The sequence below is a fragment of the Edaphosphingomonas haloaromaticamans genome, from assembly GCF_001853345.1.
GTDB lineage: Bacteria > Pseudomonadota > Alphaproteobacteria > Sphingomonadales > Sphingomonadaceae > Sphingomonas_E > Sphingomonas_E fennica.
In genome coordinates this window covers 4,296,683-4,409,326 of sequence record NZ_MIPT01000001.1, presented here as the reverse complement: position 1 = coordinate 4,409,326, position 112,644 = coordinate 4,296,683, and the positions used below count along the sequence as shown (strand labels likewise).

Below are 112,644 nucleotides of genomic sequence, written 5' to 3'. Positions count from 1 at the left end.
CCAGGTGGGATACCAGAAGGACCGGACCTCGCGCTTCATCTGGTAGCGCGCGCCGGCGCCGCCGTCATAACCGTCGAAGGAGGGGGCTTGCAGAAAAAGCGAGCGCATCACGTCAGATACTCCGTATCCGCCGACATCCGACCATCCTTCCCTAGCCGAAATCTTCCTCCCCGCCAATCGATTGAGCGGACGGCGAAGGCGCCGAGAAAGAGGATGAAGGAAAGGATGTCGCGCAGCGGCAACAGCGCGATCGGCGCGGTGCGGCGGCCGGCGAGGCGGTCGATGCGGAGCGCGAGGGCGAGGCGCGCGGCCAGCGCTGCGGCGACCAGCCACAAATTCAGGCCGAGAAGAGCGAGCGGCAGCGGATGGGTGACGATGCTGCCGGCATAGCCCCATGGGTCGAGCCCGCGGATGGTGGCGTTCCAGCGCAGCTCGTGGCGGGCGAGGGCGGCAAGGCTCGTCTCGGCGCAGCCATGGGTGACGATGAGGCGCGGTATCGCCACTTCGCAGCCCGCCGCGTGGGCGGCGGCACCGATGGCGTGGTCGTCCGCCAGCACGTCGGCGAAGGGGGCGAAGCCGCCGATGCGGTCCAGCGTTTCGCGGCGCATCGCGATGGTCGATCCCATGCACGGCCGGGCGCGCCCGGTGGCGAGGCCGACGATGACGGACGGCAGGAACTGCCAGCTGATGCCGGCGGCGGCGATGCGGGACCAGGCACCGGCATCACCCCGCCCGGCATAGAGGCAGGTGGCGATCGTGCCGGCAGGCGCGATCGTGGCGACGATGCGGGAGATATAATCGGGCGGCACCGCGATATCGCTGTCGCTCAGGATGATGATGTCGCCGCTGGCGTCGGACATCATGTTGATCAGATTGGATATCTTGCCGTTGCTGCCGTGGCGCGCGCGATCGGCGCGCACCCGCACCGGCCCGTCGATCGCGCGGGCCACGGCGGCCGCCGGATCGGCCGGGTCGTGCACGCCGCAGACGATCTCCACCGCGCCGCGATAATCCTGCTCCACGAAGCTGCGGAGATTTTCGGCCAGCAGCGGCTCGGCGCCGTGGAGCGGCTTCAGGATCGTGACGGGCGGGCCGTTTTCCGGCGGTATCGGCCCGGATTTCCAGCGTCCGGCAAGGATCGTCGCGGCCAATGTATAAAGGATGCCGGCGACGGCGAGGCATTGCGGCAGCAGGAGCGCGGTCATCGTCACGCGATCGACTGTAGACCGCGCCGCCATCTTTTCACATACTTCGTCGCAGGCCTGGGCCGGAACCGGGCGACCGAGGAGGCAATGCTGGCCGATCGCGGGAAGACCATTTTGGTGACGGGCGTTTCCGGCTTCGTGGGCGCGGCGGTGGCGCGGGCCTTCGCCGGCGCCGGCTATGCGGTGCGCGGCCTCGCGCGCGAAACGAGCGCGCCTGCGAATCTCAGGGACTTTCCGGGCGAGATCGTGCGCGGCGACATCCGCGACGCTGCCGCCATGCGCGCCGCGCTCCGGGGCGTGGACGGGCTGGCGCACGTCGCCGCCGACTATCGCCTGTGGGCGGCGAACCCGGAGGAGATCGTCCGCAACAATCGCGAAGGCACGCGCACCGTGATGGAGGCGGCGCTGGCCGCCGGCACGCCGCGCATCGTCTATACCAGCAGCGTCGCCACGCTGGCGCCCGACGCCGGCCGCCCGGCGGACGAGGACCGGCCGCTCGACGAGGAGGCGGCGATCGGCGCCTACAAGCGCAGCAAGGTCGCCGCCGAACGGCTGGTGGAGGCGATGGTGGCGGCGCGCGGTCTGCCTGCGGTGATCGTCAACCCCTCCACCCCGATCGGCCCGCGCGACGTGAAGCCCACGCCCACCGGCCGCATCCTGATCGAGGCCGCGCGGGGCCGGATGCCGGCCTTCGTCGACACGGGGCTGAACCTGGTCCATGTTGACGACGTGGCCGAAGGCCATGTCGCCGCATTCGAGCGGGGGCGGGCCGGGCGCCGTTACATATTGGGCGGCGAGGACGTGAGCTTGCGGACGATGCTGACGGACATTGCGGGCCTCACCGGCCGCCGGCCCCCGCGCCTCAACCTGCCGCGCGGGCCGCTCTATCCGCTGGCCTGGGGTGCGGAGCTGGTGTCGCGCCTGTCGGGCCGCGAGCCCTTCCTCACCCGCGATGCGCTGAAGATGTCGCGCCACGCCATGTTCTACAGCTCGGCCAGGGCGGCGGCGGAGCTGGGCTATCGCGCCCGGCCCTATCGTGACGCGATCGGCGATGCGATCGCCTGGTTCCGGCGCGAGGGCATGATCGCATGACGATATTGGCCGCCATCAGCCTGGGCCTGTGGATCTATCTGCTGGCGGGGCATGGCGGTTTCTGGCGCGCGGCCGAGACGGACGAGGCGGCCGCCCCCGATCCGGTGAACTGGCCGGCGGTGGCGGCGGTGGNGCCGGCGCGCGACGAGGCGGCGGTGATCGGCCGGACGATCGCCGGCCTGCTGGCGCAGGATTATCCCGGCGATTTCCGTATCCTGCTGGTGGACGACGGCAGCAGCGACGGCACCGCCCGGATCGCGCGGGAAGCGGCCGCCGCCACGGGCCGGGGGGACCGGCTGGAGATCGTGCCCGGCAGCCCGCCGCCCGCCGGCTGGACGGGCAAGCTCTGGGCGATGGAGCAGGGCATCGCCCGGGCCGGCGGCGCGCGCTGGCTGTGGCTGACCGACGCCGATATCGCCCATGCCCCGGACACGCTCCGGTCGCTGGTGGCGCGCGGCGAGACGGAAGGGCTGGCGCTCTGTTCGCTGATGGCGCGGCTCAGCACCGCCAATGCCGCCGAACGCGCGCTGATCCCGGCCTTCGTGCTGTTCTTCCAGATGCTCTATCCCTTCGCGCGGGTGAACCGGGCGGGATCGCCGGTTGCCGCCGCTGCCGGCGGCTGCATGCTGGCGCGCGCCGATGCGCTGGCGCGGGCGGGCGGCATCCCCGCCATCGCCGCCCATATCATCGACGATTGCGCGCTGGGCCGGGCGATGAAGCGGCAGGGGCCGATCCGCCTGATGCTGACGCGCCGATCGGTGAGCATCCGCCCCTATGGCGGCTGGCGGGAGATCGGCGCCATGATCGCGCGGTCGGCCTATGCCCAGCTCCGTTATTCGCCCTGGCTGCTGGCGGGCACGCTGCTGGGCCTGGCACTGGTCTTCCTGGTGCCGCCGCTGGCCGCAGCATTCGCCGCCGGGCCGGGCCGGGCGATGGGGATCGCCGCCTGGGCGCTGATGGCGATCGCCTTCCAGCCGATGTTGCGCTTTTATGGCCGGTCGCCCCTGTGGGGGCCGCTGCTGCCGGCGATCGCGGCTTTCTATGCCGGCGCCACCGTGCTGTCGGCCTTGGCGCATGCACGCGGGCGCGGCGGCATGTGGAAGGGGCGCGCGCAGGCGCGGCTGGGCGCATGACCGCGCTGGCGGAACAGGCGCCAAGGGCGGCGGGCGCGGCGGCGCTGGCATCGGGCAAGGGCCATAAGGACGAGAATTTCCCGGTCGCCTCGCTGCTGATCCGGCCGGAGCATCGCGCGCCGATCATGGCCTTCTACCGCTTCGCGCGGGCGGCGGACGACGTGGCCGATCACCCCACGGCGGCGCCTGTCGAAAAGCTCGCCCGGCTGGAGGCGATGCGCGCGGGCCTGACCGGCGAAAGCGATGCCGATCCCGCCGCCGCGGCGCTGCGCGCAGCGCTGGCCGGGCGCGGGCTGGATGCGGGCCACGCGCTCGATCTGCTGGAGGCGTTCCGCCGCGACGTGACGGTGAACCGCTATGCCGATTGGGACGCGCTGATCGATTATTGCCGCTATTCGGCGATGCCGGTCGGCCGCTTCGTGCTGGATGTGCATGGCGAGGATCGCGCGCTGTGGCCGGCGTCGGATGCGCTGTGCGCGGCGCTGCAGATCATCAACCACCTGCAGGATTGCGGGAAGGATTATCGCGCGATCGATCGGGTCTATCTGCCCGCCGACCGGCTGGCCGCGCATGGCGCCACCGTCGATATGCTCGCTGCCCCGCGCGCGGCCCCGGCGCTGAAGGCGGCGATCGGCGAGGCGGCGGGTGAGGCGGAGGCGCTGCTCGCCCGGTCGGCCGGTTTCGCCCACGCCATCGCCGATCGGCGGCTGGGCATGGAGGTGGCGGCGATCCAGCGGCTGGCGGAAAGCCTTGCGGCGCGGCTGCGCCGTCGCGATCCGCTGGCCGAAAAGGTCCACCATGGCAGGATGGAGGCGTTGATGATCGCTGGACGCGCGGCACTGGGCCGGATGATCGCGCGGGGCGGGCGGGCATGACCGCCACCAGCCTCGCCACGCAGGGCCGGGCGGCCGGCAGCTCCTTCTATGCCGGCATGCGCGTGCTGCCGCGCCCCGAACGCGAGGCGATGTATGCCATCTACGCCTTCTGCCGCGAGGTGGACGATATCGCCGACGACCAGCGCGGGGATCGCGCCGCCCGCGGCGCCGCGCTGGAGGCGTGGCGCGCCGATATCGCCCGGCTCTATGCCGGCGGCGATCCGGGGCAGGCGCATTATCTGGCGCCGGCCGTCCGCCGCTTCGATCTCGCGCGGGCGGATTTCGATGCGGTGATCGCCGGCATGGCGATGGACGTGGCGGGCGACATATGCTGCCCCGACGCGGCCGATCTCGATCTCTATTGCGATCGCGTGGCATCCGCCGTGGGGCGGCTTTCGGTGCGGGTGTTCGGCATGGAGGAAGCGCCGGGGCTGGCGCTGGCCCACCATCTCGGCCGCGCCCTGCAACTCACCAACATTCTGCGCGACGTGGATGAGGATGCGGCGATCGGCCGGGTCTATCTGCCGGCCGAGGCGCTGGCGGCGGCCGGGCTGCCATTGGGCGATATCGCCGCGATCACCGCCGATCCCCGGATCGATCGCGCCTGCCGGGCGGTGGCGGCGGAGGCGCGCCAGCATTTCGATGCCGCGCGGCGCATATTGGCGGCCCGGCCGCGCGGCCACCTGATCGCCCCCCGGCTGATGGCGGGCGCCTATGGCGTGCTGCTGGATCGGATGGAGGCGGCGGGCTGGGCGCCGCCGCGCCGCCGGGTGCGGCACAACCGGCTGGCGATCCTGGGGATGATGATCCGCCTCAGGCTGCTGCGGTAGGGCGGCGATGGCGCGGGCTCATGTGATCGGCGCGGGGCTGGCCGGATTGGCGGCGGCGATCGCGCTCACCAAGGCGGGCCACGCCGTCACCTTGTCCGAAGCGGGGCCGCGCGCCGGCGGGCGCTGCCGCTCCTATCACGATCCCCAGCTCGGCCTCACTATCGATAACGGCAACCATCTGGTGCTGTCGGGCAATGCCGCCGTGGCCGATCATCTCGCCACGATCGGCGCCGCCGATCGGCTGGCCGGGCCGGCGGAGGCGAGCTTCGCCTTTTTCGACCTGCGCGATGGCGAACGCTGGCGGGTGGCGCCCAATGGCGGGCCGCTGCCCTGGTGGCTGTTCGTCCCCGGCCGGCGGGTGCCGGGCACGAGTGTTGCCGATTATCTGCCGCTCGCTCGCCTGCTGGGCGCCGATGCGGACGCGCGGATCGGCGATGTGATCGCCACCGATACGCCCCTGTGGGAAAGGCTGATCGCGCCGCTGATGGTGGCGGTGATGAACACCCCGCCGGCGGAGGCATCGGCCGGGCTGGCGGCCGCCGTGATCCGCGAGACGCTGGCCAAGGGCGGCCGCGCCTGCCGCCCCCGCATCGCCCATCCCACCTTGGCGGCCGCCTTCGTCGATCCGGCGATCGCGTGGCTCCGGTCGCATGGCGCTGACATCCGCATGGGCCGGCGGCTGAAGGCGCTGGGCTTCGCGGGCGATCGGGTGGAGCGGCTGGGTTTCGCCGACGGGGCGGATGCCGTCGCCGCCGACGATCCGGTGGTCCTCGCGGTGCCGGCATGGATGGCGGCCGATCTCGTGCCGGGCCTCACCGTGCCCGATCGCCACCATGCCATCGTCAACGCCCATTTCGCCTTTCCGCCGCCGCCCGCCTTGCCGCCGATGCTGGGGGTGATCGGTGGCACCGCGGAATGGATCTTCGCCTTTCCCGACAGGATCTCGGTGACGATCAGCGCCGCCGACCGGTTGTGCGATGAGGATCGCGGCGCGCTCGCCGCCCGGCTGTGGGCGGAGGTGGCCCGCGCCGCCGGGATCGATGCGCCGTTGCCGCCTTGGCAGATCGTGCGCGAACGCCGCGCCACCTTCGCCGCCACGCCCGATCAGGATGCGCGGCGGCCGGGGGCGGCCACGGCCTGGGCCAATCTGATGCTGGCGGGCGACTGGACGCGGACCGGCCTGCCGGCGACGATCGAAGGGGCGATCCGATCCGGGCGGACGGCCGCCCATCTGGCAGGCGAGGTGGCACGCGCGCATGTATCAGTCTGAAGCCGGCAATCCTGTTCCCGTCGATCCGCTGGCCGCGGTGGAGAAGGCCGTCGATCGCGCGGCGGTGGCGCTGATCGCCGCCCAGCGCGACGACGGCCATTGGGTGTTCGAGCTGGAGGCCGATGCCACCATCCCGGCCGAATATCTGCTGCTGCGCCATTATCTGGGCGAGCCGGAGGATCTGGCGCTGGAGGCGAAGGTCGGCCGCTATCTCCGCCGCATCCAGAACGGGGACGGCGGCTGGCCGCTGTTCCACGGCGGCGCGATGGACCTGAGCACCACGGTGAAGGCCTATTTCGCGCTCAAGCTGATCGGCGATGACGGGGATGCGCCCCATATGGCGCGGGCGCGCGCGGCGGTGCTCGCGGCCGGCGGGGCGGAAGCCGCCAATGTCTTCACCCGCATCCAGCTTGCCCTCTATGGCGCGGGGCCGTGGGCGGCGGCGCCGGAAATGCCGGTGGAGATGATCCTGCTGCCGCGCTGGTTCCCGATCCACCTGTCGAAGATGTCCTATTGGGCGCGCACCGTGATCGTGCCGCTGCTGGTGCTGATGGCGCTCCGCCCGCGCGCGCGCAATCCGCGCGGCACCCATGTCGACGAACTGTATCGCAGCAAGGAACCGGCGCCGATCGCCAGCCGCGCGGCGGGCACCGGAAGACTGTGGACCGAAGGCTTCCTCGCGCTCGACAAGCTGCTGAAGGGCGTGCGCCCCTTCTGGCCCGCCGGCTTGCGCCGCCGCGCGATCGATCGCTGCGTCGCCTGGACGCGCGAACGGCTGAACGGGGAGGACGGGCTGGGCGCGATCTATCCCGCCATGGCCAATGCCGTGATGATGTATGATGCGCTCGGCTATCCGCCCGATCATCCCGATCGCGCCATCGCCCGCGCCTCGGTCGAAAAGCTGCTGGTGCTCGATCCCGAGGACGGAACGGACGAGATCTACTGCCAGCCCTGCGTCTCGCCCGTCTGGGATACCGCATTGGCGGCGCATGCCCTGATGGAGGCAGGCGGCGAGGCGGCGGAAGCGCGGGCGGCGAAGGGGCTCGCCTGGCTCAAGCCGCTGCAGGTGCTGGACGTGAAGGGCGACTGGGCGGAACAGCGGCCCGATGTGCGGCCGGGCGGCTGGGCCTTCCAGTATCGCAACGATCATTATCCCGATCTGGACGATACCGCCGTGGTGGCGATGGCGATGGACCGCGCGCGCGGCCGGATCGTGCCGGGCGACGGGCAGGATCAGCCGATCGCGCGCGGCCGCGAATGGGTGGAAGGCATGCAGAGCCGCAATGGCGGCTGGGGCGCCTTCGATGCCGATAATATGGCGGAATATCTCAACAACATCCCCTTCGCCGATCATGGCGCGCTGCTCGATCCGCCGACCGTGGATGTCACCGCGCGCTGCATATCGATGCTGGCGCAACTCGGCGAGCCGGCGGAAAGCCCCCGCATGCGGGCGGCGCTCGCCTATCTCGCGCGCGAGCAGGAGGCCGATGGCAGCTGGTTCGGCCGCTGGGGGGTGAACTATGTCTACGGCACATGGTCCGCCCTCTGCGCGCTCAACGCGGCGGGGGTCGATCCGCAGGAACCGATCGTGCGCAGGGCGGTCGCCTGGCTGGAGGCGATCCAGAATCCCGATGGCGGCTGGGGCGAGGATTGCGACAGCTATGCGCTGGATCGCACCGGCCACCGCCCCGCGCCCTCCACGGCCTCGCAGACGGCCTGGGCGCTGATCGGGCTGATGGCGGCGGGCGAGGTGGATGGCGCCGCCGTCCAGCGCGGCATCGGCTGGCTGATGCGCCATCAGGGCACGGATGGGCTGTGGCCGCAGGAACATTTCACCGGCGGCGGTTTCCCGCGCGTCTTCTACCTGCGCTACCACGGCTATCCGCGCTATTTCCCGCTCTGGGCGATGGCGCGATACCGCAACCTCAAGCGCGGCAACGCGCGTCGCGTGATGGTGGGCATGTGACGATCCTGGTGGCGACGGGGCTGAAGCGCGAGGCCCGGATCATCGCGCGCGACGGGCTGGCGCCGATCCCCGGCGGCGGCGACGCGGCGGCGCTGGAAGCCGCGCTGGAGGCGCATGCGCGTTCCGCGCGCGCGATCTGGAGCATGGGGATAGCCGGCGGCCTCGCTCCCGACCTCGCCGTCGGCGACTGGACGATCGGCGGCGATCCGGCGACGGTGGAGGCACTCGCCCGCCGCCTGCCCGAGGCGCGGATCGGCGAAGTCCATGCCGATGGCACGCTGGTCGCCGAAGCGGCCGCCAAGCATGCGCTCCATGCCGGAACGGGCGCGATCATCGTCGATATGGAATCGCACGTCGCCGCCCGCGTGGCGGCCCGGCACGGCCTGCCCTTCGCCTTCCTGCGGGTGATATCCGATACCGCCGACCATGATCTGCCGCACGCCGCCTGGGTGGGGATGCAGCCCGGCGGCGGCATGGCGATCGGCCCGGTGACGGCATCGCTGGCCCGCAACCCCGGCCAGCTGCCCGCCCTGATCCGCACCGCGCGCGATGTGGGCGCGGCCTTCCGGTCGCTCGAACGGCTGATGGCGCGCATGAATGAAGGCGAACGGTTCTGGGAGCAGAGGCAATGATGCACTGGAAGCATTGGCGGCCGGCGGCGGCGCTTTTCATGACGATGGCGACAGGCACGGCGGTCCACGCGCAGGATGCCCCGGAAACGCTGTTCCGCGATGTGCGGGTGTTCGACGGGCAGTCGGATCGCCTGTCCCCGCCCACCAATGTCGCGGTGAAGGGCAATGTCATCATGGCGATCGGGCCGGCGGCCAAGGCGGGCGCCGGGACGCGGGTGATCGAGGGGCGCGGCCGGACGCTGATGCCGGGGCTGATCGACGTCCATGTGCACCTGACCTTCGGCGCGCTCGACATGGCGAAGCTCATGTCGCCGGATCTGACCCCGCAGGCAGCCGAGGCCGCCGCCGCCGATCAGGCCAGGGCCATGCTGCTGCGCGGCTTTACCGCCGTGCGCGACATGGGCGGCCCGGTTTTCGGGCTGAAGGCCGGGATCGATAGTGGCAAATATCAGGGGCCGCGCATCTGGCCGTCGGGCGCGGTGATCAGCCAGACGTCCGGCCACGGCGATTTCCGCCTGCCCACGGAACGCTCGCGCCGCTTCTTCGGCAAGCCATCGCGCGCCGAGGAGTTCGGCGCCACCTTCATCGCCGACGGGCGGGACGAGGTGCTCGCCGCTACGCGCGAGAATCTCCGCTTCGGGGCGAGCCAGATCAAGCTGATGGCGGGCGGAGGTTCATCCTCCGATTACGATCCGATCGACGTGACCCAATATCTGCCCGAGGAGCTTTCGGCCGCCGTGGCCGCCGCCGAGGATTGGGGCACCTATGTCGCCGTGCACGCCTATACGTCGCGCGCGGTGCGCCGTGCGCTGGATGCGGGGGTGAAATCCATCGAGCATGGCCAGCTGCTCGACGAAGCGACGATCAAGCTGATCGCCGATCGCGGCGCATGGCTTTCCCTCCAGAACCTGCCGCCGCCCCTGCCGAACGATCCGCCCGATCGCGTCGCCAAGAAGATGGCGGTGCGCGAAGGTTCGGACCATGCTTGGAGTTGGGCGAAGAAATATCATGTGAAGCTCGCCTGGGGCACGGACTTCCTGTTCCGGCCCGAGGAGAATCGGGAACAGAACGCCTATATCCTCCGGCTGAAGCAATGGTTCACCCCGGCCGAGATCCTGCGGATGGTGACGCACGACAACGCCCAGCTCCTCGCCCTGTCGGGCGAACGCGCGCCCTATAAGGGCAAGCTGGGCGTGGTCGAGGCCGGCGCGCTGGCCGACCTCATCCTGGTGAACGGCGATCCGCTGGCGAATATCGACCTGATCGGCGACCCGGATCGCAACTTCGCGGTCGTGATGAAGGACGGGGTGATCTACCGGGCCGATGGCGTGAAATGAGTTGGGAGGCGGCGTAGCGGCCGTGCTGCAATTGAGGCGGGCGCAATTCGATATATCGATGGAAAGCCGACGTCGCACTCCGACCGGCAGATATGGGCTTTTAGTTGAATTGTAGGATTCATGCGCCTATCTAGGCCCTAATCGAACCCGCCAGGCCTCTGCCCGCAAGGGTATGCACACTTGGCGGGTCTTTTATTTTCAGGATCGTGCCGGCTATGTAACGGCATGTCGCGACCGTTTACCAAACCGGCAATGACTTTTGCGCAGCAGATCGCGCATCTGCGCATGCAGGGCATGATCGTGCCCGATGTCAACCGCGCTGAGCATTGGCTGCGCCATGTAAGCTATTATCGCCTGAGTGCTTATTGGCTGCCATTTGAAAATCCCAAGGGGCATGCCGGCCCAAGATTTGCTCCGGGCACAAATTTCGATACCATCACCGCGCTGTATGAATTCGATCGCCGATTGCGATTACTCGTTCTCGATGCAATCGAGAGGATCGAGGTCGCGATTCGAGGAAGCTGGGCTTATGCGCTTGCGCATAACGGTGGCCCACATAGCTATCTCGACGCATCACTCTATAGCGATCGCCGTATCTTTCATGAAAATCTGGCGCGGCTCGCCCGCGAAGTCGGAACCTCGCCGGAGACGTATATCGATCATTATCGGCAGAACTATGATGATCCAGCGATGCCGCCGGTCTGGATGGTCGCGGAGATGATGTCCTTTGGGCAATTATCGCGCTGGTTCTCTTCGCTCCACGATCGCGCTTTAAGGAACAGAATCGCCCAGCCGACGGGCCTGCCCGAAGTCGTGCTGGTGCCGTTGTTGAGACATCTTTCCACGGTCCGCAACAGTTGCGCCCATCATGCCCGCTTATGGAATCGCGGTTTCCTGATCCGTATGAAACTGCCCGTGAAACCAGCAATGTTGGTGGAAACCCTGGAAACGACGGCCAATCCCGGGCCGGCCCTGCTCTACAACAGCTTGGTGCTTATTCAGTATCTGCTGCATCAGGTAGATCCGACGTCAGGATGGCAATCAAAGCTGAAGAAGCTACTGAAAACCCATCCGACGGGCGGGCTGGCTGAAATGGGGTTTCCAGTCGGATGGGAAAGACGCCCGCTGTGGCTGTGGCTGTGACCGCCAACGCCCGGCCCCACATGACTTCTGGAGCGTAGCTTACCTCGCTTCGATGGTTTTCACCGCCACGCCGCCGTCACATGCTTGCCGGCTTCGGGCTGCGATTGCCGGATGAGGGCCAGTTCGCGCTCGACATGGCTGGAATAGACATTCTCGGCCGGGCGCTGGCGGCTGAGGTCGATATCCGGGGCCATCGGGCCTTCGGTCCGGATGTGGCGGGCGGCCTTCAGGAATTTGAACGGATGGCGGACGGCGTCGGTGGTCGCGGTGCCCTCGAACCCGCAATGGACCATGCAGTCGGCGCATTTTTCATATTTGCCGACGCCGTAATTCTCCCAGTCCGTGTCGTCGATCAGCTCGCGGAAGGTCTGCACATAGCCTTCGCCGAGCAGGTAGCAGGGCTTTTGCCAGCCGAAGACGGTGCGCAGCGGCATCGACCAGGGGGTGCATTCGTAGGTCTGGTTGCCGGCCAGGAAATCCAGGAACAGGGGCGAGTTGGTGAAGGCCCATTTCCGCTTGGGATCATGGCGGAACACGTCGCGGAAGAGCTGACGCGTCTTTTCGCGGTTGAGGAAATGCTGCTGGTCCGGCGCGCGTTCATAGGCATAGCCGGGCGAGACGGTGATGCCGTCGAGCCCGATCGCCATCATGTCGTCGAAGAAGGCCGCGAGCCGATCGGGATCGGCGCCGTCGAACACGGTGCAGTTGATCTGGGTGCGGAACCCCCTGGACTTGGCGAGCAGGATCGCATCGCGCGCGACCTCGTAGACGCCGTCCTGGCAGACCGAGCGATCGTGCATCACCTGATCGCCGTCGAGGTGGATCGACCAGGTGAAGAAGGGCGACGGGCGATACTGATCGATCTTCTTCTTCAGAAGCAGCGCGTTGGTGCAGAGGATGACGAACTTCTTGCGCGCGATATAGCCTTCGACGATGCGCGGCATCTCGCGATGGAGCAGCGGCTCCCCGCCGGCGATCGATACGGCGGGGGCGCCGCATTCATCGATCGCGGCCATGCACTGGTCGTAGGAAAGGCGCTGGTTCAGTATCTCGTCCGGATAGTCGATCTTGCCGCAGCCCTTGCAGGCGAGGTTGCAGCGCAACAGCGGCTCCAGCATCAGCACCAGCGGATAGCGTTCGACGCGCCGGAGCTTGCGGCCCAGCACATAGCCGCCGATCCGCGCCGCCTGGGAAAAGGGTATGGCCGCCATCTTGCTCAGGCCTCCTCTGCAACCACATCGCGCCGGGCCAGCCGATCGAGCGCCGGCGGCAGGCGGAAATGAAGATCCTCCTCGATCCCGTCGAGCGTTTCGACGGTGATGGGAACATGGCCGCGGATCGCGGCGATCACGCCCTGGACGAGATCCTCGGGCGCCGAGGCCCCGGCGGTGAGGCCGATCCGCTCTACCCCCTCGAGCCAGGCGGGGTCGATCGCGTCGCCATCCGCGACGAGGTGGCTGGGCAGGCCCAGCTCCACGCCGATTTCGCGCAGGCGGTTGGAATTGGAGCTGTTGGCTGATCCCACCACCAGCAGCATATCGACCACGCGGCAGAGATCGCGCACGGCGGTCTGCCGGTTCTGGGTGGCGTAGCAGATGTCGGCGGTGCCGGGGCCGGTGATGTCGGCGAAGCGCGCCTTCAGCGCATCGATCACCGATCGCGTGTCGTCCACCGACAGCGTCGTCTGGGTGACATAGGCGACGGGGCTGTCGTCGGCGATGTCGAGCGCGGCCACGTCCTCCGCCGATCCGACCAGATGGACGGTGCCGTCGATCTGGCCCAGCGTGCCCTCCACCTCCGGGTGGCCGGCATGACCGATCAGCACCAGCGTGCGGCCGGCGGCGACATAGCGGCGGCCCTGGATATGGACCTTGCTGACCAGCGGGCAGGTGGCATCCAGCACCGGCAGCCCGCGATCGCGCGCTTCCTTCTCCACCGCGCGGGCGACGCCATGGGCGCTGAACACGGTGACGGCGCCGTCGGGAACGTCGGACAATTCCTCCACGAACACAGCGCCCTTGGCGCGCAGCGTATCGACCACATGGCGATTATGGACGATCTCGTGCCGGACGTAGACGGGGGCGCCCACCCGATTGAGGGCGTTGTCCACGATCTCGATCGCGCGGATCACGCCGGCGCAGAAACCGCGGGGCTGGGCAAGGACGAGCTTAACCACCGAGTCCTCCTTTTACGAGGCTGCGCCAACAGATAGCGGAGCCGGCTCATTCCCAAAAGTTAAATCGCGGCAAGGCGTTCCGTGCCGTTCCTGCCATGATCGCGGCGGCAGGGGCTTGCCGCCGCCGCCGGGCCGGGCCACATCGTTGCGGCCTGCCCGTCGCGGATGGAGACGCCGATGTTCCGCCCCGCCTTTCTCCTGGCGCTTGCCGCCATGCCGCTGGTGCCCGTCGCGGCTCAGGCGCAGGCCGCCGATCCGGCCGCGCGCGTGGCGGCCTACAACGATCAGGTGGTCGCGATCATGAAGGCGCGGCTGCCGCTGGCCCAGCGCACCGACCGGTTCGAGGCGGCTGTGCGGGCTTATTACGACATGCCGGCGATCACGGCTTTGGTGATCGGCCCGAAATGGGCCGCCAGCCCGGCGGCGGACCGGCAGGCGGCGATCGCGGCGCTGACGCGGCATTCGGCCCTGTCGCTCGCGCGGAATTTCGCGAGCTATGGCGGGGAGCGCTTCATCGTCGATCCCGACGTTACCGTGCGGGACAGCAGCCGGATCGTGAAGGTGACGATCCGCACCGGCACCAGCGGCGGCGCTACATTGCTCTATCGGATGCGCCAGTCGGGCGGGGAATGGCGGATCATCGACGTGATCGCGCAAGGGGTGAGCCAGCTTGCCGTGCAGCGCGCGGACCTCGCCCGCACCGTCGCCACGGATGGCGTGGCCGGCGTCGCCCGGCGGCTGCGCGCGATCGACGGCGGCGCTCAACGCTGATCCTTTCGCGGCGGCCCGAGCAGGGCGGGCTCGAAGATCAGCGCGCACACCAGGGTCCAGGCGAGCGACAGCATCAGGATCTTGCCCATGCTGGCGGTGCCGGGATGGCTGGACAGCCAGAGGCTGCCGAAGGCGGTGCCGGTGGCGAGCGCCGAGAAGAAGATGGCGCGCGCGAGGCTGGATTGCAGGAGATCGGCGGCGCCGGCCCGCCAGGCCATCACGAAATAGATGTGGAAGGCCACGCCCACCCCGAACAGCAGCGGGAAGGCGATGATGTTGGCGAAGTTGATCGGCTGGCCGATCAGCACGCAGGTGCCGAGCGTGAGGAATCCCGAAAGGATGACGGGCGCGAGGGTGAAGGCCACCTCGCGCAGGTCGCGCAGCACGGCGAAGAGCAGCAGGCTGATCGCCGCCAGCGCCAGCAGGCCGGCATGGACGAAGGCATGGGCGACGGTGCGCGCGCCTTCCTGGGTGGATATGGCGACGCCGGTGGCATCGGGCGCGATCGCGCGCACCGCGCGGGTGAAGCGGGCGAGCGCTTCATTGTCGTTGCCGGCCGCGCGGGGCACCGCCTGCACGCGCACGCCGCTCTTCGGGGCCAGCCAGTCGCGCTTCAGATCGGCAGGGATATCGGTCAGCGTGACGGGTTCGGCGGACAGGGCGGCGCGCAGCTGGGCGAGCATCGCCTCCAGCGGCGGCACCAGCATCGCACGGGCCTTGTCGCGGGCCTCGGGCGGCGCGCCGGCCAGCGTGGAGAGGGCCTTGGCCAAGCGGCGGGCATTGGCGTTTTCGCCATGGGAGGCGAGCGCGGCGGCCGTGCGGCGGAGGGCGGCGACCGTATCGGCGTCGCTTGGCGGCGGCAGCGGCTCCAGCGGATCGAGCGTGAGATCGAGCAGTAGGCGCGCATCGGCGATCGTGGCGAGCTTTTCCGCCTGGCCTTCGGGCACGAAGCTTTCGATCGTCATCACCCGGCCGACCTCGGGCAAGGCTTCCAGCCGCGCGGCGAGCCGGCGGGCGGCGGGGAGATCGGGCGCGAGGATGTCGATCACATTGGGGTTGCGATCGGGATCGTGCATCAGATCGGTCAGCGTCGCCATCGCCTCGGCATCGGGGGCCTTGAGGTGGAGCGGGTTGAAATCGAACCGCACCGCCGGCAGCGCGATGATGCTCACCACCATTGACAGGCCGAACAGGCCCAGCACCAATTTGCGCCGCTGAATCAGGAAGGCGTCGGCCGGGGCCAGCGCGGGCGTCCCCACCTCGGCGCGGGGCCGGCCGGGGCGTAGCAGCAGGATCAGCGCCGGCAGCAAGGTGGCGCTGAAGGCGAGCGCCACGATCATGCCGATGCCGGAGATGATGCCCAGTTCGGCGATCCCCACATAATCGGTGGGCAGGAAGGCGAGGAAGCCGAGGCAGACGGCGCCGGCGGCGAGCAGCAGCGGCGCGCCGAGCGCGGTGGCCGCCGCCCGCAGCGCGTCGGCGGGGCTCGCGCCGCCATGGCGTTCGGCCTGGAAGCGCACGGCGATCTGGATGCCGAAATCGACGCCCAGCCCCACGAACAGCGGGATGAACGCGACCGAGATCAGGTTGAACCGGCCGACGGCGATCAGCCCGATCGCGGCGGTGACGACGAGGCCGGCGAGCGTGGTGAGCATGATCGCCGCGACCAGCCGGCCGGAGCGGGTGGCGAGCCATAATGTGCCGAGCATGGCGGCGATCATCACCATGGCCACCAGCCATGCCTTGTCGGCGAGCGAGGAGAATTCCTCGTCCGACAGCGGCACCGATCCGGTGAGGCGAACGGTGACGCCATGGGCGGGATCGAGGGCGAGCGCGCGGGCGGCGGCACGGATCGCGTCGCTCGCGGCGATGCCGGGCTGGAGCGCGCCATAATCGAGGATCGGGCGGACCAGGATCAGCCGGCGGCGCGGGGCCTCCAGTGCGCCCTCCTTGTCCCCGTCGCCGAGCAGCGCCTGCCAGGAGAAATAGGCCGGCCGGCCGGCCGCCTGCGCCTCCAGCGCATCGGCCAGCGCCGCCATCGGCCGGTCGATCCGGGCGATATCGGCCTCGCCCCGGTCGACGCCGGAGATCATCGTGCCGAGCGCATCGGCGATGCCGCGCAGGCTGGGATCGGCGGCGAGCGGGCCGAGGAAGGGCTGGGCCTCCACCATCCGGGCCGTTGCCGCGGCGACATCGGCCTGCGACCGGAAGAGCAGCCCCTCGCGCGCGAAGAATTGGCCGCCGTCGGGCCGGGTGACGCCCCGGAAATGGGCGCGATCGGCCGCCAGCCGATCGGCGAGCGCGGCGGTGGCGGTCTCCGCCAGCTCCGCCGTCGCGCCATCCACCACCACCAGTATCGCGTCGCCATTCTGCGGGAAGGCGGCGTCGAGCCGGCGCTCGTTCACCCGCCAGCCGACATCGGGCGAGATCAGCGCCGTGCTGTCCGTCGTCATCGCGAAATGGGTGGCGGCATAGGCGCCGGCGGCCAGCGCGAGGAGGAGGGCGGCGACCAGCACCGCCATCGGCCGGCGGCAGGCGGCGTCCACCGCGCGGGCGACCGGCCCGTTCGCCCGCGCCGGCATCGTTACTGGGGCCAGCCGCGCCACGCCCGGCTTCAGCCCGCCATATGGCGCAGGCGGAAGGCGATCCTCTGGTCGCCCGGCCCGTGATCGAAGGCGGCATCGGCGAATTTCGGCGGGCCGAGACGGATCTTCGCGTCGTTGGAAAAGCCGATGCCCTCGGTGGGAATGCCGATCAGGTTGCGATCGACCTTGCCGTTGCCGTTGCGGTCATGGAAGCCCTGCGCGGCATAGCGGCCCGGCGGCACGCCCCGCACCACGACGACGGTGGCGCCGATCCGCGCCGGCGCCTCGCCCGACCACGGGCAATCCTCTTTCAGGAAATGCGTCTCGGGGCAGATATCGACATGGACGCGCCCTTCGGCGGTGCGGACGCCGGTGACGGCGATCTCGATCGACCCGGACGGATCGGCGGCGGGCGCCGCCAGCAGCGCGGCCAGCAACAGCCGCGCGCCGATCAACCGGCATCCCCCGCGACGGCGAGGCTATTTTTTCTAAGGGCAGCGAGGATGGTGGCGGTGATGGCGTTGTGGTCGAGGCCGGCCTGTTCGTANTGGCGCTCGGGNTTGTCCTGGTCCTGGAAGATATCGGGCAGGCGCATGGTGCGCAGCTTCAGGCCGCCGTCGATCAGCCCGGCGTCGGAGGCCAGCGTCAGCACATGCGCGCCGAGGCCGCCGATCGCGCCTTCCTCGATGGTGACCGCCACCTCATGGGTGGACAGCAGCCGGCGGATCAGCGCCTCGTCCAGCGGCTTGGCGAAGCGCAGGTCGGCGACGCTGGTGGAAAGGCCCAGGGCCTCCAGCTGGTCGGCCGCGCGCTCGGCCTCCGCCAGCCGCGTGCCGAGCGAGAGGATCGCCACCGTCTTGCCCTCGCGCACCAGCCGGCCCTTGCCGATCTCCAGCCGCTCCGGCGTGGCGGGGATGGCGACGCCGGTGCCGTTGCCCCGGGGGTAGCGCACCGCGATCGGCCCCGTATCGTGCAGCGCCATGGTGTGGACCATGTGGGTCAGCTCCGCCTCGTCGGCGGCCGCCATCACCACGAAATTGGGCAGCGAGGCGAGATAGGTGACGTCGAAGCTGCCGGCATGGGTGGCGCCGTCCGCCCCCACCAGCCCCGCCCGGTCGATCGCGAAGCGCACCGGCAGGTTCTGGATCGCCACGTCGTGCACCACCTGGTCGTAGGCGCGCTGCAGGAAGGTGGAATAGATCGCGCAGAACGGCCGCATGCCGCGCGCGGCCAGGCCGGCGGCGAAGGTCACCGCATGCTGTTCGGCAATGCCGACGTCGAAGCAGCGATCGGGAAACGCCTTCTCGAACCGGTCGAGCCCGGTGCCCGACGGCATCGCCGCGGTGATCGCGCAGATCGTCTCGTCGCGCTTCGCCTCGGCCACCAGCGCATCGGCGAAGACGGCGGTATAGGCCGGCGGCCCCGGCGGCGCCTTGGCCTGCGCGCCCGTCACCACATCGAACTTCTGCACGCCATGATATTTGTCGGCCGCCGCCTCCGCCGGCGCATAGCCCTTGCCCTTCTGGGTCACGACATGAACCAGGATCGGCCCTTCGGAGGCGTCGCGCACATTCTCCAGGATCGGGATCAGGTGATCGAGATTATGGCCGTCGATCGGCCCGACATAATAAAAGCCCAGCTCCTCGAACAGCGTGCCGCCCATCGTCATGCCGCGGGCGAACTGGTCGGTCTTGCTGGCGACGTCGTGCAGCGGGCGCGGCAGCCGGCGCGCCACCTTCTTGGCGAGATCGCGCAGGGACAGGAANGGCCGCGACGAGACGATCCGGGCGAGATAGGCGGACAGCCCCCCCACCGGCGGCGCGATCGACATGTCATTGTCGTTCAGGATCACCACCAGCCGGTTGCCGGCCTGGGCGGCGTTGTTCATCGCCTCATAGGCCATGCCCGCCGACATCGCCCCGTCGCCGATCACCGCGATCGCCTTGCCCGGCGCGCCCGCCAGCTTGTTCGCCACCGCAAAGCCGAGCGCCGCCGAGATCGAGGTCGAGCTGTGCGCCGCCCCGAACGGATCATATTCGCTCTCGGACCGCCTGGTGAAACCCGAAAGCCCGCCGCCCTGCCGCAAGGTGCGGATGCGATCGCGCCTGCCGGTCAATATCTTGTGCGGATAGGCCTGGTGGCCCACGTCCCAGATCANCAACCGGCATCCCCCGCGACGGCGAGGCTATTTTTTCTAAGGGCAGCGAGGATGGTGGCGGTGATGGCGTTGTGGTCGAGGCCGGCCTGTTCGTANTGGCGCTCGGGNTTGTCCTGGTCCTGGAAGATATCGGGCAGGCGCATGGTGCGCAGCTTCAGGCCGCCGTCGATCAGCCCGGCGTCGGAGGCCAGCGTCAGCACATGCGCGCCGAGGCCGCCGATCGCGCCTTCCTCGATGGTGACCGCCACCTCATGGGTGGACAGCAGCCGGCGGATCAGCGCCTCGTCCAGCGGCTTGGCGAAGCGCAGGTCGGCGACGCTGGTGGAAAGGCCCAGGGCCTCCAGCTGGTCGGCCGCGCGCTCGGCCTCCGCCAGCCGCGTGCCGAGCGAGAGGATCGCCACCGTCTTGCCCTCGCGCACCAGCCGGCCCTTGCCGATCTCCAGCCGCTCCGGCGTGGCGGGGATGGCGNCGCCGGTGCCGTTGCCCCGGGGNTAGCGCACCGCGATCGGCCCCGTATCGTGCAGCGCCATGGTGTGGACCATGTGGGTCAGCTCCGCCTCGTCGGCGGCCGCCATCACCACGAAATTGGGCAGCGAGGCGAGATAGGTGACGTCGAAGCTGCCGGCATGGGTGGCGCCGTCCGCCCCCACCAGCCCCGCCCGGTCGATCGCGAAGCGCACCGGCAGGTTCTGGATCGCCACGTCGTGCACCACCTGGTCGTAGGCGCGCTGCAGGAAGGTGGAATAGATCGCGCAGAACGGCCGCATGCCGCGCGCGGCCAGGCCGGCGGCGAAGGTCACCGCATGCTGTTCGGCAATGCCGACGTCGAAGCAGCGATCGGGAAACGCCTTCTCGAACCGGTCGAGCCCGGTGCCCGACGGCATCGCCGCGGTGATCGCGCAGATCGTCTCGTCGCGCTTCGCCTCGGCCACCAGCGCATCGGCGAAGACGGCGGTATAGGCCGGCGGCCCCGGCGGCGCCTTGGCCTGCGCGCCCGTCACCACATCGAACTTCTGCACGCCATGATATTTGTCGGCCGCCGCCTCCGCCGGCGCATAGCCCTTGCCCTTCTGGGTCACGACATGAACCAGGATCGGCCCTTCGGAGGCGTCGCGCACATTCTCCAGGATCGGGATCAGGTGATCGAGATTATGGCCGTCGATCGGCCCGACATAATAAAAGCCCAGCTCCTCGAACAGCGTGCCGCCCATCGTCATGCCGCGGGCGAACTGGTCGGTCTTGCTGGCGACGTCGTGCAGCGGGCGCGGCAGCCGGCGCGCCACCTTCTTGGCGAGATCGCGCAGGGACAGGAACGGCCGCGACGAGACGATCCGGGCGAGATAGGCGGACAGCCCCCCCACCGGCGGCGCGATCGACATGTCATTGTCGTTCAGGATCACCACCAGCCGGTTGCCGGCCTGGGCGGCGTTGTTCATCGCCTCATAGGCCATGCCCGCCGACATCGCCCCGTCGCCGATCACCGCGATCGCCTTGCCCGGCGCGCCCGCCAGCTTGTTCGCCACCGCAAAGCCGAGCGCCGCCGAGATCGAGGTCGAGCTGTGCGCCGCCCCGAACGGATCATATTCGCTCTCGGACCGCCTGGTGAAACCCGAAAGCCCGCCGCCCTGCCGCAAGGTGCGGATGCGATCGCGCCTGCCGGTCAATATCTTGTGCGGATAGGCCTGGTGGCCCACGTCCCAGATCAGCACGTCCCTGGGTGTGTCGAACACATAATGGAGCGCCACCGTCAGCTCCACCACACCCAGGCCAGACCCCAGATGCCCCCCCGTCACACCCACCGCCGATATCATCTCCGCACGCAGCTCGGTCGCAAGGGTGGCAAGTTGATCGGGGCTCAATCGCCGCAGTTCATCCGGTGTGCGCACCAGATCGAGAAGCGGGGTCCGAGGGCGATCAGACATAGGCTGATGCCATCATATTAAATAGCGATTGTCGAGCCACTTTCCGGCCCGATCTCACTTCGGCTCGTCCGATTTTTCCATCATGATGCTTTGCCGCAACGATGCGAATCCATCGCAACAAGCCTGAAACATCTTTCGGATACGAAGGCGGCCGCTTTCCGGCACGTCTTCAGCGCAATTGCCGCTTCTCCAGCTTCCGCGCCAGCGTGCGGCGATGCATGCCGAGCCGGCGGGCGGCTTCCGATATGTTGAAGTCGGTATCCACCAGCGTCTGGTGGATATGTTCCCACTCCAGCGTCTTGATCGATGTCTGGCGGCCGTCGACAGGGGTTGCGGCGTCGCCGTCGGCACGATCGAAGGCGGCCTCGATATCGTCGGTGTTGGAAGGCTTGGCGAGATAGTGCGAGGCGCCGAGCTTGATCGCCTCCACCGCCGTCGCGATGCTGGCGAAGCCGGTGAGGACGACGATCCGCATATCCGGATCATGCGCGTGGAGCGCCTGCACGCAGGCCAGGCCGGAAGCGCCGCCAAGCTTGAGATCGACCACGGCATAGCCGGGATCGTGATCGGCGAGCAGGGCCACCAGCGCGTCATGGCTGGCGGCGGACAGCACGGCATAGCCGCGCCGTTCGAAGGAGCGGCGGAGCGTGCGGGCGAAGGCGGCATCGTCCTCCACGATCACCAGCAGTCTTTCCGGGCCGGTCATGGCGCGATCTCCCGAGAGGATTCCTTCGGCGCATAGGCGATCGCCGACAAGGGCAGCATGATGGTGACGGTGGCGCCGCCGCCGGGGCGGTTCTGCGCCTCCGCCCGCCCGCCGAGCTTGCGCAGCACGTTGACGAGCAGGAACAGGCCGAGCCCGCCGCCCGGCCGCCCCTTGCTGGACCGATAGGGCTGGCCGAAGCCGTTCAGCATGTCCGGGCTGAAGCCGGGGCCGCGATCGCTGACCGAAAGCACCAGCAGATCCTGCTCGCGCCGGGCGACGATGCCGATCCAGTGGGGCGAGACTTCGGCCGCATTGTCGATGACGTTGCCGATCACCTGCTTCAGCGCCGGATCGGAGACGATCGGCACGTCCGCGCCGAAGCGATCGTCATAGTCGACGGTGCCGGCCAGCCGGCTCGATCGCCAGTCCGCGACGATATCGTCGAGAAAGCGGCGCATGGTGGTGACGGCGGGCGCCACGCCGCGCGCCTCGCCCGCCGACATCAATATGCCGCTGACGATCGCCTTGCAGCGCTGCACCTCGGCCTGCATGTCGGCGATGTCCTGCGCGAGATCGGGATTGCCGGCGAGCTCCGGCATGCGCTGCCAGTCCCCCAGGATCACCGACAGGGAGGAGAGGGGCGTGCCGAGCTCGTGCGCGGCGCCGGAAGCGAGCAGGCCCATGCGGACGATGTGATTCTCCTCCGCCGCCTGCTGGCGGACATCGGCGAGCGAGGCATCGCGTTCGCGCAGGTTGCGGCTGATCTGGGTGACGAACACCACCAGCAGGATCGCGATCAGGCCGAAGCAGACCAGCCCGCCCTGCAGATAGAGGCCGAACAGGTCGTCCTGATGGCCGGGCGGCAGGGCCAGCGGGCGATAATGGCCCATCAGCCAGGCGAGGCAGAGCGTGGTCACGCCGACGATCGCCCAGCTCGACCAGGGCTTGAGCAGGATCGCGCCCAGCACGACCTGGAGCAGGAACAGCCAGGCGAAGGGATTGGTGAGGCCGCCCGTCTGGTGGAGCTGCCAGGTCAGCGCCGCGACATCGACGAGGAAGGCGCTGAACAGTTCGCCATTGGTGACGTGCTTGCGCTCGCGCAGGAAGGGGCGGCTCAGGAGGTTGATGGCGATCAGCAGCGCCGGCATCAGCAGCAACGGCCCCAGCGGCAGCGGAATGCCCATCACGCCATGGACGACGGCGATGGTGCCGAGCTGGCCGAGCACCGCGATCCAGCGGAGCTGGAGCAGCAGCAGCATGTTGTTGACGCCGATCGACGCCGGCCCTTCCACCGGGGCCATCGCCATGCGCGCCTTGTCCCAGACGGCGTTCATGCGGCCCGCCGCGCGCGCATCTCCTGCCGGGCGACGACCGCGCCGGCGCCCGCCAGCAGCAGCGCCATCACGAACCAGGTGATCGCATATTGGAGATGGTTGTTGGGGAAGCGGACGACGGTGAGCCCGCCCACGGGATAGCCGCCGGCATTGGGCGCGGCATCGATGAAATAGGGGGCGATCGGGCCTGGCCCCAGATGGCGGGCGGCGGCGATGGCGGCGACGTCGCGCGAATGCCAGCGATCGGCGGCGGGATCGTTGCCGCGCAGGAAGCCGCCCCTGGGCTCGGTGATGCGGAGGAGGCCGGTGACGCTGGCCGGCCCGGCCGGGTTGCCGGCGGCGCGGCTGGCGGGATCGCGCCGGTCGGGCGGCACGAAGCCGCGATTGACGAGGACGGTGAAGCCGCGGTCGTCGGCAAGCGGGGTGAGCACCCAATAGCCGCTGCCGAGATCGGTGACGGCCTGCACCAGCGTCTCGCGATCGTGGCGGAAGCGGCCGTGGAGGGCGACGCGGCGATATTCGTCGCCGGCGGCTGAAATGCCGGCCCAGGCGGCGGGGCCGGGGGCGGGCACCGGCGCGGCGTGGACGCGGGCATCGACCCGGGCGATCAGCGCTTCCTTCCAGGCGAGCCGCTGCACCTGCCAGAGGCCCAGCGCCGCAAGGCCCGCGACCCCCAGCAGGACGAGGAGGCCGATGAGCGCGAGCGACGCGGCGGACCGGCCCGATTTCCCGTTCTTGTGCTTTGCTATGTCCTCTCCCGCGCCGGCGGCGGTCAAGGCATCTGGCTCATGTCGTGCGGCGACATGGGCATCATGTTGGTGTTGAGGTGGTACATCACCCACAGCGATCCCGTCAGTGCGATGACGACGAGGACGATAGTAAAGATCAGCGCCATGATCGTCCATCCGCCTTCGGACCGCGCGTTCATGTGGAGGAAGTAGATCATGTGGACCACCACCTGCGCCACCGCGAAGCCCATGATGACGAGCGCGGTGAGCTGGTTGTCGCCCAGCGCGTCCGTCATCACCAGCCAGAAGGGAATGGCCGTCAGGATCGCGGCGAGGATGAAGCCGGTTACGTAATCGCGCAGCGTGCCGTGGCCGTGCGCGTCGCCATGGCCATGATCCTCGTGGTGGCCGGCATGATCGCCGTGGGCGTCCGTGCTCATCGCAGCATTCCCATCAGATAGACAAAGGTGAAGACGCCGATCCAGATGACGTCGAGGAAGTGCCAGAACAGGCTGAGGCACATCAGCCGCCGGCGGTTGGCCGGGACCAGCCCGCGCCGCGCCACCTGCACCATCAGCGTCACCAGCCAGACGATGCCGAAGGTGACGTGGAGGCCGTGGGTGCCGACCAGCGTGAAGAAGGAGGAGAGGAAGGCGCTGCGCTGGGGCGTGGCGCCCTCGTGGATCAGGTGCGCGAACTCGTAGAGCTCGATGCCGAGGAAGGCCGCGCCGAACAGGCCGGTGATGGCCAGCCAGCCCTGCGTCCGCCCGATCGCGCCCTTCTCCATCGCCAGCATGGCGAAGCCGTAGGTGATCGAGGAGAAGAGCAGCATCGTCGTGTTGAGCGCGACGAGGGGCAGATCGAACAGGTCGCGCGGCGAGGGGCCGGCGGCGTAATTGCCGCCGAGCACGCCGTAGCAGGCGAACAGGATCGCGAAGATGAGGCAGTCGCTCATCAGGTAGATCCAGAAGCCGAGCATCGTGCTGCCGCCTTCGGCGTGGTGATGCTCCTCCTCCAGGTGGAAGCGGGGGGCGCCCGACTGGGTCATGGTGAGGCTGGTGTCGGCCATTATCTTATGCTCCCGCCGCGAGCAGGCGCGTCCGCTCGTCTTCCGTCTTTTCCACGGTTTCCGCTGGAATGTAGAAATCGCGCTTGTAGTTGAAGCTGTGGCCGATCGCGACCGCGAGCACGCCCGCGAAGCTCAGCGCCGCCAGCCACCAGATATACCAGACCAGCCCGAAGCCGCAGGCGAGGCTGAGCGCGGCCAGGATCACGCCGGTGCCGGTGTTCTTCGGCATGTGGATCGGCCGGTAGCCGCCGGTGGGGCGCACATAGCCGCGGCTCTTCATGTCATACCAGGCATCGAGATCGTGGATCACCGGCGTGAAGGCGAAGTTGTAGTCCGGCGGCGGCGAGGAGGTGGACCATTCCAGCGTGCGGCCGTTCCACGGATCGCCCGTCGTGTCGCGAAGCTGGTCGCGCTTCAGGTAGCTGACGGCGAACTGCACCAGCATGGCGGCGATGCCGATCGCGATCAGGGCGGCGCCGAAGGCGGCGATCACGAACCAGATCTGGAGCGAGGGATCGTCGAACACGCGCATCCGCCGCGTCACCCCCATCAGGCCGAGCACGTAGAGCGGCATGAAGGCCAGCCAGAAGCCCACCACCCAGGCCCAGAAGGAGACCTTGCCCCAGAAGGGGTCGAGCCGGAAGCCGAAGGCCTTGGGGAACCAGTAGTTGATCGCCGCGAACAGGCCGAACAGCACGCCGCCGATGATCACGTTATGGAAGTGCGCGATCAGGAACAGCGAGTTGTGGAGCACGAAATCCGCGGGCGGCACGGCAAGGAGAACGCCGGTCATGCCGCCGACCACGAAGGTCAGCATGAACGCCACCGTCCACATCATCGGCAGTTCGAAGCGGATGCGGCCGCGATACATGGTGAACAGCCAGTTGAAGAGCTTGGCCCCCGTGGGGATCGAGATCACCATGGTGGTGATGCCGAAGAAGCTGTTGACGCTGGCGCCCGATCCCATCGTGAAGAAGTGGTGCAGCCACACGATGTAGGACAGGATGGTGATGACCACCGTGGCGTAGACCATCGACGTATAGCCGAACAGCCGCTTGCCGGTGAAGGTGGAGGTGACTTCGGAAAAGACGCCGAATAGCGGCAGGATCAGGATGTAGACCTCCGGGTGGCCCCAGATCCAGATCAGGTTCACGTACATCATCGGGCTGCCGCCGAAATCGTTCGTGAAGAAGTTGGTGCCTACATAGCGATCGAGCGAGAGCAGCGCCATCACCGCGGTCAGCACCGGGAAGGCCGCCACGATCAGCACGTTGGTGCACAGCGCCGTCCAGGTGAAGACCGGCATCTTCATCATCGACATGCCCGGCGCGCGCATCTTCACGATCGTCGCCACCAGGTTGACGCCGGACAGCAATGTGCCGACGCCCGCTATCTGCAGCGCCCAGATATAGTAATCGACCCCGACATCCGGGCTGTAGCCGATGTTGGACAGCGGCGGATAAGCCAGCCAGCCGGTGCGCGCGAATTCGCCGATGAACAGCGAGAACATCACCAGCACGGCGCCCGCCGTCGTCATCCAGAAGCTGAAATTGTTGAGATAGGGGAAGGAAACGTCGCGCGCGCCGATCTGCAGCGGCACCACATAGTTCATCAGGCCGGTGACGAAGGGCATCGCCACGAAGAAGATCATGATCACGCCATGGGCGGTGAACACCTGATCATAATGGTGCGCGGTCAGATAGCCTTCGGACCCGTTGAACGCCATCGCCTGCTGGAGGCGCATCATGACGGCATCGGCAAAGCCGCGCAGCAGCATCACCAGGCCCAGGATCATGTACATGATGCCGATCCGCTTGTGATCGACGGTGGTGAACCATTCCTTCCAGAGATAGCCCCAGAGCCGGAAATAGGTGAGCGCGCCGACCAGCGCTATGCCGCCCAGCGCCACGGCCGCGAAGGTCGCGACCAGGATCGGTTCGTGCAGCGGCAGCGATTCCAGCGACAGGCGACCGAAGATCGGGCTGAGCGCGGCATATTGGTTTTCCATGGTGGACTCGACCGTCATCAGGATTTCCGGGGCAATCAGCTATTGTTAGCGCGGGGGACGACCGCGTCGGCGGAGGCGCGCGGCGGCCCGCCGATCACGCCGGGGCGCAGCAGGCCGGCGCCGGTGAGCGGCGCGCCGGTGGGGGCCGGCCTTTCGGCCGCCGCCTGCTTCACCGGCTGCGGCGGGGCGCAGACCGCGCCCACCATCATCGGCTGGGGCGCCAGCACCGCGCCGCGGCGGGCATGCTTGTCGTAGGTGAGCTGGCGGACGTTGCGGATGCCTTCCTTGCCGAGGCCGCCCTTGGCGTCGATCGCCATCATCTCGCTCATGCACATCTTGCCGGGCTCGACGCACATGTTGACGACCGCGTCGTAGAGATCGGCGTCGACCGCGGCGAAGCGGCGGACGGGCACGTTCTCGCTCGGCCGCTCAAGCTCCAGATAGGCCTTGCGGTCGAGCCGGTCCTTCTCCGCGCGCGCCTTGGCGACCCAGGCGGCGAAGCCGGCATCGTCGAGGCCGTGGAAGCGGAAGCGCATGCCCGAGAAGCCCGCGCCGCTGTAATTGGCGGAGAAGCCTTCATAATTGCCGGCCTTGTTGAGCACGGCGTGCAGCTTCGTCTCCATCCCCGGCATCGCATAGATCTGGCCGGCCAGCGCGGGGATGTAGAAGGAGTTCATCACCGAGGAGGAGGTGATGCGGAAATTGATCGGGCGATCGACCGGCGCGGCGAGCTCGTTCACCGTGGCGATGCCATATTCGGGGTAGATGAACAGCCATTTCCAGTCGAGCGCCACCACCTCGACCTCCAGCGGCCGGGCGTCCGCGGGCACGGGCTGGTCCTTCGCCACGCGCGAGACCGGGCGATAGGGATCGAGCAGATGGGTGCTCGTCCAGGTGATCGCGCCCAGGCAGATGATGATCAGCAGCGGCGCCGCCCAGATCAGCAGCTCGAGCTGGGTGGAATGATCCCATTCCGGCTCGTAGCGCGCTTCCTTGTTGGACTGGCGGTAGCGCCAGGCGAACAGCACGGTGAGCGCCATCACCGGCACGATGATCAGCAGCATCAGCACCGTCGAGATGACGACCAGGTTGGCCTGCTGCTTCGCGACGTCGCCGGCGGGATCGAGCACCACGGCGTTGCAACCGCCGAGAAGGGCGCCAAGGGCGACGACGGCGCCGATCAGGGCGCCGGAACGCGCGGCGCGCATGGCCCGCGCCGGGAAAAGGGCTGGCTGGTTCATGGTCCGGGCGCCTAGTGCTGCGACGCGGCAAACGACATAGGACATTTTGTCCAATCCCCTTGTTCGCGAACGGAAGCAAAGAGGCGTAAAGTCTGCGGCGCTTCCGTCGCGGGCGATTCGTGCTTGGCCGAAACGCCAGCTTGGCAGAAACGCGGCGGCCGGTCCACGCGGACGGCCCAACGCCGATCAGGCGCGCGCTTGGTTTGGGAGTGTTTGATGAGTGCAGAGATGGTTGGCTCCAGAACCGCGGAGCGCGATCTCAGCGAAATCAACTCGCGGCACAGCCATGTCTCGCCGGGTGAGATCGCGATCGGCGTCATCATCGGGCGGACGTCGGAATTCTTCGATTTCTTCGTCTATGCCATCGCCTCGGTGCTGGTGTTCCCGAAGCTGGTCTTCCCCTATGTCGATCCGCTGACGGGGACCCTCTATTCCTTCGCGATCTTCGCGGTGGCCTTCATCGCCCGGCCGCTCGGATCGCTTTTGTTCATGACGATCGACCGCGCCTACGGCCGGGGCGTCAAGCTCACCATCGCCCTGTTCCTGCTCGGCGGGTCGACTGCGGCGGTCGCCTTCCTGCCCAGCTACCAGCAGATGGGCGCCACCGCCGCCCTGCTGCTCACCTTGTTCCGCTTCGGCCAGGGGCTGGCGCTGGGCGGCGCCTGGGATGGCCTGCCCTCGCTGCTCGCGCTCAACGCGCCGCAGAACCGGCGGGGCTGGTATGCGATGATCCCGCAGCTCGGCGCGCCGCTGGGCCTGATCGTCGCCAGCCTGCTGTTCGCCTTCTTCGTCTATGTGCTGCCGGCGGAGGATTTCCTCGCCTGGGGCTGGCGCTATCCCTTCTTCGTCGCCTTCGCGATCAACGTGGTGGCGCTGTTCGCCCGGCTGCGCATCGTGGTGACGCCGGAATATGCCCGCCTCTACGAGAATCGCGATCTGGAGCCCGCGCCGGTGATGCAGACGGTGCGCGAGGAAGGCCGCACGATCATCATCGGCGCCTTCGCCCCGCTGGCGAGCTTCGCCATGTTCCACATGGTCACGGTGTTCCCGCTCTCCTGGGTGTTCCTCTACACCCAGAACGCGCCCGATCGCTTCCTGGTGATCGAGGCGATCGCCGCGGGCTTCGGCGTGGTGGCGATCATCGCTTCGGGGCTGATCGCCGATCGCGTCGGCCGCCGCACGCTGCTGGCGCTCTCCGCCGCCGCCATCGCCGCCTATAGCGGCTTCGCCCCGCAGCTGCTGAACGGCGGCGAACTGGGCGAGCTGGCCTTCATGGTGCTGGGCTTCATCCTGCTGGGCCTCGCCTTCGGCCAGTCCTCCGGCGCGGTCTCCTCCAGCTTCTCGCCCGCCAACCGCTATACCGGATCGGCGCTGACGTCGGATCTCGCCTGGCTGGTGGGCGCGGGCTTCGCGCCGCTGGTGGCGCTGCTGCTCGCCAGCAATTTCGGCCTGCTGGCGGCCGGCGCCTATCTGCTGTCGGGCGCGGTGTGCACGCTGCTGGCGCTGTGGATCAACAAGGAACTGGCGCAGACGATGCGCTGATTCGGCTGGTTCCGGTTCTTCGGGAACAAGAAAGGGCGGCTCCGACGGGGCCGCCCTTCTCTTTTTCCGGGAATGCGCGCCCGGCCCGATCAGGCCAGGCTTTCCACCTTTTCCACCCATTCCGGGAAGAAGCAGGGTTCGCGGCTGGACCAGCCGGGCGCGGTGGCGGCGGCCTCGCTGATCGACTGGAGCAGCAGCCGGCGCTTTTCGGGGTGGAGATGGGGCAGGGCGGCGGCCGCGCAGAAGGCGCCCGGCAGCCAGGGGCGGACATGCGCCCCGATCAGCCGTTCGTAGAGGAAGCGGTAGGCGGAGAAGGCCGGCAGCCGATCCTGGCCGAGATCGAAGGCCGATACGATCACCAGCGGCGCGAAGAAGGGCTCGACCGCGTCGAGGCCGCTATCGTCAGGCACCAGCGCGCGGATCGTGTCGAGCCGCTCATAGATGCGTATCTGGGCGCGGATGCTGGCGGCTTCCACCATGTCGCGCGACCAGCGGACCATCGCATTCTCGCGATCGAGGCCGATATCGAGCGATCGGCGGATATAGCGCTGGGTGCCGGCGGGAAAGCCCGCAAACTCCTTCATCTCGGCCAGGGCCATCGCCCCGTCTGCCGGTCTCGCCTGGGTGCCCATATGCCAACCCCCTCGATCCACTACGCTACAGGCCCATGATCCTGCGCCCCGGTGATTGCCGGGAGCTTAACCGTGGACCCGCGAAGCGGATCGAAGGGGAACATTTTTTCTGTTGCGATGCAACATCGCAGGGCCTGCGATGCGCCGAAGCGATTCAAAGACGAGTCGATCAGTTGTCCGAAGGGCTTGCCTCGGCGGATTCGCCGCCTTCCGTCACGTCGCGGAAATAGGGTTCGACCGGGCCGCTGGCCTTGATCGTCATCGGGTTGCCGTGCCGGTCGCGCGAATTGCCGACGGCCATGCGCACCCAGCCTTCGGACACGCAATATTCCTCGACATTGGTCTTTTCCGCGCCCTTGAAGCGGATGCCCACGCCGCGCTGGAGCGCATCGGCATCGAAATAGGGGCTCTTCGGATTGGTCGACAGGCGATCGGGGGGCGTATCGGACATGGCAGGGGCTTTCGTTGAAGGGATCGGCGCGCGCCATAGCCGGGGGGCGGGGCGCTTTTCAATCCGCGCGTCGCCTTCCGCACGCCATGGCGTTGGGCGCGGAGAGGCGATAAGCAAGGCGATATAACCGAAAAGGGGGATGATTTCATGCGTTTGCTGTTGGCCGTTTCCACCGCGATGCTCGTGGCCGCGCCCGCCTTCGCCGATCCGCAGGCCGGCGATACCGTGATCCATGCCGGCACCCTGCTCGATCGTCCGGGCCAGGCGCCGCGTCGCAACGCCACCATCGTCGTGCGCGCCGGCAAGGTGGCCGAGGTGCGCGACGGCTTCGTCGCGGCACCCACCGGCGCCCGGCTGATCGACCTCAAGGATCGCTATGTCCTGCCTGGGCTGATCGACTCCCATGTCCACCTCGAATCCGACCGCGCGGGCAAGGACGGGCTTTTGGCGAGCTTCACCGAAGGCGTGCCGATGCATGCCTATGAAGCCGCCTGGAACGCCCGCAAAACGCTGAACGCCGGCTTCACCACCGTCCGCAACCTGGGCGACGGCTCGGGCGTGACGCTGGCGCTGCGCGATGCGATCCGGCAGGGCTGGGCGGTCGGCCCGCGCATCGTCGATGCCGGCATGTCGATCTCCACCACGTCCGGCCACATGGACGAGCGGCTGGGCCTGAACGACGACCTGCGCGAACATGCCGGATCGCCCGAGAATCTGTGCGATGGCGTCGAATCCTGCCGGCATGCGGTGCGCATCCAGATCGGCCGGGGGGCGGACGTTATCAAGATCGCCACCACCGGCGGCGTCAACAGCCGCATCGGCGCGGGGCTGGGCAAGCAGATGTTCGACGACGAGGCGAAGGCGATCGTCGAGACGGCGCACATGTATGGCAAGAAGGTCGCCGTGCATGCCCATGGCGCGGACGGGATCGCGCTGGCGCTCGCCGCCGGCGCCGATTCGATCGAGCACGGCACGCTGATGGACGATGCGGACATCGCCGCCTTCCGCAAGACAGGCGCTTATTACGTGCCGACGCTCTCCACTGTGAACGGCTATCTGGAACGGATCGCCGCCGATCCCAACGCCTATGAGCCCGCCGTCCGCGCCAAGATCGACTGGCGGATCTCGATCACCGGCAAGGCGCTGGAAAAAGCGGTGCCGGCCGGCGTGAAGATCGCCTTCGGCACCGATGCCGGCGTCTCCAAGCACGGCCGCAACGCCGACGAGTTCGAATGGCTGGTGAAGCACGGGCTGACCCCGATGGGCGCGATCCAGGCGGCGACGGTCAACGCGGCCGACCTGCTCGGCCTCAAGGACGAGGTGGGATCGATCGAGCCGGGCAAGGCGGCCGACCTGATCGCGGTGGCGGGCGATCCGCTGGCCGACGTGAAGGTGCTGAAGACGGTCGGCTTCGTGATGAAGGGCGGCGAGGTGTTCAAGCAGGAGGATTGATCGGCCGGGCCGTGCTCAACTCGTCGCCGGGTGAGCGCGGCCCGCCGCAGAAGGCCGGTTTTGTTAACTTTCTGGTCTTTCCGCGACGCACAAAGACCGCCTAGCAAGGCGACGGGACACGCGGGGACTTAAATGATGCGCACATCCTTCTGGGCCGGAATGGCCGCGATGCTGCTGGCGTCGATGACGCTGACCGCGACGCCGGCGGCCGCCCAGAGCCAATATTGGCAGTGTGCGCCCTTCGCGCGGATGATCTCCGGCATCCAGCTTTTCGGCCGCGCGGCCGACTGGTGGGCGCAGGCCGCCGGCAAATATCAGCGCGGCCAGACCCCCAAGGTGGGATCGGTGCTGTCCTTCCGCGCCTTCCGGGCGATGCCCGCCGGTCACGTCGCGACCGTGAGCGAGGTGGTCGATGCCCGCACCGTGAAGCTCACCCACGCCAACTGGTCGATCATCAACGGCCGCCGCGGCCAGGTGGAACGCGATGTCACCGCCGTCGACGTGTCCGAGGCCGGCGACTGGAGCAAGGTGCGCGTCTGGTGGGGGCCGAGCCGCGGCCTGGGCATGACCGCCTATCCCACCAACGGCTTCATCTACGCCGCCGCCGAAGCCGCCAAGGCGATGATGGCGACGGGCGCCGAGATGGTGAAGAGCGACGACTGAGCGCCTCGGGCCGCGGGCTTCGCGGCTATTTCCTGTCGTCGTCAGTCCTCAGCCCCCGACAGTATCGGGTTCCCTGCTTTCGCCCCACACCTCGTCATTCCCGCGCAGGCGGGAATCCATTGTGTCGGGAGCTATCGAACCAACCGCATCGCTGGCCTGCGCTCCCGCTTTCGCGGGAATGATGGTTGAGAGAATCTCGCCCGGATGACGGCCCTTGCTCGGGAGAAGGAGGGGAGCGTTTTGCCGCTACCGATCCGCCGCGATCAGGCCTTTTCCAGCGTGCATTGCAGCGGATGCTGGTTCTGCCGGGCGAAATCGATCACCTGGCTGACCTTGGTTTCCGCCACTTCATAGCTGAACACCCCGCACACGCCGACGCCCTTCTGGTGGACGTGGAGCATCACGCGGGTGGCGTCCTCCAGGCTCATGCGGAAGAAGCGCTGCAGGCAGAGGACGACGAATTCCATCGGCGTGTAATCGTCGTTCAGCATCAGCACCTTGTAGGGCTGGGGCTTCTTGGTGCGCGTGCGGGTGCGCGTGGCAACGCCGAGGCCGGTGCCGTTTTCCTCGTCCTTGCCCGCCATCGCACGAATATCGCTGCGCACGCCTGCGTTCATCATATCTTCCGTCATGTCGGTGAACACAGAATATGGCATCGCCGCCGCGAAGGGCAAGGGCGCGGCATGGTATCCGGCCGCATAACCCCCACGGCAAAACGGCCGCCCCGGAAGGTTCCGGGACGGCCGCTTGCTGGAATACTCCCCAGCTACGCCGGATCGGCACCGATCCCCGCTTCCATCCCATCTTCTCGGCGAGAGGGGTGGGAGGGAGGAGCGGTGCCGCAACCGTTCCGGCTCCACGGGCCGGCACGGATTTTCCGCGATCCGGGCGGGGCGCTCAGGCCTCGCCCGGATCGCCGGACATTAGAAAGCGGCGGTCTTCAGCTTCTCGGCCGCGACCGCATAGCGGTTCGACAGCGGCTGGAAGACATCGCCGGCCAGCTTCATCCATGCCTCGCTGAGCTTGGAGGCTTCCGCCACCGCGCTGTCGAACGAGGTGCGCGCATATTCGCTCTGGAGCTGGAACAGCTCGGTCGGGCTCTTGGCGGCCGCCAGGCTCTTGAAGGTGGTCGAGGCATGCTCGAACGCCTTCTTGCCATATTCGGCGGCTTCCTGGGTCAGCGTCTCGGCGCCCTTGGCGGCGAGCTTGCCCGATTCGACGAGCGCCTCGACATTGCCCTTGGCAAGCGCGGTGAACTCCTCACCGAACTTGCTGCTCTTCTCGAACGCGGCCTTCGCCTTCTCATTCGCTTCGGCAAAGAAGGCCTGCGCCTTTTCAGCGGCCTGCCGGGTCGTCTCGGTCGGGTTCAGCATATCGAAATATCCTTTCTGCGCCGCCGCGGTCCCGAGGGCCGGAGCGGAAATGGCCTTTATGGGCAGCGTCTTCGCGGCCGTCTTGGCCGGGGCGGCCCGCCTGGTGGAGGCGCGGGTGACCCGGCGGGGTTTGGCGACCGGAAGCGGGGTCGCGGGCTTCCCGGCGGCTTTCGCCTTCGGGCTACGCGCGACAGCCTTGGCCTTGCGCGTCGGAACGGCCACCGCGGTCGCGGGGGCCGGATCGGCCGCCGGGGCCGAAGCCTTGGCGGCGGTGACATCGATCACGGGATCGGCCGGCATTTCCGGCGGCGTGGCGACGGCGAGTTCGGCGACGGCGTCCGCCGCCTCGCTGACCGGTTTCGCCACGGCGCCGTCAACGCCCTCCTCGGCCGGCTTCGATTCCGGCGCCGCCGCCACTGCCTCGGCAGGTGGCACCGGAGCCTGGGTGGAATGCTTGCGCTTCCGTGTCGCCGGCGTATCGGACATTGGATGGACCTCGTTCGATGTTGCGATGCACAATACGCAATCGCAGCGATCAAATCAAGGCCATTGTGCAGTGCAGCATAATTTGGCCAAGTCGATGATTATAGGGAGTAATATGGCATAACCGGCCGAAATCGCGATTCCGGCCTGCCGCTACGGCAAGCCCGTCTAACGCATCCGCACATAACGGCCGGGGGCGTCCTCGATCGCCTTCAGCCGGCCCTTGCCGGGGATGCGCGCGCCTTTGGCCGGCACCTCGCCCGTGCCGAAGGCGCGAAGCCAGGCGATCCAGTCCGGCCACCAGCTGCCCTTAGTCTCGGTCGCGGCGGCGAGGAAATCGTCGAGCGAGGCGGCCTTGGCCGGGCCGGTCCAATATTGATATTTGCCCGAGGAGGGCGGGTTCACCACGCCGGCGATATGGCCGGAACCGGCGAGCACGAAGCGCAGCGGCCCGGCGAAATGCTCGGTGATCTTCCACACGCTGGCCGGCGGCGCGATATGGTCCTCCCGCCCCGCCTGCACATAGGCCGGCGTCGTGACCGTGGTGAGGTCGATCGGCACGCCGCCCACCGCGATCGCGCCGGGCCGCACCAGCTTGTTGTCGCGATAGAGATCCTCGAGATAGACACGGTGCCAGGCATAAGGCAGGTTGGTCGTGTCCCCGTTCCAGTAGAGCAGGTCGAACGGCGGATATTCCTGCCCCAGCAGGTAATTGTTGACGACATAGGACCAGATCAGGTCGCGCCCGCGCAGCAGGTTGAAGGTCAGCGCCATGAAGCGCCCGTCCAGATAGCCCTTGTCGCCGGCGAGCTGGCCGATCAGCTCGAGCTGGCCGTCATCGACGAACAGGTTGAGATCGCCCGCGCGGGAGAAATCGACCTGGGCGGTGAAGAAGGTGGCGCTGGCCACCTTGCCCGCGGCATCCGTGGCGGCGAGATAGGCGAGCAGGGCCGCGAGGTTGGTGCCGGCGACGCAATAGCCGATGGCGTGGACGCTTTCGACATCGAGGGCGGCGCGCACCGTGTCGATCGCGTCCAGCATCCCCTTCAGCACATAATCGTCCATCGTCGTGCCGGCGAGGCTTTCGTCCGCCGATTTCCACGAGACGACGAACACGCTGAGGCCCTGCTCCACCGCCCAGCGGACGAAGCTTTTCTCCGGGTTGAGATCGAGGATGTAGAAGCGGTTGATCCAGGGCGGGAAGATGATGAGCGGCGTTTCCAGCACTTTGCCCGTCGTCGGCATATATTGGATCAGCTGGTAGAGCGGCGTTTCGTGGACCACCTTGCCCGGCGTGGCGGCGATGTTGCGGCCCAGCTCGAAGGCGTTCGGATCGGTGTGGGTGAGCTGGCCCTTCTCCAGATCGGCCAGCATATGCTCGAGCCCCTTCATCAGGCTCGCGCCGTTCGTCTCGATCGCCTTCTCGATCACCTGCGGGTTGGTGAAGGCGAAGTTGGACGGGCTGACCGCATCGACGAAGGCCTGGGTGGCGAAGCGCAGCTGGTCGCGCTGCCTCGGCTCCAGCCCGTCGAGCGCGTCCACGCCTTTCAGCATGTGATCGGCGATCAGCAGATAGGATTGGCGAATCAGGTCGAACAACGGATTGTCCCGCCAGATCGCGGCGGCGAAGCGGCGGTCCTTGTCCGCCTGCGACGGTTCGGACGCCGCCCCGGCGGGCGCGAGGAAACGCTGCCACAGCCGGAGGCTGTCATTCCAGAAATCGGCCTGCGCGCCCCCGATTCGCGCGGGATCGGCCAGCAGCGCGGCCTGCGGCGGATGCGCCATCGCCTCGCCGGCCTGGGCGGCGGCATCCATCGCGCCGGCGGCATGTTCCAGCATCATCTGCTGCAGGCGGCCGATCACGCCCGTCCAATGCTGCATGTCGGCCAGATTCGCCGGCGCGAAGGGGAAGGCGTTGTCGCCGCCATTCGCGCTTTGCCCGGCCATCCGCACGCATCCTTTCTTTTGGTCCGCACCTATCCGGCCTATAGGCCGTAGCTGGCGATAGTGGGCGATCCCCGCCCGGCCGCCAATAGAGGAAGACATGTCCGAGGAATTTTACCGCATCAAGCGTCTGCCGCCATACGTTATCGCCGAAGTGAACGCGATGCGGGCAGCGGCGCGAGCGCGGGGCGAGGACATTATCGACCTCGGCATGGGCAACCCGGATCTGCCGCCGCCGCCGCACGTGATCGACAAATTGTGCGAGGTGGCCCGCAAGCCCGATGCCCATGGCTATTCGGCGTCGAAGGGCATTCCCGGCCTGCGCCGCGCCCAGGCGGGCTATTATGCCCGCCGCTTCGGCGTGGAGCTGGACCCCGATACCGAAGTGGTGGTGACGCTGGGATCGAAGGAGGGCCTCGCCAACCTCGCCCAGGCGATCACCGCGCCGGGCGACGTGGTGCTGGCGCCCAACCCGTCCTACCCGATCCACACCTTCGGCTTCATCATCGCGGGCGCGACCATCCGTTCCGTGCCGACCACGCCGGACGAACGCTATTGGGAGGCGCTGGATCGCGCGGTGAAGTTCACCGTGCCCCGGCCTTCGGTGCTGGTGGTGGGCTATCCCTCCAACCCCACGGCGGAGGTGGTGGACCTGGCTTTCTACGAACGGCTCGTCGCCTGGGCGAAGGAGAACAAGGTCTGGGTGCTTTCCGACCTTGCTTATTCCGAGCTTTATTATGACGGCTGCCCGACGCCCTCGATCCTGCAGGTGCCCGGCGCCAAGGATGTCGCGATCGAGTTCACCAGCATGTCGAAGACCTATTCGATGGCGGGCTGGCGGATGGGCTTCGCGGTCGGCAACAAGACGCTGATCGCGGCGCTGACGCGGGTGAAGTCCTATCTGGATTACGGCGCCTTCACGCCGATCCAGGCGGCGGCCGTCGCCGCGATCAACGGCCCGCAGGATATCGTCGAGAAGAATCGCGAGCTGTATCGCCGCCGCCGCGACGTGCTGGTCGAAAGCTTCGGCCGGGCGGGGTGGGAAATCCCCACGCCGCGCGCCTCGATGTTCGCCTGGGCGCCGCTGCCGCCGGCGCTGGCGCATCTCGGCAGCCTGGAATTCTCCAAGCAGCTTCTCACCCATGCCGGCGTCGCCGTGGCGGCGGGCGTCGGCTATGGCGAGGAAGGCGAGGGCCATGTCCGCATCGCCATGGTGGAGAATGAACAGCGCATCCGCCAGGCCGCGCGCAACGTGAAGCGCTATCTGCAGAGCATGGGCGTCAACGCCGGCGCCAAGGCGGGCTGATCGGCTGACGGATCGGGCGTCCGGCGGCGGCATCGCCCGCCGCCGGACGTTACATAGAATCCATATTGTCCCGAAATTGGATTACGCGCGCGTAAACCCCACATGACCCGAAACGTCGGTCGTGCTACGGCCGATTCCGGGTTCGGCCCCTGTTGGGCCATTTTCGTTGCGGGGTTAGGCACATGGCTATCACGATGATTCGGCGCGCGGCGCTGCTGGCTTGCGGCGCGCTCGCTCTGGCGGGCACGGGGAATGCGCAGGCGGCGACCGCCCTGGATTACGACGTGTTCGCGCTTGGCAATTTCACGTCCGCCTGGACCGAGGTGAACGGCTCCCTGGCCGCGGGCGGAAACGTCAATGTCCAGGGTTTCAGCGTCGGCAAGGATCTCGGCGCGGGCTATAGCGGCGCCTCGTTGGTGGCCGGCAGCAATATCGTCTATGCCAGCGGCACGGTCTTCCATGGCGATGCGGTGGCGGGCGGCACCATCACGGCCTCGGGGTTGACGGTGGCGAATGGCGTCGCGACCCAGAACGCGCCGGTGCCCGTGAATTTCGCCAGCGAGGCGACGCGCCTCCAGAATCTTTCCGCCTCGCTGTCGGGCCTTGCCGCCAACGGCGCGATCACTTCGAACGGCCACAGCCTCACCTTCACCGGAACCGACGCGGCGGTGAACGTCTTCAACCTGACGACCAGCCAGCTCAGCAGCTCCGGCGGCTTTTCGGTGTTCATTCCCGAAGGATCGGTCGCCGTGTTCAACGTCAGCGGCGCGGCGGCGGCGCTCAGCGGGAACGGCGCCTACACGATCAACGGCCAGACGATCGTGAACCAGTCGGCGGGGCTGGCCTCGTCGCTGCTGTTCAACTTCAGCGATGCGACGGCGCTCACCTTCAGCGGCAGCTGGGCGGGCAACGTGCTGGCCCCCGGCGCCGATGCGACGCTGGGTTGGGGAGGGTTCTTCGGATCGCTGGTCGCCAACAACATCACCGGCAATTCCGAATTCTATGTGGGCCGCTTCACCGGCTATGATCTGGTGACCAATCCGCCGGTATCCGCGCCGGTGCCCGAACCCGCCAGCTGGGCGATGATGATCGCCGGCTTCGGCCTGATCGGCGGCATGCTGCGCCGGGCGCGCTTCGGCAAGGCGGCCGGGGAAGGCGCGGCGCTGGCCTGAGGTCTGCCCCCGATCCGGAAACGAAACGGCTGAAACGAAAAGGGCGCCGGGGATCGATCCCCGGCGCCCTTTTTGCTGCGCGGCCGGTGCCGCCTCAGCGGGTCGGCGCGTCCAGGCTGAGGTCCAGATTCTTGGCGTTCTGCGGCACGTCCAGCACCGCGCCGTTGAAGTCCACCGACTGGCCGGGCTGGAGCCGGGCGATCGGCCGGGCGATCGTCCAGGCGAAGACCACGCGATCCTGCGCATCCAGCAGGTTGGCGCGTATATCGGGCACGGGCTGCACCTGATCGGTGGGATTGGTGATCCGGCCGGTGACGGAAAACAGCTCGTTGCCGCTCGCCATCGGCCGCCTTTCCGGCGTGCGGGTGGATTCGATGATCAGCGGCACGCCTTCGGAGGCGCGGGCCAGGCCGATGCGCTGGGCGATGTCCGGCGGGCCGAAGGCGACCAGCGCGCCGGTGGCGGCCAGCATCAGCACGGCGGCGATCACCGCCACCAGCGTCCACAGCTTGGCCGGATTGCGCCGGGGCGTGAAGGGCGGCTGATGGGCGAAGGGATCGAAGCCGTCGGGCGCCGCCGCCGCCTCGTCCTCGCCATAGACGGTGACCGGATCGGCGGCGGGCGCATCGGCCGGCTCGGCTTGCGGCGCGCGGGCGCCGGCCGCGAAGGACGGGGGCGCCGGCTCGCCGGGCGCGGCGGCTGCCGGAAAGGGGTGGGCGGTGGCGGCCGCGGGCTCATCCGCCCCCGCATCGCCGGCCGGCGCGGCTTCCGCCGCCTGGGCCAGCACGGGTTCGGGGGCCGCCTCTTCCCGGGCGGCGAGCGCGGGCGCTTCCTGGAACCAGCTATGCCGGCAGGACGCGCAGCGCACCTGGCGTCCTTCCGGGCCGATAGCCGTGTCCGGAACCAGATAGCGGGTGTTGCAGGCTGGGCAGATCAGGATCATCGGGCGCTTGGTCTATGGTTGATGCCGCGTCGACTAGACACGTGCGAAGGGGCGCTGGCAAGCGGTTACAGCCGATCCGGCCGTGGTTCGCCCGGCACATCATGGCGCGCATGCCGGCCCCGTGGCCGGCCCGGCATGCCCTTGCCCGCGATCAGCGCCCCTGGCTGCGCCAGCGGCGGATGACGCGGCCGAGTATCTGGTCCTCCCCCCCCACCTGGGTCCACAGTTCGGAGAAGACCGGATCGGTGGAGGCGGGCCGCTTTTCCGGCTCCAGATCGTCCAGCGAGACGCGGATCGGGATGGCGACGCCCTCGCCGCAGATGATCGCCTCGCGGTTGCGCAGCGCCGGGATGGAATCGAGGAAGCCGCGCGCGCCTTCGGGCATGGCCGATTTCACATAGGCCTGGTCGCGATCATTGTTCAGGCGCATGGCGATGATGGTGCCGCACTGGGAAAGCACGCCTTCGGCGAGGTCCGACGGCCGTTGGGTGATGAGGCCCAGCGACACGCCATATTTGCGCCCTTCCTTGGCGATCCGTTCCAGGATGGTGCGCACGGAGGCGCCGGTCGTCACCCGGTCCGACGGGATGTAGCGGTGCGCTTCCTCGCAGACGAGCAGGATCGGCCGCTGCGCCTCGCCGCGCGACCAGATGGCATAATCGAACACCATCCGCGCCAGCACCGCGACGACGGTGGAGGTGATCTCGTTGGGCACGCCTGACACGTCGATGATCGAGATCGGCTTGCCATAGCCCGGCAGGCGGAAGATGCGCGACAGGAACTGCGCCATCGTATCGGCCACCAGCATGCCCGAGAACATGAAGGCGTAGCGCGGATCGGCCTTGATCTCGTCGATCTTGGTCTTGAGACGGAGATAGGGGGCGGTGCCGCCGGCCTTGTCCATCCGGCCCATTTCCGTCTGGATGATGTTGGACAGGTCCGAAAGCAGATAGGGCACGGGGCTGTCGACGGTCAGCTTGGAAATGCCCTCGGCCGCGCGGTTCTTGGCGCGGGCGGCGAGCAGGCACTTGGCGAGGATGTCGCGGTCCATCTGGCGTTCGGCGCCGGTGGAGGTGACGAACACCTCGGCATGTTCCTCGAAGTTCATCAGCCAATAGGGCATGGCGAGGTTGTCGACGTCGAAGATCTCGCCCGTGCCCTTGAAGGCGGCGGAATATTCGCCATGCGGGTCGATCATCACGATATGGCCCTCGGGCGCGCTGCGGCAGATGCGGTGCAGGATCAGCGCCGCCGAGGTCGACTTGCCGGTGCCGGTGGAGCCCAGCAGCGCGAAATGCTTGCCCAGCAGCGCATCGACGTAAAGCGCGCCGCGAATATCCTCCGTCGGGTAGATCGTGCCGATCTCGATATGGGCGCGTTCGTCCGCCGCATACATCTGCTTCATGTCCGCGCTCGACACCGGATAGACGCGGCTGCCGGGCGTGGGATAGCGGGTGACGCCGCGCCGGAAGTTGAGCAGCCGGCCGGTGAAGCGATCCTCCTCGCCCTCGCCCAGGAAATCGACATGGCCCAGGATCAGGTCGCTGTCCGCGTCGGCCAGGCGCAGCGCGCGGACATTGGCGATCAGCCAGCGCTGGCCCACGCGGATCTTCACCTGGCTGCCGACCTGGCCGGCCATGGCGATGCTGGGATCGGGATCGCTCTGCAACGATGCCAGCATCTGCCCGTCGAGGCTGATCTGCGAGGAGGAACCGGCGATCTCCATCAGCCGGCCGATCTCCACCGCACCGTTGCCGGCCGCCCGCTCCACGGGGCGGAATCCCATCGCCATATCGTTCATGCAGCCCCTGCCTTCGCTAGCCAACGGCGCGGACGATAAGAGGCAAAGGATTAAGAAAGTCGGATATTACGGATCACTTCTTGCGGAAGGCCGCGGCGGCGGCCCAGCCCAGCGCCACCGATACCGCCACCGCGACGAGGCCGTAGGTGAAGGACCAGCGATCGGCGACGATGGCGACGAAGCGTTCGAAGCCGGACTTGTCGATCTCGATCTCGCGGGTGGCGGCGGCGACCACCCGGCCGTCCTGGATCAGGAAGGTCTCGGCGGTATAGCTGCCCACCGGCACGCGCGCCGGGATGGCGATGCGGGCGCGGTAGAGCACGCCCTCGCTCACCTCCACGCCGTCCGGGCTTTCGACATAGAGGCCGCCGCGCCGCTTGAGATCGACCAGCCCCGCCTCGAACCGGCGCTGCGCCTCGGGCGTCTCGCCGCTGGCCGGGGAAAGCTGAATGTTGCGGAGGCCGAGTTCGTAGATGGCGGCGGTGCGATCGTCCACCAGCCCCTTCAACGGCCGGGAGGATGCGACCGCGTAGAAGGCCGGCACCGATCGGAAACGCGCATTTTCGGCATTCATCCAGACGCCGGCGATCTTCTGCTTCTCGCGCAGCACGATCGGTTCGGCGGGGCCTTTTACCACCACCACCACATCGGCCGGCTTTTCGGGCGCGCGGCCGCCGGGATAGACGATCGCGCCGAACAGCAGCAGTTCCGCGCCGGTGAAGCTGTAGATGATGTCGATCCGCCGCCGCGACACGTCCGGCACCAGCGACGGCTTGGCGGCGGCGCCCAGCAGCAGCGCGATCAGGGGCAGGAGGATGAGGGCGGCGCGGCGCTTCATAGCGGCTGGATCGTGTAGATCTCGTCCGGCCGCCAGCCGAGGCCCAGCGCCATCCGCACCGCCACCGCCAGCACGATGCCGGCAAGTGCCAGGCGCAGCCATTCGGGCCGCACCTTCATGGCGAAGCGGGTGCCGAGCTGCGCGCCCACGACGCTGCCGATCAGCAGCAGCACCGCCAGCACGATATCCACCGCCTTGGTGGTGGTGGCATGCACCAGCGTGGTGGCGGCGGTGACGAACAGGATCTGGAAGGAGGATGTGCCGACGACCACGCGCGTCGACATGCCGAGCAGGTAGATCAGCGCCGGCACCAGCACGAAGCCGCCGCCGACGCCGAGCAGCACGGTGAGCAGGCCGGTGCCGAAGCCCAGCAGCAGCGGCGCGATCGGCGAGATGTAGAGCCCCGATCGATAGAAGCGCCAGCGCATCGGCAGGGCCGCGACCAGCGGATTGTGGCGGCGCTGGCGCGGCGGGGCGGCGGCCTTGCCCCACAGCACGGCGATGCTCTGCGCGGCCTCGCGCGCCATCAATATGCCGATGCTGCCCAGCAGCAGGACATAGAGGATGCCGACGACGGTATCGATCTGGCCGCTGTCCTGCAGCGCGCGGAAGGCATAGCCGCCGGTGATCGATCCCAGCGCGCCGCCTGCCACCAGCACCCAGCCCATCTGGAAATCCACGCCCTGCCGGCGGTGATGGGCGAGGACGGCGGATACGCTGGCGCCGGTGATCTGGGTGGCGGAGGAGGCGACCGCGACGGCGGGCGGAATGCCGTAGAAGATCAGCAACGGCGTGGTGAGGAAGCCGCCGCCCACCCCGAACATGCCCGAAAGGATGCCCACCAGCCCGCCCAGGNCGATGATGACGATGATGTTCACCGACAGGCCGGCAATGGGCAGGTAAAGGTCCATGCCCCCCGCTAGCCGATTTCGCCGTTCAGGTCATGTGCCAAGGCGGCGGAAGATCAGCCTAGCTTGCCGAACCTGGCCTCGAATCCGGGGATGTCGCCGATGGAGAGCAGCCGGGCCTGCTCGATCCACTGGTCGCGCCGCAGTCGGCCGGCGAAATTGCCCATGGCGGCATCGACCTTGTCGATCTGCGCCGGGGTGAGGGCGGCGAGCTGCGAATATTGGGTGATGCCGAGGCCGTTCAGCACGGACTGCGCCTTGGGGCCGAGGCCCTTCAGGCGGGTGAGGTCGTCCGGCGGATTGGGGGTGGTGTCGATGCCCAGGAACTGGCCGGCGATATCGGCGGTGGCGATGGCTGCCGCATCGGTCACGCGATCATGATGCGGCTCGGCCCTGGGCGCGGGGGCTGCCGGCGGCGGGGCGGCGGGGGCGATCTTGGACGGTTCGGACGTCGGCGGCTCGATCGTTCCCGTGGCCTGCCGGCGCCCGCGCAGGACGAAGAATATGGCAAGGGCGGCGAGGATGACCGCGCCGATCGCGACCAGGAAATAATTGTCCATATGCTTCTCCGTCCTTTCCGCCTTCCGCTGCCTACGCTACCGTAACGAACGCCGCGCGGCCATCGCCGTTCCGTGCGCGGCTATTGCCCCTGCCGTTCGCGCGCCACCTCGCGCCAGCCGATGTCGCGGCGGCAGAAGCCGGTGGGGAAGCGGATCGCATCCACCGCGCGATAGGCGGCGGCCTGCGCCTCCGCCACGGTCCTGCCCGTGGCGGTGACGTTCAGCACGCGCCCGCCATTGGCGACGATCCCGCCGTCGCGGATCGCGGTGCCGGCGTGGAACACCTTGGCGCCGCCGGCCTCGGCCGCGTCGATACCCTCGATCGCGCCGCCCTTCTCCGGCGTGCCGGGATAGCCGTTGGCCGCCATCACCACGGTCAGCGCCACCGCGTCGGAAAGCCTGGGCGGGGCGGTTTCGCCCAGCCGCCCCTCGGCCACGCGGAGCATCAGCTCCAGCAGGTCGCCTTCCAGCCGCATCATCAGCACCTGGCATTCGGGATCGCCGAAGCGGGCATTATATTCGATCAGCTTGGGGCCTTCGGCCGTCAGCATCAGGCCGGCATAGAGCACGCCCGAATACGGGGTGCCTGCGGCCGCCATCGCCCGCACGGTCGGCTCGACGATCTCGGCCATGGCGCGCGCCTCCAGCGCCGGGGTCAGCACCCGGGCCGGGCTGTAGGCGCCCATGCCGCCGGTGTTGGGGCCGGTATCGCCTTCGCCCACCCGCTTGTGATCCTGGGCGGAGCCGAAGGGCACCACCGCCTTGCCGTCGGTCAGCGCGAAGAAGCTCGCTTCCTCGCCGGTCAAAAATTCCTCCATCACCACCTCGGCCCCGGCCTCGCCGAAGCCGCCGTCGAACATGTCGGCGATCGCCGCCTCGGCGGCGGCGGCATCCTCGGCGATCACCACGCCCTTGCCGGCGGCCAGCCCGTCCGCCTTGATGACGACGGGCAGACCGAAGCGGGCGAGGCCCGCGCGCGCGGCATCGGCATCGGTGAAGCGCGCATAAGCGGCGGTGGGGATATTTTCCCTCGCGCAGAGATCCTTGGTGAAACCCTTGGACCCTTCAAGCTGCGCGGCGGCGGCATCGGGGCCGAACACCAGCACGCCGTTCTCGCGCAGCAGATCGCCCACGCCTGCCACCAGCGGCGCCTCCGGCCCGATCACGACCAGGCCGATATCCATGTCGCGGGCGAAGGCCAGCACCGCATGGGGGTGGGCCGGATCGATCGGCACCAGCTCGGCATGTTCGGCTATTCCCGGATTGCCCGGCGCGGCGTAAAGCTTGGTCAGCTTCGGCGATTGTGCGAGCGTCCATGCCAGCGCATGCTCGCGCCCGCCAGAACCCAGCAACAGGACTTTCATGAGCGATCTTCCCTTCGAACCTCAGCGGCTGTTAGCCGAGGAGGCGCCCGGCGACAATTCGCCGACGATGAGCGTGTCCGAGCTTTCGGGCGCGCTCAAGCGCAGCGTGGAGGAACGGTTCGGCCATGTCCGCGTGCGCGGCGAGATTTCCGGCTTCAAGCGGGTCGCCTCCGGCCATTGCTATCTGGCGCTGAAGGACGACAAGGCCGTGATCGACGGCGTGATCTGGAAGGGCACCGCCGGCGGCCTCGCCTTCCGGCCGGAGGACGGGATCGAGGTGGTGGCCACCGGCCGGCTCACCACCTATCCGGGCCGTTCCAAATATCAGATCGTCATCGAACGGATGGAGCTGGCCGGGCAGGGCGCGCTGATGCAGCTCCTTGACCAGCGCCGCCGGGCGCTCGCGGCCGAAGGGCTGTTCGATCGCGATCGCAAGCAGCCTTTGCCTTTCCTGCCGGGCGTGATCGGCGTCGTCACCTCGCCCACCGGCGCCGTGATCCGCGATATCCTCCACCGGCTGGAGGATCGCTGCCCCACCCGCGTCGTCGTCTGGCCGGTGCTGGTGCAGGGCGAGGGCGCGGCCGATCAGGTGGCCGCCGCCGTGCGCGGATTTGACGCCATGGCGCCGGATGGGCCGGTGCCGCGCCCCGATCTCGTCATCGTCGCGCGCGGCGGTGGATCGATCGAGGATCTCTGGGCCTTCAACGAGGAAGCGGTGGTGCGCGCGGTTGCCGGCTGCTCGATCCCGGTGATCTCGGCCGTGGGGCATGAAACGGATACCACGCTGTGCGATTTCGCCGCCGACGTCCGCGCGCCGACCCCCACCGCCGCCGCCGAGATGGCGGTGCCGGTGCGCGGCGACCTGCTATCCGGCCTGCGCGAGCTTGGCGTGCGCGCCGCGCGCTGCGCCAACCGCTATCGCGAGCGCGCGGGCGAGCGGCTGGAAGCGACGGCCAGGCGGCTGCCCGCGCCCGATCGGCTGCTCGGCCCCCAACAGCAGCGGATGGACGATCTCGGCGAACGCCTGCCGCGCGGGCTTTCGCGCCGGCTGGCGGTGGCGCGCGGCGATCTCGCCCATGCTGCGGGCGCGCTCCGCCCGCCGCTCCTGAAGGCGCGGCTGGCGCGGGCCGGCGAGCGGCTGGCGGCGGTGCGTTTCCGCCCGGCGCTGATCGAAGCGCGGCTGGCCGATGCCGAGGCGCAGGTCCAGCGGCTGTGGCGGCTGGCGGAAGGGCTCAACCCCGAACGGCCGCTCGCCAAGGGCTATGCCTGGGTCGGCCGGCGCGGCGGCGGGGTGGTGACGACGGCGGCGCAGGCCAAGGCGGCGGGCGCGCTGACGCTCCATTTCGCCGACGGCACCGTGGACGCACGGGTTGAGCGGGGCGGCCGGCCATCCTATTCTCCGGAAGAACCCGAACAGCCGAGCCTGCTCTGATGCGGGCCAGAGGAACCAAGATCCCATGTTGATGTCGCACGCCAACCGCCCCGCCCGGCTGCATTATATGGCCAATAATTTCCGCGTGCTCACGTCGGGCGATCATGTCGTCTGCGCGGTCTCGGGCGAGAAGATCCCGCTCGACAATCTGCGTTACTGGAGCGTGGCGCGGCAGGAAGCCTATGCCAGCGCGGAGATTTCGACCCAGGCGGCGCTTTCCGCGTGATCCCGGCCGGCGCCGCGCGACGGCTGCTTTCCCTCGCCGTGGCGCTGCCGCCCGCTTTCCTTCTCGCCGGTTGCGTGCCCTCCGCCCCGCCGCCCGCCCCGGCGGCGGCCGAACCGGCGCCGCCACCGCCCCCAGTCGCGCCGCTGTCCGGCCAGTTCCAGTTCCAGGGCGAGTTTCGCCAGGGCGGGCTCGTCACCGGCACCGCGCCCCAAGGCACGGCGGCGCTGCTGCTCGATGGCCGGCCGCTGGCGATGGCGCCGGACCGGCGCTTCATCATCGGCTTCGGCCGCGACCACGGCCCGGCCGCGACGCTGGAGGCGCGGGGCGCCGATGGATCGGTGCTGCGCCGCCCGCTTGCGATCGCGCCGCGCCGATGGGACGTGCAGTCGCTTCCCACCCTGCCGCGCGGCACCACGCCGACGCCGGAATTCCTGGCCCGGCGCAAGGGGGAACTGTCGCAGATCGACGCCGCCCGCGCCGTCCAGTCCGCCACCGACGGCTGGCGTCAGCATTTCCAATGGCCGGTGACGGGGCGGATCAGCGGCGTCTTCGGATCGCAGCGCATCTATGCGGGCGAGCCGGGGGCGTTCCATTCGGGCGTGGACGTGGCCCGGCCCACCGGCACGCCGGTGGTGGCGCCGGCCGATGGCGTGGTGATCCTGGCGGCGGCCGCGCCCTTCACGCTGGAGGGCAATCTGCTGATGATCGATCACGGCATGGGGCTGAACAGCGCCTTCCTCCACCTTTCCCGCATCGACGTGAAGGTCGGCCAGCGCGTGTCGCGCGGCCAGCTCGTCGGCGCGATCGGCGCGACCGGCCGCGCCACCGGCCCGCACCTCCACTGGAGCATGAAGTGGCAGGACGAACGGATCGATCCCGCCCCGCTCGCCGGGCCGATGCCGGTGGAGTGAAGGCGGGGCATCGCCCGTCTATCGACATGACGAAAGTTTAATCCCCGCCGGGATTGACCCGGCGGGATCATGTCGCGCCCACGGCCCCGCATGGGGCGGAGCCGTTTCGTCGAGGTCCCCGATCAGGGTCATGTCCAGCAACGATCATAGTCGATCGACCGTGCCGCAAGGGCCGTCGCTGAGCTGACCCCGGCTCACGCGCGCGACGGGCCTTGCGGCCGGTCGCAAGCGAGGTGAGCCATGAACAACGCGATCCGTTTCTTCGCATTCCATCTGCGTCGCGCCCGGCCGCAGCGCGATCCCAACGAACTGGTCAACGAAGGGCTCACCTTCGGCGGACAGCTGGCCGACAGGGTTGCCGCGGTCGGCGGCTCCTGGGGCTTCATCATCGGTTTCTGCCTGTTCCTGGCGGGCTGGGCGGCGATCAACACCGTCGTGCTCGTCGCGCACGCCTTCGATCCCTTTCCCTTCATCTTCCTCAACCTGATGCTGTCGATGCTGGCCGCGCTGCAGGCGCCGATCATCATGATGAGCCAGAACCGCCAGGCCGCGAAGGACCGGCTGGAAGCGCGGCTGGATTATGAGACCAACCAGCGCGCCGAGGCGCAGATCGCCCTGCTTTATGAGGAAGTGCTGGCGGTGAAGGGCCAGCTTCGCCTGCTTTCGGAACGGGCGGTCGAACGCGCCTGAAGGCGGCCGCCGGGGCGGTATCGCGATGTCAGCGCGAACCGCCCCGCGCCAGCCGTCCGCCCAGCGAGCCCAGCAGCGGCAGCGAGGCGAGGAAGGCCAGATGATACCAGGCCGGAAAGCGCTGCCACAGCAGGTAATGGATGGGGAGGAACATGAGGAGGAGGATCGCGCCGGCGATCGCCGCCGCCCGCACGCCGCCGATCCGGGCGGCGATGAAGCCGCTGCCGATCGAGCTGGCTGCGCTCACCAGCAGCCGCGCGGCCATCATCGCCCAGGTGAAGGCCATCGCCTTCTCCACGGCGGCATAATCCGGCCAGCCGTGGCGCAAGGCGAGGTTCAGCAGCGTCGCAAGAACGAACCAGCCCAGGATGCCGGCCGCCGTGCCGCCAATCAGCCTCGCCATGGCCTTCTCCCCTGAAAGCAAGCGCCGCCGATATTAGCAGATCGGCGGGGCTTCAGGCAGGCGCCTTCAGCGCATCGGGGGCCAGCGACTGGATCATGCGGCGAATGCCGTCCCGCCAGTCCACCCTGGTCTCGCCGATCAGCGCGTGCATCCGGGCGGTATCGATCGAAAGCGCGCCGAAGGCGGCATTGTCCTGCTGGAAGACGGGGGTGAAGCCGGTCAGCTCGCCGATATAGGCGCACCATTCCTCCACGCTCGCCGCCTGCGATCCGCCGAAATTGGTGGTCGTCACCTCGGTCGTGGCGGCGCCCAGCAGATAGGGGATCTTCTCGACATAATCGTCGACGTGGAGCGGGTTGTAGAGGTTCGGGCCTTCCGGGTGGATCGCGATCGGCGCGCCGTTCTGCATCATCAGCAGATGATACCAGGGCCAGCCGCCATTATCGCCATAAGGCACGCTCATCCGCGCGATGGTGGTGGGCACGGCATAGGTCTTGGCGGCGAAGCGGCAGACCGATTCCGCCGCGATCTTGGCGATCGAATAGGTCGGGAACATCGACCGGTGATTGTCGCCCAGCGGATCGCTCTCCTTGCGCGGCGCCGGCCCCTCATAGGCATAGACGCCGGTGGTGGAGATATGGAGGAAGGCCTTGGCATTCCGGCATTTGGCGATCAGGAAGCCGACGCCCTCGGCATTTTCCTTCAGGTCGCGATCGAAATCGCCGGTCTTGGCGACGGCGGCGTTGACGACATAATCCACCTCGGGAAGCGCATCCAGGCTGGCGGGATCGGAAAGGTCGATCCGCACCGGCGTCGCGCCCATCGCCTCGATCTCGGCCCGATCCTCCGCCTTGCCGAAGCGGGCGGCGGCATAGACCTTCGCCTTGCCGGCATAAGCGGCCACCAGCGGCCTGGCGAACTGGCCGGTAGCGCCGGTGATGAGGATGCTCTTTCCTTCGATATCGGCCCGCTGCATGGCTTCCGCTCCCGTCCTGTCGTGATTTTGGGGAAGCTAAGCCCGGCCCGATCGCGGCCACAAGATAGCGGGCGCTGTTCGCGGCCGTCCGGACCATGCCTGTCCCGATGGGTGGACGGCGGCGGCGGGATGGACTAGGCCGCCGGCCATGCGGGGCAGGGGATCAGCAAGGGGCACCTTCCGCGGCGAGATCGCCGTGGCGCTCCTGCTGCTGGCGCTCGCCATGCGCGTGCTGGTGCCGGCGGGCTGGATGCCTTCGGTCGACGGCCGCGCCATCACGCTCTGCACCGGCACCGGCGCCGTCGAAGCCTGGGTGGCCGATGACGGCACCATCCACAAGAAGGCGCCCGGCGAAACCGGCAAGGGCGCCGAACCCTGCGTCTTCGCGGGGCTGGGCGCGGCATTGCTCACGCCCGATCCGCCGGTCGCGCCGCCGGCCCTGTTCGCGGCGCCCGTCGCGGCCGTCCTCGCCGTTCCCGCCGTCGCCATCGGCCGGGGCCTCGCCGCCCCGCCGCCGCCGCCCACCGGGCCGCCCGCCATCCGCTGATGTCCGTCACCGCCATGGGCGCGCGCCGTTGCGCGGCTCCATGGTCCTATCGGCTGGGCGCCGCCTTTCGCGCGCGCCCGGAAATCAGGGATATTCCATGTCTTTTTCTTCCCGCGCGGCCGGCCGCGCGTCTCTGCTCGCCATCGCCGCCATTATCGCCACGCCCGCTCTTGCCGAGGATGAGGGCGATCGCGGCACCATCATCGTCACCGCCGCTTCCGCCATCGCCGACGCCAGGGCCGATGTCGCCCGCGTGCCGGGCGGCAGCGGCGTGGTGCCGGCCGCCGATTTCGAGGATCGGCTGGCCGTATCGCTGCGCGATGCGCTGGCCTTCGCGCCCGGCGTCTACACCCAGCCGCGCTTCGGGCAGGAGGTGCGGATATCGGTGCGCGGCTCCGGCCTCAGCCGCGGCTATCATATGCGCGGGCTGATGCTGTTCCAGGATGGCGTGCCCATCAACCTCGCCGACAATAATGGCGATTTCCAGGAACTCGATCCGCAGGTCTTCCAGCATATCGAAATCTTCCGGGGCGCCAACGCGCTGCGGCTGGGATCGTCCACGCTGGGCGGCGGCATCAATGCGGTGACGCCCACCGGCCGGTCCGCGCCGGGGGTGGAGATGCGGGTGGACGGCGGCAGCTTCGGCACCGTGCGCGGCAAGGTCGCCGCCGGCTTCGCGACGGAACGGGCGGATGCCTGGTTCGCGCTCACCGGCGATCGTTCCGATGGCGACCGCGATCATGCCGATCGCAGGGCCGTCCGCTTCAACGGCAATGTCGGCATCCGGCTGGACGACCGGATCGAGACGCGCTTCTACGCCAGCGTCAACAATATCGACCAGAAGCTGCCCGGCGCGCTCGCCATGGCGGATGCGCTGGACCATCCGAAGCAGGCGGCCGCATCCAGCCTTGCGGGCGATCAGGCGCGCAACCTGGATTCGCTTCGCCTCCAGAACCGCACCACCGTCGATCTCGGCTCTGCCAGCCTCGCCTTCGGCGGCTATTGGAACGTCAAGGAACTGGTCCATCCGATCTATGAGCTGATCGACCAGAAATCGCAGGATCGCGGGCTTTTCGCCCGGATCGACTGGGCGGGCACCCTGGCGGGCCTGCCGGTCGAGGCGGCGGTCGGCACCACCGCGCGCTTCGGCACGGTGGCGGCGCGGCAATATCGCAATGTCGCCGGCAAGCGCGGCGCGCAGACCGCTGATGCGCGGCAGACGGCGACGACGATCGACAGCTATGGCGAGCTTCGGATCGCGCCGATGCCCGGCCTCTGGCTGATCGCCGGGGGCGTGCAGACCCATGGGGAGCGCAAGATCGCCAACCATATGGCGCCGGCCCGCAGCGGGGACGCGGATTTCGATGCCTTCGCGCCCAAGTTCGGCCTGTTGTGGGAAGCGCGGCCCGACGTGCAGGTCTATGCCAATTACAGCCGCTCGGTGGAATTGCCGGGCTTTGCCGAGCTGGCCCAGGCCCCCTTTGGCGGCGCGCCCGGCTTCGTCGATCTCGATCCCCAGCGGGCCTGGACGATTGAGGTCGGCACGCGCGGCCGGATCGGCATCGCGGCATGGGATATCAGCCTCTACCGCGCCGACGTGAAGGGGGAGATGCTGCAATTCACCACCTCGCAGGATATCCCCGCCGCCACCTTCAATGCCGACAGGACCCGACATCAGGGGATCGAGGCGTCGCTGGAACTGGATCTCGCCCCCTGGGCGCGGCTGCGTCAGGCCTATCAGCTCAACGATTTCCGTTTCCGCCATGACGCCATCTACGGCGGCAATCGCCTGCCGGTGGTGGCGAAGCACCTCTATCGCGCCGATCTCCGCCTGGGCACGGATCGCCTTTCCGTCACCCCCAATGTCGAATGGCTGCCGCAGGGGGCGTGGGCGGATTATGGGAACGGCACCCGCACGGGCGGCTATGCGCTGATCGGCCTTGGCGCCGAAGCCGGGCTTCGCGACGGGATCACCTTGTTCCTCGACGCCCGCAACCTCGCGAACAGGCACGCCATTGGCGACATTTCCGCCGTGGTGCAGGCGACCGACGCCGCGGCCATCTATTATCCGGTCGAACGCCGCGCCTTCTACGGCGGCGTCAGGGCGCGATTCTAGGTGCGCGGCCGGCCCGGCCGAATCGTTCGGCCAAGGGGCGGATCACGGACTGCGTGGTGCCGACGCCGAGCCAGCATCCCGAACTGGATTGGCATGCCTGCGCCCTGACGATGAGGCGCGGCCGCTACAAGCCCGCCCGCGATAGCGCCGGCAATCGCGTGGAGAGCACCGATTCCCGCACCATCCGCTGGCAGGTTCCGCAGGACTGGCAGCCGGGGTTCGGGCAAGACAAATGCCGGCGGAGTTCCCCAACTCCGCCGGCACCTCAGGCGGCGATTCTCTGCCCGTCGCCCGCGATGGCGGCCTGAACCTCCGCCTCGGTCATAAGTCGTTGCTCGATCACGCAGTGCAGGCTCAGCCCGTCGCCCGGCGCGGAGCGCGCATGGGCGATGATCGCGTCGTCTTGCGAGGACAGGCCGATCGGCCGGCTGGCGTCCACCGCCATCGCCTCGCCGAAGCGCGCCCCCCAGGAGGAGGCGACCACGCGGCCCTGGTCGTCGACCAGGCTCACCCGGCGGCGGCCATTGTCCGCCGTGTCCATGCCGCCGATATGCTCGCCGATCTTCCGTTCCCAATCATATTCCAGATAGAGCACGCCCATCGCCGGGCCTTCGCGCTCCGGATCGGCGCGGATGCCGGCTGCGAAGATCAGCACGGCCTGATGGTCCGACCAGGGATTCTGCCACACCTCGTCGGTGAACCAGTCGTCCGACCGGCGGCTGGCCATCGCCTTGCGGAACTGCGGCGCCTCGCGCACGTCGGCGGCCTGCACGCGGGCCTCCTCGTCGGCGGAAAGGAAGATGCGGCCTTCGGCATTGGCGACGAAGGCGTTCAGATAATCGCTGGAATAGCGCATCAGCCCCCGCAGCCGGGCATTGGCGGCGGCCGCCTTTTCGGGCGACGGGTCCGCCACCGCCGCGATCACCGCCGGATCGGTGGCGAGCATGCGCAGGTCGCTGCTGCGGGCCTGGATGGTGCGGCCGACATTGTAGATGATCGCTTCGGCCAGATCGACGAGGCGTGCGCCCTCGATCTCGGCCACCATCTCGTCGGCGATGCCGGCCGCCTTGGCCAGCCGGTCGAGCACCTCGGCCCGGAAGGCGAGCGAGCTGGCCCGCGCCTGGTTGGCGAGCGCCTTCACCTCCTGCGCCACCACGGAGAAGCCGCGTCCCGCCTCGCCCGAACGCGCCGCCTCGATCGTGGCGTTGAGCGCGAGCAGGTTCGTCCGGCCGGCAAGCCGGGCGCTTTCGGTCGCATAAAGCTGCACTTCATCGCGAAGCGAGGCAAGGAGCGAGCGGATCCGTCTGGGCATAAGGCGCGATTCCGAAATGTTATTTCCCGATCGCTAGGATGAAGTGGTTAATAAAACGTCGTTCCGGGCGAAATAGTCGGGCCGTCCGCCCGCCCGCCGTTCATCGCGTTGACAGCGCGGCTGGGCTAGAAGCGCCCGATCAACGGGATGAAATGACGATGGCGAGAATCAAGGCGGTGATCGGATTGGGCGTGGCGGCGGCGATGCTGGCGACGTCGATGCCGGCAATGGCGCGGCCGGGACATGGCTGGGGCTATCCGCGCCCCGGCTACGGCCATGGCGGTGGCTATCGCCATCATCGCGGCAACGGATTCGATTTCGGCGATTTCCTGCTGGGCGCCGTCGTGGCCGGCGGCATCGCGGCGGTCGCCACCAACGGCTTCGGCATGCGCGATTCGAATCGCGACGATGGCGATGCGGATTGGAACGGCGATCGCGGCCGCGGCCAGGCCGATGACCGCGCCGATACCGCCGCGCAGGATGAGGCGGCCGATGCCTGTGCGGCGGCGGCCGAACGGCAGGCGGGCCGCATCTCCACCGATGCCCGCGTCACCGATATCAGCCGGGTGAGTCGCGATGGCGAGGGCTGGCAGGTGCAGGGCGTGGTGGAGACCGGGCCTGCCGCCGCCGATCGCCGCAGCTTCCTGTGCGGCGCGCGCGCCGGCCAGGTCGATTTCGTCCAGCTGGGCAACGAGCTGGCGATCCGCTGACGCCACCCGTCTACTTGCGGCCGGCGCCCGGCGCGGGCGCAACGGCTGGACAGCGGCGGGCCATATCTTTATCGCGCGGCCATGACAGCCCATTCCACCGCCCATCCCAGTGACTGCATCCTGATCGTCGATTTCGGCAGCCAGGTGACGCAGCTCATCGCCCGCCGGGTCCGCGAGGCCGGCGTCTATTCCGAAATCGCGCCGTTCAACGCGGCGGCCGAGGCTTTCGAACGGCTGAAGCCAAGGGGCATCATCCTGTCCGGCGGCCCGGCCTCGGTTGCCGAGATGGGCAGCCCGCGCGCGCCCCAGCATTTCTTCGAGGCCGGCATCCCCATCCTCGGCATCTGCTACGGCCAGCAGACGATGTGCGCGCAACTCGGTGGATCGGTGTCGCCATCGTCCGACAATCGCGAATTCGGCCGCGCCTTCATCGAGGTGACGAAGGAATGCGGCCTGTTCAACGGCCTGTGGAAGGAAGGCGAGCGCCACCAGGTGTGGATGAGCCATGGCGACAAGGTCGATGCGCTGCCGGCGGGCTTCGTGCCGGTCGCCGCATCGGAAGGCGCGCCCTTCGCCGTCACGGCGGATGAGAGCCGCCGCTTCTACGGCGTGCAGTTCCACCCGGAGGTCGTCCACACGCCCGACGGCGCCAAGCTGATCGCCAATTTCGCCCGCCATGTCTGCGGGCTGGCCGGCGACTGGACGATGGCCGAGTTCCGCGCCGCCAAGATCGCAGAGATTCGCGAACAGGTGGGTTCGGGCAAGGTGATCTGCGGCCTTTCCGGCGGCGTCGATTCGGCGGTGGCGGCGGTGCTGATCCACGAGGCGATCGGCGATCAGCTCACCTGCGTGTTCGTCGATCATGGCCTGATGCGGATGGGCGAGGCCGATCAGGTCGTCAGCCTGTTCCGCGAGCATTATCACATCCCGCTCGTCCACGTGAACGCGGAGACGCTGTTCCTCTCCGGCCTCAAGGGCGAGACGGACCCGGAAAAGAAGCGCAAGTTCATCGGCAAGACCTTCATCGACGTGTTCGAGGAGGAAGCCCGCAAGATCGGCGGCGCCGAATTCCTGGCGCAGGGTACGCTCTATCCCGACGTGATCGAAAGCGTCTCCTTCACCGGCGGGCCTTCGGTGACGATCAAGAGCCACCATAATGTCGGCGGCCTGCCCGAACGCATGAACATGAAGCTGGTCGAGCCGCTGCGCGAGCTGTTCAAGGACGAGGTCCGCGCGCTGGGCCGCGAGCTTGGCCTGCCGGAGATCTTCGTCGGCCGCCACCCCTTCCCGGGGCCGGGCCTCGCCATCCGCATCCCCGGCGAAGTGACCAAGGAACGCTGCGACATCCTGCGCAAGGCCGACGCCATCTATCTCGAGGAAATCCGCGCCGCCGGCCTCTACGACGCGATCTGGCAGGCCTTCGCCGTGCTGCTGCCGGTGAAGACGGTGGGCGTGATGGGCGACGGGCGCACCTACGACTCGGTCTGCGCGCTCCGCGCCGTCACCTCGACCGACGGCATGACCGCCGACATCTATCCCTTCGACGCATCCTTCCTCGCCCGCGTCGCGACCCGCATCGTCAACGAGGTCCAGGGCATCAACCGCGTCACCTACGATTACACCTCCAAGCCCCCCGGCACGATCGAGTGGGAGTGACGCGGATCAGGCGGGTGTCCGGTGGACATCCGCCCGCGCCACTCGGCGGCGCAAGCCGCCGTGGGAAGGCAAGGGAGTAAGGCGGATGCCCTCGGTGGCGTCCGCTCGCATCCTTCAGCGGAGCTATTCGATCAGGCCAGCAGCGGCGTCGGCACGCCAAGAGCGGGACCGGCTTTGGCAAGCCCATGGTCGAGCGTGTGGACGGTGGCGCTGTTCGGCCAACCAGGCTTGCACATGCGGTGTCGCTTCGTTGGAGAGCGCCGCGACGATCAGCGACGTATTGAGATAAAGCATCAATCGCGGTCGGCGTCCCGCATCGCCCACCAGATTGACCGCCTCCTGGGATTTCGGCATCCCGGCCGTCAGGGATCGCAGCGCGGCGGCGTCGATCCGCTTGCGCGGTCTGGCCACGGCGGTGATCCGTGCCACCGGCCTGCCGCGCCGGGTAATGTCGATCGAATCCCTCGCTTCCACCCGGTCGACGAGTTCGCTCAGATGGGCCTTGGCATCCGCCAGACTGATCGTGTCCGTGCCATGTTCCTGACCATGTAGATGGTCATAAAAGGCATTCGGACCCCAGTTTTCAACGGCGCCGCGCACTGGCGCTGCCGCCAAGCCCTGCATTGCCTTTGCCGCCCATCGCGCGCAGGTTCCTTGCCAATAACAGGGAGAGGGATGCCGCATGATGGATCGTCTCGACGCCACGAAGCCGCCGGCCTGGTATTGGCTGGTCGCCGTCCTTGCCTTGCTGTGGGAGGGGGCGGGCTGTTTCGTCTATGTCTCGCAGGTGGGCATGTCCGCCGATGCCTTGGCGCAACTGCCGGCGGCGCAGCGGGAAATCTGGATGATGATGCCGGTGTGGGTGACGGGCGCCTATGCCATCGCGGTCTGGGCCGGGCTGGCGGGCGCGGTGGCGCTGATTCTCCGGCGCCGCTGGGCGCAGCCCCTGTTCCTGGTTTCGCTGGCCGCCGCGATCGTCCAGTTCGGCTGGACCTTCCTGGCGACGCCGATCGTGCGCACGGTCGGCGCGGCGGCGGCCGTGCCGTTCCCGATCTTCATCATCCTGGTCGCGGCATTGCTCGCCTGGTTCTCGGGCCGGGCGGCCGGGCGTGGCTGGCTTCGGTAGGCGGCGGCGATGCTGACGCTCCATTATCACCCCTTTTCCTCCTTCTGCCAGAAGGTGCTGGTGGCGCTGTATGAGCGCGATGTCCCCTTCACGCCCCGGCAGGTCGATCTCGGCGACGCGGGGGAACGGGCGGCGCTGGCGGCGCTCTGGCCGATGTGCCGCTTTCCCGTGCTGACGGATGATGTGGCGGGGCGGGCGATCCCCGAATCCTCGATCATCATCGAATATCTCGATGGGCACGGGGCAGGGGCGGCGCCGCTGGCCCCGGCCGATCCAGCCGCGGCGATCGAGGTGCGGCTGATGGACCGGCTGTTCGATCATTATGTCGAGCTGCCGATGCAGCGCATCGTCGGCGATCATCTGCGGCCGGAGGACAAGCGCGATCCGCATGGCGTGGCGGAGGCCCGCGCCACGCTCGGCACGGCCTATGCCATGCTGGAGGATCGGCTGGCCGGGCGGGCCTGGGCGGCGGGCGATGCCTTCTCGCTGGCGGATTGCTCGGCGGCGCCGGCGCTCTTCTATGCCGAATGGGTGCAGCCCTTCACCGGCGACCATCCCGCGCTCGCCGCTTATTTCCGCCGGTTGCGGGATCGCCCGTCCTTCGCGCGGGTGCTGGAGGAAGCGCGGCCCTATCGCGCCTACTTCCCGGTGCCGGCGCCTCCGCTGGGGGATTGACGGCCGCATCCGCGCTGGCGCAGGGCTCCGCATCCGATCGGCACGGAGGAACGGCGTGGGCGTCACCATCTACGGCATCAAGAATTGCGACACGATGAAGAAGGCGCGGGACTGGCTGGCCCAGCACGGCGTCGCGGCGGAATTCCATGACTATAAGACCGCCGGGATCGATCGCGCCACGCTGGAACGCTGGGTCGCCGATCTCGGCTGGGAGGTGCTGCTGAACCGCGCGGGCACCACCTTCCGCAAGCTGCCCGATGCCGATCGCGAAGGGATCGACGCCGAAAAGGCGATCGCGCTGATGCTGGCGCAGCCGTCGATGATCAAGCGCCCGGTGCTGGATGTGGACGGCAGGCTGACGGTGGGCTTCAAGTCCGATCGCTACGCGGCGCTGTTCGGCTGACCCGGCCGGCCCGTCAATAAGGCTGGCCCTGCTCGTGGGCGCGTTTCCGGGCATCCTTCTCGGCGCGCTTGCGTTCCTTGGCCTCGCGCTCTTCCTGCTTGCGGATCTCGCGGCCGCGATTGCGGTCCGCTTCCTCCTGGCTGGTGGTGACGGCGTCGACACCTGCGCCCACCGCCTTCACCGGCAGCGTCACGATATTGGCGGCCGTCCGCGCGACGCAGCCGGACGCGAGCAGGGCCAGAGGCAGGATAAGCAGGGCGGCGCGCATGCGGGACCGATCGATGGTTCTTGGTGCCCGCGCTTGTAGCCGGCGCCGCCCGCGCCGTCGATCGGGGTTGCGACGATTTGACCGCGCGGTCCGCCAGGGGCTACCACCCGCCCATGTCCACGACCTTCACCCTCGATACCTCCACCAGCCGCGCCCACCCCACGCCCGCGCCGATGAAGCGGATGACGGTGCCGCAGATCCAGGCGCGCAAGGGCAAGGAGCCGATCGTCATGCTCACCGCCTATACGGCGCGCATGGCGCAGCTGCTCGACCGGCATTGCGATATGCTACTGGTGGGCGACAGCCTGGGCCAGGTGATCTACGGCCTGCCTTCCACCCTGCCGGTGACGCTGGACATGATGTGCGCGCATGGCGCCGCCGTGGTGCGCGGCAGCTATCATTCGGTGGTGATCGTCGACATGCCGTTCGGCACCTATGAGGCGAGCCCCGAGCAGGCCTTCCGCTCCGCCGCGCGCGTGATGGCGGAAACGGGCGCGGCCGGCGTGAAGCTGGAAGGGGGCGAGGCGATGGCGCCCACCGTGGCCTTTCTGCAGGAACGCGGCATCCCCGTGGTCGGCCATATCGGCCTTACCCCGCAGGCGGTGAACGCGCTGGGCGGCTATGGCGCGCGCGGCCGCAGCAATGCCGAACATTCGAAGATCATCGCCGATGCGCGCGCGATGGCCGATGCCGGCGCCTTTTCCATCGTCGTCGAAGGCGTGGTGGAGCCGCTGGCCGTCGCGGTGACGGCGGAGGTCTCCTGCCCGGTGATCGGCATCGGCGCGTCGGCCAGGTGCGACGGCCAGGTGCTGGTGATCGACGACATGCTCGGCATGTTCGAACGCACCGCCCGCTTCGTGAAGCGTTATGACGATCTGGCGTCCCGCATCGATGCGGCGGCGGGCGCCTATGCCGAGGAGGTGCGCGCGCGCGCCTTCCCCGGCATCGATCAGACCTATCAGCCCAAAGGCTGAACACAGCTTTCGTTCAGGTTCAGTCGTCGCTAAGAAGGCGACCCGCGATAATTCGGCCGCGATGCTTGGAGAGACTGCTTGGCCCTGAAGCCCCAGAATGAAGACGCCTTCTTCCGCGAGGTGGATGAGGAACTGCGTCGCGAACAGATCGGCACCTTCTGGCGCACTTATGGCCGCCTCGTCGCCATTGCGGTGGTGGTGGGGCTGGTCGCCTTCGGCGGGTGGCTCTACTGGCAGCACCGGCAGAAGACTGCCGCCGACGCCGCGAGCGAGGCGATGGTGCAGGCCCTGACCGATCTGGAACAGGGCAAGCATAATGCCGCCAAGGCCAAGCTCGAAGCCGTGCAGAAGGAAGGCATTCCCGCCTATCGCGGCGCGGCCTTGCTCGCCCAGGCGGCCTCCGCGCTGGAACGCGGCGATGTGAAGGCGGCGGCGGCCGGCTATCAGGCCGTGGCCGCCGATCCGGCGATCCCGCAGCCGTTCCGCGATCTTGCCACCATCCGCCAGACCGCCGCCGAATTCGATACGCTGCCGCCTGCCCAGGTGGTCGCGCGGCTGAAGCCGCTGGCCGAAGCCGGCAACCCCTGGTTCGGCAGCGCCGGCGAGATGACGGCCATCGCCTATATGAAGATGGGCAAGCCCGACCTGGCCGGCCCGATCTTCGCGGCCATGGCGAAGGATGAGGGCGTGCCCCCTTCGATCCGCGATCGCGCCGGGCGCCTCGCCCTTTCGCTCGGGGCCGATGCGGCCGCCCCTGCCGCCCCCGTCAAGGCGCCGGGCGCCGCAAAGGAATGACCAGCATGAAGCGTGCCGTGATCGCGGGGATGATCCTCGCCAGCCTCAGCGGCTGCGGAATATTCAAGAAAACCGCGCCCAAGACCGCCGTGCTCGGCGAACGCACCCCCGTCCTCACTTATGAGACGGGCGCCGAGGTCGATGCCTCGCTGGCGGACACGCCCGTCGAGGTGCCGGGCCCGATGACCAACGATGCCTGGGCGCAGCCCGGCGGCAATGCCTGGAAGGTGCTGAGCCACGTCGCGCTCGGCCAGAACCTGTCCGAGGCGTGGCGCGCCCATATCGACGGCAGCACCAAGCGCGCGCGGCTTGCCGCCGCGCCGGTGGTGGCCGACGGCAAGCTCTACGTGATGGATATCGGCGGCCGCGTCCACGCCCTCGATGCCGCCAGCGGGCGCGAATTGTGGGTGAAGGCGATCCCGCAGGCGAAGAAGCTGTCGGGCGAGGAGCAGAAGGAAAGCCGGTCCGGCAAGGTCGTGTTCGGCGGCGGCGTCAGCTACGAAGCCGGCCGGCTCTATGCGACGACCGGGCTGGGCGATGTCTCCTCGCTCGATGCCGCCACCGGCAATATCGGCTGGACGGTGCGCCCCGGCGGCCCGCTGCGCGGCGCGCCCACCGTCGCCAACGGCCATGTCTATGTCGTCAGCCAGGATAACCAGCTCTTCGCGCTGAAGGCGGAGGACGGATCGGTCGTCTGGAACGAGGCCGGCACGCTGGAACTGGCCGGCGTGTTCGGCGTCGCGGCCCCGGCCGCCGCGGCCGGCACCGTCGTCGCCGGCTTCTCCTCGGGCGAGCTCAACGCCTATCGCTACGAAAACGGCCGCATCGTCTGGCAGGATGCGCTGTCGCGCACCAGCATCTCGACCGCGGTGGCCAGCCTTTCCGATATCGATGCCGATCCGGTGATCGATCAGGGCCGCGTCTATGCCGTCGGCCAGGGTGGCCGCATGGTCGCGATGGAGCTCAACACCGGCCAGCGCATGTGGGAACTCAGCATCGCCGGCATCTCCACCCCCTGGGTGGCGGGCGACTGGATCTTCGTCGTCACCGATGACGCGCGGCTGATGTGCATCGCGCGCACCAGCGGCAAGGTCCGCTGGATCAGCCAGCTCGAACGGTGGCGCAGCGCGAAGTCGAAGAAGGGCCCGGTGAGCTGGACCGGCCCGATCCTCGCGGGCAACCGGCTGATCGTCGCCAATACGGAAGGCGAGCTTGCCTATGTCGATCCGGCGACCGGCAAGGTGCAGTCCAAGGGCAAGGCGGGTGGGCCGGTCTATCTTTCCCCCATCGTTGCCAACAACATGCTCTATGTGCTGGCCGAGGACGGCACGCTGACCGCCTGGCGCTGATATCGTCCGCTCCCCGGTGTCCCGAAGGGCATCGGGGAGGGCGCGATGCCGCCGATCGCATAATTGAGTCCCGCCGGCGCGCGAATGTCGGTAAGGGGGCACAATGTCCAAGCTTCCCGTGGTCGCGATCGTCGGCCGGCCGAATGTCGGCAAATCAACCCTGTTCAACCGCCTCGTCGGCAAGAAGCTCGCGCTCGTCGACGATCGGCCGGGCGTGACGCGCGATCGCCGCGAAGGCGATGCCACGCTGCTGGGCCTCGAATTCCGGGTGATCGACACCGCCGGCTTCGAGGATGAGGACCCCGATACGCTGCCCGGCCGGATGCGCCGGCAGACGGAAGCGGCGGTCGATGCGGCCGACGTCGCGCTGTTCCTGATCGACGCGCGCGCCGGGGTGATGCCGCTGGACGAGGAGATCGCCCGTTGGCTGCGCGCCGGCGATACGCCGGTGGTGGTGCTCGCCAACAAGGCCGAAGGCAAGGCGGGCGAGGGCGGCGTGCTCGAATCCTTCGCGCTCGGCTTCGGCGATCCGGTGCCGTTCAGCGCCGAACATGGCGAGGGGCTGGCCGATCTGTTCAGCGCGCTGCTGCCCTATGTCGATCGCGAGGACGATGCGGAGGATGAGGCGGCGGACGACGAGGATGAGGAGGGCCGTCCCACCGGCCCGTTGAAGCTCGCCATCGTCGGCCGGCCCAACGCCGGCAAGTCCACCCTCGTCAACCGCATGCTGGGCGAGGAACGGATGATCACCGGCCCCGAGGCCGGCATCACCCGCGATTCGATCGCGATCAACTGGGAATGGACCGATGCGGAAGGCAATGTCCGCCCCGTCCGCCTGATCGACACCGCGGGCATGCGCAAGCGCGCCCGCGTGCAGGACAAGCTGGAAAAGCTCTCGGTCGCCGATGCGCTCCACGCCGTCGATTTCGCCGAGGTGGTCGTGCTGCTGCTCGATGCCACGCTGGGGCTGGAGGCGCAGGACCTGCGCATCGCCGACAAGGTGCTGCAGGAAGGCCGCGCCCTCATCATCGCGCTCAATAAATGGGACGTGGCGGAAAATCCGCCGGCGCTGTTCCAGGGCGTGCGCACCGCGCTGGACGAGGGGCTGGCGCAGGTGAAGGGCCTGCCGCTGCTCACCGTCTCGGCCGCCACCGGGCGCGGGATCGACCAGCTTCTCCAGGTCGCCTTCGAATCGCGCGATGCCTGGTCGCGCCGCGTCTCCACGGGCCAGCTCAACCGCTGGTTCGAAAAGGCGATCGAGAAGAATCCGCCGCCCGCCCCCGGCGGCAAGCGGATCAAGCTGCGCTACCTCACCCAGGCCAAGACGCGCCCGCCCGGTTTCATCCTGTTCGGCACGCGGGTGGACGAGCTGCCCGAAAGCTATCGCCGCTATCTGATGAACGGCATCCGCCGCGATCTCGGCTTCGGCGCGGTGCCGGTGCGCCTCACGCTGCGCGCGCCGAAGAATCCGTTCGATTCCTGATGGCCCTGGCGGTCGATGCCCGGGGCATGCGCTGCCCCTGGCCGGCCCTGCGGCTGGCCCGTGCGATGCGGGATGCCGGCCCCGGCGCCACCGTCCGCCTGCTTGCGGACGATCCCGCCGCCCCGCGCGAGGTGGCGGCGCTGGCCGCCCAGCATGGCTGGCAGGTGGAGGAAGATGGCGAGGCCCTGATCGTTACGGGCTGAGATGGGTCGATAATCCGGCGGATTGTCGATGGCGCTGCCCACAAAACGGGTTGCCCCGTCAACGCGGCCTTTACGAATTTCCTGCAACAGGGCGTTTGGCCGTGGGGAAATGGCCGATGGAGGAGCGGACAAGTGGCCGGTAAGACGTTGGCTTTGGTCGACTGGGACGTCTTTTCGCGCGCGCGCACCGAGCTTGGCGCGGGCTTCATCCGCATCCTCGGCTATTTCCGCGAAGACGGCGTGAAATCGATCCAGGCGATCGAGGAGGCGATGCGCGCCCGCAACGCCACCGCGCTCGTGATCCCGGCGCATACGCTGAAGGGCGAATCGCTCCAGTTCGGGGCGGAGCCGCTGGCGGCGCTTTCCGAACATATCGAAAAGGTCGCCCGCCGCTGCGTCGAGACCCGTCAGGCCCCGGACGAGCTGATCCCCGATGTCGTCCGCCTGCGCCCGATGTTCGAGGAAACGCTCGCCCAGATCGACCGCGAGGCCAGCCCCCTCATGCAGCGCCGTCCCAGCTTCGGCCGCCGCCCGCCCACGGTTTTCGGCCAGGGCTGAATTCGTCCCGCTTGCCATCGTTGCCGCCGCCATGCTCTGACCGGCGCGACGGAGCAGGAGGACGGCCCATGAACCCATGGATATTGCTGGGCGGATCGATCGCGCTGGAGATCGCCGCAACATCCCTCCTCAAGGCGTCGGAGGGCTTTGCGCGGCCGGGCTTCGGGATCGCTTCGATCGCGCTCTATTCGGCCTGCTTCTGGCTGCTGTCGATCACGCTCACGCGGGTGCCGATGGGTATCGCCTATGCGGTCTGGTCGGGCGTCGGCATCGTCGCGATCGCGCTGATCGGGCTCGCTTTCTTCCGCCAGCCGATGAACGGCGCGCAGTGGCTGTGCGTCGGCCTGATCCTCGTGGGCGCGGTGGGGCTGAACCTCACCACGCCGCACGATGCCGGTTCCGCGGATCAGCGGGTCGGCACGGGCTCCGGCCCGGAATAGTCGTAGAAGCCGCGTCCGGTCTTGCGGCCCAGCCAGCCGGCCTCGACATATTTCACCAGGATCGGCGCCGGGCGATATTTGGGATCGCCGAAATCCTCCTGCAGCACCCTCAGGATCAGCAGGATCGTATCGAGGCCGATCATGTCGGCCAGCGTCAGCGGCCCCATCGGGTGGCCGAGGCCCAGCTTCACGCCCTTGTCGATATCGACGATCGATCCCACGCCCTCGCCGACGGCAAAGAATGCCTCGTTCAGCAGCGGCAGCAGGATGCGGTTGACGACGAAGCAGGGCGAATCCTGCGCGATCACCGTTTCCTTGCCGACCTTCCTGGCGAAATCCTGGGCGACGGCGACGGTCGCGTCGGAGGTCGCAAGGCCGCGGATCACCTCCATCAGCGGCATCAGCGGCACCGGGTTGAAGAAATGCATGCCGATGAAGCGCGCTGGATCGATCGATGCCTGCGCCAGCCGGGTGATGGAGATGGAGGAGGTGTTGGACGCCAGCACCGCATCCGCCGCCAGCACCTTGCCGACATTCTGGAAGATCACGCGCTTGATGTCCTCGCGCTCGGTCGCCGCCTCGATGACGAGGCCGGCGGCGGCCATGGGCGCGAGATCGCCGATCGGCTCGATCCGGCCGATCGCGCCGTCCGCCTCGCCCGCGTCCAGCTTGCCCTTCTCCACTTGCTTGGCGAGGATCCTGGCGATCCCCGCCTTGCCCTTTTCGGCGACGTCGGCCGAAACGTCGGACAGGAACACCCTATATCCTGCCTGCGCCGCCACCTGGGCGATGCCCGCCCCCATCTGGCCCGCGCCGATTACGCCGATGCTGTCCATGTCCGCTTCCCTCCAGTCTGATCGGCCTCGCGGATAGGGGAGGATGGCGGCGATGGGAAGCGGGGGCGCGGCCCGGCTGCCGCAATCGCGATCAGGGCGCGGTTTCCGGCGGGCGCGCCTCGGCCAGGATCAGCGCGAACAGCCCGTCCGGGTCGGTCCATTCGCGCATCGGCGTCCAGCCGCCCGCCGCCAGCAGAAGCCGGGCGCCGCGCGGATCATATTTGTGGCTGTTCTCGGTATGGATGGTCTCGCCCGCTGCCACGGCGAAGCGTTGCCCGGCGACGATGAAGCTTATGTCCGCCATCGCCTCCAGATGCATCTCGATCCGCGCGGCCTCGTCGTTCCAGATCGCGCGATGGCGGAAGGCGGCGATGGGGATATCGCCGTCCAGCTCGCGGTTGATGCGGTGGAGGAGGTTGAGGTTGAACGCGGCCGTCACCCCTTCGGCATCGTCATAAGCGGGGATCAGGATGGCGGGCGATTTCACCCGGTCCATGCCGATCAGCAGCATCGCGCCCTCGCCCAGCGTGCCGGCCATGGCGCGCAGCAGGTCCACGCCGTGCGCGGGCCCCATGTTGCCGATCGTCGATCCGGGAAAGAAGCCCAGCTTGGGCAGGTGGCGGACATCGCGGGGCAGCGCCACCCGCGCCATGAAATCCGCCTCCACCGGGATCACCGGCAGGCCGGGAAAGTCCGCCGCCAGCGCATCGGCCGATTGCCGCAGGAAATCGCCCGAAATGTCGATCGGCACATAAGCGGCGGGCGCGATGGCGGACAGCAGGTGCGGCGTCTTGGCCGACGATCCCGATCCGAACTCGATCACCGCGCGCCCCGGCCCGGCGATGCGGCCGACCGCGCCGGCATGTTCGGCCAGCAGCGCGGTTTCCACCCGCGTCGGATAATATTCGGGCAGGCGGGTGATCGCCTCGAACAATTCGGACCCGCGATGGTCGTAGAACCAGCGCGCCGGGATGGCGCGCGGGCGGGCGGAAAGGCCGGCGATCACGTCGGCCCGGAAGGCCGCGTGCAGCGTGCCGGCGCGGTCGAGCAGGTCGGTTGCGGCCATGTCAGATATCCTTCGCCAGCCGCAATGCGGTGAACTGCCAGCGCTGATGGGGGTAGAAGAAGTTGCGGTAGGATGCCCGCGCATGGCCGCGCGGCGTGGCGCAGCTCGCGCCCTTCAGCACGCACTGGCCGGACATGAACTTGCCATTATATTCGCCGACCGCGCCGGGGGCGGGGCGGAAGCCCGGATAGGGCAGATAGGCGCTGGCGGTCCATTCCCACCCGTCCCCGAACATCTGCCTCAGCCCCGGCCCGCCGGCGCCTGCGGTGCGCGGCCGCACCGGCCCGGCTTCGTCCAGCTGGTTGCCGGAATTGGGATCGATCGCCGCGGCGACGCTTTCCCATTCCGCCTCGGTCGGCAGGCGCGCGCCGGCCCAGCGGGCATAGGCGTCCGCCTCATAATAGCTGATATGTGTGACGGGCGCCGCCGGCCGCACGGGGTGGAGCCCGTCCAGCGCGAAGCTCGCCCAGCCCACGCCGTCTTCCGCCCGGCGCCAGTAGAGCGGGGCCGAAATCCCCTGCGACCGCACCCAGGCCCAGCCGTCCGCCAGCCAATGTTCGGGCCGGTCATAGCCGCCATCGGCCATGAACGCCTGCCATTCGCCGTTGGTGACGGGCCGGTCGGCCAGGGCATGCGGGGTCAGCATCACCGGATGGGGCGGCCCCTCGCAATCGAAGGCGAAGCCGTTGCGCGCGTCCGCGCCGATCTCGACGATGCCGTGGCGCCCTTCGATCCACCTGATCGGATCGGGCGCCGGCGAGGGCGGATCGCGCCGCGCCTCCCACATCGCCGGGCACAGCGGATTGGCGGCGAAGAGGTTGAGGATATCGGTCAGCAGCAATTCCTGGTGCTGCTGTTCGTGCTGGATGCCCAGCATCACCCGGTCGCGCATGGCGGCGTCCAGCCCCGGCAGGGCGGCGATCACCGCTTCGTCCACCGCCTCGCGCCAGGCGATAACCTCGCCCAGCCTGGGCCGGGTCAGCATGCCGCGCCGCTCACGTGGATGGCGCGCGCCCTCCGCCTCGTAATAGCTGTTGAACAGATGCGCCCAGCGCGGATCGCGCGGGCGATATCCGGTGCCGCCGTCGCGCAGCACGAAGGTTTCGAAGAACCAGCTCGTATGCGCCAGATGCCATTTGGCGGGCGATGCCTCCGGCATGGATTGCGCGGTCGCATCGGCGTCCGAAAGCGGCGCCGCCAGCGCAAGGCTCAATCCGCGCACCGCCCGGAAACGGGTCGCGATATCGTCCTGCGGCTGGGTTTGTCGTGCCGCGTCGCTCAGCATGGCCTCAAGCCCATGGCCGACCAACGGATCACGGCCGGCATGGTTGCATGGGGCATGGCCCGGCTCAGGGGCCGGATGCGCTGCCGTGGCGGCTAGCGCGTGGCCCCCGGCTGCCACAGCACGTCGCCGCCATTGTGGGAGGCGATCAGCCGGGCGAGCACGAACAGATGATCCGAAAGCCGGTTGATATAGGCAAGCGCGCGCGGATTGAGCGCAACCTCGCGCGCCGCCGCCACTGCCGATCGCTCCGCCCGGCGCACCACGGCGCGGGCGAGGTGGAGGTGCGCGACCGCGCCGGGGCCGGCCGGCAGGATGAAGCTGCGAAGCGGCGCCAGCCCCTCGTTCAGCATGTCGATCTCGCGCTCCAGCCGGTCCACCTGCGATTGGGCGATGCGCAATTCCATCTCGGTGGGCGCGAAATCGCCTTTGCCGGGCGTCGCGAGGTCCGCGCCCAGATCGAACAACTCGTTCTGGATGCGGCCGAGCAGGGCGGCATGGCTTTCGTCGGCGACGTGCTGGAGCGCGACGCCGATCGCCGAGTTGGCCTCGTCCACGTCGCCGATCGCCGCCATGCGCGGATCGGCCTTGGACACGCGCGAACCATCGACCAGCCCGGTCGTGCCGGCGTCGCCCGTGCGCGTGTAGATCCTGTTGAGCCTTACCATGCCGCCTCGTCCGCCGGGCTCAGCCGCCGCGGGCGACCAGCAGGAACAATATGATGAGGATGATCGCCAGCGCCTGGAAGCCGATGCGCGCCCGCATCATCCTGTTCTGCCGCTGGCCGGAAAGATTGGGGCCGCTCCCCGTCAGATCCGCCTCGGTGGTCTTCAGGAAGATGACGATGCCGCGCACCAGCGCCGCCAGCGTCGCCAGCATGGCCAGTATCATGAGGATGATCAGGAAAGTGGACATGGCGCCATTTTAGGCGCTTGCCGGGGGAATGCCAGCGGGGATTGCCCCGGCGCGCAGCGATGCGGCCAATGCGTGGCCGTCCATGCCCCGCTGGCGCATCAGGGCAAGCGCGGGCGCGCCGTCGCGCTTGGCCAGCCTCTTGCCGTCCGGCCCGGTCAGCAGCGGATGATGGTGGTAGAACGGCGTCGGCAGGCCCAGCAGCGCCTGCAGCAGGCGGTGGACATGGGTGGCGGCGAACAGATCCTCGCCGCGCACCACGTCCGTCACGCCCTGCGCGGCATCGTCGACGGTGACGGCGAGGTGATAGGATACCGGCGCGTCCTTGCGAGCGAGCACCACGTCGCCCTGCTCCCCCGGCGCCGCCGGCACCGTGCCGGCGGTCTCGTCCGTCCAGTCGAGCGGGCCGGCGCGGGCGATGGCGGCCGCCATGTCGATCCGCCAGGCGTGCGGCTCGGCGACCATGCGGGCGGCACGGACCTGGGGATCGAGATGGCGGCAGGTGCCCGGATAGACGGCGCCCGCCGGCCCGTGCGGCGCCGCGGCGCTGGCGGCGATCTCCGCGCGGGTGCAGAAGCAGGGATAGGCGAGGCCCATCGCCTTCAGCCGGTCGAGCGCGTCGGCATAGAGGCCGAGCCGGGCGGACTGGCGGACGACATCGCCGTCCCAGCGCAGCCCCAGCCAGGCCAGATCCTCCAATATTCCGGCCACATGCTCCTCGCGCGTGCGGCCGGGATCGATATCCTCGATGCGCAGCAGGAAGCGCCCGCCGGCCGCCCGCGCCAGATCATGCGCGCGGATCGCCGAGAAGGCATGGCCCAGATGCAGCGCGCCGGTCGGGCTCGGCGCGAAACGCGAAATTACGTGACTCATCGGCAAAACGGCTCTTGACCACGAGTCGGGAACGATGTTGTCATGACGGTGTCACGCTCTTGAGGTTAGGAGCGCGACGTCGGGAGACGCGAGCCGGTTCGGCCTCCGCGTCCCGAGTGCGACGGGACCGAAGCCGTCCGGTGGCTCTTCCAGCCACACGGGGAGGCCGTCCGTTCCATGTACCATCCCGATCTCCTGCGCCATCCGGATAGTTGCCCGGCGCTCGTGCTCAATGCCGATTATACGCCGCTCAGCTATTATCCGCTCAGCCTGTGGTCCTGGCAGACGGCGATCAAGGCGGTGTTCCTCGAACGCGTCGATATCGTCGCTTACTATCAGCGCGAGGTGCACAGCCCCAATTTCGCGATGCAATTGCCCTCGGTGATCGCCCTTCGCCAATATGTCCGGCAATCGCAATATCCCGCCTTCACCCGGTTTAACCTGTTCCTGCGCGATCGCTTCACCTGCCAATATTGCGGCGCCGCCACCGACCTCACCTTCGATCACGTCATCCCCCGCGCCCAGGGCGGGCGGACGACATGGGAGAATGTGGCCACCGCCTGCGCGCCCTGCAACCTCCGCAAGGGCGGCCGCACGCCGCGCCAGGCGCATATGGCGCTGATGGAGGAACCGATCCGCCCCACCACCTGGCAGCTCCAGGAAAACGGCCGCAGCTTCCCGCCCAACTATCTGCACCAGAGCTGGCGGGACTGGCTCTATTGGGATGTCGAACTGGACGCCTGAGCGCCCGTTGGAGATTCGCTCCCGGCAAATCCGGTGATGCCGGATTCTCGACAGCCCCGAGCGCGCCTCCCTTTCATTTCCGGGCGGGACTGCTCTAAGGCTGGTGGCATGATCGCGCGCCTTTTCCTGCTCTTCGCCCTTTTTACCGCCGCCCTCCCCGCTTATGCGGCGGGCGGCATCGTCACCGCCGCCGATCCGCGCGCGGCGGAGGCCGGGCGGGAGATGCTGCGCGCCGGCGGCAGCGCCACCGATGCGGCGATGGCGATCATGCTGGCCCTGAGCGTGGTGGAGCCGCAATCCTCCGGCATCGGCGGCGGCGGCCTGCTCGTCCATCATGACGGCCGCACCGGGGCCATCGCCACGGTCGACGGGCGCGAGGCCGCGCCCGCCGCCGCCACGCCCGATCGCTTCATGCAGGATGGCCGGCCGATGCCGTTCGCTTCCGCCTTTCCCGGCGGCAAGTCCGTCGGCGTGCCCGGCAATATCCGGCTGATGGCGGAGGCGCATCGCCAATGGGGCCGGCTGCCCTGGGCGAAACTGTTCGAACCCGCGATCCGGCTGGCCGAAGGCGGCTACAAGGTCACGCCGCGGATGAGCCAGTTCGCCGGCTATGTCGCGCCGCTGTGGAAGGATTTTCCCGGCATCGCCGCCATTTATGCCCGCGACGACGGCAAGGCGCCCCCGGTCGGCACCCTGATCCGCAATCCCGCGCTGGCGAAGCTGCTGCGCGATGTCGCCGCCGGCGGGCCGGATGCCTTCTACGGCGGCAGGAACGGCCAGGCGATCGTCGATGCGGTCAGCAAGGCGCCGGTCAATCCCGTGCCGCTCACGCTCGCCGATCTCGCCGCCTATCGCGCGAAGGAACGCCCGGCGCTGTGCGGCGCCTATCGGGGCTATCGCGTCTGCGGCATGGGGCCGCCCTCGTCAGGCACCACCACCATCCTCCAGATGCTCGGCATGCTCGAACGCTTCGACATGGCCGCGCTCGGCAAGGACAGCCCGGAGGCATGGCACCTGATCGGCGAGGCGATGCAGCTTGCCTATGCCGATCGCGATACCTGGCTGGGCGATACCGATTTCGTGTCGGTGCCGCTGCAGGGGCTGATCGACCGCGACTATCTCGCCCGCCGTTCCGCGCTGATCGCGCCCGATCATGCCCGTGGCACCTATGAACCGGGCGTGCCGCCGGGGGCGGAGCCGCGCACCGCCGCCGTCTCCGGCGAGGTTTCGGGCACCACCCATTTCGTCGCGGTCGATGGCGACGGCGATGTCGTAACGATGACCTCCACGGTCGAAGGGCCGTTCGGCAGCCAGCTCGTCGCCTCGGGCATGGTGCTCAACAACGAGCTGACCGATTTCACCTTCGCGCCGGAAAAGGATGGCGCCCCCGTCGCCAACCGGGTGGAGCCCGGCAAGCGGCCGCTCTCCTCCATGTCGCCCACCATCGTCTACGGGCCGGACGGCAAGGTGGTGCTGGCGATCGGGTCCGCCGGCGGCAAGCGGATCATCATGCATGTGATGAAGGCGCTGGTCGGCGTGCTCGACTGGAAGCTGCCCGCGGCCGATGCGATCGCGCTGCCCAACATCTTCTTCGGCGGCGGCGCGCTTCAGGTGGAACAGGGCAGCGCGCTCGATGCCATGCGCCCCGCGCTCGCCCGTTTCGGCCAGCCCGTCGTCGCGGCGGATCTGCCGTCGAAGCTCAACGCGATCGAACGTATCGGCGATGGCTGGCGCGGTGCCGCCGATCCGCGCAGCGAAGGCGTGGTGCTGGCGGAATAGCGCCGGCCGGCCCGCTGTGCGAGCGGCCTTTCCGTAGCGGGTGCATCGGGCTATCCCGGCAGCGGGGGCAGCAGAGAAGGCCCCGGAGAGGCTGCAGGAACAGGGCATGCGCACGCTGGAACATTTCCCCAATCTCGTCACCATGTTCTTCACGCGCGCACGGGAGAAGGGCGGCGCGCCCTTCCTCTGGGCCAAGCGGGGCGATGGTTGGCAGCCGACAAGCTGGGCGGAGGCCGCGCGCGAGGTGGCGGCGCTGGCCGAAGGCCTGCGCGGCATGGGGCTGAGGCGCGGCGACCGGGTGATGCTGGTTTCCGAAAACCGCCCCGAATGGTGCATCGCCGATCTCGCGATCATGGCGGCCGGCCTGGTGACGGTGCCCACCTACACCACCAATACCGAGCGGGATCACGCCCATATCCTGGAGAATAGCGGCGCGCGCGCGGTGATCGTGTCGACGCCCAAGCTGGCCCGCGCGCTGATGCCGGCGGTGCTGCGTTCCACCGGCTGCCGCCACGTCATCGGTATCGAGCCGCTGCGCATCGGCCAGTCGGGCGACGTGCGCTTCCACGACTGGGCGGAGCTGATCGCATCCCAGCCCGGCGATATCGCCGCGGCGGAGGCGGCCGCCGATTTCGGGCGCGACGACCTCGCCTGCATCATCTACACCTCCGGCACCGGCGGCGCGCCGCGCGGCGTGCGCCAGCATCATGGCGCGATCCTCCACAATGTCGCCGGCTGCACCACGATCATCGCCGAGGATTTCGGCTGGGATGACGAGGTGTTCCTATCCTTCCTGCCCCTGAGCCACGCCTATGAGCATACCGGCGGCCAGCATTTCCCGATCGGGCTCGGCGCGCAGATCTATTATGCCGAGGGGCTGGAAAAGCTCGCCTCCAATATCGAGGAGGTGCGCCCCACCATCATGGTGGTCGTCCCTCGCCTGTTCGAGGTGCTGCGCGCCCGCGTGTTGAAATCGATCGAGAAGCAGGGCCGCACCGCGCAATATCTGATGCGCCGCGCGCTCCAGATCGGCGAGAAGAATTATGCCGGCCGCTCCACGCTGGGCGACCTGCCGATGAAGCTCATCCTGCGGCGCACCCTGAAGCCCAAGGTGGGCAAGCGCTTCGGCGGGCGGATGAAGGCGATGGTGTCGGGCGGCGCGCCGCTCAACCCGGAAGTGGGGCTGTTCTTCCACTCATTGGGCCTCACCTTCCTGCAGGGCTATGGCCAGACGGAGGCGGCGCCGGTCATCTCCTGCAACCGTCCCTCGGCCGGGATCAAGATGGACACGGTCGGCCCGCCGCTGCCCGGCGTGGAGGTCCGCATCGCCGACGATGGCGAGATTCTCGTGCGCGGCGAGCTGGTGATGCACGGCTATTGGCGGAATGAGGAGGAGACGGCGCGCGTCCTCAAGGACGGCTGGCTGCACACCGGCGATGTCGGCCATATCGACGAGAAGGGCCGCATCGTCATCACCGATCGCAAGAAGGACATCATCGTCAACGACAAGGGCGACAATGTCGCGCCCCAGAAGATCGAGGGGATGCTGACGCTCGAGCCGGAGATCCTGCAGGCGATGGTGACGGGCGACCGGCGGCCACATCTGGTCGGCCTGATCGTCCCCGATCCCGAATGGGCGCGCGAATGGGCGGAGGCGCAGGGGATTGCCTATGACCCCGCCGTGCTGCGCGGCGATCCCGCCTTCCAGAAGGCGCTGATGGCGGCGGTCGATCGCGTGAACGGCAGCCTTTCGGTGATCGAGAAGGTCCGCCGCATCCTGATCGCCGACGAACCCTTCTCGATCGAGAATGAGATGCTCACGCCCTCGCTCAAGATCCGCCGTCACATCATCCGCAAGGCCTATGGCGCGGCGTTGGACGCGCTCTACGGCACGCGCTCCTGACGGGCGGTAACCACTTTTGATTTTCGGGATATACTCAATATAGACTTGCGAAATACATGAAAATCGTTGCAGTTTGTCTGGATCAATTTCGGAACCGGAGATTCGGCAATGATTGATGAGACGGACCGTCGAATCCTGCGGGCGATTCAGGGTGAAGGGCGAATAACCAACCAGGAACTCGCCGCCCGATGCGGATTATCTGCTTCGGCCTGCTTCGATCGGCTGCGCAAATTGCGCGAGCAGGGCTATATCACCGGCTTCGCCGCGCTGCTCGATCCGGTGAAGCTCGATCGCGCGCTGTTGATGTTCATCGAAGTATTGCTCGATCGCACGACCGGAGACGTTTTTCAGGATTTCGCGGCGGCCGTCAGCAATCTGCCCGAGATATTGGAATGTCACATGGTGGCGGGCGGCTTCGATTATCTTATCAAGGTCCGCGTGCGGGACATGGCGGCCTACCGCGCCTTCCTCGCCGATACGCTGGTGCAGATGCCTGGCGTCCGCGAAACCCGCACCTATGCGGTGCTGGACGAGGTGAAGAACGTCACCGCGCTGCCGATCTGATCGCGGCCTGGTTCCGGATTGCTGGAAAACGCCGGCCTCGGGCCGGCGTTTTTGTCTGGGCTCCAGGTCGTCGGGGCGATGGCTATGCCCCGAACCGCCCGGCGGTTCCCCCGCCGCCGTGGGGGGCGGCGGCGGGAGATGCGGGTGTTACTGGCCCGGATTGGGGGCCGGCGCGCCGGGCTGGCCCAGCCGGGTCTTCTCCGAAGCCACCATGTCGGCCACTTCGGCCAGCAGCTTCTTCGCGTCGAAGACGATGCCGTCCTTGATCGTGTAGCTGACGCCGCCGACCAGCTCCTGCTTGTTCGTCTCCGGGTTCAGCCGCAGGTGGCCGGTGCCATAGAGCGTCTTCAGGTTGGCGAGCGGGTTTTCCTTCACGATCACCATGTCGGCGAGCATGCCGGGGCGGATGACGCCGGTGGGCGCGGGCACGCCCTTGGGCCGCCAGGCCTCGTCCGCGCCCCACATGGTGGCCGAACGCATGATCTCCAGCGGGGTGAAGCCGGCCTCGCGGAACAGCTCCAGCTCCTCGATATAGGCGAAGCCGTAGACCTTGAAGATGAAGCCGGAATCGGTGCCCACCGTCACCCGGCCGCCCATATTCTTGTAGGCGTTCATCAGCTTGAAGAAATTGCCGTAGAAGCGGCCCCAGGCGAACTCGTTCTCCGTCGTCCAATCGTAGAAATAGGAACCGTGATTGTCGCGGGTGGACTGGAAATAGTTCCAAAGCTGCGGAGTGGTGAACTTGTTCTGCCAGTCGGCGTTGCGCGCCCGCATCAGATCGCGCGAGGCAGCGTAGATGTTGAACGTCGGGTTGAAGATGACGTTGTTTTCTTTCTGGTGCTGCAGATATTCGCCCCATTGCGGCGAACCGGCCGGAAACACCTCGTCCCAGATCTCGGCGACCTCGCCGAAGCGATGCTGCTCGTTATTATAATCATAATCGACCGGGAACTGCTGGATGGTCGCATCCTTCAGCAGCGATTCGAAATGGCCGTAATAATGCGTCACCGTATCGAGATGCGCGTCGCCGGCGTTGCGAGCGTTGAAATTGGCGACGCCGGTCTGCGCGAGGTGGGCGACGGTGCCCATCTTGTTCTTGTGGGCCTCGTCGATCGCGGCGGCGATGATCTCGGGCGTTTCCTCGGGCCGGTTGAAGAACTTGATGCCGTCGATATTATTCTTGGCGGCCCAGCGCACCCAGAGACGGGCTTTTTCGGCGGAATCGATCGCGCCGCCGCTCCAGCCCGCGCCCAGCGTCTGATAGTTGAAGATGCGCGGGGCGGCGATCTCGTTGGCGGCCGAGCGGTTCTTCTCGGAGCTGGCGACCGCCGGATCGGCCAGCGGCACGCCGCGCACGGTCGTCACGCCATGGGCCAGCCACAGCTTGTAGGCGTAGCTGACGTCCGGTGCCTTGTCGCTGGCCGGGGTGTGGACGTGCATGTCGACGAAGCCGGGCATCACATACATGCCGGTGGCGTCGATCTCATAATCGGCGTCGCGCGGCTCGCGCTCGGCCTTCAGCGGCAGGCCCGGCCAGCCGGCCTGGGTGACGGCGGTGATCTTGTTGCCTTCGACGGTGATGTCCACCGGCCCGCGCGGCGGCGCGCCGGTGCCGTCGATCAGCGTGGCGCCACGGATCACGAACTTGCGGAACGGCCCCTTGCTCTCGGCGGACGTGCGCGCGGGCGCGGGCACGAATTGCGGCCGCGCGCCGGCGACCGCGCCGGTGGCGCCGCCGGCATACCATTCGTCCGGGTCATGGGCGGGGGACACGGTGGCGAGGCAGGTCGTGGCCAGCGCCAGCGCGGTCAGGCGGAGGATCATCTTCTTCATTGTTTCAGCCCCTTTGCTCTTCCCGTCTGGCGTTGTGCGACCGGCAGGGAATCCTTGTCTTTCATCGGCTTGCCCGGCACCCCGATCAAGGGGCGCCGGGCGGAACAAAAAAGGGCGGCCAACTTCGACCGCCCAGTAACAGGATCAGGGATGCGGCAGGCCTTCCTCGGGCATCCCCATGCGCCGCTTCTCGGCCTTCACCATCTCGGCCACGTCGGAAAGCAGCTTCTTCGCGTCGTAGACGATGCCGTCCTTCACGGTGTAGCTGACGCCGCCGACCCGCTCGAGCTTCTGGGTCTGCTCGTTCAGCCGCAGCGCGCCGGTGCCGTAGAGCGTCTTGAAGTTCTGGAGCGGGTTTTCCTTGACGATGACGAGATCGGCGAGCTTGCCGACGCGCACCGTGCCGATCGGCGGCACGGGCTGGCCCTTGGGCTCATAGAGGGTCAGCGCGCCGTTCAGCGTGGCGGACATCAGCACCTGGCTCGGGTTGAAGCCGGCTTCCTGCAGCATCTCCAGCTCCTGGACATAGCCGAAGCCATAGGGCTCGAAGATGAAGCCCGAATCCGAACCCGTCGTCACGCGGCCGCCGATATTCTTGTAATCGTTCAGCAGGCGCATGAACTTGTGGTAGAAATTGCGCCACTTGATCTCGGTGCCCACGGTCCAGTCGTAGAAATAGGAACCGTGGTTCTCGCGCGACGACTGATAGAAGCCCCAGAGCTGCGGCATGGTATATTTGTCATGCCAGTCGGCGTTGCGGGCGTGCATCAGATCGCGCCCGGCGGCGTAGATCGTCATCGTCGGATCGAAGGTGACGTGGTTTTCCTTCTGCTTTTCCAGATAGGCCCACCATTCCGGCGATCCCTCGGCCACGCTTTCCTCGTAGAGGTTGGCGACATCGCCGAAACGGTCCTGCTCGTCGGCATAATTATAATCGTGCCGCCAGTTCTGGACCTGGCCGTTCTTCAGCATGGATTCGAAGTGGCCGTAGAAATGGGTGACGGTGCCGAGGCCCGCCTCGCCCGCCTGCAGCGCGTTCATCCGGCCCACGCCGATCTGGGAAAGATGGGCGACGGTGCCGAGCTTCTGCTTCTTGGCCTCGTCGATGATCGCCTCGATCACTTCCGGCGGCTGATCCTCATTATCGATCAGCTTGATGCCGTCGATGCCCTGCTTGGCCGCCCACTGCACCCAGGCGCGCGCCTTTTCGGGCGTGTTGGTGCGGCCGCCGGTCCAGCCCTTGCCCTGGCCGGGGCGCTGATAGGCGAAGATGCGCGGGGCGACGATCTCGTTGCGGGCGGAACGCGCCCGCTCGCTCAGCGAGATTTCGAGGGGGGCGAGGTCCACGCCGCGCACGGTCGTCACGCCATGGGCCAGCCAGAGCTTGTAGGAATAGCTCATGTCCGGCGCCTTGTCGTCGCTGGCGCCATGGACGTGCATGTCGACGAAGCCCGGCGTCACATACATGCCGGTGGCGTCGAGCTCATAGTCGAAGTCGCGGGGCTCGCGGCCCTGCTTCATCGCCAGGCCGGGCGTGCCGGCCGGCAGGATATCGGCGATGACGTTGTTTTCGATGACGATGTCTACGGGGCCGCGCGGCGGGGCGCCCGAACCGTCGATCAGGGTGACGCCGCGGATCACCATCTTGCGGAAGGGGCCGGCACCTTCGCCGGGCTGGCGGGCGGGGGCGGGGTTGGCGCCCGCGCGCGGCTTCACCGCATCCACCTTGCCGCCGGCGGGCGGCGCCTGGTGGGCGCTGGCCATCGGCCCGCCCGAAAGGCCGAAGCCGGCGGCGCCGATCAGCAGCGCGCTACGCACGAACCCGAATTTATGCTTTTTCATTTCAGAACCCCTGTTCCCGGTTAGGCAGTGCGGCGCCCACGCGAGGGGGCGCAATCCGCGCCGGTCCGGGTTGGGATCGGACCGGCGCGGAAGCAGGCTCAGCGGAAGCGCTTGAGCAGGCTCAGGCCGAACGTGCGCGGCGGAGCGCTGTAGACGGTGGTCTTGCCACCGGTGTTGGAGCTCGATCCGCGGCTGTTGACCGCCGCCGCATCGAACAGGTTGTTGATGAACAGATGCGCGCTCCACTCGCCGTCCGGCGCCTGGACGCCGAAGCGGAGGTTGACCAGCTCGAACGCGTCGACCTTGCGGCGATAGACGTCGAGCGGGGAGAGCGTGCTGTAGGAGTTGCTGGTGTAGCTTGCGTCGACGCGGACGACACCGTCCAGCCCGTCGGTCAGGCCGGTGGTATATTCCGCTGTCCCAGCGAGGTTCCACTTCGGCACATAGGCCAGGCGATCGCCCTTGCGGCCGGTGGCGATCACGACCTCGCTCACCTGGTCTTCCGAAAGCTTGGCGTCGGTGTAGCCGACATTGGCGATCAGCGAGAGGCCGTCGATCGGGGTGGCGTTCAGCTCCACCTCGGCGCCGCGGATGCGGGCCGCGCCGGCGTTGGCGATCAGGCCGAACACCGATCCGGTGCCGGCGGTGCGGCCCGAGACCTGCAGGTCGTCCCAGTCGATCTGGTAGCCGGTGACGTTGAAGTAGACGCCGGGCATGATCTTGGACTTTACGCCAAGCTCATAGTTCCACAGGCTGTCGGACTTGTAGGCCGCAAGCGCCGCCGGCAGGCCGATCACCTGGTTGACGCCGCCGGGGCGGAAGCCCTGCGCCGCCTGGGCATAGACCATCAGGTCGCTGGTGAACTCATAGGAGACGTTGAACTTGTAGACGAAGCCGTCCTCGCTGGAGCTTTCCTCGGTATATGGCGTGACCCTCGAGGAATAATGCTCCTGGCCCTTGTCGATGCGGCCGCCGACCGTCTTGTCATAGTCGTAATAGCGCGCACCGGCCGTCAGCGTCAGCTTGTCGAAGAACTTGTAGGAAAGCTCCGCGAAGGCAGCCTTCTGCTTCAGGCGATCCTTGATCGTGCGATCGTAGAAGATGTTCTCGTCCACGAAGTCCTGCAGCTGGCCGGTATTGGGATCGGCCGTCAGCAGGGTGCTGCGCACGGTGGTCTTGCGGTCTTCGGAGAAGAGGCCGACCGTCCAGTTGAACGGACCGCCGTCGGTCGAGCTCACGCGCAGCTCGTTGGTCCAGTTCTTGATCCGCTGCGGCTGGTAGAGGCTCGAATAGAGGATGCGATCGGTCTGCTCGAGATAGGTCGCAAGCTCGGTCGGCGAGCAGGTGAGGTTCACGTTGCCCAGGTGATAGCGCGCGCAGCCTGCGGCATTGTCGCGGCCGTTGAAGGTATCGCTGACGTCGCCGACCTGGGTGCGGTCGCGATCGAAATAGGTGGTGACGGCGGTCAGGGCTACGGGGCCGAAATCATAGTTGATCGTGCCGCTGTAGATGCGGTTCTTGTCGTAATTGCCCGATTCCGAACGGCCGTCCGTCACGTAGCGCTTGCCGGTCTCGGCGATCCAGCGCGGGCTGTCGGTCGAAACCTTCTCATAATAAGCGGCGAGGTCGACGGTCAGTTCGTCGGTCGGGGTGAAGCGCACCAGCGCGCGGCCGCCATAGGAATAGCCGTCGTTGATGTTGGTGGTGCCGTAAAACTCGTTGTCCACATAGCCGGCGAACTGGTTGTAGTTGCCGACGACGCGGATCGCGAGCTTGTCCTCGACGATCGGCAGGTTGATCATCGCGTCGGTGGAGGCGCCCATGCTGCCGCCGTCCACGGCGGACATGGTGCCGGCGACGGCCGCCTCGATCCGGTCGGTCTTCGGCTTCTCGTAGATGATGCGCACCGTGCCGCCCATCGATCCCGAGCCGTAGAGCGTGCCCTGCGGGCCGCGCAGCACTTCGGCGCGCTGCACGTCGAACAGGCGCAGGTCGGGCGTGGAACTGGCCGCGTCGCTGGTGGTGCTGACCGATCCCGAGACGGGCGACTCATCGAAATAGACGCCCACGGTCGGCTCGCCGGCGGCGGTCACGCCGCGCAGGATGACGCGGCGGTTGCCGGGGCCGCTGTCGACGATGCGCAGGCTGGGCGTGTTGCGGGTGAGATCGGTGAAGCTGGTGGTGCCGCCGCGCTGGAGCGATTCGCCGCCGACGGCGGAAATGGCGAGCGGCGTATCCTGCAGGCGGGTGTCGCGCTTCAGCGCGGTGACGACGATTTCGCCGGAATTCTCGGTTTCCTGGGCGTGGGCGAGATGTGGCATGACAAGCATCGCAGTGCCGACAAGCAGTGCAACCTTGCGCTGCGATCGGGCAGCAGAGCGCGCGGCGAAAACTTCGCCGAATCCAAATGTCATCGGAGACCCCCTTTTAAATTTTTTGTTCCAGCGCGACCCGCAGGAACCTTGTCCTCATTATCCCTTGGTTCTGATTATCGGTTTTGTTCTGTTTTTTTCTTGTCCGTGAACCGTAACATCGGCTCACGCGAAGGTGTTTGTTTTTTTGCCCCTCAAAGTAGAATTTTCTTCGGGCTGATGCCGGGAATCGAAGAATTTCTCCTGAATCGGCCTGAAGCGGCAGCTTTTCGGGTATGAGGAGGAAATGCCGGAGATATCACGATGATCGCGGTGATTCCCGCCAGCCGTTGCGGCCGGAGGCAAGCAAGGGCAGGCATCCCGCAAGGCGCGGGAACCGAGGGGATCATGTTCCGCATGCTGGACATCCATCGGCATTCCGGCGGTGATATCCGCAAAAATGGGGGATGATAGGGTTAAGCGGCCCACGGATTTGCGATCCGTGGCCCGATTTGGCGCACAGGGCGCAACATATTCGGGATCGCGGACGCATTTCTCCCGAAATGGGGACTAACCGAACGATATTCGAAAAGGCCGAAGTGGGAGGGAGCGTGCGGCCGCCGCGCGGGCCGCATATGCGGGAGCGATCCGCGCCGGATCAGGGAATTTCAGCGGGCGGCGGCGGCCCGGCCGAGGCGGGGGAGCCGCAGCCGCCCGGCCCAGGCCCGTTCGTGGAGGAAGAAGGCGACCGCGTTCACGCACGGCTCGATCAGCGCGATCCCGCCGGCGATATGCGCCGATCCGGTAAGGGCATAGGCCACGCTGAACCCCACCGTCAGGTGGATGGCGAGATAGGTGAGCGTCTTCAGATATTCGTGCGACATGGTGGCGGACCTTTGCTGGTCCGGTCTATATGCGAATCGTTCGCAATAAGATCAAGGCGATTGATATCGCTTCTGTGATCGCCTGTATCGATCAATCCTGGCCGATCGCCTGCTCGATCCGGCTGAAGCCGTCGCGCGCCATCAGTTCGGGCAGGTCGCGGACGATCCGTCGCGCCAGGCCGGGGCCTTCATAGACCAGCGCGCTGTAGAGCTGCACCAGGCTGGCGCCCGCGCGGATGCGGGCATAGGCGTCGCTTGCGCTGGCGATCCCGCCCGCCGCGATCAGCGGGATCGCGCCGCCCGTCGCCTTGCGGAAATCGCGCAGCCGCTGGAGGGCGAGATCGCGCAGCGGCGCGCCGGAAAGCCCGCCCGTCTCCCCGCGCAGCGCCGATTTCAGCGGCGGCCGGCCGATCGTGGTATTGGCGACGATCAGCGCGTCGATCTTCCGGTCGGCCGCGACGGCGGCGATATCGTCGATATCGGCGGGCTCCAGATCGGGTGCGACCTTCAGGAACACCGGCGGCCGCGCCTGCCCCCGCGCCTCCATCACGCCGGCCAGCAATTCGTCCAGCGCCGCGCGCGATTGCAGAGCCCTGAGGCCCGGCGTGTTGGGGGAGGAGATGTTGACCGTCAGATAATCGGCCACGTCCTTCATTACCGTCACGCCGCGCGCATAATCGGCGATGCGATCGGCGGCATCCTTGTTGGCGCCGATATTGACGCCGACGATGCCGGGGCGGTGGCGCCGCTTCAGCAGCCGTTCCAGCGCCGCCGCCTGGCCGCCATTGTTGAAGCCCATGCGGTTGATGACGGCGCGGTCTTCGCCCAGCCGGAACAGGCGCGGGCGCGGGTTGCCGGGCTGGGGGAAGGGGGTGAGGGTGCCCACCTCGACGAAGCCGAAGCCCAGCGAGAGCATCGCGTCCGGCACCTGTGCGTCCTTGTCGAAGCCGGCGGCCAGCCCCACCGGATTGGGGAAGGCGATGCCGGCCAGGTTCACCGCCAGCCGGGGATCGGGCGCCGGCCTGCCGCCCGCCGGTTTCAGCCGCAGCGCCGTCACCGTCGCGCGATGCGCGCTTTCGGCGTCGATGCGGAAGATGAAGGGGCGGATCAGCGGATAGAGCGACATGGCCGCCCGCCTAACCCGTCGCGCCCGCCGCTGTCATGTCTTTTGCGCGAATGGCGGTTTGACGCGGCGTCTGGTCACGCTAACACACTGGCAGGGGACCAGATGATCTAGCCGGCAATCGAACAGGATAAACAGGGAGTCCGCATGTTCCGCACCCTTCTTCTCACCTCCGCCATGCTGCTGGCGGCGCCTGCCGTGGCGCTGGCCGCGCCCGCTGCGGCGCCTGCCGCCGTTCCCACCGCGCAGGATGCCGCGCTGAAGCAGTTCTTCGTGGATTTCGACAAGGCGGAGCTTGCCCGCTCGCCGATGACCAAGGCCTATCGCGGCATCCGCGACGGCGATTACGGCAAGTGGAACGATTTCTCCGACGCGGCCGAGGTGCGCCAGCACGATGCGGAGCAGGCGGCGCTGGCGGAAATGCGCAAGCGCTTCGACCCCGCGAAGCTGAACGAGGAGGATCGCCTGTCCTTCCACCTGTTCGAAAAGATGATCGAGCGGCGCGACCGGGCCTTCCCCTATCGCGACTATGAATATGCCTTCGATCAGATGAACGGCGCGCAGAGCCAGCTTCCCGCCTTCCTCATCAACATCCACCGCGTCACCAGCAAGGCGGATGCCGAAGCCTATGTCAGCCGCCTCCAGGCGCTGGGCCCGGCGATCGACGAGATCGTTGCGGCGTCGAAGGAACGCGCGGCCAAGGGGCTGATGCCGCCCAAATGGGTCTACCCCTATGTCATCTCCGATGCGCGCAACGTCGTGGCCGGCGCGCCCTTCGGACCGGGCGAGGATGCGCCGCTCTTCGCCGATCTCAAGGCCAAGGTCGGCAAGCTGGATATCCCGCAGGCGGAGAAGGATGCGCTGATCGCCGCCGGCGCAAGCGCGCTCACCACGTCCGTCCAGCCCGCCTATCAGCGGCTGATCGCGGAGATGGCCGCGCAGGAGGCGAAGGCCGGCACCGATGACGGCGTGTGGCGGTTCCCGAACGGCGCCGCTTATTATGCGGAGCGGCTGGCCAATTACACCACCACCAGCCTGACGCCCGATCAGATCCACCAGATCGGCGTCGACAATGTCGCCCGCATCCATGGCGAGGTGCAGGCGATCATGGACAAGACCGGCTTCAAGGGCGACCTCCAGGCCTTCTTCAAGTTCATGCGCGAGGACAAGCGCTTCTACGCGCCCAATACGGACGAGGGCCGCGCCCTCTATCTCGCCGAAACCGAAAAGGCGAAGCAGTGGGTGACGGCGAAACTGCCGCAATGGTTCGGCGTGCTGCCGCAGGCGCCGCTGGTTGTGAAGCGGGTGGAGCCGTTCCGCGAGAAATCGGCCGGCAAGGCTTTCTACCAGAGCCCCGCGCCCGATGGTTCGCGCCCCGGCACCTATTATGCCAACCTCTACGACATGGCGGATATGCCGCTGTTCGAGGTGGAGGCGCTCTTCTACCATGAGGGCCTGCCCGGCCATCACCTCCAGCGGACGATCCAGACGGAGCTGAAGGACGTGCCGCCCTTCCGCCAGTTCGGCGGCGTCACCGCCTATACCGAAGGCTGGGGCCTCTATTCGGAGAAGCTCGCCAAGGACATGGGGCTCTATACCGATCCCTATCGCGATTTCGGGCGCCTCCAGCTGGAGCTGCATCGCGCGATCCGGCTGGTGGTCGATACCGGCATGCACCACAAGCGCTGGACCCGCGAGCAGGCGATCAAATATGTCGAGGACAACAGCGCCGATGCGCCGGGCGGCATCGTCAAGGCGATCGAGCGCTATGCCGTCTATCCCGGCCAGGCGACCGCCTACATGATCGGCCGCCTCAAGATCAGCGAGCTGCGCGACAAGGCGCAGAAGGCGCTGGGCGACCGCTTCGACGTGCGCGGCTTCCACGATGTCGTGCTGAAGAGCGGGCCGGTGCCGCTCGACGTGCTCGAGGAACAGGTGGATGCCTGGGTGAAGGCGCAGAAGGCGGCCTGATCGCCGGCCGGCGGGGCGCGTGCCGCGCGCGTCCCGCATGCCGGCCGGCCCTTTTCCCATCCGGGTAATTCCTGAGTCGATTCCATCCAATCGCGGCGCAGCAGAGTGCGCTAGTCACTTTCCTGCGACCCGAAGGGCTCACCGTCCAAGGATGGCGAGGCCTTTTCCTTTGGCCCGGCTGGATTTTTCCGGCCGGGCTTTTTTTGGCCCGCGGCCTTCGTCTTTTTGTCCGTGACAAGGGGGAACGAAGATGCTCCCATGCGTTCTGGACGGACAACTGGGGAGTTGGACGGACGTGGGGAATATCGGAGCCGGACGTGCCAGCACGGTGAGCCTGCGCTATTTCGCGCCGGCGCCGGAATTGCGGCGATTCATCGCGGCCTATTATATATTCCAGACGGATCAGCCACGGCTGGCCGATCTGGTCCGGGCCGATATGGCCCAGCTTCGCTTCATGGTCCAGGGCGCCGGCTGCTACGGTTTCGGCGAGGATCGCTTTGCGGGCGCTCCCGAAATCTCGCTGCTCGGGCCGACGACGGCGGCCACCGCCTTCGATGTCGAGGGGCCGGCGCTGGTGTTCGGCATCGCCATCCTGCCCATGGGCTGGGGGGCCTTGGTGCGGGAGGATGCCAGCCTCTTCGCCGATTCGGTGGTCGATGGCGCCGCCATGTTCGGGGCCGCGACGGCGGAGACGCTGGATGCGCTGCGCCACGATCCCCGCCCCAGCCGGATGATCGCGGCGGTCGATCGGCTGCTGCGCGGGCTGGTGGACGGCTCGGACTGGATGCCGGACTGGTTCGCGCTCCTCGCCGATCGCTGGCTCACCGATGCGCCGTCGCCCTCGGTCGATGCGCTGGTGCGGGAGGCCGGCGTGTCCGGCCGCCAGGTGGAGCGCCTCGCCCGCCGGCTCTATGGCGCGCCGCCCAAGCTGCTCGCCCGCAAATATCGCGCGCTGCGCGCCGCCAGCCGCTTCGCCGCCACGGGGATGGGCTGGGCGGACGCGGCGGGCGACGCTTTCTACGATCAGTCGCATTTCATCCGGGAATTCAAGCGCTTCACCGGCCACACCCCCTGCCAGTTCCAGCGCGAGCCTTCGGCCGTCACCCGCCTCACGCTTGCCCGGCGCCACCTCGCCAGCCTGCCCCGGCTCGCGCTGGTGAGCTGATCCCGCTCCGGCCTCGCCGGAACCAGGGCGGCTTCCCACCGCACCCTTGACGTAGGCGGCCATCGGCCCCAAGTGCCAATCGGAACGAATCAGTCCGATTGGAGATCATGCGCCTTTCCAGCCTTGCCGATTATGCGGTCGTGATGCTCACCGCCGCCGCGCGCCATGCCGGCGCGGGGGCGGATGATGCCCGCCTGTCCGCGGCGATGCTGGCGGAGGAGACGGGCGTGCCGCTGCCCACCGCGCAGAAGCTGATGGGCAGGTTGGCGGGCGCCGGCCTTCTCACCTCGGCGCGCGGCACCGGCGGCGGCTTCCGCCTCGCGCGCGATCCGGCGGCGATCAGCCTGGCGGAGATCATCGAGGCGGTCGAAGGCCCGATCGCGATGACGGCCTGCGTGGAGCAGGGCCGCCATGATTGCGCGCTCGAAGCCGGCTGCCGTGTCCGTCCGCACTGGACGGCGGTGAACGGCGCGGTAAAGGGCGCGCTCGGCGGGGTCAGCCTCGCCACGCTTGCAGGAGTGCCCGCATGAGTGAAGTCCGCAACCGCGAGGCCTATGAGGCCGCGCAGAAAGCCTCGACCTACGAATGGGGCTTCACCAGCGATGTCGAACAGGATTTCGCGCCCAAGGGCCTCAACGAGGATACCGTCCGCTTCATCTCGGCCAAGAAGAACGAGCCGGAATGGATGCTGGAATGGCGCCTCAAGGCCTTCCGCCTGTGGCAGACGATGACGCCGCCCGACTGGGCGAAGCTCAACGTGCCGCCGATCGACTATCAGGACGCTTATTATTACGCCGCGCCCAAGGCGAAGCCGAAGCTGAACTCGCTGGACGAGGTCGATCCCGAGATCCTCAAGGTCTATGAGAAGCTCGGCATCCCGATCGAGGAGCAGAAGGTGCTCGCCGGCGTCGAGGGCAGCCGCAAGGTGGCCGTGGACGCGGTGTTCGACTCGGTCTCCGTCGCCACCACCTTCCGCGATGAGCTGAAGAAGGCCGGCGTCATCTTCCTCTCCATCTCGGAAGCGATCCGCGAATATCCCGATATGGTGCGGAAGTGGCTGGGCAAGGTCGTGCCGATGCACGACAATTATTTCGCGACCTTGAACTGCGCGGTCTTTTCGGACGGCACCTTCGTCTACATCCCCGAAGGCGTGCGCTGCCCGATGGAGCTTTCCACCTATTTCCGCATCAATGCGGAAAATACCGGCCAGTTCGAACGCACCCTGATCGTCGCCGACAAGGGCGGCTACGTCTCCTATCTCGAAGGCTGCACCGCGCCGATGCGCGACGAGAACCAGCTCCACGCCGCCGTGGTCGAGCTGGTGGCGCTGGACGATGCCGAGATCAAATATTCCACCGTCCAGAACTGGTATCCCGGCGATGCCGACGGCAAGGGCGGCATCTACAACTTCGTCACCAAGCGCGCGCTCTGCCAGGGCCGCAACAGCAAGGTGAGCTGGACGCAGGTGGAAACCGGATCGGCGATCACCTGGAAATATCCAAGCTGCGTGCTGGCGGGCGAGAACAGCGTCGGCGAATTCTATTCGGTCGCCGTCACCAACAACATGCAGCAGGCCGATACCGGCACCAAGATGATCCATCTCGGCAAGGGGTCGCGCTCGACCATCGTGTCCAAGGGCATCTCGGCCGGCCGCTCGAACAACACCTATCGCGGCCTCGTCCGCGTCGGCCCCACGGCGGAGGGCGTGCGCAACTTCACCCAGTGCGACAGCCTGCTGCTGGGATCGGACTGCGGCGCCCACACCGTGCCCTATATCGAGGTCCGCAACCCCTCGGCCCAGATCGAGCATGAGGCGACGACCAGCAAGATTTCGGACGATCAGCTCTTCTACGCCATGTCGCGCGGGCTGGATCAGGAATCGGCCGTGGCGCTGATCGTCAACGGCTTCGCCAAGGAAGTGCTCCAGCAGCTCCCCATGGAATTCGCGGTCGAGGCGCAGAAGCTGCTCGGCATCAGCCTGGAGGGCAGCGTTGGCTGATACGCTCTTCGTCATCCCCGCGAAGGCGGGGATCCATAAACTCCAACGGCCGGGAATATGGATTCCCGCCTTCGCGGGAATGACGATTTAAAGATGTTGCAGATCAATAACCTCCACGCCGAAGTCGACGGCAAGCCGATCCTCAAGGGCCTCTCGCTCAGCATCAATGCGGGCGAGGTCCATGCGATCATGGGGCCGAACGGCGCGGGCAAGTCGACGCTTTCCTACGTCCTCGCCGGCCGCCCCGGCTATGAGGTGACGGAGGGCACCGCCACGCTCGACGGGCAGGATCTGCTGGCGCTTGATCCGCACGAGCGCGCCGCCGCCGGCCTGTTCCTGGGCTTCCAATATCCGGTCGAGATTCCCGGCGTCTCCAACCTCCAGTTCCTGCGCACCGCGCTCAACGCCCAGCGCAAGAGCCGGGGCGAGGCGGAGCTTTCGGGCGCCGAGTTCCTGAAGGTCGCGCGCGCGCAGGCGCAGGCGCTCGGCCTCGACATGGAGATGCTGAAGCGCCCGGTGAACGTCGGCTTTTCGGGCGGCGAGAAGAAGCGCAACGAGATGGTGCAGATGGGCATCATCGATCCGAAGATGGCCATCCTCGACGAAACCGACAGCGGCCTCGACATCGATGCGCTGCGCGTGATCGGCGACGGCATCAACCGCATCATGCGGAAGGACGACAAGGCCGTGCTGCTCATCACCCATTATCAGCGCCTGCTCGATTATGTCCGGCCGGATTTCGTCCACGTCCTCGCCAATGGCCGCATCGTCCGTTCGGGCGGGCCGGAACTCGCGCTGGAGCTGGAGCGCGAAGGCTATGGAGCGATCGCGGCGTGACCGCGCTGGCCCTCCCCACCGCGAGGCAGGAGGCCTGGCGCTACAGCGACCTGGAGGCCGTCGCCGCCGTCTGGCCGGTGCCGCCGGCCGAGCGGATCAATGTCGCCGCCGGTGAAAGCGCCGTGCGCATCGTCGCGCCGCAGGCCGGGGCGGATGGCGTGGTGATCGCGGATTATGCCGTCGATATCGCCGCCGGCGGAACCTGCGCTTTCTTCATCCTGAACATCGCCGGCCGGCTGGGCCGCATCGCCATCGACGTGACCCTGCACGACGGCGCCCATTTCGAGTTGGGCGGCGCGATCGTCGGCGGCGCGGGGCAGACGCTGGAGATCGTCACCACCGTCAACCATGTCGAGCCCAACGCCACCAGCAACCAGGTGGTGCGATCGGTGCTGGCCGGAACCGCCACCGGCAGCTTCCTCGGCAAGGTCGCCGTCGCGCGCGATGCGCAGAAGACGGATGCCAGCCAGTCGGTGAAGGCGATGCTGCTCGATCGCACCGCCACCGCCAACGCCAAGCCGGAGCTGGAGATCTTCGCCGACGACGTGAAGTGCGCCCATGGCGCCACCGTCGGCGAGCTTGACCGGCAGGCGCTCTTCTACCTCGAAAGCCGCGGGCTCCCGCCTGCCGAGGCCAAGGCGCTGCTGCTGCAGGCCTTCGTCGCCGGCGCCTTCGTCGCGCTGGAGGATGATGCCGCGCGCGCCGATCTGGAAGCGAAGGCGCTCGCCGCGCTGGAGGCGCTGCTGTGACCGCGCTCGCCGATGCCCGCCCGCTCGACTGGCTCGCCGATTTCCCGGCGATCCCGGAAGGCTGGGCCTATCTCGATACCGCCGCCACCGCGCAGAAGCCCAAGATGGTGATCGATGCGATCGCCCGGGCCTATGGCGAAACCTATGCCACCGTCCATCGCGGCGTCTATCAGCGCTCGGCGGACATGACGGTCGCGTTCGAGGCCGCGCGCCAGCGGGTCGCCCGCTTCATCGGCGCGGGTTCGGCGGACGAGATCGTGTTCGTGCGCGGCGCCACCGAAGGCATCAACCTCGTGGCGCAGAGCTGGGGCGGCACCCACCTGAAGGCGGGTGACCGCATCCTGCTTTCCACGCTGGAGCATCATTCCAACATCGTGCCGTGGCAACAGCTGCGCGATCGCGTGGGCGTGGAGATCGATGTCGCCCCGCTCACCGCCGATGGCCGGATCGATCTCGATGCCGTGGCGGCGATGCTCACCCCCGCGCACAAGCTGTTGGCGCTGGCCCATGTCTCGAACGTGCTCGGTTCGGTGCTGGATGTCCGCCGCGCGGCGGCGCTGGCGCACGATGTCGGCGCGCGGCTGCTGGTCGACGGCTGCCAGGCGGTGCCGCGCCTCGCGGTGGACGTGGCGGCGCTCGACTGCGATTTCTACGTCTTTTCCGGTCACAAGCTCTACGGCCCCACGGGCATCGGCGTGCTGTGGGCGAAGGCCGACATCCTCGAATCCATGCCCCCCTGGCAGGGCGGCGGATCGATGATCGACAAGGTCAGCTTCGAACGCACCACCTATGCGCCGCCGCCGGCCCGGTTCGAGGCGGGAACCCCGCATGTCGTGGGCGTCGTCGGCATCCATGCCGCGATCGATTATGTCGATGCGATCGGCCTGGCCGCGATCCACGCGCACGAAGCCGCGCTGGTGAAGGCCACGCGGGAAGCCTTGTCCGGCATCAACAGCGTGCGGCTGTTCGGGCCGGAGGATTCGGCCGGCATCGTCAGTTTCGCAGTGGAAGGGGTGCATCCCCACGATGTCGGCACCATATTGGACGAGGCGTATGTCGCCATCCGTGCCGGGCATCATTGCGCCCAGCCGCTGATGGAGCATCTGGGCGTGCCCGCCACGGCACGCGCCAGCTTCGGCGTCTATAACGGGCTCGCGGATGTGGCGGCGCTCGCCAACGGTATCGAACGGGTGACGAGAATATTCGGATGAACGAGGAAACGAAGATCCGCACCGAGGAAGTGAGCGCCGTGGCGCCGGCGCCGCGCGCGCGCGTCGAGGATGCGCTGGACGATGCGCCGCCCGCCGCCGATGCCGCGGCCGATCGCCCGCGCGATTATCTGGACGGCTTCCTCGCCCAGAAGCCCGTGCCCCAGGGCGCGGGCGAGCCCGGCGGGGAGATTTACGAGGGCGTCATCGCCGCGCTCAAGGAAATCTACGATCCCGAGATTCCGGTGAACATCTACGATCTCGGCCTCATCTACGGCGTGGATGTCGATGCCGGCCATGTCGTCGTCACCATGACGCTCACCACGCCCCATTGCCCCGTGGCCGAATCCATGCCGGGCGAGGTGGAGCTGCGCGTCGGCTCCGTGCCCGGCGTCGGCGTGGCGGAGGTCAACCTCGTCTGGGACCCGCCATGGGACCCGCAGAAAATGTCGGACGAAGCCAAGCTCGAACTGGGGATGCTGTGATGAGCACGACTACCGCCACCCGCGTCCGCCCCGCCGCGATCATCCTGACGCCGTCGGCCGAGCAGCGCATCGCCGATCTGATGGCCCGCGCCCCCGAAGGCGCCGTGGGCGTCAAGCTCTCCACGCCGCGCCGCGGCTGCTCGGGCCTCGCTTATTCGGTCGATTACGTCACCGAAGCCGATCCCTTCGACGAGAAGATCGTGACGCCGGGCGGCGATTTCTACGTCGACGGCGGCTCGATCCTCTACCTCATCGGATCGACGATGGACTGGGTGGAGAATGATTTCACCGCCGGCTTCGTCTTCCAGAACCCGAACGCCAAGGGCGCCTGCGGCTGCGGCGAGAGCTTTACCGTCTAGGCGGGGCCGCATTGCCCGTTCGCTCCGGGCGACCTGCCTCGACTTCGCTCCACACGAACGGCGGGATTTCGGTGGCCATCCCGTCATCCTGACGAAAGTCAGATCCATTACCGCAACGCCCGCGATGGCAGCGTTGCGGCCATGATGCTGAATCAGGTTCGGCAGGACGAGGTCGTTTGCGCTCGAACGCCGGTTGCCCCCACCGGCACCCCTCGCTAGACCGCGCGCCATGCTGCCCGCGCTCGCCCATGTCGATTGCTGGATCTTCGATCTGGACAATACGCTCTATCCGGCGTCGGCCGATCTGTTCGCGCGGATCGACGTGCGCATGGGCCAGTTCGTCCAGAACCTCCTCGGCGTCGACCCGGTGGAGGCGCACCGCATCCAGAAAAGCTATTTCGTCGAGCATGGCACCACCCTCAACGGGCTGATGGCGCGCCATGGGATCGAGCCGCGCGAATTCCTGGATTTCGTTCACGATATCGAGATGGACGCGCTGGCCGAGGATCGCCGGCTGGTCGAGGCGCTGGCCCGGCTGCCGGGGCGCAAGCTCGTCTTCACCAATGGCGACCATGCCTATGCGCGCCGCGTGCTGGGCCGGCTGGGCCTGTCGGAAAGCTTCGAGGCGATCCACGATATCCACGCTTGCGCCTATCGGCCCAAGCCCGATCCGGCGAGCTACGATGCGATGTGCGCGGCGCTGAACGTCGCGCCGCGGACGGCCTTGTTCGTGGAGGACATGGCCCGCAACCTCAAGCCCGCCAAGGCGCTGGGGATGAAGACGGTGTGGGTGAACAACGGATCGGATCATGGCGATCACGGCCATGATCCCGATTATATCGATTATGAGATCGCCGAGGTCGGCGAATGGCTGGAAGAGATATTGGGGACGAAGATATGAGCGATCTGGCGCAGACGATCGAAGCCGCGTGGGAAGTCCGCGACACGCTGGGTTTCGATACGAAGGGCGATGTGCGCACCGCCGTGGATGCGGCGCTGGCCCAGCTCGACGCCGGCACCGCGCGCGTGGCGGAGACGGTGGATGGCGAGGTCATCGTCCACCAGTGGCTGAAGAAGGCGGTGCTGCTCTCCTTCCGCCTCAACGACAATGCGCTCATCACCGGCGCGCCGGGCGAGGCGAGCTGGTGGGACAAGGTGCCCAGCAAATTTTCCGGCTGGGGCGAGGCGGAATATCGCGCCGCCGGCTTCCGCTCGGTGCCCGGCGCGGTCGTCCGCCGGGGCGCCTTCATCGGCAAGGGCGCGGTGCTGATGCCCAGCTTCGTCAATATCGGCGCCTATGTCGGCGAAGGCACGATGGTCGATACCTGGGCGACGGTGGGCAGCTGCGCGCAGATCGGCCGCAACGTCCATCTTTCGGGCGGCGCCGGTATCGGCGGCGTGCTGGAACCGCTGCAGGCCAATCCGGTGGTGATCGGCGACGGCGCCTTCATCGGCGCGCGCGCGGAAGTGGCCGAAGGCGTGATCGTGGGCGAGGGGGCGGTGCTCTCGATGGGCGTCTATCTCGGCGCCTCGACCAAGATCGTCGATCGCGCGACGGGCGAGGTGTTCGTCGGCCGCGTGCCCGATTATGCGGTCGTTGTCCCCGGATCGCTGCCCGGCAAGCCGCTGCCGGATGGCACGCCCGGCCCGTCGCTCTATTGCGCGGTGATCGTGAAGCGGGTGGATGCGCAGACCCGCGCCAAGACCGGCATCAACGAGCTGCTGCGGGATTGATCGCCCGCCTTTCGTGACGCTTTTTCCCTCCTTCGCCCGGCGCCCGCCACGATTCGGCTTGGGGCGCCGGGCGGGCCGTGCCTAGACTGGCGGACCGGTCGGCTCCGCGAAGGGGCGGGTTGCGGGAGGGGGAAGCCGCCATGGCGCAGATCGTCGTCCATCATCTCGAAAATTCGAAGTCGCAGCGCATCGTCTGGCTGCTTGAGGAGCTGGAGCTGCCTTATGATATCGTCCGCTACCAGCGGATGATGGGCGCTGCGCCGCCGGAAATGACGAAGGTCCACCCGCTCGGCAAGGCGCCGTCGGTGGAGATAGACGGCGTGGCGATGGCCGAATCCGCCGCCATCATCCAATATGTGCTGCTGCGCTACGGCCGGGGCCGCCTCGCCCCCGCGCCGGATTCGCCGGATTATGCGAAATTCCTGGAACTGCTGCACTATCCCGAATCCTCGCTGGCGCTGCGCACGCTGCTGCCCTTGTTCATCCGCCTGTTCGGCGTCAGCGCGCCGATGCTGGAAGGCTATGCGGCGCACGGCCTGGGCGTGCAGCTCGACTATCTCGATGCCCTGCTTGCCGGGCGCGACTATCTGATCGGCGATGGTTTCACCGCCGCCGATCTCCAGCTCACCCACGAGCTGCAATTCCTGAAGGCGCAGGGCCAGATCGAGGATCGCCCTGCGCTCACCGCCTTCGTCGCCCGCATGGAAGCCCGCCCCGCCTGGCAACGCGCCGTCGCACGCGGCGGCCCGTTCAGCCTCGCTTTCGGGGCGTAATCCCGCCGGTCCTACCGCCCGCTCGCTTTCTTGGTCCGCAGCGTCGGATCGGCGCCGGCCGGATCGTCGGGCCAGGGATGGCGGGGGTATCGGCCGCGCATCTCCTTGGCGACGGCCGCCCAGCTCCCCGCCCAGAAGCCCGGCAGGTCGCGCGTCGTCTGGATCGGCCGGCCGGCGGGCGAGGTGAGGCGCAGCACCAGCGGCACGCGGCCGTCGGCCAGCATCGGGTGGCGGGTGAGGCCGAACAGCGCCTGCGGCCGCAGTTCCACCGCCGGCCCGCCGTCCGCCGCATAGTCGATCGCGTGGCTCGATCCGGCGGGCGTCGCCAGCCGCGCGGGCGCCAGCCGGTCGATCGCGCGCCCGCCCTCCCAGCCCAGGATATTCTCCAGCGCCTGCGCAAGGTCGCCGGGGTTCACCGCGTCCAGCCTCCGCCGGCCCGCCGCGATCGGCGCCAGCCATTCGTCGATCGCCGCGATCAGCGCCGCGTCCGACAGGTCGGGAATCGAGGCGTCGTGGGTCCGGGCGAAGGCCGCGCGCTGCCGCAGCGCCACCGCGCTTTCGGGCCAGGGCAGCAGGCCCAGGCCGTGCTGCCGCACCCCTTCCACCAGCGCCGCGGCCACGGCGTCCCGGTCCGGCGCGTCGTCCGGCCCGCCGCCCAGCCGCACCGCGCCCAGCCGCCGCTCGCGCCGGGCGATCACGCCGCCGGTCGCGGGATCGAAGCGCACGTCGCGCACCATCGCGATCCGGTCGGCAAACAGCGCCTCGATATCGGCCAGCTCGATCGCGGCGGCGGAAAGGATGCGCGCGCCCGCCGCCGACCCTTGCGTCTCCGCCACCGCCAGCCATTCGCCGCGCGCCAGCGGCGACAGCGGATCGAGCCGGAAGCCCCGCCCGCCGACGGCGATCCAATTCTCCCCCGATGCATCGCGCCTGCGCGCCACCCGATCGGGAAAGGCCAGCGCGACGCAGGCGGCCAGCGCATTCTCTCGCTCCGCTTCGGGGAGAGGGGACGGCCGCCCCGAATGGCGTGCAGGCGGATAGGGGCTTTCCTTCTCCCCCTCCTCTTCCGGAAGAGGGGAGGGCTGCTGAACGAGGCGTCGCCACCGTTTCGCCAGCCCGCGCGCGCCCTCGGCCCGCTTGCCGCGCTCGCCCCGCCAGCGGCGCAGCCTCAGCTCGAGGTCGGCGTCGTTGCCGCCCAGCCCGCGTTCGGACAGCAGCACCGCCACCTCGGCCGCGACATCCGCCCAGCCGCGCGCCTTCGCCTCCACCAGCATATGGGCCAGGCGCGGCGGCAGCGGCAGCGCGGCGATCGCCTTGCCGTGGGGCGTCGGCCGGCCGTCCCCGTCGATCGCGCCCAGCACGGCGAGCCGCGCCCGTGCTTCGGCCACGGCGGCGGCGGGCGGCGGATCGATCCAGCGCAGCGCGGCCGGATCGGTCACGCCCCAGTTCGCGCAGTCCAGCAGCAGGGCGGAAAGGTCCGCCTCCAATATCTCAGGCGGGTCGAAGCGGGGCAGGCCGGCGGTCGCCGCTTCCTCCCACAGGCGATAGGCGGTGCCCGGCCCCTGCCGCGCGGCGCGGCCGGCGCGCTGCGTGGCGGCCGCCTGGCTCACCCGCTCGGTCGAAAGCCGGGTCACGCCCGCGGCCCGGTCATAGCGCGGCCGCCGGGCCAGCCCGGAATCGACGACGATGCGTACGCCGTCCAGGGTCAGGCTGGTCTCGGCGATGCTCGTCGCCAGCACCACCTTGCGGATGCCCGGCGGCGGCGCGGCGATGGCGGCGCGCTGTTCGGCCGGTTCCAGCGTGCCGTGCAGCCGGTGGATCGCGATATCGGCCGGCAGTCCCGCCAGCCGCTCCGCCGTCCGCTCGATCTCCGCCACGCCCGGCAGGAAGGCCAGCAGGCTGCCCTCTTCATCCGCCAGCGCGCGGCGGATGGCGGCCGCCATCTCGTCCTCGATCCGTGCCTCCGCCCGCCGGCCGATATGGCGCAGCGTCAGGGGCCAGCTCCGCCCCTCGCTCTCGATCACGGGCGCGTCGTCCATCAACGCGGCGAAGCGCGCGCCGTCCAGCGTGGCGGACATCGCCACCAGCCTGAGGTCGGGCCGCAGCGCGCCCTGCGCATCCAGCGCCAGCGCCAGGCCGAAATCGCTGTCCAGGCTGCGTTCGTGCACCTCGTCGAACAGCACGGCCGAAACGCCGGCCAGCTCGGGATCGGCCTGGATGCGGTTGCGGAAGATGCCCTCGGTCAGCACCAGGATGCGCGTCGCCGACGACTGCTTCGAATCCATCCGCGTGGCATAGCCGATGGTGCGGCCCACCGGCTCGCCCGCCAGCGCCGCCATCCGCTCGGCCGCCGCGCGCGCGGCCAGCCGGCGGGGCGACAGCAGCAGGATCTGTCCGTCGCACCACGCCTCGCCGAGCAGCGCCGGCGCCACCGCCGTCGTCTTGCCCGCGCCCGGCGGCGCCACCAGCACGGCGGACGACCGCGCGCGCAGCGCCGCCAGCAGATCGGGCAGCACGGCGTGGATCGGAAGATCGGTCACGCCGGCGTCTTCCTGCCGATATGTCCGGGTGATCGGGCCGGTGCCGCCTTGAAAATGTGCTGAAAGCGCATTTTCAAACGCGCCTGTCAGGCCAGCGCCTCGGCGATCAGCCGGCGGCTGTTGGCGACGCCGTAAAGCTTGATGAAGCTGCCCATGCGCGGCCCCTGGCTCGATCCCAGCAGGGTTTCGTAGAGCGCCTTGAACCAGTCGCGCAGCGCCTCCTTGCCGAAATGCGCCTTGCCGATCTCATAGACCTCGTTCTGGATCGCCTCGGCATCGGCATCCTCGCCCAGCGCCGCCAGCTTGTCGTCCAGCTCCTTCAGCGCGGCAGCCTCCTTCGCGTCGGGCTTGCGGCGGACCAGGGTGGGCGCCACGAAATCGCGGTGATAGGCCAGCGCGTGGCCGATCAGCCGGGCGAGTTCGGGATAGGCCTCCGCGCTCGCATCGGGCACGTAATTGGCCAGATAGCCCCAGACCTGCGCCTCGTCCGCCTCGCCCAGCACGCCGACGAGGTTCAGCAGCAGGCCGAAGCTGATCGGCAGGGTCGCCGCCGGCACCTGGCCGTTGTGGATATGGTGCACCGGATTGCCCAGCTTCTGCTCGATCGGCTGGGCGGGGTAGGCGGCGCGGAACTGCCGGTAATCGTCCACCGCGCGCGGGATCACGCCCATGTGGAGCGACTTCGCCTTCTTCGGCTCGCGATAGGCGTAGAAGGCCAGGCTCTCCTCCGGCCCGTAGGTCAGCCACTGCTCGAGGCTCAGGCCATTGCCCTTGGACTTGGAGATCTTCTCCCCCTTCTCGTCCAGGAACATCTCGTAATTGAAGCCCTCGGGCGGCCGCACGCCCAGCACGCGGGCGATCTTGCCCGATTGCGTCACCGAATCGATCAGGTCCTTGCCGGCCATCTCGTAATCGACGCCCAGCGCCACCCAGCGCATCGCCCAGTCGACCTTCCACTGCAGCTTGGCCTTGCCGCCGAGGATGGACTGGACCACCGTCTCGCCCTCATCCTCGAACCGCACCAGCCCCTGCTCGGCGTCCACCACCTCCACCGGCACCTGCAGCACGATGCCGCTCTTCTCGCTGATCGGCAGCACGGGGGAATAGGTCGCCTGCCGCTCCTTGCGCAGCGTCGGCAGCATCACGCCCATGATCGCGTCATAATGGCGCAGGATATCCTTCAGCGCCGCATCGAACCGGCCGGACGTGTAGCATTCGGTGGCGGACAGGAATTCATATTCGAAGCCGAAACGATCCAAGAAATCGCGCAGCATCGCATTGTTGTGATGGGCGAAGCTTTCGAACTTGCCGAACGGGTCGGGCACCTGGGTCAGGGGCTTGCCCAGATGCGCGCGCAGCATCTCCTGGTTGGGCACGTTGTCCGGCACCTTGCGCAGGCCGTCCATGTCGTCCGAAAAGGCGATCAGCCGGGTCGGCACGTCGGACAGCGCCTCGAAGGCGTGGCGCACCATCGTCGTGCGCAGCACCTCGTTGAAGGTGCCGATATGCGGCAGGCCCGACGGGCCATATCCGGTCTCGAACAGCACATAGCCCTTCTCCGGCGCGCCGTCCGGATATCGCTTCAGCAGCTTGCGGGCTTCCTCGAAGGGCCAGGCCTTGCTGTCGAGGGCGGCTGCGCGGAGGTCGTTTGCCATGTGTTCCCGTGTCGTTTAGGTGTTTGGAGGACGCCTTAGAGCGATTCCGCCCCGGATGGAAAGCCGAAGGGCGCGCAATCGGGGCGGGAAGCGGGGTGCCCGATGCGGACCGTGGAACCGGAAATCCTTTCAGCCGATGCCGCGCTGCCCGTGTTCTATGCGCGGCGGATCGATCCGGTTCCCGAACGCAGGCTCTATGTCGCGCGGCCGGGGCTCCGGGCGATGCCCTCGGGCAGCCTCATCATGGCCGGCTGCCTGCTGCTCCAGCTCTGGACGCTTACCTTCCTCCTCTGGGCGATGTGGTGGCCGGCGCCGCAGACGCCGCGTCTCCTCGCTTTCGCGGTCGGCGGCACCGTCACGCTCGCCTTGCTGGTGCTGCTCGTCATCCTCCTGCTGCTCCGCCGCTATCCGGGCTTCCTGCTCGGCGTCGCCCGCGCGCCCTTCATCCGGCTGACCGTCACCGACCGGCGCGTGGTGTGGAGCCTGCCCTGGCAGCGTTACCCGCTGATGGAGATCGGCCGCGAGCGCATCCTTGGTGGCATATTGGGCGCGGTCGATCGGCGCGGCTGCGGCAATGCGGCGATGATCATGGTCCATGGCGATCCCGCCGCCGATATCGACGGCAACATCCATTTCGATCGCCTGCCCGACGTCGAAAAATTCGTGGCGGCGCTGGCGCGGTAGGATCTGAGGGGCCGTTTGGAAATTCGCTTTTCGCGGATTTCGGCACGGCCCCGCAAATCCGGTGAAACCGGATTTGCCGAAAAGTCTCTCAGAGTCCGCAAATCCGAAAAAGCGGATTATCAAAACAATCCCTGGCGGCGGTCGCGGCAATTCCCAATTGAAGCGCCGTTAACCATCCCATACGCAGGTTTCCCGAAGCCCAGAACAACAACAGAGAGGAAGCCGATGTCGAAAATCACGATCATCGCCGCACTTCTGATTGCGGCGATGCAGGGGGCGGCCGCAAACGCGGCATCTTTCCTTTTCATCCGCCATGCCGAAAGCACGGCGAACGCCGGCACCGCCACTACTGTTGAAGAGATGCTCGATCCGCCGCTCACTGCCCTGGGGCAGCAGCAGGCGCTCGATCTGGCCGATGTTCTGGCCGGCTATAATATCACGACCATTTATACGAGCGCCTACCAGCGCACGCAGCAGACCATCGCGCCCACCGCCGCCCATTTCGGCCTGACGCCCACCGCCGACGCCCGCACCAACGAATGGTATGTCGGCGATGTCGAGCTTGGTGGCCCGGCCGTGGATTATCTGAGCATCATCGGCCGCTGGGCGATGGGGGATACCGCCGCCAAGGCCGATCTGCCCAATGCGGAATCGCTGGATGACATGGTCGCCCGCGTGCTGCCGGCGTGGCAGGAGATGATCGCCGCCCACAAGGATGAGGACGGGGTCGTGGCCATCGTCGGGCACGGGGCCGAAATCGGCTTTGTCATGTCCTATTTCGCCCAGAATGTCAGCTCGGGCTTCGCCTTCTCGCATGGCCTGGACAATACCGGCATCGTCGAGCTCGAGATCGTGAACGACAAGCCCTACGTGACCAGCTGGCAGGGCATCGCCCTCCCGGTCCCGGCCTCGGTTCCTGAACCGGCGACCTGGCTGATGCTGCTGGTCGGCTTCGGCGCGATCGGCGCCGCGATCCGCTCGGGACAAGCGCAGCGGCTTCGCGCCCGGATCGCATAAGGCGCGGGCGCCCTCGACAATCCCGTCGACAGGCTTTGGGATATCCGGCGGACGGGGGGCCTGTCGACGGGGATGCGGGGAATTGCCCGCAACAGATGTTCTCCCTCAACGTCGTATCAGGCCCCAATGTCATGCCAGCGCAGCCTGGGCATCGCATCGGGCCTGGCATGGCCTCTCGGCGGCATGATCGGACGGGTTGATCGTCAGCGACGCCAGCCTGCGCTGGCGTGACGCGGGGATAAGCAACAACCCCCCATCCCGTCCGCAACCGATCCGCAAGCTGGCCGTTCCCCTCCCGTTCCCGTGGCGCTAAGGAGGGTCCGTGTCCACCCCGCTTCCCTGGCCCGCCATCCACGCCACCCATGGCGGCATCTGGATCGCCACCCCCGACGGCGCCGTCCGCAGCGTCGGCCGGGGGGAGGCGATCGCGCTGGCGGCGGAGACCCCGGCGGTGCTGCTCAACGCGCCCGTCACCGCCACCCGGCTGGGCTATGGCGAGCTTTCCGGCCTCGACCTGCTCGAACTCTTCGCCTTCGTCCATCCCGCCCGCTTCGTCGTGCCCACGCCCGCCGGCATGGCCCGCGCGCTGGGGCTGGAGCCGCCGGCGGACGATGCGGCCGCCGCGCCCTTCCTGCTGCGCGCCGCCGCCGCCTTGCTCGATCGGCTGGGCGATGCCGGCTGGGCGGAGCGCGAGGGCGGCTGGACGGCGGCGCAGGCCATGTTCCGCCTGCGCTGGCCCTGGGCGGCCGCCGCCGTCGAACGGATCGACCGGCCCGAACGCGCCGAACGCTGGCTGTTCTCGAAGCTTCCCGAATGGGAGGAGGCAGCGCCCCGCCCGCAGCCCCGGCCGCTGGTGCTGGCCGATGCCGAAACCGATGACGCGCTGGCCCGGCTGGTGGGATCGGGCGCCGAGCCGCGCGAGGGCCAGCGCCTCTATGCGGAAGCCGCGGCGCGTGTCTTCGATCCCCGCCGCGCGGAAGGCCGGCCCAACATGCTGCTGGCCGAAGCCGGCACCGGCATCGGCAAGACGCTGGGCTATCTGGCACCGGCCTCGCTCTGGGCGGCGGAAGCCGGCGGCACCGTCTGGGTTTCCACCTATACCAAGGCGCTCCAGCGCCAGCTCGATCGCGAAACCGCGCGCATCTTCCCGCATCCCGCCGATCGCGCGCGCCGGGTGGTGGTGCGCAAGGGGCGGGAAAATTATCTCTGCCTGCTCAATCTGGAGGATGCGCTGCAGGGCGGCTTCCAGGGGCGGGCGGCGATCCTCGCCCAGCTCGTCGCGCGCTGGGCGGCCTATAGCCGCGACGGCGATATGGTGGGCGGCGATCTGCCCGGCTGGCTCGTCACCCTGTTCCGCCGCGCCGGCTCCACCGCGCTCACCGACCGGCGCGGCGAATGCGTCTATGCCGGCTGCCCGCATTATCGAAAATGCTTCATCGAACGGTCGGCCCGCGCGGCCGAAGGGGCCGATCTCGTCATCGCCAACCATGCGCTGGTGATGATCCTGGCCACCCGCCGGCGGGAGGAAGGCCTGCCGCTCGCGCGGATGGTGTTCGACGAGGGGCATCATCTGTTCGATGCCGCCGATTCCACCTTCGCCACCGCGCTGACCGGGCAGGAGACGATCGAGCTTCGCCGCTGGATCGTCGGCCCCGAAGGCAAGTCGCGCGGGCGCAGGCGGGGCCTTTCCGCCCGCCTTTCCGATGTCGCTTCCTATGACGAGGAAGGCGCGCTGGCCATCGATGCGGCGGTGGAGGCAGCCTCCGCGCTGCCGGCCGATGGCTGGTTGGGCCGGCTGGGGGAAGGGCTGCCGCTCGGCCCGGTCGAACGGCTGCTCGCCGCGGTGCGCGACACCGTCTATGCCCGCGCGTCCGCGGCGGATGCGGGATACGGCCTGGAAACCGAGGCGGCGGAGCTCGATCCCGCGCTGATCGATGCCGCCGCTCCCGCCGCCCGCGCGCTGGAGGCGCTGGTCCGCCCGCTCGCCCGCCTGCGCCAGCGGCTGGAAGGCCTGCTGGAAGACGGGCCGGACTGGCTGGACGGCCCGGCCCGCGCGCGGATCGAAGGGGCCGTCGCCGGCCTTTCCAACCGCGGCCAGCTCCTCGCCGCCTGGGTGGCGCTGCTCGCGCGGATCGGCGGCCCGGTCGATCCCGATTATGTCGACTGGCTGGCCGTCGACCGGATCGAGGGGCGCGAATTCGACATCGGCCTCCACCGCCACTGGCTCGATCCCACCCGGCCGCTGGCCGAAACCGTGCTGAAGCCCGCGCACGGCGTGCTCGTCACCTCCGCCACCCTGCGCGGCGGGGAGGATTGGGCGGCCGCCGAAGCCCGCACGGGCGCCGTCCATCTCGATCAGGCGGTGCCCCGCTTCGAGGCGCCGAGCCCCTTCGACTATGCCGCCCGGGCCGAGGTGCTGATCGTCACCGATCTGAAGCGCGGCGATCTCGCCGGGCTGGGGCTGGCTTATGCCCGGCTGATCCAGGCGGCGGGCGGCGGCACGCTGGGCCTGTTCACCGCGATCCAGCGGCTGAAGGCGGTGCACGCCCGTATCGCCGATCGCCTCGCCCGCGAAGGGCTGCCGCTCTACGCCCAGCATGTCGATCCGATCGATACGGGCACGCTGGTCGATATCTTCCGCGATGATCGCCGCGCCTCGCTGCTCGGCACCGATGCGCTGCGCGACGGGGTGGACGTGCCGGGCGAATCGCTCCGGCTGGTGGTGATGGAAGGGGTGCCATGGCCGCGCCCCACCGTGCTCCATGCCGCGCGCCGCGCCGCCGGCGGCGGATCGGCGCATGACGATCGCGTCGTGCGGGCGCGGCTGGCGCAGGCCTTCGGCCGGCTGATCCGCCGCGCGGACGATCGCGGCGCCTTCGTGCTGCTGTCGGCGGCCACGCCGTCCCGCCTGCTCGATGCATTTCCGGCCGGCGTGCCGGTGCGGCGGCTCACGCTGGACGAAGCCGTCGCGCATGTCGCGGCGCTCAACGCATCCGCGCCCGCTAACCCTGTCGGCGCCTTTTCACCGCAACAAGTTTCCGGCATCAGCATGGAGCCGGAAGGGGATGTTGGAACGGAATGAAACGGCTGACGCTGCTGCGCCACGCGAAATCGGGCTGGGACGATCCCGTCGCCCGCGATTTCGATCGACCGCTCAATCCGCGCGGGTTCAAGGGCGCCCGGCTGATGGGCCGGCACATGCGCGATCTCGGCCTGCGTTACGATCTCGTCATCGCCTCGCCCGCCCTGCGTGTGGTCGAGACCCTGGACGGCCTGTGGGAAGGCTATGGCCGCTCGCTCCATGTCGAGCTCGACAAGCGCATCTACCTCGCGTCCGCCGCCACCCTGCTCGATGTCGTGCAGGAAGCGCCCGACGATGCCGATGCCCTGCTGCTCAGCGGGCATAATCCGGGGATGGAGGATCTGGTGCTGCTGCTGGTGCCCGATCGGCCGGACGATGCCGCGCGCGATCAGGTGGAGGAGAAGTTTCCCACCGCCGCGCTCGCGGAAATCCATATCGACGTCGATCATTGGGCCGATGTGAAGGCCGGCAGCGGCACGCTCGCCCGCTTCATCCGCCCGCGCGATCTCGATCCCGCGCTGGGCCCCGAGGCCCGGCGCTGATCTTACCGATATTCGTGTGTGACGTCGCGCTTCAGGCCGTGCAGGCGCACCGTGCGGCCGCCTTCGCAGATCGGTGCCGCCACCAGCCGCATCCACCGGCTCCTCCGGCGGGCGGGCAGGATCTCCACATCGATGGTGAAGCCGCGGCGGTGGCGGATGGCGTGCGCGCGCAGCCGCTCCATCGCCGCGCGCGAGGGTTCGCAATAAAGCGCCACGATCTCCGGCCGCAATAGCCCGGCCCCGCGCGGCAGGCCGAACAGGTCGTAGACGGTGGGCGACCAGCGGAGCCCGTTGTCGGCGAGATCGCACTGCCACACGCCGATGCCCCGCCGCTCGAAATGATCGGGATCGAGGACGACGTTCGTCGCCGGCCCCGCATCGTCCCGCAGCGTTCCCAGGTCAAACCGCTGCCCGGATTCGAAAAACGGCCAGCTATGGGTCAGCGGCAGGAGGTCGAGGGGCGTCGGCGGGGGCTTTTCCACAAGCAAGGGTTGAGCCTAAATCCGCCCGCTTAACAAGGCGTGATGCCGCGTTCCGGCAGCGTCCCCGGCCCTTATTCCGCCGCGCGCGCCTTTTCGTGGTGGCGGATCACCTCGTCGATGATGAAGCGCAGGAATTTTTCGGAAAAGTCCGGGTCCAGATTGGCCGATCGCGCCAGCGTCCGCAGCCGTTCGATCTGGGCCGATTCGCGGCCGGGGTCCGCCGGGGGCAGGCCGGCCTCGGCCTTGTAGCGGCCCACCGCCTGCGTGACCTTGAAGCGTTCGGCCAGCATGAAGACCAGCGCGGCATCGATATTGTCGATGCTTTCGCGATACCGCTTCAGCACGTCGTCTGACATCATTTTCCCTTCGGGCTCGGAACCGGCGCCCTTTTGTGGAGGTTCGGGCCTCTGTGCAACCCCGGGCGCTTGCCTTTACGGCCGCGCCGCGCCAAGGGCGCTTGTCATGACTGCTACCGTTACCCCCCTGCATCGCAAGGCCGCGCCCTCGCTGGAGCCGATGGTCCGTCTCGTCGAAGCCGATATGAAGCAGGTGAACGCGGTCATCCTCGATCGAATGCAGAGCGATGTGCCGCTGATCCCGGAACTGGCCGGCCACCTGATCGCGGGCGGGGGCAAGCGGATGCGGCCGATGCTGACGCTCGCCTGCGCCCGCCTGCTGGATTATGACGGCACGCGCCACCACAAGCTGGCCGCGTCGGTAGAATTCATCCACACCGCCACCCTGCTGCACGACGATGTCGTCGACGGATCGGGCCTGCGCCGGGGCAAGCGCACCGCCAACATGATCTGGGGCAATCCCGCCAGCGTGCTGGTCGGCGATTTCCTGTTCAGCCGCTCGTTCGAGCTGATGGTGGAGGATGGCAGCCTGCGCGTGCTGCGAATCCTGTCCAACGCATCGGCCGTGATCGCCGAGGGCGAGGTGAACCAGCTCACCGCCCAGCGCCGGATCGAAACCACCGAGGAACGCTATCTCGACATCATCGGCGCCAAGACGGCGGCGCTGTTCGCCGCGGCCTGCCGCATCGCCGCGGTGGTGGCGGAACGCGACGAAAGCGTGGAGCTGGCGCTCGACGCCTATGGCCGCAACCTCGGCATCGCCTTCCAGCTGATCGACGACGCGATCGACTATCTGTCGGACGGGGCGACGATGGGCAAGGACACGGGCGACGATTTCCGCGACGGCAAGGTCACACTGCCGGTGATCCTCGCCCATGCGCGGGGGTCCGACGAGGATCGCCAGTTCTGGCGCGATGCGATGGAAGGCCGGCGCGCCTCGGACGATGATCTCGCCCACGCCACCCGCCTGCTGCGCGAAACCGGCGCGCTGGACGATACCTTCGCCCGCGCCCGCATCTACGGCCAGCGCGCGGTCGATGCGCTGGGCGGGCTGGGCAGCGGCCATGCCCGCGCGGCGCTGGTCGAAGCGGTCGAGTTCGCGGTCGCCCGGGCTTATTGAATCGGCGGAAGGATAAGGCGGCCGATCCGGGAAAATCGCCGGGCGTCCCCTCCAAATCGTCATGCCGCAGGCCGGCATCGCCTCAAGGCTGGCCCAATTCCTTCATTCCCGCGAAGACGGGAATGAGATGCGGTGGAAGGCCGACCTTCCCGGCTACACGGGAGTGACCACTCGGCCGCCCGGGGTGCGGCCTAGAGCGTCTGGAACATCACCAGCGCATCGACATCACCGGCGGTCGGATGCCGGAAGGCGCCGGGCAGGCGGCCGACGATCTCGAACCCCATCTTCTGCCACAGGCCGACCGCGCGGACATTGGTGGAGACGACACAGTTGAACTGGATGGCGCGATACCCCTCCGCGCGCGCCTGATCGATCGAATGGGCGCACATCGCCCGCGCCACGCCCCGGCCGCCGGCGTCCTGCGCGGTCATGTAGCCGCAATTGGCGACATGGCCGCCGCCGCCGGCCTGATTGGCGCGCAGATAATAGGTGCCGAGGACGCGGCCTTCCGCCTCGGCAACGAACGTATGCCGGTCCCGCCCCAGCCAGTAAGCGAGCGCCTCCTCGCGGGCCATGTCGCGCGGCAGGGCGTAGGTTTCGCCCGCGCGCACGATCGGTTCGATAATGGCCCACAAGGCCGCCCCGTCGGCCGCCGTGGCCCGCCTGATCTGGATCATCCCGGCTATATGCCGTGCAAGATCATGGCCTTACAAGTCGTCCCATTTCGGGGCGGTTTTGCCGTCGTTTATCGCCCTGCAGGCACCGTTCGTAGAAAAACGCTCCCTCCTTCGCGCCCAGGACCTACTGCCGCAAGCGAAAGGGGCGGAAAATCGCATTGATACAGAATCTTATTGATAAGCGCGATCGGCCGGGCCGCTGGCGGACGGTGCGCGCCGTGCTGGAGCCGGCAGGGCAGGGCGCGGTGGGCGCCGAGCTGGTTCCCGCCTATCTTCTCGCGTGCGACATCCAGACGGCGTCGATCGAGCGCGAAGCCATCAGCGTCGCTGAGGCAGTGCGCTGGGCATCGGCTCAGCCCTGGCCGGTCGATCTCTACCTCCATGACGATGGGGCTGAGACGGCCTAAGCCAATCGCCATCAGGAGGGTGGTGGTTCGATCACGCCAGAGAATCGTCACCCTGCACTTGTTTCAGGGGCCACTTCTCCCCAATGCCGACAGCGTTTGTTGCACGATGGGCCCTGAAACGAGTGCAGGGTGACGACAAGCGATGGCCAAGATCATGGGCGCCGATCCAAGCCGTCATGCCGGTGCAGGCCGGCATCGCTGGCGGCAGAAGCTTCCTCACAGCAATCGAATCTGCCGCAAAACAAACCCCTCCCCGCCAGGGCGGGAGAGGGGCCTGCAAGTCCTTCGTTCGAAAGCGGTCCAGCCCGCCGCCCATGATAGGGCGGGGAGGGCCTCACCGCCCCCGGATCAGTTCGCCGCCTTCACGCTGGCGATCCAGCCGTCGATCTTCTTTTCCAGCACCGTCATCGGCAGCGCGCCGGTCATCAGGATCTGGGCGTGGAACTCGCGCGGATCGAACCTGGCGCCCAGTTCCGCCTGCGCCTTGGCCTTCAGGCGGGACATGGTGAGCTGGCCGATCTTGTAGGCCAGCGCCTGCCCCGGCCAGGCGATGTAGCGTTCGACCTCGGCGGTCGCGTCCGTCTCGCCCATGCCCGAATTGTCGAGCATGTATTTGATCGCCTGTTCGCGGGTCCAGCCCTTGGCGTGGATGCCGCTGTCGACCACCAGCCGCATCGCGCGCAGCATCTCGTCGTCCAGCCCGCCGAACCGCTCATAGGGATCGGTCTCCATGCCCAGCTCCTTCCAGAGCGTCTCGGCATAAAGGCCCCAGCCTTCGGCATAAGCGGTGTTGCCGCCATAGCGCATGAAGGCGGGCAGGCGATCATTCTCCTGCGCGAGGCTGATCTGGAAATGGTGCCCCGGCGCGCCCTCGTGGAGATAGAGCGTCTCCATCCCCGGCGTGGTGCGCGAAGGCAGGTCGTAGGTGTTGAAGTAGAATATGCCCGGCCGGTTCTTCGACGGGTCCTTGGGATCGTACATGCCCGGCTCGTAGGAACCGCCGGCCTGCGTCTTTTCGCGATAGGGCTCGTAATAGCGGATCTCGAGCGGGGTCTTCGGGATGGTCGAAAACTGCTCGGGGATGCGCGCGTCCACGCGCTTGCCGATCGCATAATAGCCGTCGACGAGCTGCTGCTTGGATTTCGGCTTGAACTTCGGATCGGTGCGCAGATGGTGGAAGAATTCCGCCAGCGTGCCCTTGAAGCCCACCTGCGTCTTGATCGCCTCCATCTGGCTCCGGATGCGCGCTACTTCGGAAAGGCCGAGCTGGTGCACATAATCCGGCGTCAGCGGCAGGGTGGTGAGCTGTTCGATCGCGGCGAGATAGACCTTGTCGCCGCCCTTCATCGCGCTGATGCCCACGGCCTCGCGCGCCACCGGCAGATATTCGTTCTTCAGGAAATCGCGCAGGCGGATATGGGCGGGGATCAGCTCGTCGCGGATGGTGGCGGCATAGGCCGTCTTCAGCCGGGCCTGGTCGGCGGCGGAAATGCCTTCGGGGAATTTCTTGACCGGGCCGTAGAAGGTCGATCCCTCCACCCCCAGGGCGATGATCTCGTCGAGCTGGTCGATCATGTTGCGGACAGTCATCTTCGACTGGACGACGCCCGATGCCATGCCCTGGCGGAAGCGCTCGATCGAACGATCCAGCAGCGCCACATATTCCTTGTGGCGCTTCAGGTTGTTCTCATAGTCCGCCAGCGTCTTGAACGGCGCCGCCCCCTGGCCCGAGGCGAAGCTGGGGTAGAAGGTGTGGAAGCCGGTGAAATGGTCGATCGGGCGCACCGCGGTCAGCGCCAGCATCTCCGGCGTCAGGTTCTTCAGCGTTTCCTGCGTCTGCCATTCGAACACGTCATAAGCGATCTGGTCGGTGGCATCGAGGCTGGCGCGGTCGATCGCGTGCAGGCGCTTCAGGTCGTCCTGGGCGGCGGCGCGCTCGGCATCGTAATAAGCGTCGCTCACATAATCGCCGAGATGATCGGCATAGCGCAGGTCGCCGCGGAAGATGGCGCTGATCGGGTTGCGCTTCAGGCTCGCCTCGTCGCTGGCGTGGAACAGCGCGTGGAGCTGATCGTGCGCGGACTGGCTCGCGGCGGCGACGGGGGCGGGGGACTGCGCCTCAGCGTTCGAGGGCAGGGCCGCGAGCAGCGAGACGGCGGAAGCGAGGAGAAGGTGACGAACGGCCATGCGTGGCTCCCTGTTAGGAGATATGTCGTCCGCTTTACGGGGGTAATACACCGGCCGCAAGCCGCCGGGAAGACGATGTCCCCCGGCGGCTGCCGCCGCCCGCTTACCAGAAGAAGGCGCGATGGGCCTCGATCACCCGGCCGGTGCGCACGTTCACCAGCAGCACGTCGTTGCCGTAGCGCACCCAGCGGTTGACGCCGGTCGGCTTCGGCAGCCGGTAGCGATAGGGATCGCTGATCACGTAGCGCGAGGCATAATAAGGCGCACCCAGACGGGCGCCGACGGCCACCGGGCGATAGACGTAGCCGCGCGGGCCGACATAGGTCGGACGGCGATAGACGTCGCGATGGTTGCGGCGATAATCCTGCCAGTCCTCGCGATATTCCCGCTTCGCGTCGCGCACGTCGTGCCTGTCGCCATAACGCTGCGCCATGCGGATATCCTGGCGATCCCGCTTCAGTTCGGCGGTCTGCGCCTGGGCGACCAGCGGCATGGCGGTGGCCGCGATCAGGGCCGAGATGATGAGCTTGCGCATGGGTCCGGTCTTTCCTCCAAGGTCCGCGGATCGATTGCCGTCCGCTTCCGATCCCCGCATTTCCATAGCGCGCGTGAACGGTGGAGGAATGTGATCGTCAGCTTCCATACAGAAACAAGGCGCTGGGAAGACTGGATTTTTCAAGACTGAAACATGATGACGAAACAGAAGGCCCGGCCTGCGCTGTGCAGGCCGGGCCTTCCCGGATATCCGCCTTGGTCAGCGCCAGAAGAAGCCGGGAATGACATCCTCGATCAGGCCGGTGGTGGTGTCGATCAGCAGCACGTCGTCATAATAGCGGACCCAGCGATAGGGGCCGTAGATAGGCGGCAGGCGATAATACCAGGGATCGCTGATCCAGTAGCTGCGGACATAATAGACCCCCGGCAGCCGGTAGCCCGGCGCCCAGCGGCGATAGCCGCCATGGCCGGCCGGGCCGTAATAGACGGGCAGGCGATAGATATAACGGTTGGACTGGCGATAATGCTGCCAGTCGTAGCGATTGTCGTTGCGCCACCCCTGCGACCAGCGGTTGCGGTTGTCCCATTGGTTGTCCCTGCGATCGCGATCCCTGCGGTCGTCCCATCGCTCGCGATTGTCCCAGCGATTGTCGCGGCCCGGCCGGTCGCGGTCGTTCCAGCTATTCCCGGGCCGGCCGTTCGTCGCATCGCGATCGCCATAGCGGATCGTGCGGTCGCGATAGCGGCTGTCGGCCGGCTGCGATCCGGGGCGTGTCCGGGGATCGGCCGACCAGCTATCGCCACGGCGGACGACGGCGCGGTCGCGGCCGTCTTCATTGCCCGAAAGGCCCGCGCGCTGCGGCGCCGGGCGCTGCGGGCCGCGCGCGCCCTCCGCGCCGTTGCCGCGGGCGATGGATCCGTTCCAGCGGGGCGACGCATTGGCCGAGGGGGTGGGGCGTGCCGTGTCGGGGCGCTGCGCGGGGCCTTCCATGCGGCCGCCCGGACGGCCGATATCGCCGCGCCCGCCGGCCTGCCCCTGCCAGCTCCGTCCCTGCGAACCCTGCCCGTGCCAGCCTTGCGATTGCGCCAGCGCCGGGGTCGCGGCGGTCGCGGCCAGCAGCAGCGCCACCAAAGTCCCACGCACCATGTCCATGCTCCTTGCCCAGGCGCACATCCGCGCCACCTTGGGGCACACCCTGGGCGAAGTCCACTGAGCGGAGGCTGAACCCCTTGGTCAGCGAATTGAAAGCTGCCGGATCTTTCCGCTCATTCCTTGCCGGCGGGCTTGGGCGGGGTGAGGGCGGGAATGGCGCGGGCGGCGTCCTCAGGATCGATTCCCGGCGGTGGCGCGGCGGCGATCGTCTCGCCCCCGGCGGCGACGCGCGCGGCATGGCGGATCGCGCGGCGGATGCGCGGATAGGTGCCGCAGCGGCAGATATTGGTGATCTCCGCATCGATGTCGGCATCGCTGGGGTTGGGATTCTTCTCCAGCATCGCCGCCACGGCCATGATGATGCCGGACTGGCAATAGCCGCATTGCGGCACGCTTTCGGCCACCCACGCCTGCTGCACGGGATGGCTGCGATCGCGCGACAGCGCCTCGATCGTCGTCACGAAGCTGCCTTCGATGGAGCCGATCGGCACCTGGCAGGATCGCACCGCCGCGCCGTCGAGATGGACGGTGCAGGCCCCGCACAGGCCCGCGCCGCAACCATATTTGGTGCCCGTCAGGTTCGATGCGTCGCGCAGCGCCCACAAGAGCGGGGTCTCGGGGTCCATACGATAATGGACCGGCTGGCCGTTCACCGTGAAGCGCGTCATGCCATCAGCGCATAAACGCTGCGGCTGCCGCTTGAAAGAGTGCTGCGGGCGATCGGCATGGCGCGCGCCGGCCCTTGCCAATGGCGCGGCGCATGCCATCTCCGTCGCCATGGCCGGCCATGACCCGACGGGCGGGTAGAGCGCGGCCCGCGAAGGATATGGAATCGGATGCGCCAACCCAGCTTCTTCATCCCCCATGGCGGAGGCCCCTGCTTCTTCATGGACGATCCCGCCGGCATGTGGACGCGCATGGAGGCGTTTCTCTGCGGCTTCGTCGCGGGCCTGCCGGAACGGCCGAAGGCGCTGCTCGTCGTCTCGGGCCATTGGGAGGAGGAGGCGTTCACCGTCCAGGATGGCGCGCGGCCGGGCCTGCTCTATGACTATTACGGCTTTCCGCCGCATACCTATCAGCTCCGCTGGGATGCGCCGGGCGCCCCCGATGTGGCGCGCCGCGCCGCCGGCTTGCTGGCCGATGCGGGATTCGCCACGGTCCGTGACGCCGAACGCGGCTGGGATCACGGCGTGTTCGTGCCGATGAAGGTCGCGGTGCCGGGGGCGGATATCCCGACGGCCCAGCTTTCGCTGCGCAAGGATCTCGATCCCGCCGCGCATATCGCCGCCGGCCGCGCGCTGGCGCCCTTGCGCGATGAAGGCGTGCTGATCGTCGGATCGGGGATGAGCTTCCACAATATGCGCGTGCGCAACGGCGACGCCACCGGCCCCGCCGACATCTTCGATGCCGCGCTGACCGCGGCCGTCACCGATCCCGATCCTGAGGCGCGCGCCCGGCGCCTTTCGGCGTGGAGCATGCTGCCGCATGCCCGCTTCGCGCATCCGCGCGAGGAGCATCTTATCCCGTTGATGGTCGCGGCCGGGGCCGGCGGGGATGATCCTGCGGCGCATGTGTTCGCCGATCATGTGATCGGCTGGAAGGTTTCCGGCTACCGCTTCGGCTGAAGCGCGGCCATCCGATCAGCGGGGAGGCAGGGCGCGCGGGCGGTGATTCTCGTCGAGCGCCACGAAGGTGAACAGTCCTTCCGTCACCTTCACCTCCTGCGCGCCGGCATCGCGCGTGGCGATCACCTCGATGCGGATGGCGAGCGAGGTGCGCCCGCGTCGCTCGACCTCGGCATAGACCGATATCAGATCGTGCAGCAGGATCGGCGCGATGAAGGCCATGGAATCGATGGCCACCGTGGCCGTCGCGCCCTTGGTCTCGCGATGGGCGACGATGCCGCCGGCGATATCCATCTGGCTCAGCACCCAGCCGCCGAAGATATGGCCGTTGGAATTGATGTCGCCGGGGCGCGGCACGACCCGCAATATCGGATCGCGCGGATGATGGGCCGAGGTCGCGTCGGTCATGGTCTGTCCTTCCTGCCGCCCACATCCTCGTCATGGCCCGATCCCGAGCTCATGAACACCAGCAGCATCAGGCCCG

109 protein-coding genes and 1 pseudogene (2 of these 110 only partly in view) are annotated in these 112,644 nt (G+C 68.2%); 57 read left to right on the top strand and 53 right to left on the bottom strand.

What is annotated here, in order from left to right:
• Both hpnJ and hpnI read right to left on the bottom strand, forming a co-directional pair.
• A protein-coding gene (gene hpnJ, locus BHE75_RS20530) for a hopanoid biosynthesis associated radical SAM protein HpnJ (RefSeq protein WP_015458569.1) crosses the window boundary here: on the bottom strand, positions 1-111 show its 5' end (the start). Its footprint begins 1,317 nt before the window's first position; only the first 111 of its 1,428 coding nucleotides appear in the window; the start codon lies at positions 109-111; its stop codon lies off the left edge, out of view.
• A complete protein-coding gene (gene hpnI, locus BHE75_RS20525; protein ID WP_070935142.1) occupies positions 108-1,238 on the bottom strand; it encodes a bacteriohopanetetrol glucosamine biosynthesis glycosyltransferase HpnI in 1,131 nt (376 codons plus the stop codon). The genes hpnJ and hpnI overlap by 4 nt, the downstream gene beginning before the upstream one ends.
• 54 nt (positions 1,239-1,292) lie before the next feature.
• On the opposite strand from hpnI, the gene hpnA reads away from it, so the two are divergent.
• From hpnA to BHE75_RS20480, 9 genes are all read left to right on the top strand, one after another.
• Positions 1,293-2,297: a hopanoid-associated sugar epimerase gene (gene hpnA, locus BHE75_RS20520; protein WP_070935140.1), complete on the top strand. Its 1,005-nt coding sequence runs from the start codon at positions 1,293-1,295 to the stop codon at positions 2,295-2,297.
• Positions 2,294-3,430: a glycosyltransferase gene (locus BHE75_RS20515; RefSeq protein WP_070935138.1), complete on the top strand. Its 1,137-nt coding sequence runs from the start codon at positions 2,294-2,296 to the stop codon at positions 3,428-3,430. The genes hpnA and BHE75_RS20515 overlap by 4 nt, the downstream gene beginning before the upstream one ends.
• The gene (hpnC, locus tag BHE75_RS20510) at positions 3,427-4,305 is read left to right on the top strand and encodes a squalene synthase HpnC (protein WP_070935136.1); all 879 of its coding nucleotides are present in this window, start codon (positions 3,427-3,429) and stop codon (positions 4,303-4,305) included. Before BHE75_RS20515 ends, hpnC begins: the two co-directional genes overlap by 4 nt.
• Positions 4,302-5,135: a presqualene diphosphate synthase HpnD gene (gene hpnD / locus BHE75_RS20505; protein ID WP_070935134.1), complete on the top strand. Its 834-nt coding sequence runs from the start codon at positions 4,302-4,304 to the stop codon at positions 5,133-5,135. The genes hpnC and hpnD overlap by 4 nt, the downstream gene beginning before the upstream one ends.
• Before the next feature lie 7 nt (positions 5,136-5,142).
• Entirely contained in the window at positions 5,143-6,405 is a 1,263-nt protein-coding gene (gene hpnE, locus BHE75_RS20500; protein ID WP_070935132.1) for a hydroxysqualene dehydroxylase HpnE, read from the top strand.
• Complete coding sequence (gene shc / locus BHE75_RS20495) at positions 6,392-8,371, top strand: squalene--hopene cyclase (RefSeq protein WP_070935131.1); 1,980 nt, start codon at positions 6,392-6,394, stop codon at positions 8,369-8,371. Before hpnE ends, shc begins: the two co-directional genes overlap by 14 nt.
• Positions 8,368-9,003, top strand: a complete 636-nt coding sequence (locus tag BHE75_RS20490; RefSeq protein WP_070935128.1) for a phosphorylase family protein — start codon at positions 8,368-8,370, stop codon at positions 9,001-9,003. Before shc ends, BHE75_RS20490 begins: the two co-directional genes overlap by 4 nt.
• Complete coding sequence (locus tag BHE75_RS20485; RefSeq protein WP_070935127.1) at positions 9,000-10,340, top strand: metal-dependent hydrolase family protein; 1,341 nt, start codon at positions 9,000-9,002, stop codon at positions 10,338-10,340. The genes BHE75_RS20490 and BHE75_RS20485 overlap by 4 nt, the downstream gene beginning before the upstream one ends.
• A 252-nt stretch (positions 10,341-10,592) precedes the next feature.
• Positions 10,593-11,483 (top strand): Abi family protein, encoded by an 891-nt coding sequence (locus BHE75_RS20480; protein ID WP_254684517.1) that lies wholly within the window; start codon positions 10,593-10,595, stop codon positions 11,481-11,483.
• A 59-nt stretch (positions 11,484-11,542) separates the two neighbouring features.
• Here the strand turns inward: BHE75_RS20480 and hpnH are convergent, their stop codons facing one another.
• Positions 11,543-12,694, bottom strand: a complete 1,152-nt coding sequence (gene hpnH / locus BHE75_RS20475; protein WP_070935123.1) for an adenosyl-hopene transferase HpnH — start codon at positions 12,692-12,694, stop codon at positions 11,543-11,545.
• Positions 12,695-12,699: 5 nt separating this feature from the next.
• Complete coding sequence (ispH, locus tag BHE75_RS20470; RefSeq protein WP_070935121.1) at positions 12,700-13,659, bottom strand: 4-hydroxy-3-methylbut-2-enyl diphosphate reductase; 960 nt, start codon at positions 13,657-13,659, stop codon at positions 12,700-12,702.
• Between the two features lie 177 nt (positions 13,660-13,836).
• Between ispH and BHE75_RS20465 the strand changes: the two genes are divergently transcribed.
• On the top strand, positions 13,837-14,430 hold the full coding sequence (locus tag BHE75_RS20465) for an ABC transporter substrate-binding protein (protein WP_070936207.1): 594 nt from the start codon (positions 13,837-13,839) through the stop codon (positions 14,428-14,430).
• On the opposite strand, the gene BHE75_RS20460 is transcribed toward BHE75_RS20465, so the two are convergent.
• The 11 genes and pseudogenes from BHE75_RS20460 to cyoA all read right to left on the bottom strand — a co-directional run bounded on the left by BHE75_RS20460 (position 14,421) and on the right by cyoA (position 28,181).
• Positions 14,421-17,012, bottom strand: coding sequence for an MMPL family transporter (locus tag BHE75_RS20460; protein WP_070935118.1), 2,592 nt, complete (start codon positions 17,010-17,012; stop codon positions 14,421-14,423). The genes BHE75_RS20465 and BHE75_RS20460 overlap by 10 nt on opposite strands.
• Positions 17,013-17,044: 32 nt before the next feature.
• Positions 17,045-17,470: a DUF2141 domain-containing protein gene (locus BHE75_RS20455; protein WP_070935116.1), complete on the bottom strand. Its 426-nt coding sequence runs from the start codon at positions 17,468-17,470 to the stop codon at positions 17,045-17,047.
• Positions 17,467-19,170, bottom strand: a pseudogene (gene dxs, locus BHE75_RS20450) (1-deoxy-D-xylulose-5-phosphate synthase); the annotation flags it as partial. The pseudogene dxs (BHE75_RS20450) and the gene BHE75_RS20455, both read right to left, overlap by 4 nt.
• A complete protein-coding gene (dxs, locus tag BHE75_RS20445) occupies positions 19,170-21,095 on the bottom strand; it encodes a 1-deoxy-D-xylulose-5-phosphate synthase (RefSeq protein ID WP_070935114.1) in 1,926 nt (641 codons plus the stop codon). The gene dxs (BHE75_RS20445) and the pseudogene dxs (BHE75_RS20450), both read right to left, overlap by 1 nt.
• A gap of 169 nt (positions 21,096-21,264) precedes the next feature.
• Positions 21,265-21,801 carry a response regulator transcription factor gene (locus tag BHE75_RS20440; protein WP_015458553.1) on the bottom strand — a complete coding sequence of 179 codons (537 nt, stop codon included), beginning with the start codon at positions 21,799-21,801 and terminating at the stop codon, positions 21,265-21,267.
• Positions 21,798-23,135, bottom strand: coding sequence for an ATP-binding protein (locus BHE75_RS20435; protein WP_015458552.1), 1,338 nt, complete (start codon positions 23,133-23,135; stop codon positions 21,798-21,800). Before BHE75_RS20435 ends, BHE75_RS20440 begins: the two co-directional genes overlap by 4 nt.
• Positions 23,132-23,911 (bottom strand): SURF1 family protein, encoded by a 780-nt coding sequence (locus BHE75_RS20430; RefSeq protein ID WP_070935112.1) that lies wholly within the window; start codon positions 23,909-23,911, stop codon positions 23,132-23,134. The genes BHE75_RS20435 and BHE75_RS20430 overlap by 4 nt, the downstream gene beginning before the upstream one ends.
• The gene (gene cyoD, locus BHE75_RS20425) at positions 23,908-24,303 is read right to left on the bottom strand and encodes a cytochrome o ubiquinol oxidase subunit IV (protein ID WP_015458550.1); all 396 of its coding nucleotides are present in this window, start codon (positions 24,301-24,303) and stop codon (positions 23,908-23,910) included. Before cyoD ends, BHE75_RS20430 begins: the two co-directional genes overlap by 4 nt.
• The gene (cyoC, locus tag BHE75_RS20420; protein ID WP_070935110.1) at positions 24,300-24,932 is read right to left on the bottom strand and encodes a cytochrome o ubiquinol oxidase subunit III; all 633 of its coding nucleotides are present in this window, start codon (positions 24,930-24,932) and stop codon (positions 24,300-24,302) included. The genes cyoD and cyoC overlap by 4 nt, the downstream gene beginning before the upstream one ends.
• 4 nt (positions 24,933-24,936) lie before the next feature.
• Positions 24,937-26,940, bottom strand: a complete 2,004-nt coding sequence (gene cyoB, locus BHE75_RS20415) for a cytochrome o ubiquinol oxidase subunit I (RefSeq protein ID WP_015458548.1) — start codon at positions 26,938-26,940, stop codon at positions 24,937-24,939.
• Positions 26,941-26,975: 35 nt separating this feature from the next.
• Positions 26,976-28,181: a ubiquinol oxidase subunit II gene (cyoA, locus tag BHE75_RS20410; RefSeq protein ID WP_139181792.1), complete on the bottom strand. Its 1,206-nt coding sequence runs from the start codon at positions 28,179-28,181 to the stop codon at positions 26,976-26,978.
• A 216-nt stretch (positions 28,182-28,397) separates the two neighbouring features.
• Between cyoA and BHE75_RS20405 the strand changes: the two genes are divergently transcribed.
• Complete coding sequence (locus BHE75_RS20405) at positions 28,398-29,723, top strand: MFS transporter (protein WP_015458546.1); 1,326 nt, start codon at positions 28,398-28,400, stop codon at positions 29,721-29,723.
• An 89-nt stretch (positions 29,724-29,812) separates the two neighbouring features.
• Here the strand turns inward: BHE75_RS20405 and BHE75_RS20400 are convergent, their stop codons facing one another.
• Both BHE75_RS20400 and BHE75_RS20395 read right to left on the bottom strand, forming a co-directional pair.
• On the bottom strand, positions 29,813-30,355 hold the full coding sequence (locus tag BHE75_RS20400) for a hypothetical protein (RefSeq protein WP_015458545.1): 543 nt from the start codon (positions 30,353-30,355) through the stop codon (positions 29,813-29,815).
• A gap of 169 nt (positions 30,356-30,524) precedes the next feature.
• On the bottom strand, positions 30,525-30,806 hold the full coding sequence (locus BHE75_RS20395) for a DUF3297 family protein (RefSeq protein WP_015458544.1): 282 nt from the start codon (positions 30,804-30,806) through the stop codon (positions 30,525-30,527).
• A 147-nt stretch (positions 30,807-30,953) separates the two neighbouring features.
• On the opposite strand from BHE75_RS20395, the gene BHE75_RS20390 reads away from it, so the two are divergent.
• On the top strand, positions 30,954-32,258 hold the full coding sequence (locus BHE75_RS20390; protein WP_070935106.1) for a metal-dependent hydrolase family protein: 1,305 nt from the start codon (positions 30,954-30,956) through the stop codon (positions 32,256-32,258).
• A gap of 132 nt (positions 32,259-32,390) precedes the next feature.
• Positions 32,391-32,921, top strand: coding sequence for a CHAP domain-containing protein (locus tag BHE75_RS20385; protein ID WP_070935104.1), 531 nt, complete (start codon positions 32,391-32,393; stop codon positions 32,919-32,921).
• 263 nt (positions 32,922-33,184) lie between these two features.
• Here BHE75_RS20385 and clpS read toward each other — a convergent pair whose 3' ends face one another.
• The 3 genes from clpS to BHE75_RS20370 form a co-directional block, all read right to left on the bottom strand.
• Positions 33,185-33,538, bottom strand: a complete 354-nt coding sequence (clpS, locus tag BHE75_RS20380; protein WP_084653559.1) for an ATP-dependent Clp protease adapter ClpS — start codon at positions 33,536-33,538, stop codon at positions 33,185-33,187.
• Between the two features lie 306 nt (positions 33,539-33,844).
• A complete protein-coding gene (locus BHE75_RS20375; protein WP_070935102.1) occupies positions 33,845-34,780 on the bottom strand; it encodes a phasin family protein in 936 nt (311 codons plus the stop codon).
• Between the two features lie 165 nt (positions 34,781-34,945).
• Positions 34,946-36,724 carry a PHA/PHB synthase family protein gene (locus BHE75_RS20370; protein WP_070935101.1) on the bottom strand — a complete coding sequence of 593 codons (1,779 nt, stop codon included), beginning with the start codon at positions 36,722-36,724 and terminating at the stop codon, positions 34,946-34,948.
• A 97-nt stretch (positions 36,725-36,821) separates the two neighbouring features.
• Between BHE75_RS20370 and BHE75_RS20365 the strand changes: the two genes are divergently transcribed.
• Positions 36,822-38,027 carry an LL-diaminopimelate aminotransferase gene (locus BHE75_RS20365; protein ID WP_015458538.1) on the top strand — a complete coding sequence of 402 codons (1,206 nt, stop codon included), beginning with the start codon at positions 36,822-36,824 and terminating at the stop codon, positions 38,025-38,027.
• 182 nt (positions 38,028-38,209) lie between these two features.
• On the top strand, positions 38,210-39,199 hold the full coding sequence (locus BHE75_RS20360; protein ID WP_070935099.1) for a choice-of-anchor A family protein: 990 nt from the start codon (positions 38,210-38,212) through the stop codon (positions 39,197-39,199).
• Between the two features lie 94 nt (positions 39,200-39,293).
• Here BHE75_RS20360 and BHE75_RS20355 read toward each other — a convergent pair whose 3' ends face one another.
• The 6 genes from BHE75_RS20355 to purD all read right to left on the bottom strand — a co-directional run bounded on the left by BHE75_RS20355 (position 39,294) and on the right by purD (position 45,613).
• The gene (locus BHE75_RS20355; RefSeq protein ID WP_070935097.1) at positions 39,294-40,142 is read right to left on the bottom strand and encodes a zinc-ribbon domain-containing protein; all 849 of its coding nucleotides are present in this window, start codon (positions 40,140-40,142) and stop codon (positions 39,294-39,296) included.
• Between the two features lie 151 nt (positions 40,143-40,293).
• Complete coding sequence (locus BHE75_RS20350; RefSeq protein WP_413818447.1) at positions 40,294-41,928, bottom strand: ATP-binding protein; 1,635 nt, start codon at positions 41,926-41,928, stop codon at positions 40,294-40,296.
• An 88-nt stretch (positions 41,929-42,016) separates the two neighbouring features.
• Positions 42,017-42,781: a TIGR02186 family protein gene (locus BHE75_RS20345; RefSeq protein ID WP_070935095.1), complete on the bottom strand. Its 765-nt coding sequence runs from the start codon at positions 42,779-42,781 to the stop codon at positions 42,017-42,019.
• A complete protein-coding gene (locus BHE75_RS20340; RefSeq protein WP_070935093.1) occupies positions 42,778-43,692 on the bottom strand; it encodes a sulfite exporter TauE/SafE family protein in 915 nt (304 codons plus the stop codon). Before BHE75_RS20340 ends, BHE75_RS20345 begins: the two co-directional genes overlap by 4 nt.
• Positions 43,693-43,745: 53 nt before the next feature.
• Positions 43,746-44,249 carry a hypothetical protein gene (locus BHE75_RS20335; protein WP_015458532.1) on the bottom strand — a complete coding sequence of 168 codons (504 nt, stop codon included), beginning with the start codon at positions 44,247-44,249 and terminating at the stop codon, positions 43,746-43,748.
• A gap of 80 nt (positions 44,250-44,329) precedes the next feature.
• Positions 44,330-45,613 carry a phosphoribosylamine--glycine ligase gene (purD, locus tag BHE75_RS20330; RefSeq protein WP_070935091.1) on the bottom strand — a complete coding sequence of 428 codons (1,284 nt, stop codon included), beginning with the start codon at positions 45,611-45,613 and terminating at the stop codon, positions 44,330-44,332.
• On the opposite strand from purD, the gene xseA reads away from it, so the two are divergent.
• From xseA to BHE75_RS20310, 4 genes are all read left to right on the top strand, one after another.
• Complete coding sequence (gene xseA / locus BHE75_RS20325) at positions 45,612-47,045, top strand: exodeoxyribonuclease VII large subunit (RefSeq protein WP_070935089.1); 1,434 nt, start codon at positions 45,612-45,614, stop codon at positions 47,043-47,045. The two genes, purD and xseA, sit on opposite strands and share 2 nt — an antisense overlap.
• A gap of 25 nt (positions 47,046-47,070) precedes the next feature.
• Positions 47,071-47,271: a DUF2093 domain-containing protein gene (locus BHE75_RS20320; RefSeq protein ID WP_015458529.1), complete on the top strand. Its 201-nt coding sequence runs from the start codon at positions 47,071-47,073 to the stop codon at positions 47,269-47,271.
• Positions 47,268-48,182 carry a M23 family metallopeptidase gene (locus tag BHE75_RS20315; RefSeq protein ID WP_084653390.1) on the top strand — a complete coding sequence of 305 codons (915 nt, stop codon included), beginning with the start codon at positions 47,268-47,270 and terminating at the stop codon, positions 48,180-48,182. The genes BHE75_RS20320 and BHE75_RS20315 overlap by 4 nt, the downstream gene beginning before the upstream one ends.
• Before the next feature lie 240 nt (positions 48,183-48,422).
• Positions 48,423-48,872 carry a DUF1003 domain-containing protein gene (locus tag BHE75_RS20310; RefSeq protein ID WP_070935087.1) on the top strand — a complete coding sequence of 150 codons (450 nt, stop codon included), beginning with the start codon at positions 48,423-48,425 and terminating at the stop codon, positions 48,870-48,872.
• 28 nt (positions 48,873-48,900) lie between these two features.
• Here the strand turns inward: BHE75_RS20310 and BHE75_RS20305 are convergent, their stop codons facing one another.
• On the bottom strand, positions 48,901-49,275 hold the full coding sequence (locus BHE75_RS20305) for a hypothetical protein (RefSeq protein WP_070935085.1): 375 nt from the start codon (positions 49,273-49,275) through the stop codon (positions 48,901-48,903).
• Between the two features lie 52 nt (positions 49,276-49,327).
• The gene (locus BHE75_RS20300; RefSeq protein WP_084653388.1) at positions 49,328-50,251 is read right to left on the bottom strand and encodes an NAD-dependent epimerase/dehydratase family protein; all 924 of its coding nucleotides are present in this window, start codon (positions 50,249-50,251) and stop codon (positions 49,328-49,330) included.
• A 196-nt stretch (positions 50,252-50,447) separates the two neighbouring features.
• Between BHE75_RS20300 and BHE75_RS20295 the strand changes: the two genes are divergently transcribed.
• Positions 50,448-50,798: a DUF2946 family protein gene (locus BHE75_RS20295; RefSeq protein ID WP_254684515.1), complete on the top strand. Its 351-nt coding sequence runs from the start codon at positions 50,448-50,450 to the stop codon at positions 50,796-50,798.
• Positions 50,799-50,895: 97 nt separating this feature from the next.
• Entirely contained in the window at positions 50,896-52,914 is a 2,019-nt protein-coding gene (locus BHE75_RS20290; protein WP_070936201.1) for a TonB-dependent receptor family protein, read from the top strand.
• Between the two features lie 265 nt (positions 52,915-53,179).
• Here BHE75_RS20290 and BHE75_RS20285 read toward each other — a convergent pair whose 3' ends face one another.
• The gene (locus BHE75_RS20285) at positions 53,180-54,226 is read right to left on the bottom strand and encodes a methyl-accepting chemotaxis protein (RefSeq protein WP_015458521.1); all 1,047 of its coding nucleotides are present in this window, start codon (positions 54,224-54,226) and stop codon (positions 53,180-53,182) included.
• A gap of 158 nt (positions 54,227-54,384) precedes the next feature.
• Between BHE75_RS20285 and BHE75_RS20280 the strand changes: the two genes are divergently transcribed.
• Both BHE75_RS20280 and guaA read left to right on the top strand, forming a co-directional pair.
• On the top strand, positions 54,385-54,936 hold the full coding sequence (locus BHE75_RS20280) for a hypothetical protein (protein WP_139181791.1): 552 nt from the start codon (positions 54,385-54,387) through the stop codon (positions 54,934-54,936).
• Between the two features lie 81 nt (positions 54,937-55,017).
• Positions 55,018-56,592, top strand: coding sequence for a glutamine-hydrolyzing GMP synthase (gene guaA, locus BHE75_RS20275; RefSeq protein WP_015458519.1), 1,575 nt, complete (start codon positions 55,018-55,020; stop codon positions 56,590-56,592).
• A 123-nt stretch (positions 56,593-56,715) separates the two neighbouring features.
• On the opposite strand, the gene BHE75_RS20270 is transcribed toward guaA, so the two are convergent.
• On the bottom strand, positions 56,716-57,216 hold the full coding sequence (locus tag BHE75_RS20270; protein ID WP_254684514.1) for a type II toxin-antitoxin system Phd/YefM family antitoxin: 501 nt from the start codon (positions 57,214-57,216) through the stop codon (positions 56,716-56,718).
• A 58-nt stretch (positions 57,217-57,274) separates the two neighbouring features.
• On the opposite strand from BHE75_RS20270, the gene BHE75_RS20265 reads away from it, so the two are divergent.
• From BHE75_RS20265 to BHE75_RS20255, 3 genes are read left to right on the top strand one after another with little or no spacing between them, the layout of a single operon-like run.
• Complete coding sequence (locus BHE75_RS20265) at positions 57,275-57,718, top strand: hypothetical protein (RefSeq protein WP_070935080.1); 444 nt, start codon at positions 57,275-57,277, stop codon at positions 57,716-57,718.
• Between the two features lie 9 nt (positions 57,719-57,727).
• The gene (locus BHE75_RS20260) at positions 57,728-58,393 is read left to right on the top strand and encodes a glutathione S-transferase family protein (protein ID WP_070935078.1); all 666 of its coding nucleotides are present in this window, start codon (positions 57,728-57,730) and stop codon (positions 58,391-58,393) included.
• A gap of 55 nt (positions 58,394-58,448) precedes the next feature.
• Positions 58,449-58,796, top strand: a complete 348-nt coding sequence (locus BHE75_RS20255) for an ArsC family reductase (RefSeq protein ID WP_070935076.1) — start codon at positions 58,449-58,451, stop codon at positions 58,794-58,796.
• Between the two features lie 13 nt (positions 58,797-58,809).
• Here BHE75_RS20255 and BHE75_RS20250 read toward each other — a convergent pair whose 3' ends face one another.
• Positions 58,810-59,064 carry a hypothetical protein gene (locus BHE75_RS20250; protein ID WP_070935074.1) on the bottom strand — a complete coding sequence of 85 codons (255 nt, stop codon included), beginning with the start codon at positions 59,062-59,064 and terminating at the stop codon, positions 58,810-58,812.
• A gap of 113 nt (positions 59,065-59,177) precedes the next feature.
• Here BHE75_RS20250 and panB point away from each other — a divergent pair, with 113 nt between their 5' ends.
• From panB to BHE75_RS20215, 7 genes are all read left to right on the top strand, one after another.
• Complete coding sequence (gene panB, locus BHE75_RS20245) at positions 59,178-60,038, top strand: 3-methyl-2-oxobutanoate hydroxymethyltransferase (protein ID WP_070935072.1); 861 nt, start codon at positions 59,178-59,180, stop codon at positions 60,036-60,038.
• A 78-nt stretch (positions 60,039-60,116) separates the two neighbouring features.
• Positions 60,117-60,833: a tetratricopeptide repeat protein gene (locus tag BHE75_RS20240; protein WP_015458512.1), complete on the top strand. Its 717-nt coding sequence runs from the start codon at positions 60,117-60,119 to the stop codon at positions 60,831-60,833.
• A gap of 5 nt (positions 60,834-60,838) precedes the next feature.
• Positions 60,839-62,182, top strand: coding sequence for a PQQ-like beta-propeller repeat protein (locus tag BHE75_RS20235; RefSeq protein ID WP_015458511.1), 1,344 nt, complete (start codon positions 60,839-60,841; stop codon positions 62,180-62,182).
• 103 nt (positions 62,183-62,285) lie between these two features.
• Positions 62,286-63,665, top strand: coding sequence for a ribosome biogenesis GTPase Der (der, locus tag BHE75_RS20230; protein ID WP_070935070.1), 1,380 nt, complete (start codon positions 62,286-62,288; stop codon positions 63,663-63,665).
• The gene (locus BHE75_RS20225; protein WP_015458509.1) at positions 63,665-63,868 is read left to right on the top strand and encodes a sulfurtransferase TusA family protein; all 204 of its coding nucleotides are present in this window, start codon (positions 63,665-63,667) and stop codon (positions 63,866-63,868) included. Before der ends, BHE75_RS20225 begins: the two co-directional genes overlap by 1 nt.
• A gap of 132 nt (positions 63,869-64,000) precedes the next feature.
• Positions 64,001-64,426 carry an Hpt domain-containing protein gene (locus BHE75_RS20220; protein ID WP_084653386.1) on the top strand — a complete coding sequence of 142 codons (426 nt, stop codon included), beginning with the start codon at positions 64,001-64,003 and terminating at the stop codon, positions 64,424-64,426.
• A gap of 68 nt (positions 64,427-64,494) precedes the next feature.
• The gene (locus BHE75_RS20215) at positions 64,495-64,866 is read left to right on the top strand and encodes a DMT family transporter (protein WP_015458507.1); all 372 of its coding nucleotides are present in this window, start codon (positions 64,495-64,497) and stop codon (positions 64,864-64,866) included.
• Here BHE75_RS20215 and BHE75_RS20210 read toward each other — a convergent pair.
• The 6 genes from BHE75_RS20210 to gluQRS form a co-directional block, all read right to left on the bottom strand.
• Complete coding sequence (locus tag BHE75_RS20210; protein ID WP_015458506.1) at positions 64,833-65,702, bottom strand: 3-hydroxyacyl-CoA dehydrogenase NAD-binding domain-containing protein; 870 nt, start codon at positions 65,700-65,702, stop codon at positions 64,833-64,835. The two genes, BHE75_RS20215 and BHE75_RS20210, sit on opposite strands and share 34 nt — an antisense overlap.
• A gap of 91 nt (positions 65,703-65,793) precedes the next feature.
• Positions 65,794-66,768, bottom strand: a complete 975-nt coding sequence (gene egtD / locus BHE75_RS20205) for an L-histidine N(alpha)-methyltransferase (RefSeq protein ID WP_070935068.1) — start codon at positions 66,766-66,768, stop codon at positions 65,794-65,796.
• Between the two features lies 1 nt (position 66,769).
• Positions 66,770-68,053 (bottom strand): ergothioneine biosynthesis protein EgtB, encoded by a 1,284-nt coding sequence (egtB, locus tag BHE75_RS20200; RefSeq protein WP_070936200.1) that lies wholly within the window; start codon positions 68,051-68,053, stop codon positions 66,770-66,772.
• A 92-nt stretch (positions 68,054-68,145) separates the two neighbouring features.
• Positions 68,146-68,718 (bottom strand): cob(I)yrinic acid a,c-diamide adenosyltransferase, encoded by a 573-nt coding sequence (locus BHE75_RS20195; RefSeq protein ID WP_070935066.1) that lies wholly within the window; start codon positions 68,716-68,718, stop codon positions 68,146-68,148.
• A 19-nt stretch (positions 68,719-68,737) separates the two neighbouring features.
• Positions 68,738-68,965, bottom strand: coding sequence for a twin transmembrane helix small protein (locus tag BHE75_RS20190; RefSeq protein ID WP_015458502.1), 228 nt, complete (start codon positions 68,963-68,965; stop codon positions 68,738-68,740).
• A gap of 9 nt (positions 68,966-68,974) precedes the next feature.
• Positions 68,975-69,835, bottom strand: coding sequence for a tRNA glutamyl-Q(34) synthetase GluQRS (gene gluQRS / locus BHE75_RS20185; protein ID WP_070935064.1), 861 nt, complete (start codon positions 69,833-69,835; stop codon positions 68,975-68,977).
• Between the two features lie 177 nt (positions 69,836-70,012).
• Here gluQRS and BHE75_RS20180 point away from each other — a divergent pair, with 177 nt between their 5' ends.
• The 4 genes from BHE75_RS20180 to BHE75_RS20165 all read left to right on the top strand — a co-directional run bounded on the left by BHE75_RS20180 (position 70,013) and on the right by BHE75_RS20165 (position 74,825).
• The gene (locus tag BHE75_RS20180) at positions 70,013-70,579 is read left to right on the top strand and encodes an HNH endonuclease (protein WP_015458500.1); all 567 of its coding nucleotides are present in this window, start codon (positions 70,013-70,015) and stop codon (positions 70,577-70,579) included.
• 108 nt (positions 70,580-70,687) lie between these two features.
• On the top strand, positions 70,688-72,358 hold the full coding sequence (gene ggt / locus BHE75_RS20175) for a gamma-glutamyltransferase (RefSeq protein WP_070935062.1): 1,671 nt from the start codon (positions 70,688-70,690) through the stop codon (positions 72,356-72,358).
• Between the two features lie 106 nt (positions 72,359-72,464).
• The gene (locus BHE75_RS20170; protein ID WP_070935060.1) at positions 72,465-74,261 is read left to right on the top strand and encodes an AMP-dependent synthetase/ligase; all 1,797 of its coding nucleotides are present in this window, start codon (positions 72,465-72,467) and stop codon (positions 74,259-74,261) included.
• Positions 74,262-74,369: 108 nt separating this feature from the next.
• Positions 74,370-74,825, top strand: a complete 456-nt coding sequence (locus BHE75_RS20165) for an Lrp/AsnC ligand binding domain-containing protein (protein WP_015458497.1) — start codon at positions 74,370-74,372, stop codon at positions 74,823-74,825.
• Between the two features lie 147 nt (positions 74,826-74,972).
• On the opposite strand, the gene BHE75_RS20160 is transcribed toward BHE75_RS20165, so the two are convergent.
• The 3 genes from BHE75_RS20160 to BHE75_RS20150 all read right to left on the bottom strand — a co-directional run bounded on the left by BHE75_RS20160 (position 74,973) and on the right by BHE75_RS20150 (position 80,914).
• Positions 74,973-76,658 carry an amidohydrolase family protein gene (locus tag BHE75_RS20160; protein WP_015458496.1) on the bottom strand — a complete coding sequence of 562 codons (1,686 nt, stop codon included), beginning with the start codon at positions 76,656-76,658 and terminating at the stop codon, positions 74,973-74,975.
• 144 nt (positions 76,659-76,802) lie between these two features.
• Complete coding sequence (locus BHE75_RS20155) at positions 76,803-78,422, bottom strand: amidohydrolase family protein (protein WP_051128818.1); 1,620 nt, start codon at positions 78,420-78,422, stop codon at positions 76,803-76,805.
• A 176-nt stretch (positions 78,423-78,598) separates the two neighbouring features.
• The gene (locus tag BHE75_RS20150) at positions 78,599-80,914 is read right to left on the bottom strand and encodes a TonB-dependent receptor (protein WP_191225231.1); all 2,316 of its coding nucleotides are present in this window, start codon (positions 80,912-80,914) and stop codon (positions 78,599-78,601) included.
• A 261-nt stretch (positions 80,915-81,175) separates the two neighbouring features.
• Here BHE75_RS20150 and BHE75_RS24600 point away from each other — a divergent pair, with 261 nt between their 5' ends.
• Positions 81,176-81,322 (top strand): hypothetical protein, encoded by a 147-nt coding sequence (locus BHE75_RS24600; RefSeq protein WP_191225230.1) that lies wholly within the window; start codon positions 81,176-81,178, stop codon positions 81,320-81,322.
• A 197-nt stretch (positions 81,323-81,519) separates the two neighbouring features.
• Here BHE75_RS24600 and BHE75_RS20145 read toward each other — a convergent pair whose 3' ends face one another.
• On the bottom strand, positions 81,520-81,735 hold the full coding sequence (locus tag BHE75_RS20145) for a DUF2061 domain-containing protein (RefSeq protein WP_070935058.1): 216 nt from the start codon (positions 81,733-81,735) through the stop codon (positions 81,520-81,522).
• Between the two features lie 91 nt (positions 81,736-81,826).
• Positions 81,827-82,861 carry a quinone-dependent dihydroorotate dehydrogenase gene (locus BHE75_RS20140; RefSeq protein ID WP_070935055.1) on the bottom strand — a complete coding sequence of 345 codons (1,035 nt, stop codon included), beginning with the start codon at positions 82,859-82,861 and terminating at the stop codon, positions 81,827-81,829.
• Between the two features lie 144 nt (positions 82,862-83,005).
• Here BHE75_RS20140 and BHE75_RS20135 point away from each other — a divergent pair, with 144 nt between their 5' ends.
• From BHE75_RS20135 to BHE75_RS20080, 12 genes are all read left to right on the top strand, one after another.
• Positions 83,006-84,829 (top strand): DUF885 domain-containing protein, encoded by a 1,824-nt coding sequence (locus BHE75_RS20135; protein ID WP_070935053.1) that lies wholly within the window; start codon positions 83,006-83,008, stop codon positions 84,827-84,829.
• A gap of 295 nt (positions 84,830-85,124) precedes the next feature.
• A complete protein-coding gene (locus tag BHE75_RS20130) occupies positions 85,125-85,994 on the top strand; it encodes a helix-turn-helix domain-containing protein (protein WP_236626876.1) in 870 nt (289 codons plus the stop codon).
• A gap of 107 nt (positions 85,995-86,101) precedes the next feature.
• A complete protein-coding gene (locus BHE75_RS20125) occupies positions 86,102-86,524 on the top strand; it encodes an SUF system Fe-S cluster assembly regulator (RefSeq protein WP_070936196.1) in 423 nt (140 codons plus the stop codon).
• Positions 86,521-87,993 (top strand): Fe-S cluster assembly protein SufB, encoded by a 1,473-nt coding sequence (gene sufB / locus BHE75_RS20120; RefSeq protein ID WP_070935051.1) that lies wholly within the window; start codon positions 86,521-86,523, stop codon positions 87,991-87,993. Before BHE75_RS20125 ends, sufB begins: the two co-directional genes overlap by 4 nt.
• A 93-nt stretch (positions 87,994-88,086) precedes the next feature.
• Positions 88,087-88,830: a Fe-S cluster assembly ATPase SufC gene (gene sufC, locus BHE75_RS20115; RefSeq protein ID WP_015458486.1), complete on the top strand. Its 744-nt coding sequence runs from the start codon at positions 88,087-88,089 to the stop codon at positions 88,828-88,830.
• The gene (locus BHE75_RS20110) at positions 88,827-89,579 is read left to right on the top strand and encodes a SufD family Fe-S cluster assembly protein (RefSeq protein ID WP_070935049.1); all 753 of its coding nucleotides are present in this window, start codon (positions 88,827-88,829) and stop codon (positions 89,577-89,579) included. Before sufC ends, BHE75_RS20110 begins: the two co-directional genes overlap by 4 nt.
• Positions 89,576-90,790: a cysteine desulfurase gene (locus tag BHE75_RS20105; protein ID WP_070935047.1), complete on the top strand. Its 1,215-nt coding sequence runs from the start codon at positions 89,576-89,578 to the stop codon at positions 90,788-90,790. The genes BHE75_RS20110 and BHE75_RS20105 overlap by 4 nt, the downstream gene beginning before the upstream one ends.
• Positions 90,787-91,272: an SUF system Fe-S cluster assembly protein gene (locus BHE75_RS20100; RefSeq protein ID WP_070935045.1), complete on the top strand. Its 486-nt coding sequence runs from the start codon at positions 90,787-90,789 to the stop codon at positions 91,270-91,272. Before BHE75_RS20105 ends, BHE75_RS20100 begins: the two co-directional genes overlap by 4 nt.
• On the top strand, positions 91,272-91,631 hold the full coding sequence (locus tag BHE75_RS20095; RefSeq protein WP_070935043.1) for a HesB/IscA family protein: 360 nt from the start codon (positions 91,272-91,274) through the stop codon (positions 91,629-91,631). Before BHE75_RS20100 ends, BHE75_RS20095 begins: the two co-directional genes overlap by 1 nt.
• 229 nt (positions 91,632-91,860) lie before the next feature.
• Positions 91,861-92,532: a pyrimidine 5'-nucleotidase gene (locus BHE75_RS20090; protein WP_015458481.1), complete on the top strand. Its 672-nt coding sequence runs from the start codon at positions 91,861-91,863 to the stop codon at positions 92,530-92,532.
• On the top strand, positions 92,529-93,365 hold the full coding sequence (gene dapD, locus BHE75_RS20085; RefSeq protein ID WP_070935041.1) for a 2,3,4,5-tetrahydropyridine-2,6-dicarboxylate N-succinyltransferase: 837 nt from the start codon (positions 92,529-92,531) through the stop codon (positions 93,363-93,365). Before BHE75_RS20090 ends, dapD begins: the two co-directional genes overlap by 4 nt.
• A gap of 140 nt (positions 93,366-93,505) precedes the next feature.
• On the top strand, positions 93,506-94,138 hold the full coding sequence (locus BHE75_RS20080; protein ID WP_015458479.1) for a glutathione S-transferase family protein: 633 nt from the start codon (positions 93,506-93,508) through the stop codon (positions 94,136-94,138).
• 11 nt (positions 94,139-94,149) lie between these two features.
• Here the strand turns inward: BHE75_RS20080 and hrpB are convergent, their stop codons facing one another.
• Positions 94,150-96,678 carry an ATP-dependent helicase HrpB gene (gene hrpB, locus BHE75_RS20075; protein ID WP_070935039.1) on the bottom strand — a complete coding sequence of 843 codons (2,529 nt, stop codon included), beginning with the start codon at positions 96,676-96,678 and terminating at the stop codon, positions 94,150-94,152.
• A gap of 86 nt (positions 96,679-96,764) precedes the next feature.
• Positions 96,765-98,333, bottom strand: coding sequence for a lysine--tRNA ligase (locus tag BHE75_RS20070; RefSeq protein ID WP_070935037.1), 1,569 nt, complete (start codon positions 98,331-98,333; stop codon positions 96,765-96,767).
• Positions 98,334-98,435: 102 nt separating this feature from the next.
• On the opposite strand from BHE75_RS20070, the gene BHE75_RS20065 reads away from it, so the two are divergent.
• The 4 genes from BHE75_RS20065 (at position 98,436) to BHE75_RS20050 (ending at position 103,658) form a co-directional block, all read left to right on the top strand.
• A complete protein-coding gene (locus BHE75_RS20065) occupies positions 98,436-99,017 on the top strand; it encodes a hypothetical protein (RefSeq protein WP_070935035.1) in 582 nt (193 codons plus the stop codon).
• 15 nt (positions 99,018-99,032) lie between these two features.
• Positions 99,033-100,034 (top strand): histidine phosphatase family protein, encoded by a 1,002-nt coding sequence (locus tag BHE75_RS25095; RefSeq protein WP_139181790.1) that lies wholly within the window; start codon positions 99,033-99,035, stop codon positions 100,032-100,034.
• 322 nt (positions 100,035-100,356) lie between these two features.
• Positions 100,357-103,116 carry an ATP-dependent DNA helicase gene (locus BHE75_RS20055; RefSeq protein ID WP_070935031.1) on the top strand — a complete coding sequence of 920 codons (2,760 nt, stop codon included), beginning with the start codon at positions 100,357-100,359 and terminating at the stop codon, positions 103,114-103,116.
• Positions 103,113-103,658 carry a SixA phosphatase family protein gene (locus tag BHE75_RS20050; RefSeq protein ID WP_070935030.1) on the top strand — a complete coding sequence of 182 codons (546 nt, stop codon included), beginning with the start codon at positions 103,113-103,115 and terminating at the stop codon, positions 103,656-103,658. Before BHE75_RS20055 ends, BHE75_RS20050 begins: the two co-directional genes overlap by 4 nt.
• A 2-nt stretch (positions 103,659-103,660) precedes the next feature.
• Here BHE75_RS20050 and BHE75_RS20045 read toward each other — a convergent pair whose 3' ends face one another.
• Positions 103,661-104,140 carry a hypothetical protein gene (locus tag BHE75_RS20045; protein ID WP_254684565.1) on the bottom strand — a complete coding sequence of 160 codons (480 nt, stop codon included), beginning with the start codon at positions 104,138-104,140 and terminating at the stop codon, positions 103,661-103,663.
• 71 nt (positions 104,141-104,211) lie between these two features.
• Positions 104,212-104,496 (bottom strand): chorismate mutase, encoded by a 285-nt coding sequence (locus BHE75_RS20040; protein ID WP_070936192.1) that lies wholly within the window; start codon positions 104,494-104,496, stop codon positions 104,212-104,214.
• Between the two features lie 106 nt (positions 104,497-104,602).
• Here BHE75_RS20040 and BHE75_RS20035 point away from each other — a divergent pair, with 106 nt between their 5' ends.
• On the top strand, positions 104,603-105,616 hold the full coding sequence (locus tag BHE75_RS20035) for a polyprenyl synthetase family protein (protein ID WP_015458470.1): 1,014 nt from the start codon (positions 104,603-104,605) through the stop codon (positions 105,614-105,616).
• Between the two features lie 191 nt (positions 105,617-105,807).
• Here the strand turns inward: BHE75_RS20035 and BHE75_RS20030 are convergent, their stop codons facing one another.
• Positions 105,808-106,293, bottom strand: coding sequence for a GNAT family N-acetyltransferase (locus tag BHE75_RS20030; protein ID WP_070935028.1), 486 nt, complete (start codon positions 106,291-106,293; stop codon positions 105,808-105,810).
• Between the two features lie 158 nt (positions 106,294-106,451).
• On the opposite strand from BHE75_RS20030, the gene BHE75_RS20025 reads away from it, so the two are divergent.
• Positions 106,452-106,700: a hypothetical protein gene (locus tag BHE75_RS20025; RefSeq protein WP_070935025.1), complete on the top strand. Its 249-nt coding sequence runs from the start codon at positions 106,452-106,454 to the stop codon at positions 106,698-106,700.
• 348 nt (positions 106,701-107,048) lie between these two features.
• Here the strand turns inward: BHE75_RS20025 and BHE75_RS20020 are convergent, their stop codons facing one another.
• From BHE75_RS20020 to BHE75_RS20005, 4 genes are all read right to left on the bottom strand, one after another.
• Complete coding sequence (locus tag BHE75_RS20020) at positions 107,049-108,887, bottom strand: DUF885 domain-containing protein (protein WP_070935023.1); 1,839 nt, start codon at positions 108,885-108,887, stop codon at positions 107,049-107,051.
• A 103-nt stretch (positions 108,888-108,990) separates the two neighbouring features.
• Positions 108,991-109,422: an RcnB family protein gene (locus BHE75_RS20015; RefSeq protein ID WP_070936190.1), complete on the bottom strand. Its 432-nt coding sequence runs from the start codon at positions 109,420-109,422 to the stop codon at positions 108,991-108,993.
• A 219-nt stretch (positions 109,423-109,641) separates the two neighbouring features.
• Complete coding sequence (locus tag BHE75_RS20010; RefSeq protein WP_139181789.1) at positions 109,642-110,529, bottom strand: RcnB family protein; 888 nt, start codon at positions 110,527-110,529, stop codon at positions 109,642-109,644.
• A gap of 119 nt (positions 110,530-110,648) precedes the next feature.
• Positions 110,649-111,203 carry a (2Fe-2S)-binding protein gene (locus tag BHE75_RS20005; RefSeq protein WP_070935021.1) on the bottom strand — a complete coding sequence of 185 codons (555 nt, stop codon included), beginning with the start codon at positions 111,201-111,203 and terminating at the stop codon, positions 110,649-110,651.
• Between the two features lie 168 nt (positions 111,204-111,371).
• Between BHE75_RS20005 and BHE75_RS20000 the strand changes: the two genes are divergently transcribed.
• Complete coding sequence (locus BHE75_RS20000) at positions 111,372-112,160, top strand: DODA-type extradiol aromatic ring-opening family dioxygenase (RefSeq protein ID WP_070935019.1); 789 nt, start codon at positions 111,372-111,374, stop codon at positions 112,158-112,160.
• Between the two features lie 15 nt (positions 112,161-112,175).
• Here BHE75_RS20000 and BHE75_RS19995 read toward each other — a convergent pair whose 3' ends face one another.
• Together BHE75_RS19995 and BHE75_RS19990 are read right to left on the bottom strand one after the other, a co-directional pair.
• A complete protein-coding gene (locus BHE75_RS19995) occupies positions 112,176-112,568 on the bottom strand; it encodes an acyl-CoA thioesterase (protein WP_070935017.1) in 393 nt (130 codons plus the stop codon).
• On the bottom strand, positions 112,565-112,644 hold the final stretch of the coding sequence (locus BHE75_RS19990; protein ID WP_070936186.1) for a hypothetical protein. The gene runs 208 nt beyond the window's last position; 80 of the gene's 288 nt are visible here — the last part of the coding sequence; the start codon falls outside the window, past its right edge; its stop codon occupies positions 112,565-112,567. The genes BHE75_RS19995 and BHE75_RS19990 overlap by 4 nt, the downstream gene beginning before the upstream one ends.

Coding starts and splice junctions, on each gene's coding strand:
- hpnI (WP_070935142.1), bottom strand. CDS start 1,238: ATGGCGGCGCGGTCTACAGTCGATCGCGTGACGATGACCGCGCTCCTG.
- hpnA (WP_070935140.1), top strand. CDS start 1,293: ATGCTGGCCGATCGCGGGAAGACCATTTTGGTGACGGGCGTTTCCGGC.
- hpnC (WP_070935136.1), top strand. CDS start 3,427: ATGACCGCGCTGGCGGAACAGGCGCCAAGGGCGGCGGGCGCGGCGGCG.
- hpnD (WP_070935134.1), top strand. CDS start 4,302: ATGACCGCCACCAGCCTCGCCACGCAGGGCCGGGCGGCCGGCAGCTCC.
- hpnE (WP_070935132.1), top strand. CDS start 5,143: ATGGCGCGGGCTCATGTGATCGGCGCGGGGCTGGCCGGATTGGCGGCG.
- shc (WP_070935131.1), top strand. CDS start 6,392: ATGTATCAGTCTGAAGCCGGCAATCCTGTTCCCGTCGATCCGCTGGCC.
- BHE75_RS20485 (WP_070935127.1), top strand. CDS start 9,000: ATGATGCACTGGAAGCATTGGCGGCCGGCGGCGGCGCTTTTCATGACG.
- BHE75_RS20480 (WP_254684517.1), top strand. CDS start 10,593: ATGACTTTTGCGCAGCAGATCGCGCATCTGCGCATGCAGGGCATGATC.
- hpnH (WP_070935123.1), bottom strand. CDS start 12,694: ATGGCGGCCATACCCTTTTCCCAGGCGGCGCGGATCGGCGGCTATGTG.
- BHE75_RS20465 (WP_070936207.1), top strand. CDS start 13,837: ATGTTCCGCCCCGCCTTTCTCCTGGCGCTTGCCGCCATGCCGCTGGTG.
- BHE75_RS20460 (WP_070935118.1), bottom strand. CDS start 17,012: ATGCCGGCGCGGGCGAACGGGCCGGTCGCCCGCGCGGTGGACGCCGCC.
- BHE75_RS20440 (WP_015458553.1), bottom strand. CDS start 21,801: ATGACCGGCCCGGAAAGACTGCTGGTGATCGTGGAGGACGATGCCGCC.
- BHE75_RS20435 (WP_015458552.1), bottom strand. CDS start 23,135: ATGAACGCCGTCTGGGACAAGGCGCGCATGGCGATGGCCCCGGTGGAA.
- cyoD (WP_015458550.1), bottom strand. CDS start 24,303: ATGAGCACGGACGCCCACGGCGATCATGCCGGCCACCACGAGGATCAT.
- cyoC (WP_070935110.1), bottom strand. CDS start 24,932: ATGGCCGACACCAGCCTCACCATGACCCAGTCGGGCGCCCCCCGCTTC.
- cyoB (WP_015458548.1), bottom strand. CDS start 26,940: ATGGAAAACCAATATGCCGCGCTCAGCCCGATCTTCGGTCGCCTGTCG.
- cyoA (WP_139181792.1), bottom strand. CDS start 28,181: ATGAACCAGCCAGCCCTTTTCCCGGCGCGGGCCATGCGCGCCGCGCGT.
- BHE75_RS20405 (WP_015458546.1), top strand. CDS start 28,398: ATGAGTGCAGAGATGGTTGGCTCCAGAACCGCGGAGCGCGATCTCAGC.
- BHE75_RS20400 (WP_015458545.1), bottom strand. CDS start 30,355: ATGGGCACCCAGGCGAGACCGGCAGACGGGGCGATGGCCCTGGCCGAG.
- BHE75_RS20395 (WP_015458544.1), bottom strand. CDS start 30,806: ATGTCCGATACGCCCCCCGATCGCCTGTCGACCAATCCGAAGAGCCCC.
- BHE75_RS20390 (WP_070935106.1), top strand. CDS start 30,954: ATGCGTTTGCTGTTGGCCGTTTCCACCGCGATGCTCGTGGCCGCGCCC.
- BHE75_RS20385 (WP_070935104.1), top strand. CDS start 32,391: ATGATGCGCACATCCTTCTGGGCCGGAATGGCCGCGATGCTGCTGGCG.
- clpS (WP_084653559.1), bottom strand. CDS start 33,538: ATGAACGCAGGCGTGCGCAGCGATATTCGTGCGATGGCGGGCAAGGAC.
- BHE75_RS20375 (WP_070935102.1), bottom strand. CDS start 34,780: ATGTCCGATACGCCGGCGACACGGAAGCGCAAGCATTCCACCCAGGCT.
- BHE75_RS20370 (WP_070935101.1), bottom strand. CDS start 36,724: ATGGCCGGGCAAAGCGCGAATGGCGGCGACAACGCCTTCCCCTTCGCG.
- BHE75_RS20365 (WP_015458538.1), top strand. CDS start 36,822: ATGTCCGAGGAATTTTACCGCATCAAGCGTCTGCCGCCATACGTTATC.
- BHE75_RS20360 (WP_070935099.1), top strand. CDS start 38,210: ATGGCTATCACGATGATTCGGCGCGCGGCGCTGCTGGCTTGCGGCGCG.
- BHE75_RS20355 (WP_070935097.1), bottom strand. CDS start 40,142: ATGATCCTGATCTGCCCAGCCTGCAACACCCGCTATCTGGTTCCGGAC.
- BHE75_RS20350 (WP_413818447.1), bottom strand. CDS start 41,928: ATGGGATTCCGCCCCGTGGAGCGGGCGGCCGGCAACGGTGCGGTGGAG.
- BHE75_RS20345 (WP_070935095.1), bottom strand. CDS start 42,781: ATGAAGCGCCGCGCCGCCCTCATCCTCCTGCCCCTGATCGCGCTGCTG.
- BHE75_RS20335 (WP_015458532.1), bottom strand. CDS start 44,249: ATGGACAATTATTTCCTGGTCGCGATCGGCGCGGTCATCCTCGCCGCC.
- xseA (WP_070935089.1), top strand. CDS start 45,612: ATGAGCGATCTTCCCTTCGAACCTCAGCGGCTGTTAGCCGAGGAGGCG.
- purD (WP_070935091.1), bottom strand. CDS start 45,613: ATGAAAGTCCTGTTGCTGGGTTCTGGCGGGCGCGAGCATGCGCTGGCA.
- BHE75_RS20320 (WP_015458529.1), top strand. CDS start 47,071: ATGTTGATGTCGCACGCCAACCGCCCCGCCCGGCTGCATTATATGGCC.
- BHE75_RS20310 (WP_070935087.1), top strand. CDS start 48,423: ATGAACAACGCGATCCGTTTCTTCGCATTCCATCTGCGTCGCGCCCGG.
- BHE75_RS20305 (WP_070935085.1), bottom strand. CDS start 49,275: ATGGCGAGGCTGATTGGCGGCACGGCGGCCGGCATCCTGGGCTGGTTC.
- BHE75_RS20300 (WP_084653388.1), bottom strand. CDS start 50,251: ATGCAGCGGGCCGATATCGAAGGAAAGAGCATCCTCATCACCGGCGCT.
- BHE75_RS20290 (WP_070936201.1), top strand. CDS start 50,896: ATGTCTTTTTCTTCCCGCGCGGCCGGCCGCGCGTCTCTGCTCGCCATC.
- BHE75_RS20285 (WP_015458521.1), bottom strand. CDS start 54,226: ATGCCCAGACGGATCCGCTCGCTCCTTGCCTCGCTTCGCGATGAAGTG.
- BHE75_RS20280 (WP_139181791.1), top strand. CDS start 54,385: ATGGCGAGAATCAAGGCGGTGATCGGATTGGGCGTGGCGGCGGCGATG.
- guaA (WP_015458519.1), top strand. CDS start 55,018: ATGACAGCCCATTCCACCGCCCATCCCAGTGACTGCATCCTGATCGTC.
- BHE75_RS20270 (WP_254684514.1), bottom strand. CDS start 57,216: ATGCAGGGCTTGGCGGCAGCGCCAGTGCGCGGCGCCGTTGAAAACTGG.
- BHE75_RS20265 (WP_070935080.1), top strand. CDS start 57,275: ATGATGGATCGTCTCGACGCCACGAAGCCGCCGGCCTGGTATTGGCTG.
- BHE75_RS20260 (WP_070935078.1), top strand. CDS start 57,728: ATGCTGACGCTCCATTATCACCCCTTTTCCTCCTTCTGCCAGAAGGTG.
- BHE75_RS20250 (WP_070935074.1), bottom strand. CDS start 59,064: ATGCGCGCCGCCCTGCTTATCCTGCCTCTGGCCCTGCTCGCGTCCGGC.
- panB (WP_070935072.1), top strand. CDS start 59,178: ATGTCCACGACCTTCACCCTCGATACCTCCACCAGCCGCGCCCACCCC.
- BHE75_RS20235 (WP_015458511.1), top strand. CDS start 60,839: ATGAAGCGTGCCGTGATCGCGGGGATGATCCTCGCCAGCCTCAGCGGC.
- der (WP_070935070.1), top strand. CDS start 62,286: ATGTCCAAGCTTCCCGTGGTCGCGATCGTCGGCCGGCCGAATGTCGGC.
- BHE75_RS20225 (WP_015458509.1), top strand. CDS start 63,665: ATGGCCCTGGCGGTCGATGCCCGGGGCATGCGCTGCCCCTGGCCGGCC.
- BHE75_RS20215 (WP_015458507.1), top strand. CDS start 64,495: ATGAACCCATGGATATTGCTGGGCGGATCGATCGCGCTGGAGATCGCC.
- BHE75_RS20210 (WP_015458506.1), bottom strand. CDS start 65,702: ATGGACAGCATCGGCGTAATCGGCGCGGGCCAGATGGGGGCGGGCATC.
- egtD (WP_070935068.1), bottom strand. CDS start 66,768: ATGGCCGCAACCGACCTGCTCGACCGCGCCGGCACGCTGCACGCGGCC.
- egtB (WP_070936200.1), bottom strand. CDS start 68,053: ATGCTGAGCGACGCGGCACGACAAACCCAGCCGCAGGACGATATCGCG.
- BHE75_RS20195 (WP_070935066.1), bottom strand. CDS start 68,718: ATGGTAAGGCTCAACAGGATCTACACGCGCACGGGCGACGCCGGCACG.
- BHE75_RS20190 (WP_015458502.1), bottom strand. CDS start 68,965: ATGTCCACTTTCCTGATCATCCTCATGATACTGGCCATGCTGGCGACG.
- gluQRS (WP_070935064.1), bottom strand. CDS start 69,835: ATGAGTCACGTAATTTCGCGTTTCGCGCCGAGCCCGACCGGCGCGCTG.
- BHE75_RS20180 (WP_015458500.1), top strand. CDS start 70,013: ATGTACCATCCCGATCTCCTGCGCCATCCGGATAGTTGCCCGGCGCTC.
- ggt (WP_070935062.1), top strand. CDS start 70,688: ATGATCGCGCGCCTTTTCCTGCTCTTCGCCCTTTTTACCGCCGCCCTC.
- BHE75_RS20170 (WP_070935060.1), top strand. CDS start 72,465: ATGCGCACGCTGGAACATTTCCCCAATCTCGTCACCATGTTCTTCACG.
- BHE75_RS20165 (WP_015458497.1), top strand. CDS start 74,370: ATGATTGATGAGACGGACCGTCGAATCCTGCGGGCGATTCAGGGTGAA.
- BHE75_RS20160 (WP_015458496.1), bottom strand. CDS start 76,658: ATGAAGAAGATGATCCTCCGCCTGACCGCGCTGGCGCTGGCCACGACC.
- BHE75_RS20155 (WP_051128818.1), bottom strand. CDS start 78,422: ATGGCCAGCGCCCACCAGGCGCCGCCCGCCGGCGGCAAGGTGGATGCG.
- BHE75_RS20150 (WP_191225231.1), bottom strand. CDS start 80,914: ATGACATTTGGATTCGGCGAAGTTTTCGCCGCGCGCTCTGCTGCCCGA.
- BHE75_RS24600 (WP_191225230.1), top strand. CDS start 81,176: ATGATCGCGGTGATTCCCGCCAGCCGTTGCGGCCGGAGGCAAGCAAGG.
- BHE75_RS20145 (WP_070935058.1), bottom strand. CDS start 81,735: ATGTCGCACGAATATCTGAAGACGCTCACCTATCTCGCCATCCACCTG.
- BHE75_RS20140 (WP_070935055.1), bottom strand. CDS start 82,861: ATGTCGCTCTATCCGCTGATCCGCCCCTTCATCTTCCGCATCGACGCC.
- BHE75_RS20135 (WP_070935053.1), top strand. CDS start 83,006: ATGTTCCGCACCCTTCTTCTCACCTCCGCCATGCTGCTGGCGGCGCCT.
- BHE75_RS20125 (WP_070936196.1), top strand. CDS start 86,102: ATGCGCCTTTCCAGCCTTGCCGATTATGCGGTCGTGATGCTCACCGCC.
- sufB (WP_070935051.1), top strand. CDS start 86,521: ATGAGTGAAGTCCGCAACCGCGAGGCCTATGAGGCCGCGCAGAAAGCC.
- sufC (WP_015458486.1), top strand. CDS start 88,087: ATGTTGCAGATCAATAACCTCCACGCCGAAGTCGACGGCAAGCCGATC.
- BHE75_RS20100 (WP_070935045.1), top strand. CDS start 90,787: ATGAACGAGGAAACGAAGATCCGCACCGAGGAAGTGAGCGCCGTGGCG.
- BHE75_RS20095 (WP_070935043.1), top strand. CDS start 91,272: ATGAGCACGACTACCGCCACCCGCGTCCGCCCCGCCGCGATCATCCTG.
- BHE75_RS20090 (WP_015458481.1), top strand. CDS start 91,861: ATGCTGCCCGCGCTCGCCCATGTCGATTGCTGGATCTTCGATCTGGAC.
- dapD (WP_070935041.1), top strand. CDS start 92,529: ATGAGCGATCTGGCGCAGACGATCGAAGCCGCGTGGGAAGTCCGCGAC.
- BHE75_RS20080 (WP_015458479.1), top strand. CDS start 93,506: ATGGCGCAGATCGTCGTCCATCATCTCGAAAATTCGAAGTCGCAGCGC.
- BHE75_RS20070 (WP_070935037.1), bottom strand. CDS start 98,333: ATGGCAAACGACCTCCGCGCAGCCGCCCTCGACAGCAAGGCCTGGCCC.
- BHE75_RS20065 (WP_070935035.1), top strand. CDS start 98,436: ATGCGGACCGTGGAACCGGAAATCCTTTCAGCCGATGCCGCGCTGCCC.
- BHE75_RS20050 (WP_070935030.1), top strand. CDS start 103,113: ATGAAACGGCTGACGCTGCTGCGCCACGCGAAATCGGGCTGGGACGAT.
- BHE75_RS20040 (WP_070936192.1), bottom strand. CDS start 104,496: ATGTCAGACGACGTGCTGAAGCGGTATCGCGAAAGCATCGACAATATC.
- BHE75_RS20035 (WP_015458470.1), top strand. CDS start 104,603: ATGACTGCTACCGTTACCCCCCTGCATCGCAAGGCCGCGCCCTCGCTG.
- BHE75_RS20030 (WP_070935028.1), bottom strand. CDS start 106,293: ATGATCCAGATCAGGCGGGCCACGGCGGCCGACGGGGCGGCCTTGTGG.
- BHE75_RS20020 (WP_070935023.1), bottom strand. CDS start 108,887: ATGGCCGTTCGTCACCTTCTCCTCGCTTCCGCCGTCTCGCTGCTCGCG.
- BHE75_RS20015 (WP_070936190.1), bottom strand. CDS start 109,422: ATGCGCAAGCTCATCATCTCGGCCCTGATCGCGGCCACCGCCATGCCG.
- BHE75_RS20010 (WP_139181789.1), bottom strand. CDS start 110,529: ATGGTGCGTGGGACTTTGGTGGCGCTGCTGCTGGCCGCGACCGCCGCG.
- BHE75_RS20005 (WP_070935021.1), bottom strand. CDS start 111,203: ATGACGCGCTTCACGGTGAACGGCCAGCCGGTCCATTATCGTATGGAC.
- BHE75_RS20000 (WP_070935019.1), top strand. CDS start 111,372: ATGCGCCAACCCAGCTTCTTCATCCCCCATGGCGGAGGCCCCTGCTTC.
- BHE75_RS19995 (WP_070935017.1), bottom strand. CDS start 112,568: ATGACCGACGCGACCTCGGCCCATCATCCGCGCGATCCGATATTGCGG.